Source organism: Pontibacter sp. JAM-7 (assembly GCF_048548695.2).
Classification (GTDB): Bacteria; Pseudomonadota; Gammaproteobacteria; order Pseudomonadales; family Balneatricaceae; genus Neptuniibacter.
The window spans coordinates 337,871-433,945 of sequence record NZ_JBLYIF020000002.1 but is presented as its reverse complement, the minus strand read 5'-3'; the positions used below and the strand labels follow the sequence as shown (position 1 = coordinate 433,945).

Annotated in this window: 89 protein-coding genes and 2 tRNA genes; 67 read left to right on the top strand and 24 right to left on the bottom strand. The window is 50.9% G+C overall.

Going from position 1 to position 96,075, the window contains the following annotated elements; all coding sequences use genetic code 11:
• The 13 genes from ACFVYJ_RS04455 to ACFVYJ_RS04395 all read left to right on the top strand — a co-directional run bounded on the left by ACFVYJ_RS04455 (position 1) and on the right by ACFVYJ_RS04395 (position 10,971).
• Positions 1 to 77: transfer RNA gene (locus tag ACFVYJ_RS04455), tRNA-Asp, on the top strand.
• Between the two features lie 20 nt (positions 78 to 97).
• Positions 98 to 173, top strand: a tRNA-Val gene (locus ACFVYJ_RS04450).
• A gap of 158 nt (positions 174 to 331) precedes the next feature.
• The gene (locus ACFVYJ_RS04445) at positions 332 to 1,252 is read left to right on the top strand and encodes a sensor domain-containing diguanylate cyclase (RefSeq protein ID WP_419413509.1); all 921 of its coding nucleotides are present in this window, start codon (positions 332 to 334) and stop codon (positions 1,250 to 1,252) included.
• A 142-nt stretch (positions 1,253 to 1,394) separates the two neighbouring features.
• The gene (locus ACFVYJ_RS04440) at positions 1,395 to 2,315 is read left to right on the top strand and encodes a 1-aminocyclopropane-1-carboxylate deaminase/D-cysteine desulfhydrase (protein WP_419413510.1); all 921 of its coding nucleotides are present in this window, start codon (positions 1,395 to 1,397) and stop codon (positions 2,313 to 2,315) included.
• 117 nt (positions 2,316 to 2,432) lie between these two features.
• On the top strand, positions 2,433 to 3,323 hold the full coding sequence (locus ACFVYJ_RS04435; protein WP_419413511.1) for an NAD(+) kinase: 891 nt from the start codon (positions 2,433 to 2,435) through the stop codon (positions 3,321 to 3,323).
• Positions 3,316 to 4,311, top strand: coding sequence for a metallophosphoesterase (locus ACFVYJ_RS04430; protein WP_419413512.1), 996 nt, complete (start codon positions 3,316 to 3,318; stop codon positions 4,309 to 4,311). Before ACFVYJ_RS04435 ends, ACFVYJ_RS04430 begins: the two co-directional genes overlap by 8 nt.
• Positions 4,312 to 5,175, top strand: a complete 864-nt coding sequence (locus tag ACFVYJ_RS04425) for a rhomboid family intramembrane serine protease (RefSeq protein WP_419413513.1) — start codon at positions 4,312 to 4,314, stop codon at positions 5,173 to 5,175. It begins immediately after the preceding gene.
• Positions 5,172 to 6,038 carry an alpha/beta fold hydrolase gene (locus tag ACFVYJ_RS04420; protein WP_419413514.1) on the top strand — a complete coding sequence of 289 codons (867 nt, stop codon included), beginning with the start codon at positions 5,172 to 5,174 and terminating at the stop codon, positions 6,036 to 6,038. The genes ACFVYJ_RS04425 and ACFVYJ_RS04420 overlap by 4 nt, the downstream gene beginning before the upstream one ends.
• 37 nt (positions 6,039 to 6,075) lie before the next feature.
• Positions 6,076 to 6,342, top strand: coding sequence for a YeaC family protein (locus ACFVYJ_RS04415; protein WP_419413515.1), 267 nt, complete (start codon positions 6,076 to 6,078; stop codon positions 6,340 to 6,342).
• 23 nt (positions 6,343 to 6,365) lie between these two features.
• A complete protein-coding gene (locus ACFVYJ_RS04410) occupies positions 6,366 to 7,193 on the top strand; it encodes a DUF2797 domain-containing protein (protein WP_419413516.1) in 828 nt (275 codons plus the stop codon).
• A gap of 16 nt (positions 7,194 to 7,209) precedes the next feature.
• The gene (gene pepN, locus ACFVYJ_RS04405; protein WP_419413517.1) at positions 7,210 to 9,840 is read left to right on the top strand and encodes an aminopeptidase N; all 2,631 of its coding nucleotides are present in this window, start codon (positions 7,210 to 7,212) and stop codon (positions 9,838 to 9,840) included.
• A 123-nt stretch (positions 9,841 to 9,963) separates the two neighbouring features.
• Positions 9,964 to 10,359: a hypothetical protein gene (locus tag ACFVYJ_RS04400; RefSeq protein WP_419413518.1), complete on the top strand. Its 396-nt coding sequence runs from the start codon at positions 9,964 to 9,966 to the stop codon at positions 10,357 to 10,359.
• A gap of 18 nt (positions 10,360 to 10,377) precedes the next feature.
• On the top strand, positions 10,378 to 10,971 hold the full coding sequence (locus ACFVYJ_RS04395; protein WP_419413519.1) for an HAD family hydrolase: 594 nt from the start codon (positions 10,378 to 10,380) through the stop codon (positions 10,969 to 10,971).
• Positions 10,972 to 11,211: 240 nt separating this feature from the next.
• Here the strand turns inward: ACFVYJ_RS04395 and ACFVYJ_RS04390 are convergent, their stop codons facing one another.
• Positions 11,212 to 11,544 (bottom strand): hypothetical protein, encoded by a 333-nt coding sequence (locus ACFVYJ_RS04390; protein WP_419413520.1) that lies wholly within the window; start codon positions 11,542 to 11,544, stop codon positions 11,212 to 11,214.
• 614 nt (positions 11,545 to 12,158) lie between these two features.
• On the opposite strand from ACFVYJ_RS04390, the gene ACFVYJ_RS04385 reads away from it, so the two are divergent.
• Positions 12,159 to 12,713: a hemerythrin domain-containing protein gene (locus ACFVYJ_RS04385; protein ID WP_419413521.1), complete on the top strand. Its 555-nt coding sequence runs from the start codon at positions 12,159 to 12,161 to the stop codon at positions 12,711 to 12,713.
• A gap of 2 nt (positions 12,714 to 12,715) precedes the next feature.
• Here ACFVYJ_RS04385 and ACFVYJ_RS04380 read toward each other — a convergent pair whose 3' ends face one another.
• Positions 12,716 to 13,822 (bottom strand): GGDEF domain-containing protein, encoded by a 1,107-nt coding sequence (locus ACFVYJ_RS04380; protein WP_419413522.1) that lies wholly within the window; start codon positions 13,820 to 13,822, stop codon positions 12,716 to 12,718.
• 103 nt (positions 13,823 to 13,925) lie between these two features.
• Positions 13,926 to 14,546 carry a riboflavin synthase subunit alpha gene (locus ACFVYJ_RS04375; protein WP_419413523.1) on the bottom strand — a complete coding sequence of 207 codons (621 nt, stop codon included), beginning with the start codon at positions 14,544 to 14,546 and terminating at the stop codon, positions 13,926 to 13,928.
• Positions 14,547 to 14,704: 158 nt separating this feature from the next.
• On the opposite strand from ACFVYJ_RS04375, the gene ACFVYJ_RS04370 reads away from it, so the two are divergent.
• Entirely contained in the window at positions 14,705 to 15,595 is an 891-nt protein-coding gene (locus ACFVYJ_RS04370) for a TIGR01777 family oxidoreductase (protein ID WP_419413524.1), read from the top strand.
• On the opposite strand, the gene ACFVYJ_RS04365 is transcribed toward ACFVYJ_RS04370, so the two are convergent.
• A complete protein-coding gene (locus tag ACFVYJ_RS04365; RefSeq protein ID WP_419413525.1) occupies positions 15,592 to 17,292 on the bottom strand; it encodes a BatD family protein in 1,701 nt (566 codons plus the stop codon). The two genes, ACFVYJ_RS04370 and ACFVYJ_RS04365, sit on opposite strands and share 4 nt — an antisense overlap.
• A 166-nt stretch (positions 17,293 to 17,458) precedes the next feature.
• Here ACFVYJ_RS04365 and ACFVYJ_RS04360 point away from each other — a divergent pair, with 166 nt between their 5' ends.
• The 3 genes from ACFVYJ_RS04360 to ACFVYJ_RS04350 all read left to right on the top strand — a co-directional run bounded on the left by ACFVYJ_RS04360 (position 17,459) and on the right by ACFVYJ_RS04350 (position 23,643).
• Positions 17,459 to 22,279 carry an NAD-glutamate dehydrogenase gene (locus tag ACFVYJ_RS04360; RefSeq protein WP_419413526.1) on the top strand — a complete coding sequence of 1,607 codons (4,821 nt, stop codon included), beginning with the start codon at positions 17,459 to 17,461 and terminating at the stop codon, positions 22,277 to 22,279.
• Between the two features lie 26 nt (positions 22,280 to 22,305).
• A complete protein-coding gene (locus ACFVYJ_RS04355) occupies positions 22,306 to 22,524 on the top strand; it encodes a DUF2835 domain-containing protein (RefSeq protein ID WP_419413527.1) in 219 nt (72 codons plus the stop codon).
• A gap of 90 nt (positions 22,525 to 22,614) precedes the next feature.
• The gene (locus ACFVYJ_RS04350; RefSeq protein ID WP_419413528.1) at positions 22,615 to 23,643 is read left to right on the top strand and encodes a quinone-dependent dihydroorotate dehydrogenase; all 1,029 of its coding nucleotides are present in this window, start codon (positions 22,615 to 22,617) and stop codon (positions 23,641 to 23,643) included.
• Between the two features lie 53 nt (positions 23,644 to 23,696).
• Here ACFVYJ_RS04350 and rmf read toward each other — a convergent pair whose 3' ends face one another.
• A complete protein-coding gene (gene rmf / locus ACFVYJ_RS04345) occupies positions 23,697 to 23,903 on the bottom strand; it encodes a ribosome modulation factor (RefSeq protein ID WP_419413529.1) in 207 nt (68 codons plus the stop codon).
• Positions 23,904 to 24,218: 315 nt separating this feature from the next.
• On the opposite strand from rmf, the gene rlmKL reads away from it, so the two are divergent.
• Positions 24,219 to 26,369: a bifunctional 23S rRNA (guanine(2069)-N(7))-methyltransferase RlmK/23S rRNA (guanine(2445)-N(2))-methyltransferase RlmL gene (gene rlmKL / locus ACFVYJ_RS04340; protein ID WP_419413530.1), complete on the top strand. Its 2,151-nt coding sequence runs from the start codon at positions 24,219 to 24,221 to the stop codon at positions 26,367 to 26,369.
• A 229-nt stretch (positions 26,370 to 26,598) separates the two neighbouring features.
• Positions 26,599 to 27,807, top strand: a complete 1,209-nt coding sequence (locus ACFVYJ_RS04335) for an ammonium transporter (protein WP_419413531.1) — start codon at positions 26,599 to 26,601, stop codon at positions 27,805 to 27,807.
• 152 nt (positions 27,808 to 27,959) lie between these two features.
• On the opposite strand, the gene gltA is transcribed toward ACFVYJ_RS04335, so the two are convergent.
• Positions 27,960 to 29,237, bottom strand: a complete 1,278-nt coding sequence (gltA, locus tag ACFVYJ_RS04330; RefSeq protein ID WP_419413532.1) for a citrate synthase — start codon at positions 29,235 to 29,237, stop codon at positions 27,960 to 27,962.
• A 446-nt stretch (positions 29,238 to 29,683) separates the two neighbouring features.
• Here gltA and sdhC point away from each other — a divergent pair, with 446 nt between their 5' ends.
• From sdhC to ACFVYJ_RS04235, 19 genes are all read left to right on the top strand, one after another.
• Complete coding sequence (gene sdhC / locus ACFVYJ_RS04325) at positions 29,684 to 30,061, top strand: succinate dehydrogenase, cytochrome b556 subunit (RefSeq protein ID WP_419413533.1); 378 nt, start codon at positions 29,684 to 29,686, stop codon at positions 30,059 to 30,061.
• Complete coding sequence (sdhD, locus tag ACFVYJ_RS04320; RefSeq protein ID WP_419413534.1) at positions 30,055 to 30,402, top strand: succinate dehydrogenase, hydrophobic membrane anchor protein; 348 nt, start codon at positions 30,055 to 30,057, stop codon at positions 30,400 to 30,402. The genes sdhC and sdhD overlap by 7 nt, the downstream gene beginning before the upstream one ends.
• A gap of 3 nt (positions 30,403 to 30,405) precedes the next feature.
• Positions 30,406 to 32,178: a succinate dehydrogenase flavoprotein subunit gene (gene sdhA, locus ACFVYJ_RS04315; RefSeq protein ID WP_419413535.1), complete on the top strand. Its 1,773-nt coding sequence runs from the start codon at positions 30,406 to 30,408 to the stop codon at positions 32,176 to 32,178.
• Positions 32,179 to 32,190: 12 nt separating this feature from the next.
• Positions 32,191 to 32,895 carry a succinate dehydrogenase iron-sulfur subunit gene (locus ACFVYJ_RS04310; RefSeq protein ID WP_463254945.1) on the top strand — a complete coding sequence of 235 codons (705 nt, stop codon included), beginning with the start codon at positions 32,191 to 32,193 and terminating at the stop codon, positions 32,893 to 32,895.
• 260 nt (positions 32,896 to 33,155) lie between these two features.
• Complete coding sequence (locus ACFVYJ_RS04305) at positions 33,156 to 35,987, top strand: 2-oxoglutarate dehydrogenase E1 component (protein WP_419413536.1); 2,832 nt, start codon at positions 33,156 to 33,158, stop codon at positions 35,985 to 35,987.
• A 60-nt stretch (positions 35,988 to 36,047) separates the two neighbouring features.
• Positions 36,048 to 37,277 carry a 2-oxoglutarate dehydrogenase complex dihydrolipoyllysine-residue succinyltransferase gene (gene odhB, locus ACFVYJ_RS04300; RefSeq protein WP_419413537.1) on the top strand — a complete coding sequence of 410 codons (1,230 nt, stop codon included), beginning with the start codon at positions 36,048 to 36,050 and terminating at the stop codon, positions 37,275 to 37,277.
• A 41-nt stretch (positions 37,278 to 37,318) separates the two neighbouring features.
• Positions 37,319 to 38,755 (top strand): dihydrolipoyl dehydrogenase, encoded by a 1,437-nt coding sequence (gene lpdA / locus ACFVYJ_RS04295; RefSeq protein WP_419413538.1) that lies wholly within the window; start codon positions 37,319 to 37,321, stop codon positions 38,753 to 38,755.
• A gap of 139 nt (positions 38,756 to 38,894) precedes the next feature.
• Positions 38,895 to 40,061 (top strand): ADP-forming succinate--CoA ligase subunit beta, encoded by a 1,167-nt coding sequence (gene sucC, locus ACFVYJ_RS04290; protein WP_419413539.1) that lies wholly within the window; start codon positions 38,895 to 38,897, stop codon positions 40,059 to 40,061.
• A 2-nt stretch (positions 40,062 to 40,063) separates the two neighbouring features.
• On the top strand, positions 40,064 to 40,936 hold the full coding sequence (gene sucD, locus ACFVYJ_RS04285; protein WP_419413540.1) for a succinate--CoA ligase subunit alpha: 873 nt from the start codon (positions 40,064 to 40,066) through the stop codon (positions 40,934 to 40,936).
• A 672-nt stretch (positions 40,937 to 41,608) separates the two neighbouring features.
• Positions 41,609 to 41,821, top strand: a complete 213-nt coding sequence (locus ACFVYJ_RS04280; protein ID WP_419413541.1) for a GDCCVxC domain-containing (seleno)protein — start codon at positions 41,609 to 41,611, stop codon at positions 41,819 to 41,821.
• The gene (locus ACFVYJ_RS04275; RefSeq protein WP_419413542.1) at positions 41,814 to 41,936 is read left to right on the top strand and encodes a hypothetical protein; all 123 of its coding nucleotides are present in this window, start codon (positions 41,814 to 41,816) and stop codon (positions 41,934 to 41,936) included. Before ACFVYJ_RS04280 ends, ACFVYJ_RS04275 begins: the two co-directional genes overlap by 8 nt.
• Positions 41,933 to 42,409, top strand: coding sequence for a DM13 domain-containing protein (locus ACFVYJ_RS04270; RefSeq protein WP_419413543.1), 477 nt, complete (start codon positions 41,933 to 41,935; stop codon positions 42,407 to 42,409). Before ACFVYJ_RS04275 ends, ACFVYJ_RS04270 begins: the two co-directional genes overlap by 4 nt.
• Before the next feature lie 212 nt (positions 42,410 to 42,621).
• The gene (locus ACFVYJ_RS04265; RefSeq protein WP_419413544.1) at positions 42,622 to 42,858 is read left to right on the top strand and encodes a DUF5062 family protein; all 237 of its coding nucleotides are present in this window, start codon (positions 42,622 to 42,624) and stop codon (positions 42,856 to 42,858) included.
• 95 nt (positions 42,859 to 42,953) lie between these two features.
• Positions 42,954 to 43,367, top strand: a complete 414-nt coding sequence (gene arfB, locus ACFVYJ_RS04260) for an alternative ribosome rescue aminoacyl-tRNA hydrolase ArfB (protein WP_419413545.1) — start codon at positions 42,954 to 42,956, stop codon at positions 43,365 to 43,367.
• A gap of 69 nt (positions 43,368 to 43,436) precedes the next feature.
• The gene (locus tag ACFVYJ_RS04255; protein ID WP_419413546.1) at positions 43,437 to 43,739 is read left to right on the top strand and encodes a hypothetical protein; all 303 of its coding nucleotides are present in this window, start codon (positions 43,437 to 43,439) and stop codon (positions 43,737 to 43,739) included.
• A gap of 155 nt (positions 43,740 to 43,894) precedes the next feature.
• Positions 43,895 to 44,308, top strand: coding sequence for an MAPEG family protein (locus ACFVYJ_RS04250; protein WP_419413547.1), 414 nt, complete (start codon positions 43,895 to 43,897; stop codon positions 44,306 to 44,308).
• Between the two features lie 3 nt (positions 44,309 to 44,311).
• A complete protein-coding gene (locus ACFVYJ_RS04245) occupies positions 44,312 to 44,638 on the top strand; it encodes a zinc-ribbon domain containing protein (protein ID WP_419413548.1) in 327 nt (108 codons plus the stop codon).
• A gap of 28 nt (positions 44,639 to 44,666) precedes the next feature.
• Complete coding sequence (locus ACFVYJ_RS04240; protein ID WP_419413549.1) at positions 44,667 to 45,080, top strand: PaaI family thioesterase; 414 nt, start codon at positions 44,667 to 44,669, stop codon at positions 45,078 to 45,080.
• A 142-nt stretch (positions 45,081 to 45,222) separates the two neighbouring features.
• On the top strand, positions 45,223 to 46,449 hold the full coding sequence (locus ACFVYJ_RS04235) for an FIST signal transduction protein (protein WP_419413550.1): 1,227 nt from the start codon (positions 45,223 to 45,225) through the stop codon (positions 46,447 to 46,449).
• A gap of 62 nt (positions 46,450 to 46,511) precedes the next feature.
• Here the strand turns inward: ACFVYJ_RS04235 and ACFVYJ_RS04230 are convergent, their stop codons facing one another.
• Both ACFVYJ_RS04230 and ACFVYJ_RS04225 read right to left on the bottom strand, forming a co-directional pair.
• Entirely contained in the window at positions 46,512 to 47,273 is a 762-nt protein-coding gene (locus ACFVYJ_RS04230) for an ABC transporter permease (protein WP_419413551.1), read from the bottom strand.
• The gene (locus ACFVYJ_RS04225; RefSeq protein WP_419413552.1) at positions 47,270 to 48,196 is read right to left on the bottom strand and encodes an ABC transporter ATP-binding protein; all 927 of its coding nucleotides are present in this window, start codon (positions 48,194 to 48,196) and stop codon (positions 47,270 to 47,272) included. The genes ACFVYJ_RS04230 and ACFVYJ_RS04225 overlap by 4 nt, the downstream gene beginning before the upstream one ends.
• A 147-nt stretch (positions 48,197 to 48,343) precedes the next feature.
• On the opposite strand from ACFVYJ_RS04225, the gene ACFVYJ_RS04220 reads away from it, so the two are divergent.
• Together ACFVYJ_RS04220 and ACFVYJ_RS04215 are read left to right on the top strand one after the other, a co-directional pair.
• Positions 48,344 to 50,047: a hypothetical protein gene (locus ACFVYJ_RS04220; RefSeq protein WP_419413553.1), complete on the top strand. Its 1,704-nt coding sequence runs from the start codon at positions 48,344 to 48,346 to the stop codon at positions 50,045 to 50,047.
• Between the two features lie 150 nt (positions 50,048 to 50,197).
• Positions 50,198 to 51,682: an alkaline phosphatase PhoX gene (locus tag ACFVYJ_RS04215; protein ID WP_419413554.1), complete on the top strand. Its 1,485-nt coding sequence runs from the start codon at positions 50,198 to 50,200 to the stop codon at positions 51,680 to 51,682.
• A gap of 106 nt (positions 51,683 to 51,788) precedes the next feature.
• Here ACFVYJ_RS04215 and ACFVYJ_RS04210 read toward each other — a convergent pair whose 3' ends face one another.
• Positions 51,789 to 52,100 carry an MGMT family protein gene (locus ACFVYJ_RS04210; RefSeq protein WP_419413555.1) on the bottom strand — a complete coding sequence of 104 codons (312 nt, stop codon included), beginning with the start codon at positions 52,098 to 52,100 and terminating at the stop codon, positions 51,789 to 51,791.
• A gap of 88 nt (positions 52,101 to 52,188) precedes the next feature.
• Between ACFVYJ_RS04210 and ACFVYJ_RS04205 the strand changes: the two genes are divergently transcribed.
• Positions 52,189 to 53,655 (top strand): protein adenylyltransferase SelO, encoded by a 1,467-nt coding sequence (locus tag ACFVYJ_RS04205; protein ID WP_419413556.1) that lies wholly within the window; start codon positions 52,189 to 52,191, stop codon positions 53,653 to 53,655.
• An 87-nt stretch (positions 53,656 to 53,742) separates the two neighbouring features.
• A complete protein-coding gene (locus ACFVYJ_RS04200; protein ID WP_419413557.1) occupies positions 53,743 to 54,102 on the top strand; it encodes a group I truncated hemoglobin in 360 nt (119 codons plus the stop codon).
• A gap of 22 nt (positions 54,103 to 54,124) precedes the next feature.
• Here ACFVYJ_RS04200 and ACFVYJ_RS04195 read toward each other — a convergent pair whose 3' ends face one another.
• Complete coding sequence (locus ACFVYJ_RS04195) at positions 54,125 to 54,445, bottom strand: DUF3301 domain-containing protein (RefSeq protein WP_419413558.1); 321 nt, start codon at positions 54,443 to 54,445, stop codon at positions 54,125 to 54,127.
• 102 nt (positions 54,446 to 54,547) lie between these two features.
• Here ACFVYJ_RS04195 and ACFVYJ_RS04190 point away from each other — a divergent pair, with 102 nt between their 5' ends.
• Positions 54,548 to 55,264 carry a DUF599 domain-containing protein gene (locus ACFVYJ_RS04190; RefSeq protein WP_419413559.1) on the top strand — a complete coding sequence of 239 codons (717 nt, stop codon included), beginning with the start codon at positions 54,548 to 54,550 and terminating at the stop codon, positions 55,262 to 55,264.
• 109 nt (positions 55,265 to 55,373) lie between these two features.
• On the top strand, positions 55,374 to 57,302 hold the full coding sequence (gene htpG, locus ACFVYJ_RS04185; protein ID WP_419413560.1) for a molecular chaperone HtpG: 1,929 nt from the start codon (positions 55,374 to 55,376) through the stop codon (positions 57,300 to 57,302).
• Positions 57,303 to 58,008: 706 nt separating this feature from the next.
• Here htpG and ACFVYJ_RS04180 read toward each other — a convergent pair.
• Positions 58,009 to 58,263 carry a Txe/YoeB family addiction module toxin gene (locus ACFVYJ_RS04180; protein ID WP_419413561.1) on the bottom strand — a complete coding sequence of 85 codons (255 nt, stop codon included), beginning with the start codon at positions 58,261 to 58,263 and terminating at the stop codon, positions 58,009 to 58,011.
• 92 nt (positions 58,264 to 58,355) lie between these two features.
• On the opposite strand from ACFVYJ_RS04180, the gene ACFVYJ_RS04175 reads away from it, so the two are divergent.
• From ACFVYJ_RS04175 to ACFVYJ_RS04155, 5 genes are all read left to right on the top strand, one after another.
• Complete coding sequence (locus ACFVYJ_RS04175) at positions 58,356 to 59,189, top strand: alpha/beta hydrolase (RefSeq protein WP_419413562.1); 834 nt, start codon at positions 58,356 to 58,358, stop codon at positions 59,187 to 59,189.
• 534 nt (positions 59,190 to 59,723) lie between these two features.
• Positions 59,724 to 60,509, top strand: a complete 786-nt coding sequence (locus ACFVYJ_RS04170) for a substrate-binding periplasmic protein (protein WP_419413563.1) — start codon at positions 59,724 to 59,726, stop codon at positions 60,507 to 60,509.
• A complete protein-coding gene (locus tag ACFVYJ_RS04165; protein ID WP_419413564.1) occupies positions 60,509 to 65,059 on the top strand; it encodes a response regulator in 4,551 nt (1,516 codons plus the stop codon). The genes ACFVYJ_RS04170 and ACFVYJ_RS04165 overlap by 1 nt, the downstream gene beginning before the upstream one ends.
• 3 nt (positions 65,060 to 65,062) lie before the next feature.
• Positions 65,063 to 65,452 carry a response regulator gene (locus ACFVYJ_RS04160; RefSeq protein ID WP_419413565.1) on the top strand — a complete coding sequence of 130 codons (390 nt, stop codon included), beginning with the start codon at positions 65,063 to 65,065 and terminating at the stop codon, positions 65,450 to 65,452.
• Between the two features lie 35 nt (positions 65,453 to 65,487).
• Positions 65,488 to 66,612 carry an HD-GYP domain-containing protein gene (locus tag ACFVYJ_RS04155; RefSeq protein WP_419413566.1) on the top strand — a complete coding sequence of 375 codons (1,125 nt, stop codon included), beginning with the start codon at positions 65,488 to 65,490 and terminating at the stop codon, positions 66,610 to 66,612.
• Positions 66,613 to 67,201: 589 nt separating this feature from the next.
• Here ACFVYJ_RS04155 and ACFVYJ_RS04150 read toward each other — a convergent pair.
• A complete protein-coding gene (locus ACFVYJ_RS04150; RefSeq protein ID WP_419413567.1) occupies positions 67,202 to 67,744 on the bottom strand; it encodes a carboxymuconolactone decarboxylase family protein in 543 nt (180 codons plus the stop codon).
• Positions 67,745 to 67,881: 137 nt separating this feature from the next.
• On the opposite strand from ACFVYJ_RS04150, the gene ACFVYJ_RS04145 reads away from it, so the two are divergent.
• From ACFVYJ_RS04145 to ACFVYJ_RS04120, 6 genes are all read left to right on the top strand, one after another.
• Positions 67,882 to 68,460 (top strand): TetR/AcrR family transcriptional regulator, encoded by a 579-nt coding sequence (locus ACFVYJ_RS04145; protein ID WP_419413568.1) that lies wholly within the window; start codon positions 67,882 to 67,884, stop codon positions 68,458 to 68,460.
• 538 nt (positions 68,461 to 68,998) lie between these two features.
• Positions 68,999 to 70,315 (top strand): mechanosensitive ion channel family protein, encoded by a 1,317-nt coding sequence (locus ACFVYJ_RS04140; RefSeq protein WP_419413569.1) that lies wholly within the window; start codon positions 68,999 to 69,001, stop codon positions 70,313 to 70,315.
• Between the two features lie 278 nt (positions 70,316 to 70,593).
• Positions 70,594 to 71,151 (top strand): hypothetical protein, encoded by a 558-nt coding sequence (locus ACFVYJ_RS04135; protein WP_419413570.1) that lies wholly within the window; start codon positions 70,594 to 70,596, stop codon positions 71,149 to 71,151.
• 19 nt (positions 71,152 to 71,170) lie between these two features.
• Positions 71,171 to 71,563, top strand: coding sequence for a DUF4144 family protein (locus tag ACFVYJ_RS04130; protein ID WP_419413571.1), 393 nt, complete (start codon positions 71,171 to 71,173; stop codon positions 71,561 to 71,563).
• 41 nt (positions 71,564 to 71,604) lie between these two features.
• On the top strand, positions 71,605 to 72,210 hold the full coding sequence (locus ACFVYJ_RS04125) for a TetR/AcrR family transcriptional regulator (protein WP_419413572.1): 606 nt from the start codon (positions 71,605 to 71,607) through the stop codon (positions 72,208 to 72,210).
• 90 nt (positions 72,211 to 72,300) lie between these two features.
• Positions 72,301 to 73,428: an NADH:flavin oxidoreductase gene (locus tag ACFVYJ_RS04120; RefSeq protein ID WP_419413573.1), complete on the top strand. Its 1,128-nt coding sequence runs from the start codon at positions 72,301 to 72,303 to the stop codon at positions 73,426 to 73,428.
• Between the two features lie 69 nt (positions 73,429 to 73,497).
• Here the strand turns inward: ACFVYJ_RS04120 and ACFVYJ_RS04115 are convergent, their stop codons facing one another.
• A complete protein-coding gene (locus tag ACFVYJ_RS04115; RefSeq protein WP_419413574.1) occupies positions 73,498 to 74,598 on the bottom strand; it encodes a tRNA-queuosine alpha-mannosyltransferase domain-containing protein in 1,101 nt (366 codons plus the stop codon).
• A 116-nt stretch (positions 74,599 to 74,714) separates the two neighbouring features.
• Positions 74,715 to 76,400, bottom strand: coding sequence for a 2-isopropylmalate synthase (gene leuA, locus ACFVYJ_RS04110; RefSeq protein ID WP_419413575.1), 1,686 nt, complete (start codon positions 76,398 to 76,400; stop codon positions 74,715 to 74,717).
• Positions 76,401 to 76,622: 222 nt separating this feature from the next.
• Between leuA and ACFVYJ_RS04105 the strand changes: the two genes are divergently transcribed.
• Complete coding sequence (locus ACFVYJ_RS04105; protein ID WP_419413576.1) at positions 76,623 to 77,084, top strand: Lrp/AsnC family transcriptional regulator; 462 nt, start codon at positions 76,623 to 76,625, stop codon at positions 77,082 to 77,084.
• Positions 77,085 to 77,204: 120 nt separating this feature from the next.
• Here the strand turns inward: ACFVYJ_RS04105 and ACFVYJ_RS04100 are convergent, their stop codons facing one another.
• A complete protein-coding gene (locus ACFVYJ_RS04100) occupies positions 77,205 to 77,438 on the bottom strand; it encodes a thioredoxin family protein (protein WP_419413577.1) in 234 nt (77 codons plus the stop codon).
• Positions 77,439 to 77,456: 18 nt separating this feature from the next.
• A complete protein-coding gene (locus tag ACFVYJ_RS04095) occupies positions 77,457 to 78,458 on the bottom strand; it encodes a permease (RefSeq protein ID WP_419413578.1) in 1,002 nt (333 codons plus the stop codon).
• Positions 78,459 to 79,046: 588 nt separating this feature from the next.
• Between ACFVYJ_RS04095 and ACFVYJ_RS04090 the strand changes: the two genes are divergently transcribed.
• The 4 genes from ACFVYJ_RS04090 to ACFVYJ_RS04075 all read left to right on the top strand — a co-directional run bounded on the left by ACFVYJ_RS04090 (position 79,047) and on the right by ACFVYJ_RS04075 (position 82,673).
• Positions 79,047 to 80,435: a glycosyltransferase family 2 protein gene (locus ACFVYJ_RS04090; protein ID WP_419413579.1), complete on the top strand. Its 1,389-nt coding sequence runs from the start codon at positions 79,047 to 79,049 to the stop codon at positions 80,433 to 80,435.
• A gap of 34 nt (positions 80,436 to 80,469) precedes the next feature.
• Positions 80,470 to 81,069, top strand: coding sequence for a hypothetical protein (locus ACFVYJ_RS04085; RefSeq protein WP_419413580.1), 600 nt, complete (start codon positions 80,470 to 80,472; stop codon positions 81,067 to 81,069).
• A 49-nt stretch (positions 81,070 to 81,118) separates the two neighbouring features.
• Complete coding sequence (gene hisA / locus ACFVYJ_RS04080; protein ID WP_419413581.1) at positions 81,119 to 81,877, top strand: phosphoribosylformimino-5-aminoimidazole carboxamide ribotide isomerase; 759 nt, start codon at positions 81,119 to 81,121, stop codon at positions 81,875 to 81,877.
• 193 nt (positions 81,878 to 82,070) lie between these two features.
• Positions 82,071 to 82,673: a Yip1 family protein gene (locus ACFVYJ_RS04075; RefSeq protein ID WP_419413582.1), complete on the top strand. Its 603-nt coding sequence runs from the start codon at positions 82,071 to 82,073 to the stop codon at positions 82,671 to 82,673.
• Positions 82,674 to 82,792: 119 nt separating this feature from the next.
• Here the strand turns inward: ACFVYJ_RS04075 and ACFVYJ_RS04070 are convergent, their stop codons facing one another.
• On the bottom strand, positions 82,793 to 83,095 hold the full coding sequence (locus ACFVYJ_RS04070) for a hypothetical protein (protein ID WP_419413583.1): 303 nt from the start codon (positions 83,093 to 83,095) through the stop codon (positions 82,793 to 82,795).
• A gap of 181 nt (positions 83,096 to 83,276) precedes the next feature.
• On the opposite strand from ACFVYJ_RS04070, the gene ACFVYJ_RS04065 reads away from it, so the two are divergent.
• Positions 83,277 to 84,206: an AEC family transporter gene (locus ACFVYJ_RS04065; RefSeq protein WP_419413584.1), complete on the top strand. Its 930-nt coding sequence runs from the start codon at positions 83,277 to 83,279 to the stop codon at positions 84,204 to 84,206.
• On the opposite strand, the gene ACFVYJ_RS04060 is transcribed toward ACFVYJ_RS04065, so the two are convergent.
• Positions 84,198 to 85,226, bottom strand: a complete 1,029-nt coding sequence (locus ACFVYJ_RS04060; RefSeq protein WP_419413585.1) for a nucleoid-associated protein — start codon at positions 85,224 to 85,226, stop codon at positions 84,198 to 84,200. The genes ACFVYJ_RS04065 and ACFVYJ_RS04060 overlap by 9 nt on opposite strands.
• Positions 85,227 to 85,372: 146 nt before the next feature.
• A complete protein-coding gene (locus tag ACFVYJ_RS04055) occupies positions 85,373 to 85,564 on the bottom strand; it encodes a PA3496 family putative envelope integrity protein (RefSeq protein ID WP_419413586.1) in 192 nt (63 codons plus the stop codon).
• A gap of 375 nt (positions 85,565 to 85,939) precedes the next feature.
• On the opposite strand from ACFVYJ_RS04055, the gene ACFVYJ_RS04050 reads away from it, so the two are divergent.
• Complete coding sequence (locus ACFVYJ_RS04050; RefSeq protein ID WP_419413587.1) at positions 85,940 to 86,137, top strand: hypothetical protein; 198 nt, start codon at positions 85,940 to 85,942, stop codon at positions 86,135 to 86,137.
• Between the two features lie 82 nt (positions 86,138 to 86,219).
• On the opposite strand, the gene ACFVYJ_RS04045 is transcribed toward ACFVYJ_RS04050, so the two are convergent.
• A complete protein-coding gene (locus ACFVYJ_RS04045; protein ID WP_419413588.1) occupies positions 86,220 to 86,438 on the bottom strand; it encodes a PA3496 family putative envelope integrity protein in 219 nt (72 codons plus the stop codon).
• Positions 86,439 to 86,914: 476 nt separating this feature from the next.
• Between ACFVYJ_RS04045 and ACFVYJ_RS04040 the strand changes: the two genes are divergently transcribed.
• Entirely contained in the window at positions 86,915 to 89,656 is a 2,742-nt protein-coding gene (locus tag ACFVYJ_RS04040) for a bifunctional acetate--CoA ligase family protein/GNAT family N-acetyltransferase (protein ID WP_419413589.1), read from the top strand.
• Between the two features lie 12 nt (positions 89,657 to 89,668).
• Here the strand turns inward: ACFVYJ_RS04040 and ACFVYJ_RS04035 are convergent, their stop codons facing one another.
• The gene (locus tag ACFVYJ_RS04035; protein ID WP_419413590.1) at positions 89,669 to 90,025 is read right to left on the bottom strand and encodes an ArsR/SmtB family transcription factor; all 357 of its coding nucleotides are present in this window, start codon (positions 90,023 to 90,025) and stop codon (positions 89,669 to 89,671) included.
• A gap of 244 nt (positions 90,026 to 90,269) precedes the next feature.
• Between ACFVYJ_RS04035 and ACFVYJ_RS04030 the strand changes: the two genes are divergently transcribed.
• Positions 90,270 to 91,205 (top strand): universal stress protein, encoded by a 936-nt coding sequence (locus ACFVYJ_RS04030; protein WP_419413591.1) that lies wholly within the window; start codon positions 90,270 to 90,272, stop codon positions 91,203 to 91,205.
• Here the strand turns inward: ACFVYJ_RS04030 and xthA are convergent, their stop codons facing one another.
• Entirely contained in the window at positions 91,206 to 92,024 is an 819-nt protein-coding gene (gene xthA, locus ACFVYJ_RS04025) for an exodeoxyribonuclease III (protein WP_419413592.1), read from the bottom strand.
• A 176-nt stretch (positions 92,025 to 92,200) separates the two neighbouring features.
• On the opposite strand from xthA, the gene gorA reads away from it, so the two are divergent.
• A complete protein-coding gene (gene gorA, locus ACFVYJ_RS04020; protein ID WP_419413593.1) occupies positions 92,201 to 93,559 on the top strand; it encodes a glutathione-disulfide reductase in 1,359 nt (452 codons plus the stop codon).
• On the opposite strand, the gene ACFVYJ_RS04015 is transcribed toward gorA, so the two are convergent.
• Positions 93,556 to 94,185 carry a DUF2238 domain-containing protein gene (locus ACFVYJ_RS04015; protein WP_419413594.1) on the bottom strand — a complete coding sequence of 210 codons (630 nt, stop codon included), beginning with the start codon at positions 94,183 to 94,185 and terminating at the stop codon, positions 93,556 to 93,558. The two genes, gorA and ACFVYJ_RS04015, sit on opposite strands and share 4 nt — an antisense overlap.
• A gap of 146 nt (positions 94,186 to 94,331) precedes the next feature.
• Here ACFVYJ_RS04015 and ACFVYJ_RS04010 point away from each other — a divergent pair, with 146 nt between their 5' ends.
• Positions 94,332 to 94,862 carry a DinB family protein gene (locus tag ACFVYJ_RS04010; protein WP_419413595.1) on the top strand — a complete coding sequence of 177 codons (531 nt, stop codon included), beginning with the start codon at positions 94,332 to 94,334 and terminating at the stop codon, positions 94,860 to 94,862.
• Between the two features lie 17 nt (positions 94,863 to 94,879).
• Here ACFVYJ_RS04010 and ACFVYJ_RS04005 read toward each other — a convergent pair whose 3' ends face one another.
• Positions 94,880 to 95,905: a diguanylate cyclase domain-containing protein gene (locus ACFVYJ_RS04005; protein WP_419413596.1), complete on the bottom strand. Its 1,026-nt coding sequence runs from the start codon at positions 95,903 to 95,905 to the stop codon at positions 94,880 to 94,882.
• Between the last annotated feature and the right edge of the window lie 170 nt (positions 95,906 to 96,075).

Below are 96,075 nucleotides of genomic sequence, written 5' to 3'. Positions count from 1 at the left end.
GGAGCGGTAGTTCAGTTGGTTAGAATACCTGCCTGTCACGCAGGGGGTCGCGGGTTCGAGTCCCGTCCGTTCCGCCACTGGTAGAATAACTGTTCGTGGGCGTGTAGCTCAGTTGGGAGAGCGTCGCCCTTACAAGGCGAATGTCGGGAGTTCGAGCCTCTCCACGCCCACCACTTCACGATATTCTGTTTAAACTTTCCCTCATTACCTGTATTCTGCCGCCGACACACTGCATCTATAATCAGAGTAAGTAAAACTACATCTGCTTTGTTGTGCATCTATTTGTACAACAAATTTACATTGACGTTACAACCTATGGAATAAAAACAACATGCATAGGGTTGATGGTTACAAGCTGTTATCGCTTTGTCCGGATCCGGTCATCGGTGTTGATGGCAAGGGTCTGGTAGAGGTATTTAATCCTGCCGCTGAAGCCTTGCTGGGTTTTGACGCTGCGTCTGTTATTGGTCGCAAAAATATTGTGGAGCTATATCCAGATCTGGAGACGGCTAAAACCATTAAACGCTTGATTCTGTCTGAGCGTTATGGTCCCTCCGGTTCATTGGAAGGTCTTGAGACCAATGTTAAAAACGCCGCTGGTTTTACGATTCCGGTTCGCTTGTCTGCGGCTATCGTGGATAAAGCAGCAGGCAGCAGTATTGGTTTCTTTCATGATCTTACCGCCCGCAGAGACCTTGAATTCCGCTTAAAACAGTTGTCGATTACTGATGAACTAACAGCCCTTTATAATCAGCGGCATTTTTATAATGTCTTGGCATCTGAGATCAGTCGCGCCCAACGTTACAGTCATCGTTTAAGTCTGGTATGTCTCGATCTTGATCATTTTAAATCGGTAAATGACTCTTATGGGCATCTGGAAGGCGACCGGATTTTAACCTTGATTGGCGAGGTGATGCTGAGTTGTATTCGACAAGGTGATACGGCGTTCCGTTATGGCGGTGATGAATTCATGCTGTTGCTACCAGAAACGGATTTGGCAGATGCGCGCAAGATTGCCGAGCGCATTAGACTGTCGTTTAACCGCCAATGTCGCTACAGCGTTGATCAGCTGGAAAATTCTCTGGTGCAGGTGGCAATGAGCCTGGGGGTAACGGAAACGGATGGTTTTGAGGCGGTAGATAATCTGGTGCAGCGCGCTGACCAGGCAATGTATCAAGCCAAACAGCAGGGGGGAAACCTTACTGTATTGTTGCGTTACCACGCAAGGCGTCGTGGCCATGGGGCTGTTTAACTACAGTTCTTCAGCATCCCCTAGGTTTTCTTCGTCGTCAAACTCTTCCGCGCCGGTGTTCAGTAGCTCTTCTTGATAATCGTCCATAGCATTTCTCTTGTGATAGTTTGAGAGCACCATAACTGCAATAGATGTCGTTTTAATGACGGTCTCCGACAAACAATCTGCTTGGCTGCATCGTATCCCAGTGCCGCGAGTCCAGCCGCTGCAATTAACCCTATTCGCACAAAACCAAGTGAAGGTGTCGTTGCTGCGTCTTGATCAGATAGACGAGGGGTTGTCCGGCAATAAGTGGTTTAAGCTGAAGTACAATTTGCAGCATGCTGTACAGCATGGCTATCGGCAGCTACTGAGTTTCGGCGGTGCCTACTCCAACCATATTCATGCTTTGGCTTGGGCGGGTGCCAGGTTGGGTGTGCCGACTGTAGGTATTATCCGAGGAGAGCCGGTTTACGCGACCAATCCCACTCTGACAGATGCGCAACGTTGGGGTATGCAGTTACAGTTTGTTGACCGGAAAACCTACCGTTTACGGTATCAGCAGGATTACTTGGACCAGTTGCAAGAGCGTTATCCGGACAGTTGGATTGTGCCGGAAGGGGGCAGTAATGCGCTAGCGTTGAAAGGGTGCTCGGAGATTTTATCTGCTGATTTGCTGCATGCGGTGCAGCCAGACTGTGTCATCCTTCCTTGTGGTACAGGTGGCACGTTGGCGGGTTTGGTACAGTCATGGCCTGAGTTGAATATCCTGGGTGTTCCAGTGTTAAAACAGGCCGCATTTTTACAGCAGGATATACAGCAGTTGCTGGATCAGGTGGGGTGTCATAATGCTAATCGCTGGCAGCTGGATCTGCATGGTGCATTTGGTGGCTATGCTAAAACCTGCCCTGAGCTGGAGACATTCATGGCGCAGTTTTACCGGTTGACCGGTATTGAACTTGATGTCGTTTATACTGGCAAAATGCTGTTGCGACTGTGCCAGTTGATTGAAACGGGTTATTTTTCCCCCGGTAGCAGCATACTGGCACTGCATACTGGTGGATTACAGGGTAATAGGGGTTAAAAGCGTCTGCTGGTTCGTAATACAATCGAGTTATAGCTTAATTCAGCGCAGTGCTTCAGGCTGCCTGATCATGGTTGCTGGTCACCAGCCTTTCTCAGCATTCTGTCCGGAGATCAAATGGACTGTTTTCGCAATATCGGCCTGATAGGTCGTCACGGCAGCAAGGCTGTCATTGATACCCTGAAACACCTGGTGCGCTTTCTGGGTGATCGCGGTCTGAACTGTATTCTTGATGACAGTATTGCTGACATGCTGCCCGGCCACGGTCAGCAGGTGTGTACCCAGAAAATGATGGGTGAGATCTGCGATCTGGTGATTGTGGTTGGCGGTGATGGCAGCTTGCTGGGTGCGGCGCGCTCTTTGGCTCAGTACCATGTGCCAGTGCTTGGCGTAAACCGCGGCAACCTAGGCTTTCTGACAGATATCTCTCCGGCTGATATTGAAGAGAAAGTGGTTGAGGTACTGGAAGGCAAATACACCGTGGACAGCCGTTTCCTGCTGGATGTGATTGTGAAACGTGATGGCGTACCGATTGGTGAAGCCTCTGCGCTGAACGACTGTGTGCTGCACCCGGGTAAAGCTGCCCGTATGATTCAGTTTGAACTCTACATTGAGGGTCAGTTTGTCTACACGCAGCGCTCTGATGGTCTGATTATCTCAACGCCTACTGGCTCAACAGCCTATTCGTTGTCTGGTGGTGGTCCGATCATGCATCCAAAACTAGACGCCATGGTGCTGGTGCCGATGTTTCCTCATACCCTCTCCAGTCGACCGATTGTTGTAAACGGTAACAGTGAGCTAAAAATGGTGATCAGCAGTGAACATGGCAGTTATCCGACGGTGTCCTGCGACGGACAAAATCACATCAACTGTGCGCCGGGTGACACCATAACAGTGCACAAAAAGCCGCATAAACTGAAATTGCTGCACCCACTTAATTACGACTTCTATAGCACCTGCCGAGAGAAACTGGGCTGGGGCACTAAGCTGGGAGAGTCGGGTGAGTAGTGTCAGGCAAGGTTATGACCTGATTGGTGATGTGCATGGTTGTGCACTGAGCCTTGAATTGCTGTTGCAAAAGATGGGCTACAGCAAACGCAATGGTGTCTACTCTCACCCCCAGCGCAAAGTGATTTTTCTGGGGGATATTATCGACCGTGGTCCACGCATTCGTGAAGCGTTGCATATCGTGCGTGATATGGTCGAAGCGGGCTATGCCCACATTGTGATGGGCAACCATGAGTATAATTACCTCTGTTATTGCACCCCCGCTGAGGATGGTAGCCAGGAACCCTATCTGCGTGAGCATACGCCACGCCATTTTCGTATTCTGGCTGAAACGCTGGAGCAGTTTGCCAACTATCCGGCAGAACAGGCTGAGTTCCAGCAGTGGATGATGCAGATGCCGCTGTTTCTTGAGTTTGAGCATTTTCGGGTGGTGCATGCCTGTTGGCATCAAAGCCTGATTGACCGCTTTAATCTGCTTTACCCGGATCACTGCATTGATCCAGCCTTCTTGCATCGTTCATCCCGGCGTGGAACCTTTGAATGGGCGTTGATGGATCGGTTGTTGCGTGGCACGCATTTAGTCTTGCCAAATGATGAAGTCATTGTCAGTCGGGATGGTTTTGAACGCCGTTTTTTCCGCACTAAATTCTGGATGAAAGACCCGCAGACTTACGCCGATGTCGTGTTCCAGCCTGATCCATTGCCTGAGCATGTTGCCCGAAAACAGCTGACTGAAACTGATCATAATGACTTGCTGTACTACGGCGAAGAGCAAAAGCCTTTGTTTATTGGCCATTACTGGCGTGAGGGCATCCCTGAACCTATAACCCCTAATATCGCTTGTTTGGATTACAGTGCTGTGAAATTTGGCAAACTGGTGGCATATCGGTTAGACGATGAAACCGCACTACGCAGTGACAAATTTATTTGGGTCGACGTGCAGAAAGAGATCGCTGATAAGTTAGGGTTATCTCCACAAGGGAACTGAATGATCAAAATTCTGGAACTGCCGCTTGAGGATGACCTGTCTGAATTTACTGGTTTCCTCTGGCAGCAGGAGATACCGCACCGTGTGGTAGCGAGTGATGGTTTGCAGCACCTGCTGCTGGCTAACCCTGCTGATGCCGAACAGGTGCTGGGGATTTATCGGCTGTGGCAGGAAGGGCAGGATCTGGCTCAGATACGCCTGGTTCGTTCGGTTCCTCGTCGGCAGCGTAGTTTTGGTCAAATGCTGGTTTACTGCTGGGTGTGTGCCTTGTTGATTGGTGCCGGCTTGATGCTGACTCTGCTGATTAACTTCGGCCAGAACTTTCCATTGCTGCATCACCTCACCATCGTAGAGGTGTCCCGCCAGGGCCAGTATCTGCTTAGCTCAGGGCTGTCAGATACGGTGGAAAGTTTTCAACTGTGGCGTTTTCTGACCCCCATATTCCTGCACTTCTCGCCCCCCCATCTGCTGTTTAATCTGCTGTGGATCTGGGTAGTTGGCAGTCGTATTGAATTTTCACAGGGCCACAGAGCCTTGTTATTACTGGCGGTATTTTCAGGCATCTGTTCTAACCTGGCTCAGTACTGGGATAGTGGCCCGATGTTTGGCGGACTATCCGGTGTCGTGTTTGCGCTGTTTGGTTATGCCTGGTTGTGGGACCGGTTGTATCCGACGCAACGGTTGGGACTGCCACCGGCAATGATGGGTTTTATGCTGCTCTGGTTGGCACTGGGTTATACCGGTATGCTGTCTGCTCTTGGTTTTGGCAATATTGCCAATACTGCTCACCTGGCCGGGCTTGTCGCCGGTTTAGCATTTGTCCCGTTGGGACGTTGGCTGATGAAAGCCAGAGGTAAGACATGACGCCCGGATTGTTACCACCACAGGTTCAAAAACTGTATCAGCAGCAGCTGAATTCACTGCCTGATACGGTGACAGGCAGATACCAGAATACCGAGTTAGGCCAGGTTTGGTTGTTGGAAGCCGGTGATCCGCAAGCACCGGTGCTAATGGCATTGCATGGCCTGCAAACCCCGGCACCGTTTCTCATGGAGATGTTGCTGCCGTTAACTGAGCATTATCGGATTATCTGTCCAGATATTCCGGGTCAGGCGGGGCATAGCGGCTTAGTGGCTCCTCTGCCGGTACAGCAGGGTTATGCCTATTGGCTAGGCAAGTTAATGGATGCTCTGGAACTGCCGGCATGCGCTATGTTGGGTATGTCGTTTGGCGGCGCTATCTTGCTTGATGCGGCCTCCTTGATGCCAGAGCGAATTTCAGCCGCATCCCTCTGGGTGCCGGCAGGTTTCTTTCGCCCGGTATGGCGGCCTATCAAGAGTTTGCTACTGCCGGTACTGAGTTTTAAGTTGAACAGTGACCAGCCACACTTTGACCGCATGATGGACCCTCTGCTCGGTCAAAACTGGCCAGAGTTAAAGGCATATTATTACGCAGTGCAGGAAGCGGGTTTGCCGCTGGTACTGATTCCGCCGGGGCCTTTTGGTCCTGAGCAATTGCAGTCATTGCAGGCCCCAGTGCAACTGGTGGTAGCAGAGCAGGATATCTATTTTGCTCCAGATAAGCTGATCAAACTGGCTCAATATGCCTTGCCTGAGTTAGCAGATCTGCTGCGCCTGGATGACCTGCATGTGCCGAGCCCGGAGCATCGGGCGTTGATGGCGCAGCGGTTGGGGGCTTTCCTGCATCGGCACACAGCCGGTGTGTGATAAACTACAGGCAGTATAATTGTCGGATAGTAACACCATGAATTACGAAGAACTGATTCAAAATATGACCCCGGATATGCACCAGTCGCTGCAGCGGGCTGTGGAGCTGGGCAAATGGCCGGATGGTCGTAAACTTACGCCTGAGCAACGTGAAACCTGTCTGCGCGCAGTGATTGCCTATGATTACCAGAAGAAACCGGAACAGGATCGGGTAGGTTATATCGATCGTACCCGCCCTGATGGCACCCAACATGGTTCTGACCCGTTGGCACCCGATACCATCAAAATTCTCAACGACCATTAAATACAGGCATTAAGCGACTCTTCATGCAACCACTGGCAACCGGTGCATTACAGAAAATGCGCAGTACCCTGGCCGACTCTGTGCAGTATTCGCTGCCGGTTGGTGATTCTGAAATCCCCTTGAATGCGCTGCTGGGTCAGCCGATCAGACTGAGTTATCAGGGGGCAATTAACTGTACGGCGTGCGGTCGGAAGACCAAAAAAAGTTTCAGTCAGGGTTACTGCTATCCCTGCTTTACGCGCTTACCCCAATGCGATCAGTGCATTGTAAAACCCGAACTTTGTCACTTTCATGAAGGCACCTGCCGGGATGCCGAATGGGGTGAGGCCCACTGTTTTCAGGACCATATCGTTTACCTGGCCAACTCCTCAGGTGTCAAAGTTGGTATTACCCGCGGTACTCAGGTACCCACCCGTTGGATTGACCAGGGGGCGATTCAAGCGTTACCCGTTTTTCGTGTGGCGAATCGTTTGATATCCGGGCAGGTGGAACGTCTGCTTGGTGAGCATGTCAGTGATAAAACCAACTGGCGAACCATGTTGAAAAATGATGTGACCGAGCTGGATCTGCCTCAGTTGCGTGATCAGTTGTTACAAACGTGCCAGGCTGGGCTTGCTGAGTTGACGGAGCGTCATGGTTTGCAGGGAGTGCAGCCTTTGCCGGGTGCCGAGATGGTGCACATCAACTACCCGGCGTTGCAGTATCCAACCAAGGTGGTCAGTTTTAATCTGGATAAGAACCCTGAAGTTGAAGGGGTGCTGCTGGCAATCAAGGGTCAGTATCTGATACTCGATACCGGTGTTATCAATATTCGCAAATATACAGCATATCAGGTGACGCTGTTCGCCTGATGCGTGAGGAAGGTTCATGTCGCAACACGCTAATGAGATTTATCTGAAGGATTATCAGGTGCCAGCTTATCTGCTGGAGCATACCGAATTGCGCTTTGAGTTGCGTGAAGGCGCGACCCTGGTTCATAGTCAATTGGCGTTCTATCTTAACCCGGCCTGTGAGCAGGCCCAGCCGCCATTGAGTTTATTTGGCCATGAAGATCTCGAATTGATCAGCATGAGCTTGAATGACATACCAGTGGCAGAATCGTCCTGGCAGCGGGAGGGAGAAATCCTGACCGTGGTGGACGTACCTGAGCGTTTTTGCCTGAAGGTAGTGACACGGATTCTGCCCCATGAGAACACGGCACTGGAAGGCCTGTACCTGTCAGACGGGATGTACTGCACTCAGTGCGAGGCAGAGGGTTTCCGGCGGATTACTTTTTACCCCGATCGGCCAGATGTTATGAGCGTGTTTCGCACTACGGTTGAAGCGGATCAGCACCAGTTCCCCGTGTTGTTGAGTAACGGTAATCCGGTGGCCAGCGGCAATACCGATGATGGCCGTCATTGGGTGACCTGGGAAGACCCATTCCCTAAACCGGCTTACCTGTTTGCTTTGGTGGCGGGTGATTTGGCGCATATTGAAGATCACTACACCACGATGTCTGGTCGCAATGTTGCCCTGCGCATCTATGCCGAGACCAAAGATCTGGATAAATTGGAATATGCTATGGCATCGCTGCAGCGTGCTATGGCGTGGGACGAAAAAGTTTATGGCCGCGAATACGATCTCGATATCTATATGATTGTGGCAGTGGACTTCTTCAACATGGGAGCGATGGAAAACAAGGGACTTAACGTCTTTAATACCTCCTGTGTGCTGGCACACCCGGCGACGACCACTGATGCGGCTTTTCAGCGGGTTGAAGGTGTCGTGGCGCATGAGTATTTTCATAACTGGTCCGGTAACCGTGTTACCTGTCGTGACTGGTTTCAGCTCAGCCTGAAGGAGGGGTTCACGGTATTTCGTGATGCTGAATTCTCAGCAGATACCAACTCCCGAACGGTGAAACGGGTCGAGGATGTCGCACTGCTTCGCACCGCACAGTTTGCGGAAGATGCTGGCCCTATGTCTCATCCAATCCGGCCTGACTCTTTTATTGAAATTTCCAACTTTTACACCCTGACCATTTATGAGAAGGGCGCTGAGGTTGTGCGCATGATCCGCACCTTGTTGGGTGAAGAGCTATTTCGTAAGGGGTCTGACCTGTATTTTGCACGGCATGATGGTCAGGCGGTTACCACCGATGACTTCGTTAAAGCCATGGAGGATGCCTCAGGTCGTGATCTGAGCCAGTTCTGCCGGTGGTATTCCCAGGCGGGCACCCCTGAACTTAAGGTTGAGGATCATTTTGATGCCAGCACTGGCCGTTACACCCTAACCGTACAGCAGTCTTGTCCGCCGTCACCTGGTCAGACTGAAAAACAACCTTATCATCTGCCACTGGCGGTGGGCCTGCTGGATAGTGAAGGGAATGATCTGCCTCTGGCGGAGGGTTACCACACCCAGGTGCTGGAGTTAACGCAACCGGAACAGCAATTTGTGTTTGAAGGGTTAAGCAGCAAGCCGGTACCGTCATTACTGCGAGGTTTCTCTGCACCGGTCAAACTGAATTTTCCGTATAGCCGTGAAGCCCTAATGTTCTTGATGGCCAACGACAGTGATGGCTTTGCCCGTTGGGATGCCGCCCAGCAATTGGTGGTGGGCATTATGCAGGAGATGATGGATCGATTGACACAGGGACAGCCATTAACATTGGCCGATGAACTGGTGACGGCTTACCGTGCGGTATTGACTGACAACGCCCTGGATCCGGCGATGGTGGCCAAGGTCCTGACATTGCCTTCAGAAGCTTATCTGGCTGAGCTGGCGGAATGTGTTGATGTCGATGCTATTCATGAGGTGCGCTGTTTTCTGCGACAGTCCCTGGCACAGGCGCTGGCACCTGACTGGCAGCGTGTATACCGCGACAATCAAACTGAAGGTGAGTATTCGCCGGATGCCAAAAGTATTGCGCACCGCAGCCTGAAAAACCTGGCATTGTCATACCTGATGGCGCTGGAAACAGAGGAAAGTCTGGCACTGGCGCAGCAGCAGTATCGGCAGGCCGACAATATGACCGATATGCAGGTGGCACTATCTCTGGTGGCGCACTCCGGCTTTGCGGCGGCAGCAGATGAATTGTTAACTGACTTCTACCAGCGTTGGCAAAATGAAAGTCTGGTGGTAAACCAGTGGTTTGCAATTCAGGTAACCGACCCCAAGCCCGGTGCTCTGGCGCGGGTAGAGAAGCTTATGCAGCACCCGGCCTTTGATCGTCGCAATCCGAACAAATTACGTGCGGTGATTGGCAACTTCTGTGCTCAGAATAAGGTGAATTTCCATGCCGAAGACGGCAGTGGTTATCGTTTTCTGGCTGAACAGATTCTGTTATTGAATACCCAAAACCCTCAGGTTGCGTCACGTCTGCTGACACCTCTGACGGTATGGCGTAAATACCCGTCGCAACGTCAGGCGCTGATGCGTCAGGCGCTGGAACAGATCCAGTCCTGCAAGGACCTGTCCCGCGATGTATATGAAGTGGTCAGTAAGAGTCTGGCCTGATGAATCTCTGAGTCACAGGACAGTCGGGGGATGCTTGGTTATACTCCGGTGCAGATAATAAAAAAGCCTGTGTTGTACAGGCGGGTAAGCATTGCTTAAGTCACAGTGATACAAGGAGCCTGTATGGCGTCGCTACTGGCAGCAGAAAATAAGTTCGATATTCAGCAGAATTACCGCCGTTACCTGCGGGTGAAAGAAGCCCAGGAAGGTGCCCGCGAGGTATATAACAGTGCTAAATCCAGTCGCCTTTGGGTGGCCGGTTTGGTGCTGTTGTTATTCGCACTGGCATCTGATTTCTTTCTGGGCGCCTCGGCAGGCCTGTTTGGGGTATATTTTTACGGCGTAGTCACCGGTTGGCTGAAGCTGAACTCTATCGAAGAAAGCCTTGAAGAGCTTGATCACTGGTTCTCTTCCAAAGGTCTGCGCTTTGAGGGTCGTGTGCTGTATAGCAAGCAGGATCAGATGCTGGAAAATCCGGTTGATCCGTTTAGTGAAGACAGCTACACCGACGCCGCATAAACCGGCAGAGCTTAGACTATGCAGTCATTGCATGAAAAAACCTGCTGGGTGTTTGATCTGGATGGCACCCTGACTCAGGCGATACACGACTTTGATCATATCCGCGCGGTACTGGATATTGCTCCTGGACAGGATATTCTGGCTGCGCTGGAAGCAATGCCTAGTTCAGAGCAGGCACGTGCCACCCTAAGGCTGGATGAGCTGGAGCGCCACTATGCTGAGCAGGCTCAGCCAGCTGACGGGGTTCTGGAGTGCTTGAGTCTGCTGCATCAGCGCCAATGTCATATGGGTATTCTGACGCGAAACCGGCGTGATCTGGCATTGTTGTCATTACAGGCGATTGGGCTGGATAAATTTTTCACACCAGATACGGTGCTGGGGCGCGATGAAATAGCACCCAAACCGGCACCTGATGGTATCCACTACCTGCTATCTCAATGGCAGGCTTCTCCAGAAACGGCAGTGATGGTGGGCGACTTCCACTATGACCTGTTGTGTGGCCGCGCGGCACAGGTTTACACCGTACATGTCTCAGATGATGGACGGCATTGGCCAGCGGACACTGACCTACGGGTCAGTAACCTGCAAGAGTTAGCCTTATTGTTGCATTGAGGGCAGCGATTGGCTGATCAATTCCTCCTCATTTGATCCTTATCAATAAGTCGCATCAGGCTTCCCCGTATATGTTTGTAATTAACGTTTACAGTTTACAGCGGGATCATACTGATTCGGGAAGCCCGGCCGTCAGTACTGAAAACTGTGTACTCTCGCCAGCCTTTGGGTCTATCTGAGCGAAACTGCCCGTATCACCTCACTAGCCGGTGTCGGGCCGATTTCGATTGCATGGAAAGTCTATAGGTTTTTGTGGGAGTCGCCGGGGACAAATAGCCGGTTTGGGTGAAAGCGCACATGTAAGGGGGCTATTAAAACCTTATTAGTGCTGCCTGAAGCTGCTTGCGCCTGATTTAAATAACCCATCATATCAACTGGACCACCCTTGATGTCCCTAACGGCTTCTCTGGGATTCACTGATTCGACTCCGACCGCTTGGTTTATATGGTTCGTCATATCGAATGAACCGCCTTTGATGTGTGCATATGGGCCTTTGCTTTCAATATCGCCTGCCACTGCCAAGGCCGGAATAAATAACGTAGTAACAACGAGTATTCTTAATTTTTTAAACATCCTATCACCCATTTATTGTCTAGTTAGTAAGCAGAAATTCCGAATAAATTTCAGTATTCAGATTCGCACTGACTTGTTTTTCCATTGCATGCTTTTAAAAAAAACATCTTCGTTAAAATAAAAAACAATCATCCGGCGATGGTCTATTTACCTTGTAAAGACTCATGCGGGACAGTTGGTATAGCTGCTGTTATTTCACACCTGCAACAGATGAAGGGCCGGCTGTTGCAATGTCTGCGACATGCGGAACGCACAGTTAATCTCCGTTGGCTGTTTTGTTCTTCTTAATCTAGCGGCAGGGTATCTTCAGGGATATAGCAAAATTGACCTGTGTATTCGGGCAATTGACCTGTGTATTCGGGCAATTTACCCAATACAGCTAAAGATGATTCTGGGGGTGGGGCCACTGCCCGGTATAGTGATAGCTAGGATAGATGATGGGCAGCATTGGTCAGCGGACACTGACCTACGGGTTAGTAACCTGCAAGAGTTAGCCTATTGCTGCACTGAGGGCAGCGATTGGCTGATCAATTCCTCCTCATTTGATCCTTATCAATAAGTCGCATCAGGCTTCCCCGTATAGTGTTTGTAATGACACTAGAGGAGGCACGGCGATGAATACCTTGCATGAACTTCATCAAGACCATATCAACCTCAACCGGCTACTGGAACTGTTGAGCCATGAATTGGCAGCACTGAAACGTGGTGACGGTGCCGACCTGAACCTGTTGGCGGATGTTATCCGTTATATTGCCGATTATGCAGATGGCTACCATCACCCCCGTGAAGATGAGTTATATGCTTTCTTTGCCGGTCGGGACCAGGCGTTGGATAAAGTATTGGGGTGCTGTGTAGATGAACATCACGGTCTGACTCAACATACCCGCACGCTGCGTCAAACCCTTGAAGAGGTGCTGAATGATGCGGTTTTGCCATTGACGGTACTCACTGAGCAACTTGAGCAATACCTGGCGGAACAGAAAGCCCACCTGGATTATGAGGAAGGCACCCTGTTTCCAATGTTACGTGCTGTTGCTGAAGAGGCCGATTGGACACTGCTGGCCAGCGATCTGCCGAGTCGCCAAGACCCGCTGTTTGGTGCTCAGCAGGCGGCGGAATATATGTCGCTATATCAGGCGTTGCAGGAAGATCTGCAACAGGCTAGTTAGCGTCAGTCCAACGCACTGGCAAGGAATAAGCGGTTTCTGCCGTTATGTTTGGCCTGATACAGTGCCCGGTCAGCCGCTTGTATCAGTGTATCTGCCTGCAGGGACAGGTTTTGGGTAGACCCTTGCCGTGGTGCATCTGCTGCGACACCGATGGATGCAGTGATGCGAAAGCTATGGCGTTCATTGATACAGAATTGCATGCTGGCAATGGCCTGACATAGCCCAAGGGCTAACTTCTGCGCGCCTGACTCATCGCAGCCGGGGAGTAATATGGCAAACTCTTCGCCACCGTAACGGCCGATAATATCGGTGTTGCGCACTTTCTGTTTCAATAACTTACCCACTTCTCTTAACACTGTATCGCCGGCCTGATGGCCGTGGGTATCGTTGACTCGCTTGAAATGGTCCAGGTCGAGGAACAAACAACCCAGAGGTTCGCCGGTTCGGCTACAGCGGGACAGTTCCTTGGTAATTTCCTGTTCAAAAGCACGCCGGTTATAGACCTTGGTTAATACATCCATACTGCTTTGTCGTTGCAGGTTCTGCTGGCTGATACAGTTTTCAAAACAGATCGAAATGACCGAAGCCAGGTGGCGCAGATATTGGCTAAGCATGAGCTGGTCAAGGTCAAATAAGTCACTGTCATGGCAACCCAGGTGCAAGCTGCCAATAAGACAGTCATGCCGGATCAGAGGCAGCAGTGCTACCTTACTGGGGGGGTGAGTGCTGGATGGAAAATAGCTGCCGAATCGGTCTTGAACGGTGTGGAAGAGTGACAATTGGTCTTCTGGATGAATCTCGCGCAGCAGGTGTTGGTTAATCACAAACTGCAGGTTATTGGGGCTATTGTCCTGATTGGCAGTCAGTAGTTGCCGTACTGTGTACTCAGGATCTAGCAGAATTAAATGGATCTGTTCTAGGGAAAAGCTGGCTTTAAATTGCACCAGCAAACGTTGCAAAAGCTCTGGTAATGATCTGCAGGCGAGCAGATTTAACTCAATATCAAACAACTTTTCCAATACGGTACGGTTCAGCTGCGCCTTCTCATTGAGGTTAGCAAGCGCCTGATGCAGTTCCTGATTTTCCTTTTGCAGGTCAGGATGTGCCATTTGGTTACCTTGGAATTCCGTCGCTGATTAGCAACAGAATATAACCAGTCGAAGCAGATTTTTCACTGGATTTTTTATTTAAAAGTTTATCTATATTAAATACTTAGTGGTTGTTTTCTGAACGATTCGCCAAGTAACGCTCAACACTGTCGACTACGGCTTGGGTATGACTGTCTATCTCAAGGTTAATCAGATCCCCTTGATGAATAAAACCAAACCGGGTCACCGCCAGTGTTTCTGGAATCAGTCCAACGCAGAAACGGTTTTTTTGGCATGCTTTAACGGTCAGGCTGCATCCGTCCAAGGCGATAAAACCCTTATCAAAGATATAAGCCTGCCAGGCGGGTGGCACATCAAACCAAACCGTACAGTTGTTAGTCGTCTTTTCAATGGCCACAACTTCTGCTTGGGCGTGAATATGACCGGAGAGCAGATGGCCGCCGATTTCGTCGCCGATGCGCGCCGCGCGCTCAAAGTTAACTTGATCGCCACAACGAAGCTGCCCCAGGTTAGTGGTTTGCAATGTCTGCTCAATCAGATCAAAGCTAACGCTGCTGTCGTTAAAACCGGTTACGGTCAGGCAAGTGCCGTTAACTGCGATGCTGGCACCCTGTTGCAGGTTTTGGCTATATGCCTCAGGCAGATCGAGTTCTAACTGCATGAAGTTTTCCTGGTGGGTTACCCGTAAAACTTTGGCTAAACCCTGAACAATCCCGGTAAACATGGGAGACTCCGTGAAAAATGACTAATCTGAACACAAGCGTTATACGAACAAGCAGTGAGTGTTTTGATAACTGCTTTAAGGTCCATTGGCTGATAGGCGCAGCCAGACTATCAGATTTTGTGGTGGGTGTTCATGTTCAGTCAAGAGGAGTGGTAACGATGCATATTCTGGTAACCGGCGGTACGGGATTTATTGGCCAGCAACTGGTGCGCCAACGGTTGGCCAAAGGCGATCAGGTTACCTGCCTGACCCGTCAGGCCTCCCAGGTTGCAAAGCTGTTTAAAGGTCAGGTTACTGGCGTTGAGGCGCTGGCTGAGGTTGTTGCTCCCGTGGATGCTGTAGTCAACCTGGCGGGCGCGCCTATTGCCGATCGGCGTTGGAGTAATGCCCGTAAACAGTTACTCCGAGAAAGTCGAATTGCGCTGACAAACCAGTTGGTACGCTGGATTGGCCAGCTGACAGAACCACCTGCGGTGCTGATTAGTGGTTCAGCTATTGGTTTTTATGGCAGTCAGATAACAGATCAGCCCCTCAATGAACAGGCAGAGGTGCAACCCGGGTTTACTCATCAACTTTGTGCCGACTGGGAAGATGCTGCGCAACAGGCGTCTGAATATGGTGTCCGGGTATGCCTGATACGTACCGGGGTAGTTTTGGGTAAAGGTGGCGCACTGGCTAAGATGCTACCAGCATTCAAGCTGGGCTTGGGCGGACCGATTGGCAGCGGCAAGCAGTGGATGTCCTGGATCGCCATTGACGACCACCTGCGGGCAATGAATTTTCTGCTGGAACAGCCTGACGCCCGTGGTGCTTATAATCTTACAGCGCCTGAAGCAGTGCCTAATGCCGTTTTCGCTGCCACCCTGGGGCAGGTACTGAAGCGTCCGACATTGATGCGGGTGCCATCCTTTGTCATCAACTTAATGTTGGGTGATGGTGCCGAGTTGCTGTTAGAGGGGCAGTGTGTTTATCCGCAACGTCTACTGGATGCGGGTTTCAAGTTTAACCAGCCTGAGCTTAGGGGCGCTTTACAGCAGGCACTGAATTAATCTGCCGTGCCTTGTTGCCGGAGCCTACTGAGGCCATCTTTCAGTCGTTGGCCTTGCCAGCGCTGACTGCGACCGCTGTACAGGATCTGCTCCAGCTCCATAATCATCAGATTGAGTGCTTGATTCTTGGATCGTAAGCCGATCTCTTCCAGCGACTGGGGTGGGGATGTTTGCCAGAATAGTTGTGACCAGTTAAGCAGACTATAACGGGCCGCCTGCGCATCATTCTGGTCACAGGCATTTAGCAGCCCATCAAACGCCCGCGCTTCTGCCGATTGTATCGTGGAGATTGGTCGGCGGGGTGTGATCGGTTGGTCAGAGGCTGCGTAAGCGGTATTGGTGACGGCCCCGGGTGGCGATATTGGTTCGCTGGACGGTGGCTCTGGTGTATCGGGTCCGGGTTCGAGGGTGTCCGTGATTTTTTTAGTTTTAGCGCGGTGCAGGGTATAGATCAGGGCCAGGGACGAAGCAATACTGATCACTGCCAATAGCCAGATTAACAGGTGACTCATATTCGGCTGAGTCTTATCTGCAGTCGGTGTGGCACTCATCGTGGTATCTGACGCCTGAGCCTCAGTCACAGGATGGCTGATTGCCATGGTGGTGGCGGGCAAAGCAGCATTTCTTGCCTGATCCGCGTTGACATCCCACCAGGGCAGGTCGATGGCTGTTATCTGCAGGCTGCCCGCCGATTTGGGCGTGATGCGGATAAGTTCGGTTCGTTGTCCAATCACCCCTTCCGCACTAACCTTGTCATTGAGTTTTAAGTCTATTAACGCAGTATCTGCGTTTGCCACCTGAGCCAGGGGCGTCAGGCGGGGCAGGGATGCTGCTGGTAACCCTGTTGCCTGTAGCGTCAGGGTACGCAGAATATAGGAATTTGGTGTTAACTCACTGGCATGGTCCCAGGTTTCGGTCAATGTCAGTGCTTGCGCGGGCAGCCATAGGCCGCGCTGACTGGAAAAAGCGGGTGGCAGTACCGTCAATTGTATTGGCTGCGTCTTTAGCTGTACTGCTTCTCCGGTGCTGTCTTCGCCCTGAATAATAAAACCGGGCAGTTGAATATCACCGCTATTTAAGGTCGTTAATGCATACAGCTGGTGCAGTCGTTGATAGGTTTCATTACCGGTATCAATCTGGCTCAGTTGCGGCGCTGTTAATGGTCTTAAGTTAATCCCCGTCAGATCTGGCGCCAGGATATCAGCAACCGCCAGCATCGCTTGGGGTGCCAGTAGCTCAATGGTGATCAATACTTGTTCGCCCGCGTAAAACAGCTCTTTGCCTGCCGTAACAGAAAGCCGTGTCCGCTGATCCGCTGACGGTTTGCTATGGTACGTTTCTGCCTGGCTGACATAAAGGTTTAGCGGCTCAGTGTTTTCGCCGGCAACGCTGAGGGAGGGTACTGTCAGCTCGCCACCTTGTTCCGGGCGCAGTCGTATGACCCAGCGCAGCCAGGTTTTTTTTTCGCCGGTCGTGTACCGAGACACGGTAATACGTTGGGTATCAAGCCAGTGCAAACTGGCGGGCAGGTGACTGAGTTCAGGTGGTGATGCCTGCATCTGATCGGTCTCAAGGTGCAACTCCAGAGGTTTACCGACTTCAGGCTGCTCGGTGGCCAGTTGCAGCTCCAGTTTGGCGCTGGCGCTGTTGGCTGTGATGATGCCTGCCAGGCAGAGCGCGAGCCTAAAACGTGGCATTCGAAAGAAATTTAGAATCACTGTATCAGCCCGAAAACAAGCAAGTGTGACCATTATGGGCAAGCCATCAGGGTGGTGTAAACCTAGATGACAGTGATTTCGCTCGAGTTGTGTCTAAACTGTCTATACGACTGATAAATCAGAATAAAAATGATCGGGGTGGAGCATGCGAGATTCGCAACGGAGCGATAAGCAGGGGTTGCTGGAAAGCTTGACTAATGAGATACAACGTCGGCTGCCTGAAGAGCGAAGTACACAGCTTTGTGAGTTTGCCAATATTTATTACGCCACGGCTGCACTGGGGGATCTGCTGGAGTGGAATCTGGATGATCTCTATGGCTCAACACTGCTTTGCTGGGAGTTTTTGCAACGGCGTACATCTGAGCAGGTGAAAATACGGGTTTTTAATCCGGACTACGAACAGCATGGATGGCAATCCACTCATACCATTATCGAAGTTGTCCTCAGTGAGATGCCCTTTGTGGTCGATTCATTGCGGATGGAACTGAACCGACGCAACCTGACCATTCATGCGATTCACAATGCTGTATTGACCCTTCAGCGGGATGATGACGGTGAGTTGAGCAAACTGTTCGGACCCGGTAGTCGGGCCCGCAATTTATCGCGGGAAGTTCTGGTATCCATCGAAATTGATCGACATACCGACGAGTCTCAGTTACAGGACCTTAAGCTAAGTCTGATGGCTGTGCTTGAGGATGTGCGTATCGTGGTGGAAGATTTTGAGGCCATGTCGCAAAAGTGTGACATGCTGGCCGAGACTTTTACCCAAAAACTGCCTCATTTTGATCATAGTGACCTGCGTGAAGTGCATGATTTTATCCGCTGGTTAAAGCAGCACTTCACCTTTCTTGGTTATGACGAATTCAGCCTGGAAAAAGTGGATGGTGAGCAGACACTGGTGCCGGTTGCCGGCAGTCAGCTCGGCTTGCTGAAATCCTGTGATGATGATTGTCGCTCCAGCCTGACTAATGTCAGTCAGCGGGATGCAGCAGGGTTTGTGCTGATTCCAGAAATTCTGTCGTTTACCAAGGCTAACAGTAAGTCACATGTCCATCGGCCAACGTATCCGGACTATATCAGCATCAAAAAAATTGATGCTGACGGTAAGGTGGTGGGCGAATGTCGCTTTCTTGGTTTATACACCTCTAACGTTTATATCCAGAGTTCGCGCCAGATTCCGGTGGTGCGGCGTAAGGTGGATGAGGTGATGGACCGCTCCGGCTTGCATCGCTATGGCCATGATTGGAAAGAGTTACTGCAGATTCTGGAGATACACCCCCGAGATGACTTGTTTCAGGTCGGCGTTGAGCAGTTATACGAAACGGTGAGTGGAGTATTGCAGATTCATGAACGGCGGCAGATTCGGCTATTTATGCGCAAGGATGCCTTTGGGCAGTTTTTCTCTTGCCTGGTGTATTCCCCACGGGAGATCTACAGCACTGATTTCAGACACCGGGTAGAGGCGATACTGTGTGAACACCTGAACGCGACACAGGTTGATTTCACCACCTATTTCTCTGAGTCGGTGCTGGCGCGAACCCAGCTTATTCTGCGTGGTGAGCATTTGGCCCAGGAATATGATGCCAATCAGCTGGAAAAGCTCGTTCGTCGCGCCGCTCGCTCCTGGTTGGATGATCTGCGCGATGCGCTGGTGGAGACGTTGGGTGAAGAGACAGGCACCGCTGCCTGGCATCGACTGGGGCAGGGTCTGCCGGCCAGTTATCGCAACGATTTCACGCCTCGCACCGCCGTGGTGGATATTCAACATCTGCGGGAATTATCAGTTGATCATCCTTTACAGCTCAGTTTTTACCGGGCGCTGGAGCGCAGTGATGAACATCTCAACCTCAAGTTATTTAGCCTGGAAAACTCGCTGCCACTGTCTGACTTGATTCCGGTATTGGAAAATTTGGGACTGCGGGTATTAGAAGAGCACCCCTACTTATTGGAAACTGCCGAGCTTCAAATCTGGATTCATGATTTTACCCTCAGTTTTACCGGTTCCGGGCAACTGGCGTTTGCCGATCTGAAAGATGTATTCGAAGAAGCATTCCTGCATATCTGGCAGGGTCACGCCAGCAGTGATGACTTCAACCGTCTGGTGATGAATGCACAAATTCCGTGGCGCTGTGTGGCTATGTTGCGTGCTTACGCCGCCTACATGAAACAGATTCGTTTTCCCATCAGTACCGAAGCCATAAGCAATACGCTGAACAGTTATGTGGACTTGGCCAAGTTACTGGTACAGCTATTTCATGCGCGTTTTGATCCCAATAACCAGGCTGATACCGCGGCTATTGAACAGCAGATTATGGAACGGCTGGAGGAGGTCGTCAGCCTGAATGATGACCGGGTGGTGCGTCAGTACCTGGCCTTGATTAAGGCGACCTTACGGACCAACTTTTACCAGCATGGCAGTGATGGTTTGCACCGTTATTTCTCGTTCAAAATAGCGCCGGAGAAAATCCCCGGGATGCCTTTGCCGAAACCGCGTTATGAAATTTTCATATATGCCCCTTGGGTTGAAGGGGTGCACCTGCGTGGCGGCAAAGTGGCCCGTGGCGGATTGCGCTGGTCTGATCGGTATGAGGATTTTCGTACCGAAGTGCTGGGTTTGGTGAAAGCTCAGCAGGTTAAAAACGCAGTCATTGTACCCGTCGGAGCCAAAGGTGGCTTTGTTGCCAAACTGTTGCGTGATGATATGAATCGTGATGAATGGTTGGCGGAGGGTATTCGCTGCTATCAAACCTTTATATGCGGTTTGCTGGATATCACTGACAACCGTAGTGATGCGGCTGTGATACCGCCGTTGGACGTTGTCAGGCATGACGATGATGATGCCTATCTGGTGGTGGCGGCTGACAAAGGGACAGCGACATTCTCGGATATTGCCAACGAAATTGCGCAACAATATGGTTTCTGGCTTGGTGATGCGTTTGCCTCAGGCGGTAGTCAGGGCTATGACCATAAAAAAATGGGTATCACGGCTAAGGGTGCCTGGGTTTCGGTGCAGCGCCATTTCCGAGAGATTGGACTTAATACGGATCAGGATGATTTTACGGTATTGGGCATAGGTGATATGTCCGGCGATGTATTCGGCAACGGCTTGTTGCTGTCCAAACATACCTGTCTGGTGGCGGCTTTTAACCATCAACATATTTTTATCGACCCAACACCCGATGCCGCTCGGAGCTGGAAAGAGCGGAAGCGCATGTTCGACCTGCCCAGATCCAGCTGGCAGGACTATGACACATCGCTGATCAGTCAAGGTGGTGGTATTTTTTCCCGCAGCAGTAAATCGATTCAACTCTCACCGCAGATCAAAACCCTGACAGGCCTCAGCTGTGACCGAATTACGCCGACTGACCTTATCCGTGCATTACTAATAATGCCGGTCGATCTGCTCTGGAATGGCGGTATAGGCACCTATGTTAAAGCCACAGATGAAACCGATATACAAATTGGTGACAAGGCCAATGATGCATTGCGGGTTAATGGTGCCGAACTGCGCTGCAAGGTGGTAGGTGAGGGCGGCAATCTGGGTCTTAGTCAGCGTGCGCGTATCGAGTATGCGCTCAAAGGTGGACGACTCAATACTGACTTTATAGATAATGCGGGTGGTGTGGATTGCTCCGACCATGAGGTCAACATAAAGATCTTGCTCAGCCAGATTGTCCTTAGTGGCGATATGACAGAAAAACAACGTAATCAGTTGCTGGAAAATATGACTGAGGAGGTGTCGGCGCTGGTGCTGGAAAATAACTACCGCCAGGTACAGTCAATCAGTCTTTCGGAAGCACGCTCGCTGGAGAATATGGCGGAATACCACCGTTATATCACCAGTATGGAATCCACGGGCAAGCTGAACCGGGCGCTGGAGTTCCTGCCCGATGATGATGCCATTAATGAACGTAAAAACTCAGGCCGGGGTTTGAGCCGACCAGAATTGTCCGTGCTGATCTCCTACAGCAAGGCTGAACTTAAGGAAACCCTGGCTCAATCGGGGGTGGCAGATGATGCCTATTTGGGATTGGAACTGTTCACCGCATTTCCCAAGCAACTAATCGAAAGCTACCCCGAAGCATTACGCCAGCATCGCCTGTACCGGGAGATTGTCGCCACCCAATTGGCTAATCATATGATTAATATGATGGGTATTAACTTTGCTGATCGCCTTAGGGTTTCAACCGGTGCAGACGATACTACGATTGCGCGCGCCTTTGTGCTGGCCAGAGATGCCTTCAATATCGATCAGCTCTGGCAGCAGATAGAGGCATTAGATTACCAGGTCGATGCCGAGTTGCAGGCGAATATGATGCTAGAGTTGCAACACCTGATGCGCCGTACTACCCGCTGGTTTGTCCGGAACCGTCGAGAGGATGTGGACTGTGGCATTGAGGTCGAGGGTTGTCGTAGCAAACTGACCAAGTTGATCCGGTCGCTTGATAAGGTGCTATGTGGTGCCCCGAAAAAACATTGGGAACAAACCCGTCAGCGCTATGAGAAAGCGGGCGTGCCCGGCAAACTTGCCCGTACGGTGGGTGCCGCGCGTATTTTGTTTTCTGCCCTGGGTATCATTGATGTGGCACGTTCCACCGATGTGCCGATCGAAAGTGTGGCGCAGATTCATTTTGATCTGGGAGAACGGCTTGACCTCCATTGGCTGGGCCAGCAACTGCACCGGCTGTCGGTGAGCAGCTATTGGCAGGCAATGGCACGGGAAGCCTTTCGCGATGATTTAGACTGGCAACACAGCTCTCTGGTCGCTAATGCGATCCATTATCGGGTCAGAGGCAGTAGCAGTGAGCAGGTGGTGGATAAATGGTATGCCGAAAATGAATGGCTGGTAGCGCGGTGGCTGAAAATTCTGGCGGAATTAAAAAATGCAGATCAGCAGGATTACGCTATGTACAGCGTTGCTTTGCGAGAGCTGTTTGAACTTGCGAAAACCAGCCAGAGCAGCTGATAATGGTGAGCTTCACGGAGCTCACCATGCCTCAGATAGACGTTGAACTGCATATTAGTGCCGAGAGTTACCTGCAACTGTATCAGGGAGTAGCTGATCAGGTGCTGGCGTATGCTGCTGACGGTCGCAAGGTCCGGTTCCCTGCAGGGATTTTGCGACCGTTTCTATTGCACGATGGCATACATGGTCACTTCCGTATCTACTTTAACGGCGAAGGGCGTTATCAGCGCATTGAAAAACGCTGAAGTATCATCTGCGGCCTTGTTTGTTCACCCTATGATTCTATAGGGGTGTCGCCTATAATCGCAGGCAAATTTGTTGATTGGATGGCCTGAATGCTTTATTCCCTTGCCCGCTCACTGATGTTCCGGATGGACCCTGAACTTTCCCACGATATGGCACTTAGCTCGATGAATGTGGCTGCCATGATGGGGGTTAATCGTCTGTTGGGCGCGCAACAACTGACGGATTCGGTTGAAGTGATGGGTTTGGCATTTCCTAATCGGGTAGGTCTGGCTGCTGGACTGGATAAAAACGGTATTGCTGTAGACGGCATGGCGGCAATGGGTTTTGGTTTTATTGAGGTCGGTACCGTGACACCGCGTCCCCAGGCGGGTAATCCGAAACCACGTATCTTCCGGTTGCCAGAACAACAGGCCATCATCAACCGAATGGGGTTTAATAATCAGGGTGTCGATACCTTGCTGCGTAACCTGGATAAACAGCAATATAGGGGCATTCTGGGTATTAATATTGGCAAGAACAAAGATACCCCGAACGATAAAGCTAATGATGATTACCTTTATTGCCTGCGCAAAGTCTATCCGCGTGCTTCCTATATAACGGTGAACATCTCGTCCCCCAATACGCCGGGGTTACGTACCCTGCAGTATGGCGACTCACTGAATAGCCTGTTGGATGCACTGAAAACTGAGCAGGCTAAGCTGTCGATGATTCACGGCCGCTATGTGCCAATTGCGGTCAAAATTGCGCCAGATATGAATGATGAGGAGCTGCTGTTGGTTGCCGCTGCACTGCGTGCGTACGCCATGGATGGCGTTATCGCCACCAACACCACCTTATCTCGCGATGGTGTTGAAGGCGCTGAGTTTGGTAATGAGGACGGTGGGCTGTCCGGCGCTCCGCTGCGCAACCGTTCGACTCGGGTGATTCGTGCCCTGGCGGAAGCTCTGGAGGGAGATCTGCCAATTATTGGTGTGGGCGGTATCACTGAAGGTTTTGATGCGGCAGAAAAAATTGAAGCGGGGGCAAGTCTGGTCCAGATCTATAGCGGCTTTATCTACCGTGGCCCGAAACTTGTCACCGAGTCTGTCCGTGCTATTCAGCAGTTAAGTCAGGCGTGATAAGCAAAAAGAAAAGGCTCCCGGGGGAGCCTTTTCCGTTACATTCTTAAAAGTTAGTGTAAACCGGGGTCAGCCTGTATGGCTGAAACGCCGTCCATACCGCTCCAGTGCGCTTCGCGCCCCTGGCGCCAACCACTCATCCAGTGGCTTCTGAGATCGGCGGTGTTTACGGGACAGAGATCCCGCGATTTTCCGCTCAGGCCGGCCTGGAAGCCACGGTTAAAAAGGGTGGTAGTACGGCTGCGTTTTTGTCTCTTCATAAAGTCGTGCCTCTCTGTTGTGTAGTTTTGGAGAGCAGCAGGTCATTGAGACGGAAGACCCACATATATTCCGCCCAGACCGGTTTAATAGCCGCAGGGCAGATCTCTATTGATACCAAAAAACACCTGCAGAAAGCGATTGAAAATGACTATCTGACATGTGTTTGTAATAAATCGTAACTTGCTTGAAAGTAAAAATGGATTGCTTTCATTGGCTTAGGCCGGTGGAAAAATGACAATTCAATGAGTGAAGATTTTTCATTTGTATTACCAGCCTAGTGGTCTAGCTGAATGCACCCTGAACAGGAAAAAATTATGTCCAGCACTTTGTTTGTCACTTGCCCCAAGGGTCTTGAGCTATTGCTGCAGGAAGAGTTAGCGCAGCTGGGGCTGACGGATCTGCGTCAGACGGTGGCAGGAGTGCAGGGTAGCGGAAGCTTGGAAGAAGCCTATCGCGTATGTCTCTGGTCGCGTTTGGGAAACCGGGTGTTGATGCCACTGCATGAATGCGCTGCGCAGACGGCGGATGAATTATACAGCGGGGTGCAGGATGTCAGCTGGCTGGATCATATTAATAGCAGTGGCAGTTTATTGATCGATTTTAATGGCCGCTCAGAAGGTATTACCAATACCCACTTTGGTGCCTTGAAGGTCAAGGATGCCATTGTTGACCAGATTCGCATGCAAACGGGTTCGCGGCCTGAAATCGCCAAGGTCAATCCGGATCTGCGGATCAATGTCTACCTGCATCGTGGCCGTGCGCGTATCAGTCTGGACCTGTCGGGTGAGAGCCTGCATCGACGAGCCTATCGATTACAGTCTGGTGAAGCGCCGCTGAAAGAAAATCTTGCTGCCGCTGTGCTGATTCGGGCGGGCTGGCCTGAGCTGATGCAAGCGCACAAGCCTTTACTCGACCCAATGTGTGGTTCCGGTACGTTGTTAATTGAAGCCGCCATGATGGCAGCAGATATTGCACCAGGGTTATCCCGCAAGCGTTATGGTTTTCAGGGCTGGAAAGGGCATAAAGCCAGCCTGTGGGCTTCGTTGGTGGCGGCAGCAGAAACGCGTAAAACGGCCGGGCTGGCTGAACTCGAAAACTGTTTCTTTGGCTTTGATCAGGATGGCAAAGTATTACGCGCCGCTCGCCAGAATGCGGCACGGGCAGGCGTAGAATCAGCGATTCAGTTTACGACCAGTCGTATAGAAGATCTGAAACAGGAGCTGTTGCCAGAAACTGCTGGCTTGTTGGTCACTAACCCACCCTACGGTGAGCGTCTGGGTGAAACTCAGCAATTAATGTTTCTCTACCGCTATTTGGGCGACTTCTTAAAGCAGCAGTTGCCAGGTTGGCAGGCGGCAATATTGAGCAGTAACCCTGAACTGTGCAAAGTGACCGGCTTGCGGGCAGATAAAAGCTACAAGTTGTATAACGGGGCATTAGAGAGTCGACTGGTCACCTATACCATCGCAGAGCTTGCAATGGTGCAGGCAGTGGAAACGGATGCTGTTACCCTAAGCCAGGGTGCGCAGATGTTCGCCAACCGGCTGCAGAAAAACCGTAAGCAATTGTCCCGTTGGATAAAGAAAGAAGGTGTTGAGTGCTATCGCGTATATGATGCGGATATTCCCGAATATAACGTGGCGGTAGACCTGTATGGCGATAAGGTGCAGGTGCAGGAGTATGCTCCGCCGAAAAAAATTGATGCAGTGAAGGCGTTTGCCCGTCTGCAGGAAGTGATGCAGGCTGTTCCGGTGACACTGCAAGTCGCACCTGAGCAAGTGATATTGAAGCAGCGTAAGCGCCAGCAGGGTAGCAGTCAGTACGAAAAGCAGGGCGAATCACACCGTTTTTTTGAAGTGATGGAGCATGGTTGTCGTTTATTGGTGAATTTGCATGATTATCTGGATACTGGCTTGTTTCTGGATCATCGGGCTATGCGCCGCCGCTTGCAGGCAGAAGCTGCCGGTAAAGATGTGCTGAATTTGTTCTGTTATACCGCAACAGCAAGTGTACATGCTGCTGTGGGTGGTGCACGTTCGACGACCAGTGTCGATATGTCGGCGACTTACCTGAATTGGGCCAAGCGTAACCTCGAATTAAATGGCTTTACCGGGGAGGCGCATCAACTGGTGCAGTCTGACTGTGTTAAATGGCTGCATCAACAGCGCCAGCCTGCCTATGATTTGATCTTTCTCGATCCGCCAACCTTCTCGAACAGTAAGCGCATGCAGGGTGTATTTGATGTGCAGCGTGACCATGTGGAGTTAGTTGAGCAGTCAATGCGTTTGTTAAAACCGGGTGGTGTGCTGTACTTTTCCAATAATTATCGACAGTTCACGCTTGATGAAGCCGCACTGTCAGCTTATGACATCAGCAATATTACCGGACAGACTTTGGACCCCGACTTCAAGGGACAGCACAAAATACATGTCTGCTTTTGTATAAAACGAAAAAATGACGCGTAGCCTTTAAAAAGGCATGAATTTTGCTTTATTTTGGTGCGAAAATTCTTTCTACCAAAACGGTTTTTTATATTTATAAATACAGATATTTGATAAATATAGAGTTTTTAACAAAACTGTTGCGTAGATAGAGAAATAAAACAATACGCTTAACTCAGTATATGCACTAACTTGGTGCCAATGGCGGTTCCAGGGTGCGTTTTGGGTGCCAATTCAGTCAAAGGAGACGAATGTGGAAGAGGTCAACAGTGCTGTTGAAATATTGATGCAAAGCTCAAGTACGCTGTTCATTCTTATGGGCGCGATCATGGTATTTGCCATGCATGCAGGCTTTGCTTTTCTTGAGGTGGGTACCGTTCGTCAGAAAAACCAAGTAAATGCGCTGGTAAAAATTCTGACCGATTTTGGTTTCTCTGCGATGGCGTATTTCTTTGTCGGCTACTGGGTCGCTTACGGTGTTACCTTCTTCTCTCCGGCGTCAGAGCTCATTGGTGGTAATGGCTATGAGCTGGTTAAATTCTTCTTCCTGATGACCTTTGCAGCAGCCATTCCGGCGATTGTTTCTGGTGGTATTGCTGAGCGTGGTCGTTTTTGGCCATTCCTGCTTGCTTCAACATTGACCGTTGCGCTGGTTTATCCTTTCTTTGAAGGTCTTATCTGGAATGGTAATTTCGGTTTTCAGGGTTGGTTGGAAGCAACTTTTGGTGCAGCATTTCATGACTTCGCGGGTTCTGTTGTGGTGCATGGCATGGGTGGCTGGCTCGCGCTGGTGGCGGTTCTTATGCTGGGTATTCGTAATGGCCGTTACAAAGGGGGTCGTCTGGTTGCGTTTCCTCCCTCCAACATTCCGTTCCTGGCGCTGGGTGCCTGGATTCTCTGTATTGGCTGGTTTGGCTTTAATGTTATGTCTGCCCAGACGCTGGATGGTATCTCTGGTCTGGTCGCGGTGAATACGTTGATGGCGATGGTTGGCGGTATTATTACGGCATTGATCTTCGGTAAGAATGACCCGGGTTTTATTCACAACGGTCCGCTGGCTGGATTGGTAGCGGTGTGTGCTGGTTCCGATGTCATGCACCCGATGGGTTCTCTGGTTGTTGGTGCCATTGCTGGTGCGATTTTCGTGGTGCTGTTCACTTATCAGCAGAATAAGCTGAAAATTGATGATGTGCTGGGTGTTTGGCCGCTGCACGGTGTGTGTGGTGTCTGGGGTGGTATCGCCGCCGGCATTTTTGGCACCGAAGCGTTGGGGGGCCTGGGTGGCGTGAGCTTCCTGTCTCAGTTGGTTGGTTCTCTGGCAGGTGTGGCAGTGGCTCTGATCGGTGGTGTGATCGTCTACGGTATTGTCAAAGCGGCTGTAGGTTTGCGCTTGAGCGATGAAGAGGAGTACGACGGGGCAGACTTGAGTATTCACAAAATTGAATCGGTGAGTGCTGACTAAGCATCGACATATGTATCCAGAAAACCGGGCCTGGCCCGGTTTTTTTATGTCTGCTATTTGCGATTAATAACCAGTGCGGATGGTTTTGGGCTGGATGTGGGCACAAAAAAAGCCGCTCAGTGAGCGGCTTTTCAGGTTTGTCTGCTTGTGGCTTAACCCGGATAATCGCGCTGAGTCGAGCCCAGATACAGCTGGCGTGGCCGGCCGATCTTGTTCGGGCTGCTGTGGAACTCGTTCCAATGAGAGATCCAGCCGATGGTACGGGACAGGGCAAAGATAACGGTAAACATGTTGGTTGGGATACCGATAGCCTTCAGGATAATGCCGGAATAGAAGTCTACGTTCGGGTACAGTTTACGTTCGACGAAATATTCGTCTTCCAGTGCGATCTGTTCCAGACGTTTGGCGATCTTCAGTAGCGGATCATCATCGATACCCAGTTCATGCAGCACTTCGTCGCAGGTCTGTTTCATGACCTTGGCACGTGGGTCAAAGTTGCGGTATACGCGGTGACCGAAGCCCATCAGACGGAACGAGTCGTTAGGGTCTTTTGCCTTAGCAACATACTCTTCGATGTTGGACTCGTCGCCGATCTCGTTCAGCATGGTCAGTACAGCTTCGTTGGCGCCGCCGTGAGCAGGTCCCCACAGTGCGGCAATGCCGGAAGCGATACAGGCGAATGGGTTGGCACCAGAGGAGCCAGCCAGGCGTACGGTCGAAGTCGAAGCGTTTTGCTCGTGATCCGCATGCAGTACGAAGATGCGGTCCATGGCCCGTTCCAGAATTGGATTCACGTGGTACTCTTCGCAAGGCGTGCCGAACATCATGTACAGGAAGTTGCCGGCGTAGCTCAGATCGTTACGCGGGTACATGAACGGCTGGCCGCTGGAGTACTTGAAACACATCGCTGCCAGGGTTGGCATTTTGGCTACCAGGCGGTAAGCGCAAACATTACGGTGGTGTTCGTTATCAATATCCAGAGAGTCATGGTAGAAGGCGGACAGCGCACCGACAACGCCGCACAGGATTGCCATTGGGTGAGCATCACGACGGAAGCCATTAAAGAAGTGGCTCAACTGTTCATGCACCATGGTGTGGTTGCTGATGGTGTTAACGAACGTCTTCTTCTGCTCTGCTGATGGCAGTTCGCCATTCAATAGCAGGTAGCACACTTCCATGTAGTCAGACTTTTCCGCCAGCTGGTCAATCGGGTAACCACGGTGTAGCAGAATACCTTGTGCGCCATCAATATAGGTGATGCTGGAGTCACAAGCTGCAGTGGAAACGAAACCCGGATCGTAAGTAAAAAGGCCTTTTCCGGTAAGCGGACGCACATCGATCACATCGGGTCCGGCTGTGCCGGAGTAAACCGGCAGTTCGATTACCCCTTCGAGGCCGTCGACCGTCAATCGTGCTTTCTTCTCAGCCATTAATAGGCTCCTATCATTTGTTTTATGCTTTTATGACTGTTGTTGAGTCATATCTAAGAGTCTTGGCCCGGTAATTGGACCCACCCAATATAGGGTTTGAAAATTGTTTGTCAATCAGACCTATGCCAGTTCAATATACTGCATTGCAACAATATGTAACAAGTTATAGATTGGGTTGTATAGTCATTTAGTCCTAATTCATAGGATCGGATGATTTTAGCACCGAGGTTCCGCATCTAACGCACTAGACGATAGACGTAGGTGTCCGGTGATCGCGTTGTATTGTGTAAGCTAAATGCTTATACTCTCACGCCGAAGTTCAATCCCTTCATGGATTTATCTGAATTCATGCCGGGTTCCGGGCTTTGAGAGCGAGGTACTTATCGTCTCAAACACTTCCGAGCAACCGAGCCCTGCAAAGGGGCCGCAAAGTGTGAACAAGAGCCGTGACTAAAAAAAGACCTGTAAATTTAGATCTTCGAACTATCAAGCAGCCGTTACCGGCAATCACTTCCATTCTGCACCGCGCAACCGGCGTTGCCCTGTTTTTTGGAGCTGTTTTTGCCTTGTATGCGCTGGGTCTGTCGCTGGAATCCGAAGCGGGTTTCAGTGCTGCCATTGATATGTTTGAAAATGGCTTCTTCGCGAAGCTGATTGCGTGGGGAATGGTATCGGCACTGCTGTATCACTTCTTCGCGGGTATCAAACATCTGGTGATGGACTTCGGCCACTGTGAGGAGCTGGAAAGCGGCCTCTTAGCAGCCAAAGTAACCTTGGGACTGGCTGCAGTAGCAGTCGTGATTTCGGGAGTATGGATATGGTAACCAGCATTACAAGCTTTGGCCGTAGCGGTCTGTATGACTGGATGATCCAGCGCGTAACTGCGGTTGTCCTGGCTGCATACACCGTTTTCATGATCGGTTATCTGGGTTTTGGCGCTGAGCTGACCTACGATGCGTGGACTGGCCTGTTTGAAGGCACAGCTATGCGTATCTTTACCCTGCTGGCAATTCTGTCGTTTGCTGCGCATGTTTGGATTGGTATGTGGTCAGTATCGACTGATTACATTAAAGCAACCGGTCCCCGGTTAATTTTCCAGTCTGCCTGTGGCCTGCTGACGTTTATCTACGTCATCTGGGGCATTTTGATTCTGTGGGGTGTATAAGAGATGTCTAAACTGCGTACGCTTTCTTTCGACGCGATTGTTGTCGGCGGTGGCGGTGCTGGCATGCGCGCCGCGCTGCAACTGGCGCAGAGCGGTCTCAACACTGCTTGTGTCACCAAAGTATTCCCAACTCGATCGCACACTGTATCCGCTCAGGGCGGTATTACCTGTGCGATCGCGAGTGATGACCCGAATGATGATTGGCGCTGGCACATGTACGATACCGTCAAGGGATCCGATTATATCGGTGACCAGGATGCTATCGAATACATGTGTTCCGTAGGTCCGCAGGCGGTATTTGAGCTGGACCACATGGGTCTGCCATTTTCCCGTACTGAACAGGGCCGTATTTATCAGCGTCCATTCGGTGGTCAGTCCAAAAATTTCGGTGAGGGTGGTCAGGCTGCCCGTACCTGTGCTGCTGCAGACCGTACTGGTCATGCGCTGCTACATACTTTGTACCAGGCGAACATTAAAGCTGGTACTACATTCTTGAATGAATGGTATGCCGTTGATCTGGTGAAGAACGATGATGGTGACATCGTCGGCTCTATCGCAATCTGTATCGAAACTGGCGAAACCGTTTATATCAAAGCTAAGGCTACTGTACTGGCAACCGGTGGTGCAGGTCGTATTTACGCCTCTACCACGAATGCGTTGATCAATACCGGTGACGGTATGGGTATGGCGATGCGTGCTGGTGTGCCTGCGCAGGACATGGAAATGTGGCAGTTCCACCCAACCGGTATTGCTGGTGCGGGTGTGCTGGTTACAGAAGGTTGTCGTGGTGAAGGTGGTTACCTGGTCAACAAAGATGGCGAGCGTTTCATGGAGCGTTATGCTCCGAACGCGAAAGATCTGGCTGGTCGTGACGTCGTTGCCCGTTCCATGATTCTGGAGATTCTGGAAGGTCGTGGTTGTGGTGAGGAAGGGGATCACGTATTCCTGAAACTGGATCACCTGGGTGAAGAAGTGCTGCACTCCCGTCTGCCGGGTATCTGTGAACTGTCTAAAACCTTCGCTGCTACGGATCCGGTTGAAGCGCCAATACCTGTGGTACCAACTTGTCACTACCAGATGGGTGGTGTTGCGACCAATATCGGTGGTCAGGCGATTGACCAGGATGCCGATGGCAACGATAAGATTATCAACGGTTTGTTTGCCTGTGGTGAAGTTGCCTGTGTATCCGTACACGGTGCTAACCGCCTGGGTGGTAACTCACTGCTTGACCTGGTGGTATTTGGTCGTGCAGCGGGTATGCAGATCGAACAGCAGATGCGTGAAGGCTATGCTGTGAAAGATGCAACTGAAGCTAACATTGATGCTGCAATGGCGCGTCTGAATCGCTTGAATAACTCTGCCGGTGGTGAAAGTGTGGCTGAAGTTCGTAAAGAACTGCAGAACACCATGCAGCTGTACTTCGGTGTATTCCGTGACGGCGAGAGCATGCAGAAAGGTCTGGAGCTGCTCAAAGAGCTGCGTGCTAAAGTTGAAAACTTGCATCTGGAAGACAAGAGCCAGGCATTCAATACCGCGCGTATTGAGGCTCTGGAGCTGGAAAACCTGATGGAAGTGGCTGAAGCGACTGCAATTGCTGCAGAAGTACGTAAAGAGTCCCGTGGTGCCCATGCCCGTAACGACTTCACCGAGCGTGATGACGAAAACTGGTTGTGCCACTCGATCTACTTCCCGACCGAGAAACGTATCGGTAAACGTGCTGTGAACTTTGCTCCTAAAACTATGGAGCCGTTCCCACCGAAAGTACGTACCTACTAAGGAGATCTAATCATGTTAGTAAGTGTATACCGCTACAATCCTGAGACAGACGATGCTCCTTACATGCAGGATATCCATATTGATATTCCTGGTGGCAAGGACATCATGGTGCTGGATCTGCTCCAGCTGCTGAAGGACAAAGACCCTTCACTGGGTTACCGTCGCTCCTGCCGTGAAGGTGTGTGTGGTTCTGACGGCATGAACATGAACGGTACCAATGGTCTGGCGTGCATCACTCCACTGTCTGCAGTGGTTGATAACGACAAGCTGGTACTGCGTCCATTGCCAGGTCTACCGGTTGTCCGCGACCTGGTTGTAGACATGACTCAGTTCTACAAGCAGTACGAGAAGATTAAACCGTTCCTGATTAACGATACACCGGCACCAGCAATCGAGCGCCTGCAGACGCCAGAAGATCGTGCTGAGCTGGATGGCTTGTACGAGTGTATTCTGTGTGCCTGCTGTTCGACGGCTTGTCCATCGTTCTGGTGGAATCCAGACAAGTTTATTGGCCCGTCCGGTTTGCTTCAGGCATACCGTTTTCTGGCCGACAGCCGAGACACCGCTACTCGCGAACGTTTGGCTGACCTTGATGACCCATTCAGCGTATTCCGTTGCCATGGCATCATGAACTGTGTCAACGTTTGCCCGAAAGGTCTTAATCCGACCAAGGCAATCGGTAAAATCCGTAATATGCTTCTGTCCCAGGCCACCTGATGACAGATGAAGCGGTGCCCTCGGGCACCGCTTTTTTTTGCCTGAAAAGAGCGGGAAAAGACAAAATCTACAACGACGTGGATTTTTTTGTCCATATTCACACAAAGAATGATTAACCCGCCGATCTAAACGTTTTAAGATAGCAGCCCCAAACTGTACTTAATGTCAGTTTGGCCAATACCAAAGGTTAACTCCAAGAGGGGGGCGGCAGGGAGAACCCCGCAGTCGCCATAAACTCCCAGAGCCAGGGTGATCAAAGCATGCAAGAAGGCATCATGGATCTTATGTGGAAGAACGCACATCTTTACGGTGGCAACCTTTCATATATAGAAGCACTGTACGAAACCTACCTGATGGACCCGAATGCCGTTCCACAAGAATGGCGTGAAGAGTTCGATAAACTCCCTAAAGTGGGTGACAACCTGACACAGGATGTTCCGCACTCCACTATCCGGGATCATTTCCTCTACCTTTCTAAAAACCAGAAACGCGCACTTCCTGTTGCTGTGGGCTCTGTAAGCTCCGAGCATGAGAAAAAGCAGGTTCGTGTATTGCGTATGATTAACGCATTCCGTGTTCGTGGCCATCAGATGGCTGATATCGACCCATTGGGTTTGATGCAACGTGAGCATGTGCAGGATCTGGACCTGCGCTTTCACGAGCTGTCAGAAGCAGACCACGACACTGTATTTCAGCTAGGTTCTCTGTTCTTCGGACCAGAAGAAGCACCGCTGAAGCAGATCATTGATGATCTGAAGAAAACTTACTGCACCACCGTTGGTGCAGAATACATGCATATTGTCGATACCCAAGAGAAGCGCTGGATTCAGTCTCGTTTAGAGCCGGTTCGTGCGCATCCAGATACTCCGGTTGAGAAAAAACTCAACATTCTGGAGCGGTTGACCGCGGCAGAAGGTCTGGAAAAATATCTGGGTTCCCGCTACGCCGGTGCCAAGCGTTTTGGCCTGGAAGGCGCAGAATCGCTGATTATTTCCTTGCACACACTGGTACAGCGTGCCGGACGTCATGGTGCTAAGGAACTGGTTATCGGCATGGCCCACCGTGGTCGTTTGAATACCCTAGTGAATATCTTCGGTAAAAACCCGGCGGACCTGTTCAGCGAGTTTGAAGGTAAAAAGCTGGTAGAAAGCTCCGGGGATGTGAAATACCACCAGGGTTTCTCCTCCAACGTGGAAACGCCTGGCGGCGAAGTGCATATCGCCATGGCGTTCAACCCGTCTCACCTTGAGATCGTGGCGCCGGTGGTAGAGGGGTCTGTACGTGCCCGCCAGGATCGTCGTGGCGATGAGGTTGGTGACACCGTTGTACCCATCAATATTCACGGTGATGCAGCTTTTGCTGGTCAGGGTGTGGTTATGGAAACTTTCCAGATGTCACAGACCCGTGCCTACAAAACCGGCGGCACCATCCATCTTGTGATCAATAACCAGGTGGGCTTTACCACCTCCAAGCAGGAAGATGCCCGCTCGACAGAGTACGCAACCGATGTTGCGAAAATGATCCAGGCGCCAATCTTTCATGTTAATGGCGATGATCCGGAAGCGGTACGTTTTGTTAGCCAGGTTGCGCTGGACTACCGTAATGAATTTAAGAAAGACGTAGTGATCGACTTGGTTTGCTACCGTCGTCGCGGCCATAACGAAGCGGACGAGCCGTCCGGTACTCAACCGCTGATGTACGCGCAGATCAAAAAACAAAAATCTACCCGTGAGCTGTACGCTGCTGCGTTGGTAGCTGAAGGTGTGATCACCGCAGAACAGAGCAAGACGATAGAAAAAGATTATCGTCAGGCGCTGGAAAATGGTCAGCACGTTGCCAAATCACTGGTGCATGAGCCTAACTCTGAACTGTTTGTTGACTGGAAGCCCTATCTTGGCCACGAGTGGTCATTTGATTGTGATTCCAGTGTTGATATCAAACTGCTGCAGGAACTGGGTGCCAAGCTGGCTGATGTGCCTGAAGGGTTCCTGGTTCAACGTCAGGTGCAGAAAATTCTCGATGACCGCAAGCGCATGGCCGCTGGCGCCATGGAGCTGAACTGGGGGATGGCAGAATCTCTGGCATATGCCTCTATTCTGGCGCAGGGGCATCCAATTCGCCTGACGGGTCAGGACGTGGGTCGTGGTACCTTCTCGCACCGTCATTCGGTACTGCATAACCAGAAAGATTCGTCGACCTATGTCGCACTGCAGGACTTGTCTGCTGATCAGCCGTCAATGACCATCCGTGACTCTTACCTGTCGGAAGAGGCGGTGTTGGCATTTGAATACGGTTATTCCACAACCATGCCGAATGCACTGGTTATCTGGGAAGCCCAGTTTGGTGATTTTGCCAATGGTGCTCAGGTGGTTATCGACCAGTTTATTACCAGTGGTGAGCATAAATGGCAGCGTCTGTGTGGTCTGACTATGCTGTTGCCACATGGCTTTGAAGGCCAGGGGCCGGAACACTCTTCCGCACGTCTGGAACGCTTCCTGCAATTGTGTGCAGAACACAATATTCAGGTATGTACACCAACCACCCCGGCACAGATTTTCCATTTGCTGCGTCGTCAGGTGATCCGTCCGCTGCGCAAGCCGCTGATCGTGATGTCACCGAAAAGTTTGCTGCGTCACAAACAGGCAACCTCGACGCTGGATGAGCTGGCTGAAGGCAGCTTTCAGCCGGTTATCGGTGAAGTGGATCAACTGGATCCGAAGAAAGTTAAGCGTCTGGTTCTTTGTGGCGGCAAGGTGTACTACGACCTGTATAACCGCCGTGCAGAACTGAAAAAAGACGATGTTGCTATCGTACGCATCGAGCAGCTGTACCCATTCCCAGAAGCTATTCTGGTGGAAAAAATCGCTCAGTACACCAATCTGGAATCTGTGGTGTGGTGTCAGGAAGAGCCGATGAACCAGGGCGCCTGGTACTGTTCTCAGCATCACATGCGCAATTCATTGCGTGAGCACGATAGCAAACTGCATCTGGAAGGCGTAGGCCGTCCAGCTTCTGCCGCTCCTGCGGTCGGGTATATCTCGGTCCACGTCGAGCAGCAAGAAGCACTTGTAAATGAAGCAATCAACGGTTGATCAGGCGATTAACCGCACATATTTAAATCGCCTGACGGTGAAAAACGATAAGGAAAAAAAATGTCCATCGAAATCAAAGCGCCGACTTTTCCCGAATCCGTAGCAGACGGAACGATCGCAACATGGCATAAACAGCCGGGTGAAGCTTGTTCAGCGGATGAACTGATTGTTGATATCGAAACCGATAAAGTCGTTTTGGAAGTTGTTGCACCAGAAGATGGTGTAATTGCTGAAGTTAAGAAGGGTGAAGGCGAGACTGTCCTCAGTGATGAAGTTATTGCCGTGTTCACTGCGGGTGCTGCCGGTTCGACTGCTGCACCTGCCGCTGAAGCACCTGCTGCCGCTGAAGCGGGTGATGCCGACAAGATTGGCCCTGCTGCACGTAAACTGATTGAAGAGAACAGCCTGGATGCTTCCCAGATTCCGGGCAGTGGTAAAAATGGCGGCATCACAAAAGAAGATGTTGTTAACTTCCTGAAGAACGGTGCTTCGGCACCAGCAGCGGCACCAGCAGCAGCGGCAACTGCTCCAGCCCCTGCAGCAGCGGCACCAGCCCCTGCGGCGGCACTGAATGTACCTGTGGGTGAGCGTGTTGAAAAACGCGTACCGATGACCCGTCTGCGTGCCACCATCGCCCGTCGTCTGGTAGAAGCCCAGCAGAGCGCAGCGATGCTGACCACCTACAACGAAGTCAACATGAAGCCGATCATGGAACTGCGCAAGCAGTATAAAGACTTGTTCGAGAAAACCCATAACGGTACTCGTCTGGGCTTTATGTCTTTCTTCGTTAAAGCGGCTACCGAAGCACTGAAGCGCTTCCCGGCAGTCAATGCCTCTATCGACGGTAACGACATGGTGTATCACGGTTATCAGGATATCGGTGTCGCTGTATCCACCAACCGTGGTCTGATGGTACCGGTTTTGCGTGATACCGACAGCATGAGCCTGGCCGATGTAGAATCCACCATCGCTGACTTTGGTATGCGTGGCCGTGAGGGCAAATTGGGCCTGGACGATATGCAGGGCGGTACCTTTACTATCACCAACGGCGGTATTTTCGGTTCCCTGATGTCTACACCAATTCTGAACCCACCACAGACAGCTATCCTGGGTATGCACAAAATCCAGGAGCGCCCAATGGCGGTGAACGGTCAGGTAGAAATTTTGCCAATGATGTATCTGGCGCTGTCTTACGATCACCGCATGATCGATGGTAAGGATGCTGTACAGTTCCTGGTGGCGATTAAGGATCTCTTGGAAGATCCGGCACGGATGTTGCTGGAAGTTTAATTCCAGTTAACAACAAGTACAGAGTGAAGATAGGATAAAACATGTCTGATAAATTCGACTTAATTGTAATCGGTGCCGGACCTGGCGGATATGTAGCTGCAATTCGTGCAGCTCAGCTGGGCCTGAAAACTGCCTGTGTAGAAAAATGGATTGATGGCAAAGGTGCCCCTGTACTGGGTGGTACCTGCCTGAACGTGGGCTGTATCCCATCTAAAGCGCTGTTGGAATCCACTCACCAATTCGAGAAAACTCAGCACGCGAATGCCCACGGTATCCAGACTTCTGACGTCACCATGGATGTGAAGCAGATGGTGGCGCGCAAGGATAAAATCGTGAAGAACCTGACCGGTGGTATCGCCGGTCTGTTCAAAGCCAATGGCGTCACTCTGTTGCAAGGGGCGGGCAAACTGCACGCCGGCAAGAAAGTGGAAGTGATTGCTGCTGACGGCTCTTCTTCTAATTATGAAGCGGATAACGTGATTCTGGCATCGGGTTCAGTGCCGGTGGAAATTCCACCTGCCCCGCTGACTGATGGCCTGATTCTTGATAATGCTGGTGCGTTGGATATCGACGAAACCCCGCAACGTCTGGGTGTTATCGGTGCTGGTGTTATCGGTTTGGAAATGGGTTCTGTTTGGGCGCGTCTGGGTTCAGAAGTGACGATTCTGGAAGCGATGGACACCTTCCTGGCCGGTGCTGATGCCGAAGTGGCCAAAGAAGCTGCCAAGCTGTTCAAAAAACAGAAGCTGGATATTCGCCTGAACGCACGTTGCACTGGTACTGAAGTGATCGACGGCAAAGAAGTGAAGGTGAAATTCACCGACGCTGAAGGCGACAAAGAGATTGTTGTCGACAAGCTGATCGTTGCGGTTGGCCGTAAGCCACAGACACAGGGCCTGTTGTCCGACGATTCGGGTGTAACCATGGACGAGCGTGGCTTCATCTTTGTTGATGAACAGTGCCGTACCGGTGTCCCTGGCGTATTTGCCATTGGTGACTCCGTACGTGGTCCAATGCTGGCACACAAAGCCTCTGAAGAGGGCATCATGGTGGCCGACCTGATCGCCGGCCACAATGTTCAGGTGAACTACGATGCTGTGCCTAACATCATCTATACCCATCCTGAACTGGCATGGGTTGGTAAAACCGAGGAGCAGCTGAAAACGGAAGGGGCCAAGATCAAAACTGGTAAGTTCCCGTTTGCCGCCTCTGGCCGTGCCATGGCAGCTAACGATACTGACGGCTTTGTGAAAGTCATCTCTTGCGAAGAAACTGATCGCATTCTCGGTATTCATATGGTCGGTGGTATCGCGTCCGAGCTGATCGCTCAGGCCGTTATTGCCATGGAATTCTGTTCCAGTACAGAAGACCTGCAGCTGACAATGTTCGCTCACCCAACCGTAAGTGAAGCGGTACACGAAGCTGCCTTGGCCGTAGATGGCCACGCCATCCATATGGCTAACCGCAAGAAACGCTGAGCCTCGCGGTATAATAATAAATCAGTCGATACCAACGGCGGTATCGGCTGCTCAGCAAACGTTGTTGCAACCCAACAGGGTGTCGGGGCTGATCGTTCCGACGCTGAATTTCATTAAAGACAACACAACGGATTAGAGCATGAACCTTCACGAGTACCAGGGTAAACAACTGTTTGCCGAATATGGTCTGCCGGTATCCAAAGGATACGCAGTAGATACTCCGGAAGCAGCTGCAGAAGCTGCTACAAAAATTGGTGGTGACAAGTGGGTTGTTAAGACTCAGGTACACGCCGGTGGCCGTGGTAAAGCGGGCGGTGTAAAACTGGTTGATTCTCCTGCCGAAGCGCAGGAATTTGCTGCCAAGTGGCTGGGTAAAAACCTAGTAACCTATCAGACTGACGCTAATGGTCAGCCTGTATCCAAAATTCTGGTTGAAGATTGCACTGATATTGCCAATGAGCTGTATCTGGGTGCGGTAGTAGACCGTTCTTCTCGCCGTATCGTTTTCATGGCCTCGACTGAAGGTGGTGTTGAAATCGAGAAAGTTGCAGAAGAAACGCCGGAAAAAATTCTGAAAGCGACGGTTGATCCTTTGACCGGTGCACAGCCTTACCAGGGCCGCGAACTGGCGTTCAAACTGGGTCTGCAGGGCGATCAGATCAAACAGTTTGTTAAGATCTTCCTGGGCCTGGCTCAGATGTTTAAAGAGAAAGATCTGGCACTGCTGGAAATTAACCCGCTGGTTATTACCACTGAAGGTAACCTGCACTGCCTGGACGCTAAAGTAGCGATCGACGGCAACGCGGTCTACCGTCACAAAGACCTGCAGGCGATGGAAGACCCATCTCAGGAAGACGAGCGTGAAGCGCGCGCAGCTGAGTGGGATCTGAACTACGTTGCACTGGACGGCAGCATTGGCTGCATGGTTAACGGTGCGGGTCTGGCCATGGGCACCATGGACATCGTATCCCTGCACGGCGGTTTCCCGGCAAACTTCCTGGATGTAGGCGGCGGCGCGACTAAAGAGCGTGTAACCGAAGCGTTCAAAATCATCCTGGAAGACGACAAAGTGAAAGCCGTACTGGTGAATATCTTTGGTGGTATCGTTCGTTGCGACCTGATTGCTGAAGGCATCATCGGTGCAGTGAAAGAAGTGGGTGTAAGCGTACCTGTAGTTGTACGTCTGGAAGGTAACAATGCTGAGCTGGGTTCTCAGCTGCTGTCTGAGTCCGGCCTGGATATCATTGCAGCAACGAGTTTGACTGACGCTGCAGTACAGGCAGTCAAAGCAGCGGAGGGTAAATAATCATGTCCGTATTGATTAATAAAGACACCAAAGTCATCTGTCAGGGTTTCACTGGTGGTCAGGGTACCTTCCACTCAGAACAAGCAATTGCTTACGGCACCAAAATGGTCGGTGGTGTAACACCAGGCAAAGGTGGCACTGAACACCTGGGTCTGCCGGTATTCAACACCGTTGCTGAAGCGGTTGACGCAACCGGCGCTGAAGCCTCTGTTATTTACGTTCCGGCGCCATTCTGTAAAGATTCCATCCTGGAAGCGGCGAACAGTGGCATCAAACTGATCGTTTGTATCACTGAGCACATTCCGGTTATGGACATGCTGGAATGTAAAGTGAAGTGTGACGAGCTGGGCGTTCGCCTGATCGGTCCTAACTGCCCAGGTGTTATCACCCCGGGCGAGTGCAAGATCGGCATCATGCCAGGTCATATCCATCTGCCAGGTAAAGTCGGCATCGTTTCCCGTTCCGGTACGCTGACCTATGAAGCGGTTAAGCAGACGACTGATGCTGGTTTCGGTCAGTCTACCTGTGTTGGTATCGGTGGTGACCCGATTCCAGGTTCTAACTTTATCGACATTCTGGAAATGTTCCAGAACGACCCACAGACCGAAGCGATTGTAATGATCGGTGAGATCGGTGGTTCTGCAGAAGAAGAAGCGGCGGCTTATATCAAAGCCAACGTAACCAAGCCTGTTGTGTCTTACATCGCTGGTGTTACCGCACCTGCTGGTAAGCGCATGGGTCATGCCGGTGCGATCATCTCCGGTGGTAAAGGTACTGCAGACGAGAAATTTGCGGCTCTGGAAGACGCCGGTGTTAAAACCGTACGTTCCCTGGCGCAGATTGGCGATGCGCTGAAAGAACTGACTGGCTGGTAAGCTAGCACCTGTTATCTTTCTGAATAAATAGCCTCGGGTGGCAACATCCGGGGCTATTTTTTTGTCTGTTGTTTGGTGTTTTTTAACTCCGCTTGCACGGAGTTAAAACAGAGCGGCTGCGCCTTCTCTTAACAATTTCTCCTCAGCCGCACCATGCCAGCTGCGCTGGTAACCTGTGATACGAAGCTGTATGAGTATCCTGAGCCTCCAAGGCAAGAACAGCTCGCATTGCTTGAGCCTAAGCTTCATTATAAAAGCGTATAATAAAGCGCTACACTAGGATGAATTTTCCGCTGCACTCTGCGTTAACCCCTTGCGTTACCCCGCAATAATTCGGGAAGAAAATTACAGTGGTTATCCAGCACTGATGAACGATAACAAGCAACAATACCTGTCTAAACGGTATTTATTGATTCCAGTACTCTGTACCTTGTTGTACTGGTTTTGGGAGAGTAGGGCAGAAGGCAACATTAGGATAGACCTGCTGCTCATCTATCCCGTACTTTTTGTTGTTTATGTTGTCTCTCTGTGGAAGAAATTCAGAATTTATGCAATTTTCCTGTCTATGCTGATGATGTTATTGAATATTGGGTTCTTGTTCATTTCATATGAGGTGTTTGACAAGTATCCGGGTTAAAGGGCTTAACAGATATTTTACGGCCGAAGAAAACTATGCCTGCATTGATTCTGCAAAGTACGATCACCTGCCCAGACTGTGGTCATCAGCAAACAGAGCAGATGCCTACGGACTCTTGTCAGTTCTTTTATGAGTGCAAGTCATGCCATCAAGTTATTCGCCCTCTGCCCGGTGACTGCTGTGTGTTTTGTTCCTACGGTGATGTTAAATGCCCACCAGTGCAGCAAGGGGAGGGTTGTTGTGGGTAATGAATTTCACGCGGGCTTGGGTATCCCTGCAGCGCCGAGCAGCCGTAACCGACAGGCTTATCTGGATAGCCTGCAACGCTGTCTGTTTGACAACAAAAACCGGAAGCATCTATGAAAAAAGTAACCATCGTCTTGTTAGGCTGTTCCCATCTGGTGGTGGGGTTGATCGGGTTTGTGGCAGGACTGTATCTGTTGCCGATTCTGATTGCGCCACCCGGACCGAGTGCGGCTGAACTTGCACAGCTTGCCTCAGTGGCACGGTATTCGACTGAGTTTTCCAGGGATCGTAAAGACAGTGATACGCTGCATTGGGGAGAAGGTAAGGTTGCCATTACGGATGTATCTGTAGTGTTCAGTGGCAAGCTGGCACCAGGGCCGGACTACCGCTTGTATCTGTCCCCCGTTTTTGTTGAAACCGAAGCAGAATTTGAACGCCTGAAACTTTCCATGGTGCAGGTGGGGCCTGTACGCACCTTTGAAAATTTCGTGGTTGATGTCTCGGCGGAGGTCAATGTTGCTGAGTTTACGACGGTCATTGTGTGGTGTGAGAGTTTTGGCGAGTTTATTACCTCGGCACAATATCGCTGATGCATTGGTTGGCCAGGTTCTGCCAAGCTAGCCTGGCGACGGATAAACCACCATGTGATATCCGGCTTCACCCTGTCTCAGGCCTTCACTAAGCGCAGCGGAGAGTCTTGTTTACTCGGCGTTAAAACTTTAAACCCCAGCGTATAAATATCTGCAGGTTTTATTAGGCTGTTGTAAGCTGTTGGCATGTCACATCATCGGACGAATCAGATATGAAAAAATTAAAAAATGAAAAAGAGCTGGTGAAAAAGGCAATTGCTGAAGGGGTGAAATATGGTGAGGCAAGGGGTGTGGTTGAGTTCGAACCAACCGACTCAGCCACCGATAAGATCGAGTACATATACCGGTTACTGGTGCATGATAAGGTGATTCAGCCTATACCGAATGATCAGATTTCACAGGGCTCCATGCGGCATAAGCTGGCCATCTGGGCATCTAAATTGAAATAAACCTCTGGCCAGGCGGGTGGGGTTGTCGTCCATCCGGCACACGCCATAAACTTCGCTTTATCCTCTGACAACGGTGTTAACTAATACGCTAATCTATGCTGACAATTTCTAACGCTGTCTCCATCCCCGATGATGAGATCGAAATCACCGCCATTCGTGCTCAGGGAGCTGGCGGGCAAAATGTGAATAAGGTCGCTTCGGCTATCCATTTACGATTTGATATTCCAGCGTCATCCCTGCCCGATTTTTATAAGGAACGCTTGCTGGCGCTGTCAGATAATCGCCTCAGTAAAGAGGGCGTAATTATCATCAAAGCGCAGAGCTTTCGTACCCAAGAGAAAAACCGGGAAGATGCACTGGCGCGTCTGGTTGAGTTGATTAAGCAAGCAACAAAAACGCAGAAAGCCCGGCGCCCAACCAAGGCAACAAGAGCGTCCCAAAAACGGCGGATGGATAAAAAGACCCATCGCGGCAAAATTAAGTCGCTACGCGGTAAGCCGGTTGATTAGCCTTAGGTGCTAGTGGCCGGGGAGGCGCTACACTGATGTTATCTTCAGTAGATGTGAACAAGGTAGACCATGCTTAGCTGTCCCCACTGTCATTGCCACATTATCCTACGTGACTTGCCTCATCAGGGCTTTTGGCGCAGTGACCGGCGTTGCCCCAACTGTGGTGAACACTTCAGGGTGGATGCGAAAACTCGGCACCTACAGGCATGGTTTATCGGGGTGGCACTGGTGTCGTTGCTGCTTACGGTGCTGCTGTATTTCAGAGGCGGCACCGATTGTCTGCTGGTGACCTTGATCAGTTACCTGCTGCTGGCGGGGCTGATTGGCTGGGGCAATCGTAAGGTGTATTTAGTACCATTAAAAAAGGAATAGCAGCGAGGTTACATGTCAATTGCAGGCGTGACTTTTCTGGTTCCGATGGTTGCGATTATCCGGGGGTGTATCTGGTTGGATGAATGGGTAACTAGCTGACTAAGCTGGAGTGAATGGCTGGCGGCTTTGGTGCCATCTAAATGAGGTGTTCACAGATGGAAAGCAGTATCTTTTTGCCCATCATGACGTTGGCAGGCTGGACCTTGTTGGTGTTAATGGTGATTCCGTTTCGGCGTTTTAAAGCCGGTTTTGCCGGAGAGGTCAGAACCGGGGACTTCATACTTGGCGAGTCACCCCATGTCCCTGGTTGGGTGCAATTGGCCAATCGCAATTTTATGAACTTGCTTGAGGTTCCGGTACTGTTTTATCTGGTGGGGTTGATCGCCTATCTGACGGAGCAGGTGACCTTGCTGACACTCTGGCTTGCTTGGCTGTTTGTTGCCGCGCGGGTGCTGCATAGTGTGGTGCATCTGACCTACAACCGGGTGGCTCACCGGCTGATTTTTTTCACCGTGGCCAATCTGCTGTTGATCGCGTTTTGGTTACAGGTTTTCTGGGGCTTGATATAAGCGATGAAAGCGGATCAGCAATGCGGGCGTTATCCCACCCCGCAAGCCTTAGCTGAAGCAGAGCGTGTGCTGCGACTTTCAACCGAGCAGCAGCGCTACCACCCTGCAGCAGTTGCTGCCGATACTGCTGAATTGCAGCATATCAACACCTATGGGCCACTGCCGGAATTTTATCTTGATCAGCCGTTTAGTTGCCGCCAGTGCGGCCGCTGGGAGATCTGGCTGGCAACCGCGCAAAAATGGTATTACGAGACAGCCAAAGGCCATATTCAGGCTCAGGCAGTGCTATGCCATGGTTGCCGCAAAGCGGCCGCCCGGGGCGGGTCTTGAGCGATGATGACCATGCAAGGGGCAAGCAATGTCAAAACCTGATTTAGCGTCTTTACAACATTTTCTGGCGACTGAATTTCCACAAACCCCCTGTTTGATTGAAGCGGTAACGGAGGGTGTAGTGAGAGTGCGGCACCCTGTAGGCCCCGAGTCACTGCGCCCGGGCGGCACAGTCTCTGGCCCGGTATTGATGGCTGCAGCTGATGTGGCGCTGTATGTTGCTATTCTGGCAGAGATTGGCCTGGAACCCTTGGCAGTGACCACCCAGCTGAGTATTAATTTCCTGCGCAAGCCTGCAGCAGGCAAGGATATCCTTGCCGAATGTCATTTGCTGAAAACCGGCCGCACATTGGTGGTCGGTGAAGTGAGCCTGTTTTCTGCAGGTGATGCCGCTCCGGTGGCCCATGTCGTCGGCACCTATGCCGTACCAATTAAGACTTAAGAACTAATTGAGTAAACCATAGAGGCATCGACAGATTAATGACTCAGGATTTACTGTAATCAGCCGTTAAGAAAATATTGTGCCATAAAGCTGTTGGTCGACCACTGGAATGAATGACGAAGATAATAATAAGAGGCAAGGAATGGGCATTATCAAGGTAGGGCTCGGCCATTCAACCGACGCTACAGAAGCGGCAACTCAGGCGATGGCCACTACCCCCAAGCCGGGTTTAGTTATCTGTTTTGCATGTTTTGGTTTGGATGTTCCCTCTGTATATGAAGCCGTTAGGGCTGTTGTAGGTGAGGCCGTGCCGGTTATTGGCGGCAGTTCATCGGGTGAATTTTCCAGTCTGATGCCGGAACCTGTTACTGGCACAGTCATGGTCCTGACACTGCAAAGCTCCTATTTCAGTGTGGGTGTTGGTGTGGGGGAAAACCTTTCCACCGCTCCGGAAAACGCTGCTTGTGACGCGATTCGTAATGCCCACGATACCTTGCTTGCTAACCCCGCGGTGATGTCATTGATGGCCATTGCGTTGGACAGTAAGGGTGCATCTGAAGTGTCGCGCTTGAAGTCACAGGTCAATATGGTGTTGCCCGATGGCACCTCCGGTCAGGAAGAAGCTTTCTTGCGTGGCTTGATCCGCAAAACCGGTACCACCGCTCAGGTGATAGGCGGCTCCACCGGTAATGACCTTCAGGCTGATCACTCGTTTCAGATCTGCAACGGTGTTTACAAAGATTCCGCCGTGGTTGCCAGTTTCAGTAGTGGGGTGAAAATGGGTACCGCCATGGGGCATCCATACCTGCCAGCTGGTAAAGGTGCAGTGGTGACCAGTGCCAAGGGGCGTGTTGTAAATACGCTGAACGGTAAACCTGCCGCAGATGTGCTGCAGCGTTTGCTGGAAAGTGATGAACTGACGCCTGAGTTATTTATCCAGAATCCATTTGGCATCAAGTCTTCCGATGTGTTCGGTGAATACACCATCAAGAGTGCGCAAGCGGTGAATGATGATGGCAGTGTGACGTTTTATGCAGAAATTCCCCAGGGCGAATTTTTGCGTGAAATGAAAACTGACCCAGATACCGCGCGCAAACAGTTCCGGGAAACTCTAGAAAACGCCATCATTGATGCCGGCTGTAAAAAAGTCGCTGCCGTGGTGGTGTTCAACTGTATTTTGCGTCACGACCTGAAATGCCGCCTGGGTGTCGATGATGTGGGCATCATCAAAGAGGTATGTGGTGAGGATGTGACTGTGATCGGCTTCAACACCTTTGGTGAGCAGGGCGCAACGTTGGGCGGCTCAATGGGCCACTATAACCAGACCGCCACTGTGCTGGTCATAGCGGAAGAAGTGATTACCCAGTAAACCATTGCTTCAGGCTGCACGATTATTCGCCCCGCTGATGCGGGGCGAACTGTTCCGGGGGCTTACTGTTTGAGTTTGTAGCCGGTGCGGAAGATCCACCAGGTGCCGGTCAAACAGAGAAACAGGAACAGCAGCGTCATGCTCAGGCTTACCGCCAGATTCACGTCAGCCGCGCCATAAAACGCCCAGCGCAAGCCACTGATCAGATATACCACCGGATTAAACAGTGACAGCGACTGCCAGGGTTCCGGCAGCATGTTGATGGAATAAAATGCACCGCCAAGAAAGGTCAGTGGGGTAATCACCATCAGCGGAATCAACTGCAGTTTCTGAAAGTCATCCGCCCAAATGCCAATGATAAAACCAAACATGCTAAACGTAATGGACGTCAGCAGCAGAAAACCCACTACCCAAAGGGGATGATCCAGACTGTAGTCGACAAACAGTCTTGCCGTCAGCAGGATTAAAACGCCGATCATCATCGATTTGGTGGCAGCGGCACCGACATATCCAATGACCACCTCCAGCGGTGAAACCGGTGCCGATAGCACTTCGTAAATGGTACCGGAAAACTTCGGAAAAAAGATGCCGAAAGAGGCATTGGAGATACTCTCACTCAACAGAGACAGCATCAGCAGGCCGGGAATGATATAAGCACCGTAGTCGATGCCGTCGATAGCACCCATGCGACTGCCGATGGCGGTGCCAAACACGATAAAGTACAGGGACGTGGACAGTACCGGTGAAATAATGCTTTGCATCAGGGTACGCCGGGTACGCGCCATCTCAAACCGATAGATCGCCAGAATGCCGTGAATATTCATCGCGGTTCTCCCACCAGACTGACAAAAATATCCTCCAGCGAACTCTGGCGCGATTGCAGATCTTTAAAGTCCAGCCCCTGCTGACTGAGGCTGCGCATCAGCTCGGCAATGCCAGTATGGTCATGCTGGGCATCAAAGTGGTAGGTCAGGGTCTGACCATCCTCACTCAGACTGAGGTTATAACCACTTAGTCCGGCGGGCACCTCTGTCAGTGGGCTTTGTAGCTGGACCTGTAGCTCTTTACGTCCCAGCTTGTTCATCAGTGCGGTTTTTTCCTCTACCAGAATCAGTTCGCCCCGGCTGATGACCCCAATACGGTCGGCCATCTCTTCCGCTTCTTCGATGTAGTGGGTGGTGAGGATAATGGTCACGCCACGTTCGCGCAGTTGGCGAACCATCTCCCACATATCCCGGCGAAGTTCCACATCGACACCGGCGGTGGGTTCGTCCAAAAACAGGATCTGTGGTTCATGGGACAGCGCCTTGGCGATCATCACCCGGCGTTTCATACCGCCCGACAGGGCGAGAATACGACTACTTTTTTTCTCCCACAGCGACAACTGGCGCAGCAGAGATTCGATATAGTCCGGATCAGGTGCCTTGCCGAATAAGCCCCGGCTGAAACAGACCGTATCCCAGACACTTTCAAAGGCATCGGTGGCCAGCTCCTGAGGAACCAGACCAATCAGGCTGCGCACCTCGCGGTAGTCGCGCTGGATATCCAGGCCATCTGCTTGAATAGTGCCACCACTGGCATTAACGATGCCGCAGATAATGCTGATAAGGGTGGTTTTGCCGGCCCCGTTGGGGCCGAGCAGGGCGAAGATTTCGCCGCGTTGGATGGTCAGGTTGATACCCCTGAGCGCATGATGCCCTGACGCATAGACTTTGCTGACATCATTGATCGACAGAATCGGTTCCACTGTATCTCCAGAATTAACAGGCTGGCTGAAACATCACAGCTGTGTTTGACAGAGTAGCAGACCAGAGTGCCATTAATGACGGTCATGTGGCAGTCATAATTGCGCATTAGGCTGTTGCAGAAATTTTAACTCAGCAGGATGCGCCCCATGTTCGAATACTCCCATACCCGCCTGTGGTGTCTTATTACCGCTGCGACTGTAATGACTGGCTGCATGTCAGAGTCTGCTAAGCAGGCCGATATCACTACACAGCCACTCTATCAGCAATTGCTAAATGAACTGCAGCAACAGGGCGGTATCTGGGGTGATCGGTTGGAGGGTGTTAGCCCGGTGCATACTGTATTTAATGCCGAAGCGCCGATTCCGCCGCAGTGCTATACCCGCACAGAGGGTACCTATAACCCTTGTTATGTCTGCCATCAGGATGCCGTTCCAGGCCGGGAAAACCAGATGCAGGATGGCGAGCAGCAGTTGGCCTACAACTTCTCTGATGTCGGTGTTACCAACCACTGGCAGAACCTGTTTGAGGACCGTAGTGACAAAGTGGCGGCGATCAGTGATGCCGAAATTTTGGCCTGGGTTGATCAAGATAACTACAGCGCACTCAGCGAGCGCCTGCTGCAGGCGGGTTTCAAAGGTTGGGTGCCTGACCTGAAAAATCTGCAGTTGGGTGCTGCCGCATTTGATCAGTTTGGCTTTGCCCTGGATGGCAGTGGTTGGGTGGCGTTTAACTACAAACCTTTTCCCAGTACCTTCTGGCCCACCAACGGCTCTACTGATGATGTCATGATTCGGCTGGCTGAGCCTTACCGTACCGATGCCAAAGGCCTGCCATCGTTGGATGTGTATCGCGCGAATCTGGCACTGGTCGAGGCCAACCTGAAAGGGCTGGCACGCATCTCTTCTTTGCCGGTGGATGAACGTGTTTTGGCTAGCGACCTGAATGGCGATAACCAGCTCAGCGTGGTGACTGAGATACTGGCCGCTAATGACTATCAGGGGGCCGCCAACGGCTATTTCAAAGATACCTCGTTGTATCCGCAAGGCACCGAGTTTCTGCATACGGTGCGGTATCTGGGTATTACCGATAACGGTGAAATCACTGTTTCCAAACGCATGAAAGAGGTGCGCTACCTGAAAAAATGGGTTGGCATGCGCAAGGACAACTACGCCCGGGAATATGAAAGCGAGATCTTCGAGAAAGAGCTGGGCCACCTGCCACAGTATAAAAGTGTCGGCGACTATGGACTGGATAACGATTTTGGCTGGTCGGTACAGGGCTTTATTGAAGACGTGAATGGTGAACTGCGCGTAGCCAGTTATGAAGAAAACCTGTTCTGCATGGGCTGTCACTCATCGATCGGTGCCACCATTGACAAGACCTTCAGTTTTCCGCGCAAGGTCGACGGTGCTAAAGGCTGGGGTTATATCAACCTTAAAGGTATGCCGGATGCCCCCAATATGGGTGAGCTAAAGGGTGAAATTATCACCTACTTGGAACGGGTTGGCGGCGGCGGTGAGTTCCGCAGCAATCCCGAGATGCAGCAACGCTGGTTTGATCAGTCGGGCACCCGCCTGGATGCTGCCAAAATTGCCCAGGCACGGGATGTCTATGATCTGATTGTGCCCTCGATTCCCCGGGCATTGGAGCTGAACAAAGCCTACAAGGTGATCGTGACGGAGCAGGACTTTATGTTTGGTCGCGACGCGACTGTTAGCCCACCTGACAACGTGTTCGAAAAAATCGACATGCAAACCGCACCAACACTACCAGATGAAAAGTTCTATCGCTGGGATATCCGCCTGGATTGGCAGGCGGGGCCATCATCGCAACTGGCAGAACAACCCTGAGCCTGTCGGTAGTGATTATGAATTATTTAAGTCGTCTTTTTTTCGTCAAGTCACGGTCACAAAGGACCTGCATGATGTGCGTGCGCTGAACCTTAACCCCTCCCTATGCGCGGTTGCTCGTTCAAGTAAACATTTACATGGAGAAGTCAGATGAAACCAATGAACTTTGCTGTCAGCCTGCTAGCCTTTGCGGTGGCACAGGCTGCGACTGCCGGTACTGAACCTTATTTCACACCATTGACCAGTTCTGCTCTGGTGGGTGAAGCCAATGACCAGGGCGAAATGCAGGCACCCTTTGTTGCTCCTGAAGGATTGCAGTTCAAAAACCTGAACAGTCTGCACGAAGTAGAAACCTATCTGAATCAGTCGGTACAGCGGGTACCGGGTCTGGGCACTGGCGCATCCATGTTCGATATGCTGGCTTATTCAGAAGATGGCAAACAGATTTTTATCCCCCATGAAACCTCCATTGGTGCCGGGGTCTCCCGTTACGACATCGAAAACGATGTCACTGAACTGCTGTTTGCGGGCGATCAGCGCGGTGCAGAAGGTGACTGGAGTTTTGACTTTGGTGCCTTCGATCCGGCGCGTCTGTCACCAAACGGCACCCTGTGGCTGGCGGAAGAGTGGTCCGGTACCGGCCGTGTAGTGGAGATCCTTGACCCGCTGGCAGCAGCACCGCTGAACCCACAGGCGGATATGCGTGGCAACTGGCGTGTACTGACTTCCATCCCACGGGTGTCACATGAAGGCATTGGCTTTTCTAAAATGGATGACAATAAAACCATCTATTTTGTTGATGAAGACCGCTCCGGTTCTATCTACAAGATCGTGTTGAATACCGCAGGTGATTACGTTGCCGGTGGTCAGGTATTTGTACTGGCGGTTGATGCGTTTGATGGTGATGCCGCACAGCGTTGGGACCGTGCGCCGAATATCGGCCTGACCCGCACAGGTCATGCAACCTGGGTGGCGATTACCGATGAGAACGGTAACGATCTGCCAGACGTGACCAATCCATACGATAACTCTGAAACCGGTTCCAGCCGTCCGGGCCGTGTCGCTGCAGATGATGTTAACGCGACGCCATTTGGCCGTCCGGAAGATGTCGAAGTCGGCACGCTGGCCTCTGGTAACGAAGTGCTGTATTTCACTGCGACCTCTGAACAGGCGGTATATTCCGTAGAGATGCTGCCGGGTGGTGATGCGATGGTGCGTGAATTCGCCAGCGAAGCGAACACGGCGAAAAACCTTGGTTTCCCTGGCACTACGGGGGTACTCAACTCACCGGATAACCTGGCACAGGATGCTCTGGGCAATATCTACATCATTGAAGATGCGCCAAATAGCAGCAGCACCGGTGGTGATACCTGGTTTGTACGCGACCTGGATAACGACGGTGTTGCAGAATCCCTAGATCATTTCATGAGCCTGCGGGTGCGCGGTTCAGAAGCTACCGGAATGGTGTTCAATCCGGTGAAACCCACCGAGTTTGCCATTGCTGTACAGCATCCGGCTTCTACCAATCTGGATGATGTCCCTGGTGGCTTCGGTGACGCGGTTTGGCAGGTGAAACTGAAAAACAACGGCTTGAACAAAGACTTTGTGAAAGCGTTGAAAGACACTAAAAAGTAAGCCATAGGCTACTTTAATAGTTGTACCATCGCGGCAATCTGGCTGAACCGTCTCTACCCTCAGCCAGATTGCCGTTTTTTATTGGCCAGGCGAGGGTTCGTTCTGGTCAGGGTTGCCAGCCATACAGACGTAAGCTGATACGCCCGCGCGCAATCTCGATCCCTTCTGCCAGTAAGCGTTGCTTCTGTTCTCGATAGGCTGCTGAGTCAGCCGGAAAGCTGATCCTCCCCTGAGCGTTAATCACCCGATGCCAGGGCAGTTGGCTCTGTTCCGGTAGTTGGCTGAGACAGCGTCCCACAGCCCGGGCCTGACCGGGAAATCCAGCCAATTTGGCCAGTTGGCCGTAGGTGGCTACCTTGCCGGAAGGTATCAGACTGACGACCTGCCAGATCGCTTGTTGCATAGCCTGAATCTGCACGCAAAACACCTATTACTCAGGACAGGGGAGGTGATAATACCAGAGTAAAATGCTAGGGTATCTCTATCACCGATTGAATAAGATTATTATGCATACCCTCGACACCCTGTCATTTGATAATAGCTATACCCAACTGCCAGAGCACTTCTTCCAGCGGGTAAAACCAACACCGCTGACAGACCCATACCTAATCAGCCTGAATACCGAAGTGGCGCAGTGGTTGGACCTTGACCCCTGTGCGTTAAAACCGGATCGGCTGGCGGAAATCTTTTCGGGTCAGGCCAGTTTGCCCGGCGCTGATCCTATCGCCATGAAATACACGGGCCACCAGTTTGGGGTGTATAACCCGGATCTTGGCGATGGTCGTGGTGTACTGCTGGGTGAAGTGATCAATGAAGCAGGGGAGCGGCTGGATCTGCACCTGAAAGGCGCCGGTAAAACGCCGTTCTCCCGCTTTGGAGATGGTCGTGCGGTGCTGCGTTCCAGCATTCGTGAATATCTGGTGAGTGAAGCGATGCACGGTCTGGGAATTCCTACCACCCGGGCACTCTGTCTGGTCGGCAGTAAACAACTGGCGATGCGTGATGGCGGCATGGAACCTTGCGCCACGGTGCTGCGGGTCACTCCCTGTCATGTGCGCTTTGGCCACTTTGAGTACTTCTATTACAGCCGTCGCCATGATGATCTGAAAATTCTGGCGGACTACTGTTTGGAAAGGTACTTCTCTGATTGTCTTGAGCAGGACAACCCTTATCTGGCGATGTTACAGGTAATCATTCGCCGTACCGCTAAGCTGGTGGCTCAGTGGCAGGCGTATGGTTTTGTGCATGCAGTACTGAATACCGACAATATGTCGCTGATTGGTGAAACCTTCGACTACGGCCCGTTCAGTTTTATGGACACCTATAAGCCAGACACCATCAGCAATCAGAATGATCACAAGGGCCGCTATGCGTTTTCTCAGCAGCCTGCTGTGGTGCACTGGAACCTTGCCTGTCTGGCGCAAACTCTGCTAACGCTGGTCGATAAGGATGCGCTGGTTAAGGCACTGGATGGCTATCCTGCGCTCTACGAAGTTGCGTTTCTTGAACAGATGCGTGGCCGTCTGGGTCTGGCGCAGGCCGAGGAGCAGGATACGCAGCTGGTGGATGACCTGCTGCAGCTGTTCACTGAACAGGCGGTAGATATGAACCGTTTCTTCCGCCGGTTGGCCGAGTTTGATGGTAGTGAGGCCAGTCTGACCAAACTGATGGAGTTGCTGCGTAACCCAGCGGCGATCAATGACTGGTTACTGCGTTACGAGCACCGGTTGCAGCGCGAAGACCAACCCGCAGCGCAGCGGGCTGAGCAGATGAACAAGATCAATCCCGAGTTCGTCCTGCGTAATTACATGGCACAGGAGGCGATCCGTACCGCCACCGACGGTGATTTTACCCTGGTCAATGACCTGCTGGCGTTGCTACGCAAGCCGATGCAGCCGAATAAGCAGTTTGCCTATTATGCCGAAAGTCCGCCGGATTGGGCTGGGGCGATCTGCCTGACCTGCTCTTCCTGATCCGCCTTGCAGCGAACAAACCCGGCACAGATCGGTTAAGTAGTCTTTACTCTAAGCTCCTAACAATAATTAATAGGAAGCAAGATCATGAGCGGAACTCTATTTGACAGATTGGGCGGTGAAGCCGGCATTCGCAGCATTGCCAGCGATGTGGTAGATCTGCACTGCGCCAATCCCCTGATAGCGGCACGGTTTAAAAATTCCGATGTTGGTCAGCTGAAACAGCTGGCAGGGGATTTCTTTATCACCGGTAGCGGTGGACCACAAATCTATCAGGGTAAGGAGATGGCGGTAGCCCACCAGAACATGAATATCAGTGACAATGAGTTTATGACCGTGGTTGACGATGCCATGGCCGCACTGGATAAAAATGGCCACGGCGATGCCGTAAAAGCTGAAGTGTTATATATCTTCTACAGTCTGCGACCCGAGGTGGTCGGCATTTAACGCAACGCAACTACCCCATGCTTTAATGTATGCGGTGGGGTTGCAGGTGCAGGGCGATCACCTGCCGTCCCAACGTGACAACCCTGCCGGTATAGCGTTCTTCGCCGGTAGATGAGAACTCAAAATTGTACGCCCGCCAGAACCGTATCCGACCTTGATTATCCCGTTTCAGCCAGATGGCCCGCAAACTGATACTCTCATCCAGAAACTGTAGGTCCAGTTCGCGGCAATGCTTACTGGTATGGCGCAGGGCGATCTCTTTTACCTGCTGCGACTGCCACCAGTGCAGAATCATCAGGGCCATCAATGTCAGCCAGAACAGGGCTGTCAGATCGATATACATGGGTCTGTTTTTATAACCTGTGATTGTTTATGCTGAACGGCAGTATGCCATCGCAATCGCGCGAAGGGTATCATCAGATTACGTTCATCCGGAGAGTGGCAGATGTCAACACTGGTCAGTTTTTTCAGCGCTAACTGGTTGAACCTTCTCGCTTTGCTCTGGTTCCTGACCTGCTTTAAGGGGTATATGTTTTACGCCCGCAAGCGCAGCTATGATACGCCCTGTCTGGCCAGCCTGCTGCATATGTACCGTCATGAATGGATGCTGCGCATGCTGACCCGTGAGGTACGTATTGCTGATACTACCGCTATCGCCAACCTGGAGCGGGGGGTGTCCTTTTTTGCCTCCACCACCATGCTGATACTGGCCGGTCTGATGACCATTCTTGGCTCCACCCAGAAAGCGATCGATGTGGTGGCCGACCTGCCGTTTGTCTATCCCGCCACCCGTGCCGAGTGGGAACTGAAAGTGCTGGTGCTGATTGTGCTGTTTATCTATGCCTTCTTTAAATTCACCTGGAGCCTGCGTCAGTATGGTTTTGTTTCCATAATGATCGGTGGTGCGCCATTGCCCACCGAAGCGGTGAGCGAAGAGCAGGCCAATGCTCACGCCGGGCGTATCGCCAAGATGACCTCTATGGCGGCTAATAACTTCAATATAGGCTTGCGCAGTTACTACTTTGCCATCGCGGTGCTGGGCTGGTTTATCAATCCCTGGTTCTTTATGGCACTGACCGGCGGGGTGGTATTTATCCTCTACCGGCGTGAGTTTAAATCCTCGACCCTGAAAACTCTGATGATGAGTCAGGGTCAATTATGAACCTGAACGGTTGAAATCCAATTTAACGTCCTCATATCGACACTATCCGTTGAGCCGCTCTGTAGCAGGGCGGCCGTGTTCAACAATCAATCAAGATGGATAAGTGTTGATGACCACCGAAACCCGTACCGAAACCCATGGTTTTCAGACTGAAGTGAAGCAGCTGCTTCACCTGATGATTCATTCCCTGTACTCCAACAAGGATATCTTTCTGCGTGAGCTGATCTCCAACGCCTCAGATGCGGCCGAAAAACTGCGTTTTGCTGCGCTGTCGAATGGTGATCTGTATGAGAATGACGGTGATCTGAAGATCCAGATCAGCTTTAATAAAGACGCCAAAACCCTGACCATCGAAGACAACGGCATCGGCATGAGCCGTGACGAAGTGATCGAGCATCTGGGCACCATCGCCAAGTCAGGCACCGCCCAGTTCCTGTCACAGATGACCGGCGACCAGACCAAAGACAGCCAGTTGATCGGCCAGTTTGGTGTGGGTTTTTACTCTTCCTTTATCGTTGCCAGCAAGGTTGAAGTCTTCACCCGTAAAGCGGGTGTCAGCGTTGCCGAAGGTGTCCACTGGAGCTCGGAAGGCGAAGGTGAATTTGACATCAGTGATGTGGAAAAAGCCGGTCGCGGTACCCGCATCGTATTGCACCTGAAAGAGGGTGAAGAGAGTTTTGCCGATGGCTTTGCTTTGCGTGGCCTGGTGCGTAAATACTCTGACCATATCGCCATTCCAGTGATTATGGAGAAAGAGCCAACGCCGGAATTTGATGACGAAGGCAACCCGAAAGAGCCGGAAAAAGACGCGCAGCCGGAAGATGAAACCGTTAACAGTGCGACGGCCCTGTGGACGCGTAACAAGTCCGATGTGACTGAAGAAGAGTATCAGGAGTTCTACAAGCATGTGTCCCACGACTTCAGCGACCCGCTGACCTGGGCGCACAATCAGGTAGAAGGCACCCAGGAATACACCAGCCTGCTGTACGTGCCGGGTCGGGCTCCGTTTGATCTGTGGAACCGTGAAGCACCCCGCGGTCTGAAACTGTATATCCAGCGTGTCTTCATCATGGATCAGGCAGATCAGTTCCTGCCATTGTATCTGCGCTTTATCAAAGGTGTGATCGACTCCAAAGACCTGTCCCTTAACGTGTCCCGTGAGATTCTGCAGAAAGACGCCAACGTCGATAAACTGCGCAGCGCACTGACTAAACGTGTCCTGGATATGCTGACCAAACTGGCTAAGAAGGGCGGCGAGAAATACGCAGTTTTCTGGAAAGAGTTCGGTCAGGTACTGAAAGAAGGCCCGGCAGAGGACTACAGTAACCGCGAGAAGATCCTCAAGCTGATGCGTTTTGCTTCTACTCAGACTGGCAATGCCGAGCAGAGCGTAGGTCTGGATGATTACATCAGCCGCATGCAGGAAGGTCAGGACAAGATCTATTACGTCGTGTCCGATAGCTACAATGCGGCGAAGAGCAGTCCGCACTTGGAGATCTTCCGTAAGAAAGGGATCGAAGTACTGCTGCTGACCGACCGTATCGATGACTGGATGATGAGCCAGGTGCACGAATACGACGGCAAGCATTTCCAGGACATCACCAAAGGTGAGCTGGATCTGGATAAAACCGATTCCGAAGAGGAAAAACAGGCCCGTGAAGAAGCCGAAAAAGAGCTGTCTTCACTGGTGGAACGCCTGCAGAAAGTACTGGAAGATAAAGTCTCTGGGGTACGCCTGACCCACCGTCTGACCGACTCACCGGCCTGTCTGGTACTGGGTGAATATGACATGGGCATGCAGATGCGCCAGATTATGGAAGCTGCTGGCCAGCCGGTACCGGAAAACAAACCAACCTTCGAGATCAACCCGGAACATCCGTTGATCCAGAAACTGGACCACGAATCCGATGAAGACCGCTTTGCCGATCTGGCACAGGTACTGTTTGATCAGGCGGGTCTGGCTGCCGGTGGGCAGTTGGAAGACCCGGCGTCTTATGTCAGCCGTTTGAACAAACTGTTGCTGGAACTGAGTGCGTAATAGGTTTTATCGGTAAGCTTTACCGATATAAGCTAAGAAGAAAGGGCGATGGCTGGGGCTGTCGCCCTTTTTTATTTTTTGGTTTTCGCCATCTGGGGGCGAGTTAAGACCTTTGGGCGCCCAAAGGTCTTAACAATCTAAAACCGCCCCGGCAGCTTGGTGGGTTACGCCAACTTCCTGCGGGCTTCAGCAGCAAGGCGGGCGAAAAACTAGTAAACAGTTCGCCCTCTGTCGTGTGGTTCCTTCCAGTCCTCGGCTTCGCAGATAGGGTTAGTGGTGCCAGTTTTTGGTGGTGTGCTTATTGCTGATTTATTGGGGTGTGGCACTGATAGTTACCCCAGCTCCGTAGCCGAGCAACGGAGCTGAAACCGGATCAGGCGGCCGCTTTGTTTGAGCGAGGCGAGTTACGGTCGTCACGTTTTAACCGAGTAGCACCAGGCACAATCTCAAGTCGGCAGCTTACAAGTTGACACCATATTGCCGCTGGAAACAGAACTAAAAATAGTTCAGTATCAGAATATTATGGAAAGTGGGTTGTGAAATACTGATCACAACCTGCACAAAAACACGCATGCTTGTTTTCAATGGAGGAAAATGGCTGTGTCATCTACTTTATCGATTAAATACAGTCACTTAGCTTCTTGTCTCTGGGCCTTGGCTTGAGCAAAAACACGCATGCATGGAATTAAAATGTTATGAGCTTTGCTCAGTAGTGGTATCGCAGCTGTGCGATGAGCATGGAGTCTTGATGAATTTTATAAACAATTCGATGCTCGTCGTTAATGCGCCGAGACCAGTATCCGGAAAGGGCATGCCGCAAAGGCTCGGGTTTGCCAATGCCTTCGTATGGCTCCCTCTGAATCTCTTTGATAAGCGTATTAATACGTTTAAGTATCTGCTTATCCGTTTTTTGCCAGGACAGGTAGTCTTCCCGTGCCTTCTCTGCAAAAACTAATGTCACTCAATCAAGTCCTTTGTTGCGCCTTTTTCCCTACATTTCGACTTCATCCGTTTTTGCTGTGCCTTTCGCTGTTTACGGCGAACGCTTGTGCCTTGTCCGATGAGATTAACCGGCTATCGGATATTGCCTATGGTGAGTCTGATCAGCAGGTATTGGATGTGTATTACCCTGCAATTAAGCAACAAGGTGCGCCAACGGTCTTTATGGTGCATGGTGGCGCATGGAGGATCGGGGATAAGGCATCAAAGGCCGTCATCAAAAATAAAGTGGCACATTGGGTGCCTGAGGGCTTTGTCTTTATCTCTGTTAATTACCGCCTGCTGCCTGAAATTCAACCTGTTGAACAAGCCGAAGATATAGCTAAAGCGCTACGTTTCGCGCAACAACATGTGCATAAATGGGGTGGGTCGCCCGATAAATTTATTCTGATGGGGCATTCAGCCGGTGCGCATTTGGTGTCTCTGATATCAGTACGCCCCGGTGCTGGCATTCAGCCCTGGCTGGGCACAGTTGCATTGGATTCAGCTGCTTATGATGTCGAAACAATTATGCGCGCGCCGTCTCCGCCCCGGTTGTATAAAAAAGCGTTTGGTAAGAATCCAGCATATTGGCAGCAGGCTTCGCCTATGCATGCGCTGACGGGTAAGCTGCCGCCATTTTTAGCGGTTTGTTCAGTCATACGTAAAGATGATCCATGCGCGCAGGCTAAGCGGTTTGTTGTGAAAGCCAGAGCGTATGGTTCTCGCGCAGAACTATTGCCTGTGGCACTTTCGCACCGAAAGATTAACGTGGATCTGGGCACCGACCATTGTTACACACAAGCGGTCGATACGTTTCTTAGCACATTGGACCCCAGCATTGCGTCAATGCTAACACGTGCGTCACAGCTGCCGGATCGAGCACAGTTAAGCTGTGTGGGTGATTGACACTTAGGCGTATTGAAGTGTTGATACTTATTCATAGCGACTGCACCGCTAGCAGCCATTTGTATGGCGGCCTATGTTTTATTAAGTAAATATCGACAGCATCAGTATCGCGAACGGCTTCTATGCGGTGGCTGATCTACTTTTGACCTATACTTGTCTTGTAAAAATACTACAAATGTAGTAATAACATGAAATAACCTTATATAGTGTCTGTGTTACGGAAGACTGTAATGTATGGCGTGGCACTCATTTCCTCGGGCAAAGTAATAACGTCGTCTTCTCAGTAATACCCATGGTCAACCTGCATGCGCAGCAAGGGTTGTCTTTACTCAGCGTTGGCGCTGGCCAGAGGGTATGCTGTCAGTAGCAAAACGACCTATGGCTATTGCTTTATTGTCTTTCGCCGTTTTAAACGTGCTCAGGGCGCTGGTTAGGACTCGATGAAACAATGGATAGGCTTGACTTGGGGGGTACCCGCACATGGATGGAAATACAGGTCAGACGAACATCAGTGTCTTAATCACAGATCTTAAAATGGTAAGAATGTTTGTTAAAGTTCTTTTACCTTTTGCTTTTATTCTCTGTTCGTTTCAATTGGCTGCACAACCAAAACCGGTTATTCGCATCGCCCTGGCTGAGGATTTTTATCCATTTTATGGCACGAACGCTGATGGGGCGCCTGTGGGTGCTTCATTCGAAATAGCGCAATCGGTACTGGCACGTTTGGGATATGACGTGCGGGTGACGAAATATACCGATATGAAAGCCTCTCTGAATGCGTTGGATTCAGGGAGTCAGGATTTGATGGTGAACCTGTCTGAGACCCCGGAGCGGGCAAAGTTTGCCCTGTTTACTTCGACGCCTCATATTTATGAAACGCAGGATCTGATAGCCCGTGCTGATAGCCCAATAGGTTTTGATGGACTGCTGATAAACATAGCGCAGTTTAATATTGGGATTGTCTATGGTTGGACTTACGGTCCCGATTTTGATTCCTCAAACTTCCTCACCAAAACCCCGGTGCTTGATTCGGTCACTCAGTTAAAAGGCCTGCTTTCAGGGCGTTTTGATCTTGCCATCAACAATCGGCAGTACTTTATGAGTCGCGCTGAAACCTTGGGTGTCGACACGGCCTTTATGGTGCTGCAACCGTCGGTTTACGAGCTGCCGGTAACCCTCGCTGTATCGCGTAAATACCCTGATGCGACGGGTTTCCGCGATAGCCTCGAAAATGAGGTCAGTCGATTTATTCATACCGAGGAATATCGCAGTATTCTCGCCAAATATGGCTTCGATACTATTGCGCCGGAGGTGATGTAATGTTGCTAGGCGCTTTAAAACGCACTGCTTATGCGTTGCTTACTATTTCCAGCTTATGCCTTGCCGGATTTTCTCCAGTAGTATCGGCGGTTGATACAGTCGCGTCTAGCGTTACGTCCGGCGATCAGCAACTGCCCATAATGCAGCTCGTGTTTATTGCCCTGGGTCTGGTCGTGGCTTTTATCGGGGTGGCTTTTTATCTCGCGCGCACAGCCGGGGGAACCGAATCTTTCTATCAATCCAGCCGCTTGCGATTTTTCAGCATACTAGCGCTCTGTTCAACCCTGGGCGTGATTTTCGGCCTGACATGGTATGCGCTCGAAAAAGAGGAAAAGGTGGCGCGTGAGCGCGCGGGTCAATCACTTACCGCTATTCTTAATGGAACCCATGAAACCTTGCATTACTGGGTTCAGGGCCGACTTAGGCTGGTTACCCTAATAGCTCGGGAAGAGGGACTGGAAACCTTAATTTCTACACTGAATGCCGAGCCAGGCTCGGCCAGAGATTATGGGGTTAAAGTCCATGGGCTTGCATCGTTATTGGATCAACATAATCTGGGTACCAGCGATTGGCAGTTTGCAATGGTATTGACCGACGGTACGCCAGTGTTTGCTTCGGCCCCATCGGTGAGCCATGTGATGGAGGTGCTAAAAACGCGGGTCTTCTCGGGTGAGTCCTTGTTTATTCCTCCCACGTTTAACCCGGTCACGGAAAAAATCGAGATCTATTTCACAGCACCGGTGTTGGATTACGTGGGTCGGCCGGTGGGTGCGGTGGTTGCCATTGCAAATCCATCAGATGTTTTCTCTAAAATTCTGTTTCGTAGACAATCCGGCAAAACAGGGGACACCTATGCCGTTGACGCCTCAGGTGTCATGCTTAGCGAGAGCCGCTTTACCGAGGACCTGATTGCTAAAAACAGTATTCCTGCTGGCAGCAATACTGCACTCTCAATCAGGGTGTCGAACCCTATTCAATTGCTGACGTTAGGTGATGCAGCGTTCGACAAGGATACATTGACCCCTGCGGCGCTTGGTCTGTCAAAGGGGGAGAGCGGCCTGGAGACGGCTGGCTTTAGTGATTATCGCAATCATAGAGTGCTGAGTGCTTGGCGCTGGGTGCCTGAACTGGGACTGGGGTTAATTAGCGAAATTGACGAGGCTGAAGCCCTGGAAGCCTACGTCATTTCCAGAAATACCCTCTATACGTTGCTGGGTGTCACCCTGTTTCTTTCCTTAAGTCTTATGGGTGTCAATACCTGGATAAGTGCCCGCGCCAATCGCTCGCTCAGCAGAGCCCGCGATGAACTTGAGGATAAAGTCGAGGCGCGCACGCTGGAACTACGGAAGAGCAAAGATCAGTTTGAGGATTTGATAGATTCCGCCCCCGATCCTATGGTGGTGGCCGGGGCTGAGGGCGAAGTGATAATGGTGAACAGACGCGCCCAGGAACTGTTCGGTTATCAGGCGCGTGAACTCTATAACCGGCCAGTTGAAATGTTGATGTCACATGAGTGTCGGCGCAATTATCTCAGCTATTGTGAAGCTTACAGTGCGTCGCCGGACTATAGCTCGGCAGAGCAAGACAATGAGCTGATGGTACTCACCAAGTCCGGTGCTAAAGTCCCGGTTGAAATAAGCCTTAGCCCGATAGAGTCTGAGTCGGGTGTGCTGGTGGCCACCTCTTTGCGTGATGTTTCTGAACGTAAGGCGGCAGAAAAAGCCCTGTCTGAATCCAGAAAACTGCTGCAATCGGTGTTAGATAACTCTCCGGCCCTGATTTACATGAAGGATCCAGAGGGGCATTACATACTGGTGAATAACGTATGGCAGCAGGTGGTTAACAGTGACGAGCAATCTGCGCTGGGTAAAACCGATGATGAGCTGCTGCCCGCTGATGTCGCTGAAGCCTTCCGAGCTAATGATCTGCAAGTGATGGAACAGCTGGAAACCCTGCAGTTTGAGGAAACCTTCCGTCATCCCGACGGCAGTATCAGCACCTATATCACCTTTAAATTTCCGGTGTTTGATGTCGCTGGCGAGCTATTTGCGCTGGGTGGTATTTCAACCGATATTACCGAGCTAGTTAAAGCCAGAGAGCAGGCACACGACGCCAACCGTGCGAAAGGCGAGTTTCTGGCCAATATGTCGCATGAAATTAGAACGCCGATGAACGCGATTATCGGTATGAGCTATCTTGCCTTGCAGACCGAGCTGACACCCCGTCAAGACGATTACCTTAACAAGATTAACGCGGCGGCGAATGCGCTGTTGGGGATCATCAATGACATTCTGGATTTCTCCAAAATAGAGGCGGGTAAGCTTGAGCTGGAGACTATTCCATTTAACCTGGATGAAACCATCGAAAACCTCAGTAGCCTGATGCAGGTTAAAGTGCAGGAAAAAGGCCTGGAGCTATTGATATCGATCGAATCGGAGGTGCCGCGTGGCCTTGATGGCGACCCGTTAAGGCTGGGTCAGATCTTGATCAACCTGGTTAATAATGCGGTGAAATTTACTGATTCAGGTGAGATCGTCGTGAAAGTTGGTGTCAAATCGCGTCAGGATGAGAAGGTCACGTTGCTGATTGCTGTGTCGGATACGGGCATTGGCATGACACCCGAACAGGTCGCGAATTTGTTTCAGTCTTTCAGCCAGGCCGATGCGTCGACGACAAGGAAATATGGCGGTACCGGGCTTGGTTTGACGATCAGTAAACAGTTAACCCAGATGATGGGCGGCGATATTTGGGTTGAAAGTGTCGCGGGCGAGGGTAGTACCTTCATCTTTACGGTACAGATGGCGATCAACCCAGAAGCCAATACGCTGAAAATTGAGCCTGACCCGGATCTGCGCGGACTGCCGGTGCTTATTGTCGATGACAGCCCGGCGGCCAGAGAGATTCTGCAGCACACTGCAGAATCTTTGAAGTTTACCGCTGCTGTCTCCGCATCCGGCGATGAAGCCCTGGAGTTGATTAGCCAGCATGACCAGCGCGACGAACCTTTCCGTATTGTCTTTACGGATTGGAAAATGCCGCGCATGAATGGCATCGAATTCAATAATTCGTTACGCAACATGACATCGCTTAAGGCTCCGCCGAAGGTGATTATGGTGACGTCATACGATACCAACGAGATGCTGCGTAAGGTTGGTAAGACGGTTGCGGGGGTGTTATGCAAACCAGTTTCAGCATCGTCGATGCTGGATGCCGCGATGACGGCACTGGGCAGAGAAGCAGGGGTGAACGCTGCCAGTAAAGGCAAGGTGAGTGATGAGACCATTGCTTCAACTGTCTCCGGCGCACATATCCTGTTGGTAGAGGACAACGAGATCAACCAGCAAGTTGCAACTGAGCTGCTTGAACGCGCTGGCATGAAGGTTGAGGTGGCGAATAACGGCAAAATTGCCGTCGATAAGATTGCAGACTGCAGATATGACATTGTGTTGATGGATCTGCAGATGCCGGTAATGGACGGTTTCGAGGCATCTCGACACATCAGACAAGATGACCGTTATGCGGCGCTGCCTATCGTTGCCATGACGGCGAATGCGATGGCAGGCGATAAAGAGCGGTGTCTAGCAGCCGGTATGCAGGATCACGTTGCAAAGCCGATTGATCCGGTAACCCTGTATAAAGCCCTGGTGCAGTGGATAAAACCACGCGAGGGGTTGGGTCAGGTGGCTTTGGATAGTAGCGATAACATCGAGCCACAAGACACTCTCGTGTTACCTGACATTGCGGGGCTTGATACAGACACCGGGCTGTCCCGCCTGGGGGGTAACAGAAAGCTCTACCGTGATCTGATCCATCGGTTTGCTAAAGATCAGGTGAATGCAGCAAGCGAAATTCAGGCGGCACTGAACCAAAGGGATTTCCTGCTTGCTGAACGTGTGGCGCATACCACAAAAGGGGTTGCAGGCAATCTTGGCGCAACGGCGATTCAGGAAACTGCACAAGCGCTTGAACATGCGATTGAGCAACAGGATATGGCGTTGATAGCACGCCAAGTGCCGCTATTTAAAGCCGTGCTTGATGACATGGTGGCTTCGCTTCAGCTATTCGCAGCAGCGGTGGAGACGGCTGAGTTGAAGGAAGGTGTGCAGCTTGATGCCCGCTCCCGGGCCGGGGGGATTCAGGTTTTAGCTGAGCTTAAACAGCTGTTGGAAGACGACGACGGTGACGCCGAGGACTGCTTCCTCGAAAATCGTATCTTGATTCAGGGTATTGCCTCACCTGAATGCTCAGCTGAACTGGCCGGCCATATCGAGAACTTCGATTATGAGGCAGCGTTGCAAGTTATCGCGCTGATTGATGGGGAGTTACCCTTAGTACCCGCTATGCCTGATGTTACCAGGCTCTTGTCACTGCTGGATAGGGGTGCAGGTGAGGCGGCTGAGCTGTTTAAAACGTTTGAAAATGGTTTGGCCCGCACAATGGATAAACAGGTTTTTAGTACGCTTAATGAAGCGATTGAAAATAATGACTTTGAATTGGCAGCGAAGGTTGTCCGTGATTCTTGTTTGGTCGATGCTGAATCTGAGAGGTGATGCATGAGTGAAAATGATCAGAAAACTGTGCTGCTGGTTGACGATGTTCCCGCAAACATCACCGTGTTAAACAGTGCGCTTAAGGAAAAGTACCGCACTAAAATAGCGACTAATGGTGAGAAAGCCCTGCAGATTGCCGCGCGGCAACCGCAGCCGGATCTGATTCTGCTCGACATTATGATGCCGGGGATGGACGGTTTTGAAGTCTGTGAACGACTGAAAGCTGATCCTGAAACGCGTGATATTCCAGTGATCTTTCTGAGCGGTAAAAATACTTCAGGCGATCGATCTCGCGGGTTGGCACTGGGTGCAACTGACTTTCTCGAAAAGCCGATTGATGTGGACATGGTTTGTATCTGGATCACTGAACATCTTAAAAGCATAAAAGCTTAATTTTATGCAGGCTAAGCATAAGTAGGATCGCTACGATGAGTGAAAAAAAGACAGTATTAATAGTCGATGACACCCCGGCGAATGTCTCGCTTTTACACGCTATCCTCAAGGAAAAGTACCACACCAAAATAGCGACCAATGGTGAGAAAGCCCTCCAGCTTGCCTTTACCGGATCTCCTCCAGACCTGATTTTGCTCGATATTATGATGCCTGATATGGATGGCTATGAAGTGTGTGAAAAGCTGAAGGCGAATCAGCAAACAGCGGACATTCCGGTAGTGTTTTTAACCGCCAAAGTCAGCGTGGAAGATGAAACCCGGGGCTTGGCGTTAGGGGCTGTGGACTATATAACCAAACCCATCAGCCCGCCCATAGTGCAGGAGCGGGTTAAGAATCACTTGGCACTTAAAGAAGCCAGAGACGTACTTAAACATCAAAATCAGGTTCTGGAAGATAAGGTGCAGGACCGCACCAAAAAGCTGGACGAACTCCAGGATGTTGCAATGGAGGCAATGGGCGCACTGGCTGAATCACGGGACCCTGAAACAGGTAACCATATTCGCCGCACTCAGCTCTACGTGAAGCTGCTGGCTGAAAAGCTATGTGACCACCCCAAGTTCCATGATTTTCTCTCGCCGGAGACTATCACTCTACTGGTCAAAGCGGCACCGCTTCACGATATCGGTAAGGTTGGCGTGCCTGATGCTATCTTGTTGAAGCCTGGCAAGTTGACCGATCAGGAGTTTGAGATAATGAAGCGGCATACGGTGTACGGCCGGGATGCGTTAGCTGCAGCGGAGAAAAAGCTCTCTGAACCCAGTGATTTTTTGACCTTTGCGAAACAGATCGCTTATTCCCATCAGGAAAAATGGGATGGCTCAGGTTATCCTGAGGGTTTATCAGGTGATGATATTCCCGTCTCGGCACGCTTGATGGCCATTGCCGATGTCTATGATGCACTGATCAGCACCCGGGTTTACAAGCCACCCTTTACCCATGAAAAAGCAGTTCAGATCATGAGTGAAGGTCGGGGGGCGCATTTTGATCCGGATATGCTCGATGCGTTTATTGCAATAGCAGAAGAGTGCAGGGTAGTGGCTCAAACCTATTCAGACGCAAAAGATGAGGTGGAAAAACAAGACGCCGTCGAGTTGGTGTAATGGTAGACGCTCGGAAGCGGAGAAATATTGTTCCTCATTGGGTGTTTGAACTATTGCTGCAGGGTGCCGCTACTGAATGTAGTGCTTAGTCGTACGATAAATCTGAATCGCTACATGCGGGAAAAGTCGTTTAACATTACATTGTATGTGACAGTATCTGTACCTGTCATCACTTTAACTCTTCCCTTAATTATTCGCGGTGGGCGCAGTTGTTACTGCTGTGACCCTTCTTGCCGCAACAGTGCTCCAGAGCTAGCTAGGTTGGCTTATGTCATTCCCTGTTTACCCCTGTCGAAGGTGCAACAGTGGCAGATAGTCTGCAGCGCTACCCAGGTGTCAGGATGCAACGGATACTAGGTATCCAGCGCGGATTTCAGTGCAGCAACAGCGTGTGGGGCCGTGTCGGATTCATAATGTGTCTGATGTTACTGAGGGGATAGCATAGCTGATTCTCAGCACCATGCTGATTGGCAATGAGAGGGGTACTACTTTTTCAGGCCTCCTGTTGTGGTTAACCTGTACAGTTCGAATTGATGGGTGGCTGGTATGGCCAGGCTGAAATACGCAGTCACCCTGTAACCCTCAGGCTTTATTTAGCAAAGGGTTGGAACATCTCATCCAATGGCGTTTTGGCGATGTGATTGATGTAGTTGCTCATCACTTTCTGGGCCATGCCTAGCAAAATGCCGAGGATATGTTTCTGTTCATATCCGGCTGCATAAAAGCGTTCCAGGACTTCGTCATCTACCTGACCACGTTCATGCAGAATCGCCAGCGTGGTGTCGTGGAGTACCTGCAGTTTTGGTGTTGGCATCGGATCACCGTTACGCAGAGCGTCGTTCAGTGCCGGGGCAACACCCATTACCGACGCGACCAGACTATGGGCAGGAACGCAATAGGCGCAACCGTGCGCAACATTGATGGTCTGCCAGATAACGGTGAGTTCTTCAGCGTTGAAGTCGGTTTGCTGGAACAGGCTGTGTAGCTGTTGGTAGGCGTCCAGTGCGGCCGGTTCTTCGCCAAAAATGGCATGCAGATTGGGGAGTGAGCCGTAGTTTCTGATCGAATTCTCAAAAAACGGTTTAGAACCTTCCGGTGCGCTTTCCATGGTGTGAAGCTTGAATTCTTTCATCGGTTTGTTCCTGTTATCTGATTAGAGGTAGTGAGTCTGATCGGCTGTTTGAACGATCGTTCAATTTAAAGCAGTATGGCTGGACGCCCGGTAATGATCAAACTAAAATTGAACAAATGTTCAAAAAAGATTGAGTCATGGTTAATCAGGCGAAGTACGACAGAGACGCGGCGGTAGAGAAGGCCACTCACCTGTTCTGGGAGAAAGGTTTTCACGCCACTTCGATGCGTAATCTGCAGGACCATATCGACATGCGTCCCGGCAGTATTTACGCTGCGTTTGGCAGCAAGGAAGGGTTGTTTAAACTCAGCTTGCAGGCCTATACCGATGCAACGCAGGCAAGTCTGCAAACCTGTATTCAGACCACAGACTCACCTCTGAAGGCCTTAAAGCAGTTTGTGACTGCTGCGGTTGAGGGCGGCCGTGATGCACCCAGTGAACTCTGTATGCTGGTGAAATCAGTGGCTGAACTGACAGACTCCAATGCGGACCTGCTGGATGCAGCGCGATGCCACCTGAAGAGTATCGAGGCGGCCTTTCAGGTTCTGCTGCAGCAGGCACAAGCACAGGGTGAAATCAGCGCCGATATTGACCCGCAGCGCTTGGCATGTTTTCTTCAGGTGCAGTTGATTGGCCTGCGGGCCTATGCACGGACCCAAGCCGATGCCGGTTCTATCGCCCCGTTGATAGACGATGTGTTTGGTTGTCTGCGCTGACCTGAAACGTTGTGTCGGATTTGATTCGGGCCTTCGCAACAGGACATGACAATACGTTGCTGCAGGATCTGAGTTTTAATTCCAAGACTGAAACACAGGGAGCGACTCTGGGTGCAACGATTCTGCCGTTTGTGATTGTAGGCGCCCTTGTGGCTTTTCTGTTTTAATTTTCATTGCGGATGAAGAATAGGACCATATGCCAGACCGTCCGAAAACTGCTGTTTTGTTTGGCTGGAGACGGTACCCTCTGGTGATGTCATCGGTGGTCAGGCATTGGCGTAAACAGGGTCTAAGCCTCCTGCGTCCAGTATCGTGAAGCAGTTCCGTCGATTCATGCTGCAGCCTGATAAGGATATGGCGAAGACAGAGAACTAAATTTGTTCTGCCCCCTGCGGATCTGCTTTCTTGTGAGCTAGGCCAAAATAGCCGTCTAACCGGGTCTGACATCATCCTTGCTCAATCCATAGCTCTGACATAAGTTGTTATATAAATATAGGTTTTTAAAACTAAAGGCACTCGCCAGGCAGGGGTATTGCGCATGGATTTCCAGAAGTATAACCAGATCCTGACCAATGTAAGTGATCAGGCAGTCAGTGTGTTAATGGAACCCGGCACTTATATTCAGCTTGCGCTGGTGGTGTTGCTGTTTGGCCTGACCTATGTGATCGCCAACCGTATTCGGCGGTTTGTTCCGGTTCTGGCCGCACTTCCGCCTGAACAGCAGGCTGAACAGGATCCGGTCAGACGGGTGGCGGGTAAACTGGGGAATCTGATTTTTCCATTGTTGACGGTATTGGTATTGAGTTTCACCGTTGAAATCAGTGACCAGATGTTCGGTCAGGCCTGGCTCTCTAATACGGCGTTGATTCTTTCCATGCTGCTGGTCTACAAAACGCTGATTCAAGACTTTGTTAAAAACGAATTCATTGCTTTTGTATTCCGCTGGGTGGGCCTGCCGTTATTGTTTCTGCACATGGTTGAATTGCTGGGACCGATCATTGCGATACTTGAGTCCATGCGGGTGACCATAGGCAACATTGAAATCTCCGCCTATGGCTTTTTGCGGGTGGCACTGTTTGGCTCAGTATTGTTCTGGCTGGGGCGTGTCTCAAACAGCACCGGTCAGGAGATTATCCGGCGGCAGGATAAACTGGATTTCCGTACTAAAGAGGTGGCTGCCAAAATGCTGCAGGTTGCCATTATCTTTGTGGTGTTTCTGCTGTTGTTGCAGGTGATGGGCATCAATCTGACGGCACTGGCGGTGTTTGGTGGTGCTGTGGGTGTTGGCCTGGGTTTTGGTTTGCAGGCTATTGCCTCTAATTTTATCTCGGGGATCATCATTCTGCTGGATCGGTCTATTTCGGTGAATGATTATATTGAGCTGGAAGATGGCCGTACCGGTATCGTAAGGGAGTTGACCCTGCGCTCGACCACGCTGGAAACCTTTGATGGCAAAGACATCATTGTCCCCAACGAAAAATTTATGACTGAGAGTTTCAGCAACTGGACCCACAAGAACAAGAAGCAACGGTATCGTGTGGATTTTTCAGTTGCCTACGATTCAGATATCCGCAAATTGGTTGAGATCATCAAAGGCACAGTGGCTGAGCACCCGCAGGTGATCAGTGGAGAGGATATTCCTTTTGAGGAGCGGCCGGACTGTGAGATCGACAGCTTTGGTGATTCTGGTGTGAATATGTTTGTTGAGTTCTGGATGGAAGGCATAGATGACGGCAAAAACCGCGTCGGTGGTGACCTGCTGCTGATGATCTTTGAAGCGATGCGTGAGCACGGTTTCGAAATTCCATTTCCGCAGCGCGAAGTACGCGTTCTCAACGAAAATTTTGGCAAATAAATCAGTTAACCTTCAGGCCAGCCATGCTGGCCTTTTTTATATCCCGCCGCAAATGCCCGCCCTGTGGTGTTATTACGCTTGCCTCTTACGGTATGACTTTTCGTTAGTATAGATAATTCGTGCTGTTTATCAGATACCGCTTTACACAAGGGGGTATATCAGGCCAGTATTGTTGCACTGCAAAACAAAAAGAGCTGGACCTTATAAAGCTGTGTTGCTGATTATGCAAATCTATCGCAGGAAAGGTCATAGCACCTTCAAGGACAGAGGAATCGCGTATGTTTAATGGTCTTGATGAACTAGAAGATTTTGCCAGCCGACTGGCGCCTCCTACCCCGGAAGAGCAGGCTGCTGCGCAGATGCGCCAGGCGGCTGCTGTTAAGCCGAAACCGGTAGCCATACTAAAAACGGTGAATACCCGTACCCAGCAACCGGCGGCTAATGAAGAGCAGCGGGTGAATGTGGAGCCGGTATTACCGCCTAAGCCTAAGATCATTGTTACGGTTAAAGCGAATACGGCTGCAACCAGAGCTGAGGTTGTTGCAATTGAATCGGCCAAACCCGTTGCTGAAGCTCCCGTCGTTATCTCAGCTGAAGAGAATACGACATTAGCGGTGAGCCAAATAGCCAGATCTGAGTCTTTAGCGACCACTGAACAGCTGATGCCAGAAATAGCAGAACCTGAAATGACCGTCGCCATGTCGCAACCGGCGCCGCTGCCAGAAACTGATCTTGCTGCCGAGCCACTGGCTCCGAGCGCAAAAAAAAACTTTTTACGTTATGCATTGATGGTCGGTCTGGTGTCTGCGGTCAGTCTGGCACTGTTATTTAGTTGATGCCGGCATGCAGGCGCTAATGCAGTTGGCAATGCGGTCAGAAAAAAGCAGCAGTGGTTTATCAGGCAACGCGGTGAACTGGCCGGCATTGCTGAAACTGCAAGGGGAGGCTGAGCTAGTTTTCCTGCCGTCGGAAAGTGCTTTTCTGCAGGAAGCGTCAGGACTGTTGCTCAGCGATGATGACCGGTTGATAGATATCTCAGGTCAATCTTTTGCTATTGTAACCAGTCCTGACGGTCATCCGGTATTACAGCTGATGGCATATAAATATAACTGCTCACTTGCTGATATAACTGGGCTGGTGCAGGCCCATGCCGCCGAGGCGGGCAATTGCTGCGTTGCCAAAATTCAGTTTACTTCATTCAGGCAGGCGTTGTTGTCGGTGGCTGACCCGACACTGCTGGTTGAGTAATTTACTAGACGACTGGTCTAGTCTGCTGTATTTTACTTGTCATGAACACTGCGAATACCCAAACCAAGTCCATTGATACCCGTCAACGGGTGCTTGATGTTGCCCGTGTGATTATTCTGGGCAAGGGGTATGCTGCTGTCGGTCTGAATGAGATTCTGCAGCAGGCCGGTGTGCCGAAAGGCTCCTTCTATCACTATTTCAAGTCCAAGGATGAGTTTGGCCGTGAGCTGATGGAGGACTATTTCAGCGACTATATGGTGATGCTAGAAGGCTACTTGAGTGAGTCAAAACTCAGTGCCAGTCAGCGGCTGATGCGCTTTTTTGAGTACTGGCTGACCACTCAGTGCAGTGAATGTCCCGAAGAAAAGTGTCTGGTGGTCAAACTCAGCGCCGAGGTCACCGACCTGTCGGAAAAAATGCGCATTGCCCTTGCCCAGGGAGTTGAGAAAGTCCGCCTGCGGCTGACCCGGTGCATAGCTGAAGCCATCGCGGCAGGTGAAATAAGCACTACAGAATCAGCCGATGAGCTGGCACGAGAGCTGTATCATATGTGGTTGGGAGCAACCCTGATCAGCAAACTGCATCGCAGTTCCGATGCATTAGAGGCGGCAATGAAAGCCACCCGTCAGCGCCTGACGCTGGACTGACCAAGGTCACCGGATGAGTGACTATTTTTTTGGCTGATAAATAGACGACTGGTCTAATACTTAATCAAGTTATACCTGAGGAGAATACACGTGAATACAGAATCCCCAGCCAAAGCATTGTTTCAATCGGTGCCTTTTGGCTCGACAACGCTGAGCAATCGTTTTGTGATGGCACCAATGACCCGGAATAAATCCCCGAATGGCATTCCGGGAGACGATGTTGCCCGTTATTACCGCAGTCGGGCGGAAGGTGGTGTTGGCCTGATCATTACCGAAGGCACTTATATTGGCCACCCGGTGGCCAATGGTTATCCGGATGTGCCGGCGTTTTATGGTGAAGCCGCTTTGGCTGGTTGGAAAAAGGTCGTCGATGAAGTACATGCCGCCGGTGGCAAGATCATTCCCCAGATCTGGCACTGTGGTAAAGAACGGATTCCCGGCAATTGGCCTAATCCTGAACTGCCGGGTGCCGGTCCTGAAGATGTGTATGTGGATGGCCAACTAACGGTTAAAGCGATGGATCAGCAGGATATTGATGCTGCTGTCGCGGCTTATGCCCAGGCCGCAGCTGATGCCGAACGGTTGGGTTTTGATGGCGTTGAAATTCATGGTGCCCATGGTTATCTGATAGACCAGTTCTTGTGGCAGGGCAGTAATCAGCGTACCGATGGTTATGGTGGTTCACTGGCAAACCGCTGTCGGTTTGCCTTGGAAGTGGTTAGTGCAATTCGGGCTGCGGTCAGTCAAGATTTCCCGGTAGTGTTTCGTTTCTCGCAGTGGAAGCTGGGGGATTATGATGCCCGCATTGCAGACACCCCTGAGCAGCTTCGTGCCATCATGCAGCCATTGGCGGACGCCGGAGTCGATTACTTTCATGCCAGTACCCGTCGCATGTGGCAACCGGAGTTTGAGGACTCATCGCACAATCTGGCTACCTGGACGAAGCTTCTTACCGACAAGCCGGTCATCACTGTAGGCAGTGTCGGCTTGGATAAAGAGTTTCGTGTTGGTCACTTCACTCGTGAAGAAAACCCAGATGCCAAAAGCCAGGTTGACCTGATCCAGCTGGAGCAGGGCGTTAAGGAGCAGTTGTATGATTTGGTTGCTGTAGGACGTGCAATTCTGGCAGATCCTCAGTGGACCAATAAGGTGCGGGATAACCGGTTGGATGAAATCACCCACTTTGATACCCGGGCGCTGGACGAGCTGGTGGTCTGATAAGTCCCGTTGCTGTCGAAGATTTGCATCACATAAGGCCAGTTTGTACTGGCCTTTTTTGTGCAATTTTTAGTCAGCGCCCGGGGGAGAAGCGGTGTGTTGCATGATCGCTGCCCAGTCAGCTTTGGCGGCGGACCAGCGTAAATGGTTGATATTTGGCAGATCAAATATCGTGCCCGATTGTTTCTGTCCTGCTAATTGCGCTAGCTGGGATGCCAGGGCATGGCTTTCATCTGTTTCAGAGTAGCGATACGGACTGGCGAAGAGTTCCTGGTATGCCAGCCGATCAGGCACCAGAGGGCGACAGCCAGCCGCCACTGCTTCCAGCACCGCAATGCCCTGAAAATCATGTAATGCGGTTGATAACACAATATCAGCTTGTTGTAGCAGGCGGCGATAGTCAGCTAGGTCAGCAATGTGGCCCCAGTGCCCCAGCTGATCGGAGGTTTCTAACAGTGTTTTCAGTTCAGGGAAGGCCTTAGGCACCTTGCGAAATTGTTGCCCGACAACATGCAGCCGAAATTTAGCGCCCATGGCTATTAGCAGGCGGATCGCCTGTAACAGCAGCTCCGGCCCCTTATCAAACTCCCAGCGGTGGTTCCAGATGATCTCCAGGGGACCTTCGGTGTAGATTGGTGGCAAAAATACTTCATCCGGCAGCGGTACATGAAGCACTGATGTCGACAGGCGTATCTGCTGCGCGAGGTTGGTCGGCACCTGATCCGGCAGTTTAGTGAATAAACGGTTGGCACCGTCCAGAAAAGTATCCCGGTTGTAAGCTGAGTTAAACAGCAGCTTATCAGCACATAAAGCGTTGTAAATATTCAGGATCTGGGGCTCTACACTGTGAAATTCATGCCCGGACTCAGGGTAGGCAAACTGGTTTTCATGGAAATAAACCAGCGTGGGTATATTCGCCAGTGCGGGGACAAAACCGCGTAAACTGGTCAAGTCAACCATTGAGGTTGCGATGACTAAATCGTAAGACTGTGTCAGCGTTTCGCGTTGGCTGAACGCCCAGCTCAGGCTATTACCGCGGATACGCCAACTGAAATAACGTGCGGGCAGGGTCAGAACGGTCCATTCATGCTCAGGAAAAGCCTGTACCAGCCCCTGCCGCCAGTATTGGTGACTGACCGCATCATAGGCCGAGAGCAGAAGGATACGCATGTGACGGTGTAGTCCGGATTGTTTTGATGCAGTGATTTTAACAGCAAGCTGTATGAGATTATGGCGGCTCTGACGAAAAAAGCCTGCTGGGCAGGCTTTCCTAACCAGTATTGTTATCAGCTGACCTGTAACTGATTGGCTTGCTGAATCTCGGTTTGCCGGTTCAGACCGTTAAACAGCGCTTTGATGGCTGCACTGACAATATTCCGGTCGATGCCAACGCCAAAGATCGCCGGACCTGCGTCAAGTTGCATCTCGATATAACAGGCGGCTTCTACGGCGGCACCGCTGCCCAGGGCATGTTCATGGTAGTCGATGACCTTAATCGGCAATCCCATGGCTTTAATGGCTGCATCAATGGTGCCGTTGCCAATTCCGGAAACGCTTCGCTGGGTACTGTTTTCCCGGTACTGGATCTGTACTTCAGTGGCACCTTTATCACCATGACTGTGGGTGGTGACATCGGCATCGGTGAAGTCAAAACTGCCGCCAGAGTTCAGGTATTGTTGCTGGAACAGGGTCAGGATATCGGCACTGCTCGCTTCACGGCCTTCATTGTCCGTGAACTGTTTGACGATCCGGCTGAACTCAATCTGTAACCGGCGGGGCAGCTCTAATCCATACTGTTGTTGTAACAAAAAGCTGACGCCGCCTTTGCCCGACTGGCTGTTGACCCGCACCACTGCTTCATAGCCACGGTCCAGGTCAGCCGGATCGATTGGCAGGTAGGGAACTTGCCAGGTGGCCTCTGGATCGCGCTGGGCAAAGCCTTTCTTGATGGCATCCTGATGAGAGCCGGAAAAGGCGGTAAATACCAGTTCGCCCGCATATGGGTGGCGTGGGTGTACCGGAATCTGATTGCACTCTTCCACGGTGCGGCGGATCTGTTCGATGGGCGAGAAGTCCAGTCCGGGGTTTACGCCCTGGGTGTAGAGGTTCAACGCCAGCGTGACGATATCCACATTACCGGTGCGCTCACCATTGCCAAACAGGCAGCCTTCCACCCGGTCTGCTCCGGCCATCACGGCCAGTTCCGCCGCAGCCACCGCAGTACCGCGATCATTATGCGGGTGTACGCTGATCAGGATACTGTCTCTCCGCGCTAGATTACGGTGCATCCACTCTACCTGATCGGCGTAGATATTCGGCGTCGACATCTCCACCGTGGCGGGCAGGTTAATGATCATCTTCTGTTTCGGGGTCGGCTGCCAAATGGCGCTGACCGCATCACACACCGCTTTTGCTACGGGTAGTTCAGTGCCAGAGAATACCTCAGGCGAGTACTGGAAGACCCATTCGGTTTCCGGATACTGACTGGTGTAGTGTTTCACCCAGCGGGTGCCCTGTTCAGCAATGGCGGTAACACCTGCAATATCGGTGTTGTAAACAATACGCCGAAAATCCGGTGCGGTGGGGTTGTACATATGCACAATCGCCCGCCGGGCACCGACCAGAGATTCTACTGTGCGTTGAATTAGATCTTCCCGCGCCTGGGTTAATACCTCGATGGTGACATCATCAGGGATGCGGTTTTCTTCAATCAGGCGGCGGACAAAATTAAAGTCGGTATCTGAAGCCGCGGGGAAGGCCACCTCAATCTCTTTGAAGCCAATCGCCACCAGCATCTCAAAAAAACGCAGCTTGGTTTCCACCGACATGGGGTCGATCAGCGACTGGTTGCCATCACGTAGATCAGTACTCATCCAGATCGGTGGATGTTCGATGACCCGGTTAGGCCACTGGCGGTTGTCCAGTTTGACAGGAGGGAATGGCCGGTATTTGCTGGCAGGGTTGCTAATCATGGTGGTCTCCAGGCGAATCGAATAAAACCTGAAAAAAGCGGGTGTGATCTGGCGTCGGATATAAACGGCTGAAACACCCGTGAAGCTTGTGGCTTGCTGCTTTTTTCAGAGTGAGAGTAGTTTACTGCGTATTGGTTGAAATTATGTTGCTATAATTGCTTAAAATAGGTATTTATTGGCAATAAAATTTAAATAAAAACCATTTATGAGCAATAAAGAATCATGGATGCTTTTGATCGGGCAATATTGCGTCACTTGCAACGAGATGGTCGTATTTCGAATCAGGAACTGGCGGAAGCGGTTAATTTGTCCCCTTCACCCTGTCTGCGGCGAGTACGTCGCTTGGAGGAGGATGGGTATATCGAGGGGTATACCGCTCGGGTCAATGCCCGCAAGCTAGGTCTTAAACTGATGGCTTTTATTCACATCAGTATGGATAAACACACACCAGAGCGGTTTGATCGCTTTGAGCAGGCGGTGGCCTGCTTGCCAGAAGTGCTGGAATGCCATCTGATTACCGGTCAGGACGCTGATTATCTACTCAAGGTGGTGGTGGAAGATATGGACGGCTACCAGCAGTTTTTGCTCAACAAGATCACACGGGTAGAAGGTGTATCTGGCGTACACTCCTCCTTTGTCCTGAAATCACCGCGGGACTCAACAGAGTTACCCGTCTCCGGTTAGCTGGTTTGTTCGGTCCCAGAGTACAGTCTCTGGATCGGCCAACCGAGGCCGGAAGGTTGGCGAATCTACTGCGAATGAGTCGAGAATTCTACTTGCAGGCACTGCGTCGCCAATATTTGCTCATCTGAGCCACTGGCTAACCTGCTCCCGGGTGGGAATCTGGCCACTGTGTACCAGGGTGTCATCAATGACAACGGCGGGGGTGCTCATGACGCCGTAGGTCAGTAGTGACTGTGGATCGGTATCCTTCACCAGATGAATCTTCACACCCAGCTCATCAGCAATATTGCGAAGCAGGTCTGCTGTTTTGTTGCACTTAGTACAGCCGGAGCCGATGACTTTGACGGTTTTCATAGTTCTCTCCTTACAGCATTACAGCAAGTAACTGAACAGGTTCAGCAACCACCCGGCAAGGGTGAAGGCCACCAGCAGCATGATCAGTAAGATCATCAGCAGGCGCCACTGCATGACCTGTTTCAGCAGGATAAATTCAGGAAAACTGGCAGCAACGGTACTCATACAGAATGCCAGGGTTGTTCCGACCGGCAGGCCTTTCAGCAGTAGGCTTTCCATCACCGGAATAATGCCTGTGGCATTAGAGTAGAGAGGAATACCCAGCAGAACGGCAGCAGGTACATTCCACCACTGGCCGTTGTGGAGGTGTTGTTCCAGCCATCCATCCGGCACATAACCATGCAGTGCAGCGCCCAGCCCCACGCCGATAAATACCCATTTCCAGACGCGGGAGAAAATATCCAGGGTTTCATCACGGGCAAACTGATGTCTTTGCTCCATTGTGATAGCAGTCGCTGTGCTGGCAGCGGTCGCGGGCCGGGAGACAGCATTGCTGCCAGCCTGTTGATAGGCCTTGGCGGCAAAGGGCTGTAATAGGCGCTCAGCATGCAGTCGATCAAGCACCAGGCCGCCAATCATACCGACACTCATACCGGTTATCAGGTAGAGCAGGGTGAGCTTCCAGCCCAGTAAACTGAGCAACAGAAGTATAGCGACCTCATTGATCAGCGGTGAGGTCAGCAGAAAGGCCATGGTGACCCCGACCGGAATACCGGCGGAGGTAAAGCCGAGAAACAGTGGAATACTGGAGCAGGAGCAGAAAGGGGTAATTGCACCAAACAAGGAACCCATTCCATACCCCAGTAGGCGGTGTTTACCCGCTAGAAAATCCCTGATCTTTTCCACATTCAGGCTGGCACGTACCAGAGCAATCAGATAGATCATCACCAGTAGCAGGCTGAAGATCTTGCTGGTGTCTTCGACAAAGAAGTGTAGTGCCTGCCCGGCGCGGCTATCGGCTGACAATGCCAATAACTGGTAAACCAGCAGGTCAGCAAGATCGGTAAAAATACTGAACATGGCTTCCTCCCTTACCCAGCAGATACAGTGTAACGAAGTATTTCGAAGGGAGTATTGATCAGCAGCAAGCGGAGGTGCGTAACTGCTGTCACGGTTAAGGTCGAGATTGGCAGGTTTGAGGCCCGAAACAACTGATGTATGGCGACTGATAGTGGCGCAGGTTTGTCGGCGCTGTTAATGCCTTGCCAGTCATCAGGTGGGTCGGCTTGAGGTGAGAAATATAAGTGGGAAATCCCGTAGAGGGCATTTGCGTATCAAGCCAAAATATTTGCCTGATTATCTAACACCGGCAGTGGTGCTGATTGCCTGATTTTGCAGTGCGATAGTTTTCTTTTAAGCCTGAATGTCGATGGTTCTGTCGCCAAAATGAGACAGAGAAGTTAAGACTTGATTCAGACGTTATCACGCAAGATGGGGATATAACTGCATGGGCATATATGTCTGGTAACTGGATGTGATACCTGACTTTTTTATGCATTGCAGCATGTATCTTCCCGCTGCAAAAAAATGCATAATCGCCAAAATTTTCGCAACTATTGCGAAACCTCCCATGCCTGATCTCACTTAACTTACAGGTAGATTCTAGTTATGTCACAGGGCTTACCGACTCGAATTAAATGGATGTATAAACTGGCACCATTCTATCTGCTGACCTTTGTGGTTTTTTATCTGGGGTTAACCCGGGAGTCAGTACCGAATGATGCTTTCACGCCGCTGCGCTGGGTGATGCTGGCCCTGTTTGTGCCGCTGGCTGTTAAGTATGTGATTCAGTTACTGGCTGCTGTGTTGTATAGCCTGACGCAGGCGCGCCCCGAGTTGTCAGGCACTTTACCCCGGGTGTCGGTATTGATTCCGGCCTGGAACGAGGAAGTCGGCATTGTTAAAACGCTGCGCTCGGCACTGAATAGCGATTATCCGGATCTTGAGATCGTGGTGATTAATGATGGCTCCACGGACGGTACCCATCAGCAGATTCAAGACTTTTTACAGAGTCTGCCGGCTGAGCACAGGCAATTGTTCTGCTATCTGAAGTTGCCCAATGGTGGTAAGGCTAAAGCGATGAACTGTGGTCTTGAACGGGCCAGCGGTGAGCTGATTGTTACTGTTGACGCCGACAGCTTACTAGACCGGCAGGCCGTTGGTCGTCTGGTGGCAAGGTTTGCTGATCCTGATGTGGCTGCTGTGGCGGGCAATGTGGTGATTGGTAACCGAGCGCGTTCAATTGAATGCCTACAGCAACTTGAATACCTGTACGGTTTTTTCTTTAAGCGCGGCGACTCGGTGTTTAATTCGGTTTATATTATCGGTGGCGCAGCAGCGGCCTATCGTCGTGATGTCCTGCAACAGTTGGGTGGGTTTGACCACTCGATTATTACTGAAGATATTGAAATCTCTACACGGATTCTGGCGCATGGTTATAAAACCCGATATGCCCATGATGCAGTCGTGTATACCGAAGGCCCGTCTGACTGGAAAGGCTTGTGTAACCAGCGTTTGCGCTGGAAGTTCGGTCGATTGCAGACCTTTTTCCGCCATCGCTCCCTGTTCTTCCAATGCCGCCGTCGTCCCGGTCCCTATCTGAGCTGGTTGTTGTTACCCGTGGCTCTTTACGCTGAACTACTACTGCTGTTTGAAGTGGTGTTGATGACGTTATTCTTCGGTTACACAATATATACTCAGGATTTCCTGCCACTGATGTTTGTGATTTTACTCATGAGCAGCATAATCTGGTTGCAGGTGATCTCCGATCCGAAACGCGCTACCCACGGCAATCTGTTGTGGCTGGCTCCGGTGGCCTGGCTGTTGTTTTTCTTTATTGATGCGGTTGAGTTTCAGGCGCTGTACCGGAGTATCAAACGTTTCTGTAAAGGCGAAGCCTTGCAGTGGCAGAAGTGGGTGCGTAAGGGACTTAGTCAGGCACCCGAGTTGTTATCTGACAGCAACGGCAGTCAACATCCGGTGGATTTGCTAAACTGATCGACCCAACCTAAGGGTTTGAGCGAATTCAGGCATGTTACGGATTTTACTGCTGTTTATCGCGCTGATCGGCGCGGTGTTATGGTTCAACAAAGAGCCACCCGCATCCATGGGGCATTCGGGTGTGCTGGTACCCAGTACGCCGCTTCAAGCTCCGCCTGACGACACTAACTTGGTGACCATGGATGATTATCTGCTGCTGCCACTGGCTGAATTTTCAATGCAGGGCAGGGTGCTTGGCCGGGAAAACTATCGTTTTGGCCGTGAAGCGGAGCTGTCCCCTATGGACCTGGCGCTGGGCTGGGGTGAAATGTCTGATTCTGCAGTTTTGGCACGGATCGATATCAGTCAGAGCAACCGCTTCTACTACTGGCGCACTGAGCGCTTTCCCATTCCCCGTAAGCAGATCGAAACCCAGAGTGCCAATATGCATCTGATTCCCGCAACTGATTATATTGCGGGAAAAATGGATGAAGTGCGCCCGGGAGATCTGGTGCAGTTTAGCGGACAGTTGGTGGAAGCGCGGGCAGAAGACGGCTGGCGCTGGCGTAGTTCCCTGACGCGGCAGGATACCGGCAACGGTGCCTGTGAGCTGGTACTGGTACGTGATTTGTTTATTCTGCCCCCACCCTGAGGCTTTTTGCTACAATGCGCGGCGTTCAGTACTTGTCTGGAGTGAATAGATGACCCGCTTTCGTCCCTGTATTGACCTGCACCAGGGGCAGGTGAAACAGATTGTGGGTGGCAGCCTGACTGATAACGGCGCCCAAACTAACTTTGTCAGTAGCCATACTGCTGCCTGGTATGCCGAGCTGTATCGACAGCATAACCTGCAGGGTGGCCATGTTATTGCACTGGGCCCCGGTAATCAGGAACAGGCGCTGGCTGCCTTGACCGCCTGGCCACAGGGACTGCAATTTGGTGGTGGTGTCAGCGTAGATAATGCCGCGGATTTCCTGGCGGCAGGCGCATCCCATGTGATTGTGACCTCCTTTCTATTTGAGTCGGGTGAATTCAGTTGGCCCCGGCTGGAAGCGATCAAAACTATCACCGGTGCCGACCGCCTGGTGTTGGATCTGAGCTGTCGACGTGTAGGTGATGGCTGGTGCATTGCTACAGACCGTTGGCAGACCGTGACTTCGACTTCGGTGACACCAGAGCTACTAATCGAGTTGAGCAGCCACTGCGCCGAGTTTCTGATTCACGCCGCTGATGTGGAAGGCCTACAGTCCGGTATTGATACGGACTTGGTTCGTTTGCTGGGTGACGCCAGCCCAATTCCAGTGACCTATGCTGGCGGTGCCCGCTCCCTAGAGGATCTGGCACAGGTACAGCAATTGTCGAATGGCAGGGTAGACCTGACCATCGGCAGCGCGCTGGATATCTTCGGTGGCAACGGGGTTACGCTGGATGAGTGCATCACCTGGAATCGTGATCATTAAGCTAGCCTGAGCAAATCGCACTGTAATACATCTGATTACCCTGGCGTAACTGCTGCAAGAGTCCTGAATGGTCTGTGCCTGAAGGGTTGGCTGCACGGTATTTAATGTCCACTATTTGCGTGCTGTACCCCTGGTGGGTTGGTCTTTTGTACTACACTGAGGGCGTGGCTCTGAAGCGCTTTGGGGGTAGACGATGTTCTTACAGCATATTGCCGGATTTATTCAGCATCCTATCACTGAGTGGCAGCTGCTTCGTCGTGAGCGGTCTGTGTCTTTCGAGGGTTTTCTGCTGCATGTGGCCGTTCTGGCGCTGATTCCCAGTGTGTGTCTGTTTCTCGGCACGACGCAGGTTGGCTGGCGGGTAGCGGGCAGTGAGCCAATTCGCTTGTCCCTAGAAAGTGCTGCGGGCGCTGCGATAGCTTTTTATCTGGCGATGCTGGTTGCGGTTATGTTGGTGACTTACGCCATTCACTGGATGGAAAAAACCTACGGTGGCTATGCCACCATGAATGATTGTCTAAACCTGACTACCTATACCGCACTGCCTCTGTTTCTCAGTGGTTTTGCCGGACTTTACCCACTGCTCTGGTTTAATGTGATTATTGGCCTGTTGGCACTGAGTTACAGCCTCTATCTGTTATACAAGGGAACCGCCATCATCATGCAGATTCCAGAAGAGCGCGCCTTTATGTTTATTGGCTCCATTCTGACCGTTGCTCTGTGTGTATTGGTAGGGTTAATGATCTTTAGTGTGATTCTGTGGGATAGCGGTTTGCCACTCAATTTTATTCGTTAGATCAATCTACCTGGGATCGCTTGTCCTGGGGATTAGCAGCTGGCTGCCTGAGAAACAAAAAAAGCCAACCTTACGGTTGGCTTTTTGCACAGGAATGGCGCCTGCGTTAAATAGCGATCTTACTTAGTAATTTCCTGCAGTTCAGTCATCGCAGCTTCGCGGGTATCATTAGCGATAGACGTGAAGGCTTCACCCTGAGATTTCAGCAGTTCAAACAGCGCTTTATTAGCATCCATATTGAACTTGATCAGGTCTTCAGGTGATTTAACTTCTTTGGCTTTTTCAGCTTCGAGCTTAAAGAAAGCGCTCAGCTCTTCACCGGATTTTTTCTGCTGCTCGATAGATTTAGTGATTGCTGCGGCCTGCAGCTCCATCAGGCTTTTAATAGTATCGTAAGACTTCTGAAAATCTACATTGCTCATTTGTATTTCTCCTGCATTTTGTTTTGTTGCACTGCACAATATCCATGATTTTAGGCCTTTACTGGCCAATGTCAATATCTTTTTTTGTGCAGTGCAGCAAAAAAGATTCTGAGGCGGTTACTGGAACTGATGCCGTTGAGTTGATTTAATGGCAGCCCGTCCAGTGTAGATCAAAAAAACCATGTCCGGATTTGAAACCATACTTACGCTGTTCCTGCTGATTGGAGTGGGGTATCTGGCCAAACGTACTATCCTGGCTGAACACTCTTTGGCAGCACTGAACAGTTTTGTTTTTTACATTGCTGTACCCGCATTACTGTTCCTATCAGCCTACCGCTTGCCATTAGATAGCCTATTACAGCCGGCTTACATTGGGGCGTTTCTGCTGGCTACCGTGATCACTGGCTTGTTGGCGGTTCTGGGCGCACGTTGGTGGTTTCCTACGCGCAGTCCTGAACAACACGTCATGCGCGCAGTGAATGGTACCTTTGCCAACTTCGCTTACATGGGTATACCGCTGATCTCTGCATTACTGGGTGAGCGGGCCTATGGTCCGATGATCTGTATAATTCTGGTCGGCAACCTGTTCATCATCGGTGGGGCTCAGGTACTAATAGAAAGCATGCGCCAGCAGGGAAGTGGCTTTCAGGCACTGATCCGTACTCTGGACCGTTCCTTATTGCGCAGCCCAGTTTTCCTGGCCACGGTGGCCGGGGTAGGGGCATCGCTACTGCAATTACCCTTGCCTGCGGTGGTCAGTAATGCCCTGGAAATTATGGCACCGTCAGCGATTCCTGTGGCCCTGTTTTGTCTCGGGGCTGGATTGCAATTTGCGGCACTTAAAAACTGCAAACTGGAAATGGTCTGGCTGATTACGGTGAAGCTGGTGTTTCAGCCGCTGATTACCCTGGGTATTTTTACCGGATTTGGTCTAACGGACCCGAATTGGTTATTGGCGACAGTACTACTGACAGCACTGCCGACGGGGGCACTAGCGCATGTTGTGGCCCTGCGCTATGACGTGAGTGAGCAGGAAACGTCGCTGTGTGTTGTGCTTTCAACCTTGCTGTCAGCACTAACGGTTGCCGTGTGGAGTGGCTGGTTACTCTGATCTCTTGTTGGTTGCAGCACTTAATTGCTGCTGCAAGGCCGGAGGTAGGTTATTCAGAATCAGACGGCCATTGTCCGGGTCGTATAATACATCCCGCTGACTATTAAGCAGGCCCAGGGCCTGTTGCGCCAATTCCAGTTTCCAGCTGCCGGTCCTGGCCTGGAGGCGGCCGATTCGGTTTAGTGTCAGATTGTGTGGTTGAAATTGTTCGCTTAGCCGGTAGGGACCCTGTTTAGCAAAACTACCAAAAGTGCCGGCATGGGTTTCGGCTTGTTCTGGTGGAATATAGACATCCAGCATGCGCGATACCTGATCCAGTTCTACCGGTTCACGGTCTTTCTTTTGCTGCTGCATATAATCGACAATCTGCTCCATTACTTCAGTTTTGGGGCTGCTTAACTGATGTTGCTGGCAGAAGTCATCTGCTGCCCGAAGTAGATCGCTGGTGGCCTCTTTCGCATCAATGGATTCGGCACAGCCGGTCAGCGTGAAGAAGCTTTCCGGGTCATCGGTTTTCCCTTTAGTGCCGAAGAAGCAGAGGTGGCCATCCTGCTCCATTTGTAACGCTGTGAGGTTCACCTTTACTGCGCGTTGCAGCTGCTCCAGATTAAGCTGGGATTTCAGTTCGGGTTGGCCCTGAGCATTCAGCTGAACAGAGGGTTGTGAACCGGCAGTCGCCAGCACCAGGTGCAGACTGACAGCGTCGCGGTATAGGAGCAATATGATCGCACTGGTGGGGGCCTCGGTGTCATTTAGCAAAGGCTGCCAGTGGCTGATCAGGTTATTGGCGAGCGCAGTTAACGTTTCGCTACGGTCTGACACGCCCGGTAGCTGCTTAATAAGGTCGGCTACCGGGTGAGCATCATCGACAAAGCTGCCATGATGCAAGTTACTTCGGCGGTCGAAATTTGCACGGATACGTTCTTGTATCAGCTGTGCGACTGATCCTGTGGGGGATAGTGTCTGGATCTCATTGCTGGCAGAGATAACAGGCATTAGCAGCAGATTTTCAATAGGCATGGCGGACAGTCGTCGATGAAAAACGGTATTTTACCGGTAATTATCCACGGCTGTCCTTATTACGATAGGGTTTTTGCAATTGAGCCAGTGCTTTGAGCCAGTGCTTTGAGCCAGCCGATGCTGGCTCAGGCGGACTGACTGAATATTCAGACGTTTAAGTATTCGTCATATACCTCGTGCATCTCATATTTCAGGCGTCGTTGCTCAAGAATCTCTTCTATCTCGCGGCGTTTGTTGGATTGGCGAGTACGGTGGGTCTTGTCACTGGTTGCAGCTGCTGGTTCCCAGTCATCAAAGTCGTCCGTTGGCATCTGGTCGACACGCACTTTAGTTCCCATGTTCATCTCTCTGGTTGTTTAGTCTTTGCAGCTAATGCTGCGGGATGAAAAGCACGGCAGAGGCAGGTGTTCAGCTGCCCCTGTTTCTGCCGAATATAGGGCAGAACCTGGGATAGGGTGTAATTTAATTTTTCAATCAGATTGGCCATTTCTACAGGTTTTGGAAATTGAAACGTTTGTTGGGTTGTTTCTACCTTTTATGTGAAGGAATAAGCTTAACCTGAGTGTGTAAATTTGATATGCTGCAATGCAATACGGTTGTGTCGCATCGCAAAAGGCTTGGTACTTTATATGTAGTCCTGCCAGTTTCAGTGGGTATATGAACTACACTGAAACGCAGTAGCTTGTTGGATGCACGCTATAGAGAGTGTGTTTATGTGTTGTGTAAAATGTTCTGGTTTTATTGAGTCACCGTACTCCATTCTGCCACATGAAGATTTGCGTCTGATGCGCGAAGAGCAAAAATCAGAGATTTACGGATGTCAGCGTTGCTTTACATTCTTTGAATTTACTGATGATGCTATCTACCTGATGGAGACGTCAGAGGGTGAGGCAGAGTCACGCGTTGCCTGATATCCACCGTAAACAGACAGTATAAAAGGCACCTTGAGGTGCCTTTTTTTATTTCGCTACATTCGGGTGGAGGGCTGGTAATTCAATGCTCCCAGTCCGAGTCTTCCTCATCAAACACATCGGTGAGTTCGCGCATCAGGCGCTTTTCTTCAAGTAGGGCTTCAAGGCGCCTGCGTTTATCAGGGTGCAGGCTGGCACGCTTATAAATTACGTTATCCAGATTTTCTTCAGTAGATGGGTCGCCGACCCAATCATCCATATCAATCAGGCTGTCTGTTTTTGGCGTATTACGCTGCTTCATCCGGCTGGCCTCGCTGCACTATTCTTGGCATACAACAGAAAGACATAAGGTTTATATCGACCCTTTGATGCAAGTCATGAGACTTCTAAAGTTTGGGCTATTGCTTAGCCTGATTATGGTACAAAATTGATCGTGGGGAAGGCGTAAAAAGTAATTTTTTAGTATTTTTTACTCGGCGTATAGAAAAAAATCGCTTTGGATTTGAGGTAGGTTTGGCTAATGAACTGACGATTTGTTAGTTCATAAATCATTTTGCTGCACTGCAAAAATATGCTACTTTTGTAGGGGCAATTTAAGCCCTTGGTCTTGATTTATTTCTATAGCACTAGAATTAGGCGAAACCTATGAAAATTAAGGGTTGCATGCAATAGTTTTGAAGTGACTGGTGCCGTGTTTCATATGTTTTTGCTGCAATGCGGCGATTGATGTCGAGGCGGGCCAGGCGGTAATTCAACAGTGAAACGGTGATATAAACAGTGCCAACGAAATATCTGAAACGGTTTTTTAAACCTCAGTCTATCGCTGTGTTTGGTGCTTCCGAGCGGGAGTACAACATGGGGGGCATCGTTATTCAGAACCTGCAGGAGAGTGGTTTTGAAGGCAAACTATTTGCTGTGAATTCTCAAGGCTATGCGTCGGTACATGGTGTGCCCTGTGTTAGCAGCCTTCCGGAATTACCGGAATTACCTGATCTGGCGATTATCTGTTCACCACCTGAAACAGTACCTGACATTATTCGTGCCTTGGGTGCCAGTATGGTGAAAGCCGCCATGATTCTCACGGGTGGCTTATCTTACTCCGAGAATGATACAGAACGCAGCTTGCGTGACCAGGTGTGGGAAGCCGCCAGGCCTTATGGTATTCGCATTATGGGTCCAGATTGTATGGGTGTTTTGGTGCCTGGCCACAAAATGAATGCCAGCTATTCGCATATCAATATCCGCAAAGGCAAGGTGGCCTATATTGGTCAGTCTGGCACCCTGGGTACTGCCATGATTGATTGGGCAACGGGTCAGGAAATAGGTTTTTCCCACTTTTTAACGCTGGGCGATGGCGCGGATGTTGATCTGCCATCGGTGATTGATTATCTGTCGCAGGACCCCTATACCCACGCAATCTTGCTTCAGCTGAACAGGATTGATGGTTCCGCGCGGCATTTTATCTCTGCTGTGCGAGCTGCATCCCGCAATAAGTTGGTACTGGTACTGAAAAACAGTGCCTTTATTGGCGAACAGTCTCGTGCTGAGCTGGCGCCCGGCATCTATGACGATGATGTGGTTTATGACGCGGCGCTGCGGCGGGCCGGTGTGGTTCGGGTTGCTACTTCAGATGAGCTGTTTAATGCGCTGGAGACCCTGACCCGCATGAAACCGATGCGCGGTGAACGGGTCGCCATGATTTGTAATGGTATGGGGCCTAATGCACTGGCCACAGAACGTTTGTTCAAAGATGGCGGAGAATTAGCACAACTCTCAGAAGACTCGGTTCAGCAATTGAGTGAGTTGCTACCCTCATACTGGAACCGGAAAAATCCAGTGGATTTGAATTCTGATGCAACGCCCGATCGCTTTGCTGCTGCGGTGCGTGTTCTGACCAAAGATCCGGGTGTTGATGCTGTGCTGGTATTGCATTCACCCACCCGTTTGGCTCCCTCAGTGGCGACGGCTGATGAAGTGATTAAAATCGCCCGGAAAACCCCGCGTAATGTATTGACCTGCTGGATGGGTCGGGAAACGGCAATAGCGGCGCGAAACCTGTGTAATAGTGCGGGCATTTCGACGTTTCTGACGCCGGAAGAGTCTGTGGATGCGTTTATGCATATGGTGGACTTTCATCGCAACCAGGTGGTTATGCGCCAGACACCGGCACCTTTTATGGAGCAAAACTCCCAGAACCATAGCAGTGCCCGCCAGATGTTAAGCAATGCACTGGAACAAGGGCGTGACTACCTGACCCATGAGGAGTCTGTCAGGTTATTGGATCTGTATAACATTCCAACCTCGGCTACGTATTATGCTGATGATGTCGCGGGTGTGATGGATATTGCCCGTAACCTTGATTGCTCTGTCGCAATCAAAGCGTTGCACACTGAAAACCGCTACCCGTTCAGTTATGACATTAAACGCACGCAGCGTTGGCGTGATATGGCACAGGATCTGTATTCACTGGCAGAGATTGAGCGTGCCAGTGTTAACCTTTCGTACCGCACGATGGAAAGTTATGGTGATGATAGTCTGCAGGGGTATTGCGTGCAGGAGATGAAGCGTGGCTTCCAGTCGTTACAGATCAACCTGGGTATTACCCGGGACCCTACGTTTGGGCCAATGATTGTTTTTGGTATAGGTGGCCATTCCGTTGATGTGATTGCCGATCGTCATGTGATGTTGCCGCCGTTGAACATGTCTCTGGCACTGGAACTGGTTCGTCAGTCAAGGATTAGCCGGATCATAGATGAGAACAGCTACCAGCCGGATCGTGACAAGGAAACACTGAGTGAATTATTGGTGACGCTATCGGGTATGGTCGTTGATCTGCCGAATCTGAAGTGCCTGGAAATCAATCCGTTACTGCTGAATAAAAGCGGTTTACTGGTTATGGATGCTTGCGCCTCGATTACGGCCGAACCTGCCCGACTGTCTATCTCGCCTTATCCTGAGCATCTGACGGAGTCAATCAGTCTCAAATCCGGACGCCCGGCGACCATTAGAGCCATTCGTGGTGAAGATGAACCCAATCATCTTGAGTTTTATAACAAGCTCAGTCCACAGTCGATCCGGTTGCGTTATTTTTATAGCAGAGGGGTGCCAACCCACCATGAGCTGGCGACCTGGACGCAGATCGATTATGACCGTGAGATGGCGTTTATTATCTCAGCCGATAAACTGGATGGCCCCGGTACCGAGACGCTGGGTGTGGTTCGTGCTGTGACCGATGCGGATAACGTACGAGCTGAATTTAGTGTGGTAATAAGGGATGACCTGCAGGGTGAAGGTCTTGGTGTCATTCTGATGTCGAGGATAGTCGACTACTGCCGTGAACGAGGTATTTTGCAACTGGTGGGCTCTACGCTGAATACCAATAAGGGTATGCAGGGGCTTGCTGCTAAACTGGGTTTTAACGTTAGCTATAACACTGAAGAAGATGTTGTCGATATGAAAATGTTGTTGAATCAGCCAGCAGAGGACTGGCAGCGAGCTCGTTTACATCTGCCCGTATAACCACTCAGCGAATTACAGGTTGGGGCAGTACATGTCGTGTAAAGTATGAATGATACGCTTGGCTGTATCGCCTTCAAGAGAATAATAGATCGTTTGTGAGGCCCGGCGGGTTTTTACCAGACGATCTTTGCGCAGAACTGCCAGGTGCTGGGATAGGGCAGACTGGCTCAGCTCCAGACAGCGATTTAATTCGGTGACTGAGAGTTCTTTATCATCAAGATGACACAGAATCAGCAGGCGACTTTCGTTGCCCAGCGCCCGCATTAACTTGGCTGCTTTTGATGCATTCTCACGCATCATTTCCATATCGGGGGTGCCGTAGGCGGTTACCGGTGCATGCGCTGTGTGCGTATTGAGACTGCTAGCCAAGGGATCCTCCATTTATTGTCTATAAGTATATAAAAACCAGAAATATAGTGGGGTTTTAACCCACAGATACTAACTCAGTTGTATCCACTTGATCAATTATTTAACTAATTAAACCAAGGTATTTAATAATTTAAGTAATTGCTGATTTAGATCAGGCTGGTCTAGTGCTTAAGGCGTAATAAGTGGCAAAAAAACTGCCTGCGCACCAGAATGAAAGCAGCTGGTAAGATAAGGAATCTGGCAAATGAAAAAACTTATGGTGCATATCGATGAACGGCACGACCCAGGCATCCTGCTGGAGAAGACCGCTTATCTGGCACGTCAGTTTAACAGTAAGGTAGAACTGTTTAGCTGTTGTTATAACCGCTCCATTGCCCAGGGGCTGATGTTTGATCGAGAACAACAGGGGCATGCTGAGCACGCCTACATGCGGCAGCAAGAAGCGCAATTGGAGAAACTGGCGTCACCGCTGTTGAATGCCGGCATCGAAATATCCTGGGACCTGTGCTGGGATCGCCATACCGCGGAAGCGGTGGTGCGCAAAGTGTTGCGTTATCAACCAGACCTTCTGTTACAGGCCGTCGCGCCGCACCATACTGGATTAGGACGTTTTTTGTTTGCCCCGGTCGACTGGCAGGTGGCCCGGAAATCTCCGGCGCCTGTGCTTTTTGTCAAAGAACAGCCGTGGGGGGATTTGCTGCGCATGGCTGCTTGCATTGATCCGTTGCATGAAACCGATCAGAGCGGGGCGCTGGATCGTAAATTACTTGATATGGCGACAGAACTTGCTCAGCAAGGATTTGCCGAACTGGATATTGTGCATTGCTTCAATACATTACCCCATGAAGCAATCTTTGATGAACATATGGTACTGGATTATCGTAACCTGCAGGATAATGTTCAACTTCACCATCGCCAGGCATTGATCAAATTACTGGCCCCTTACCAACGTCAAGTTGATGACCCTGAGGTTCACCTTTTACACGGTGAAACCGATCAGATGCTTGCCAGTTTTGCGGCGGAACAGCACAGCGATATTCTGATTATGGGTGCGGTTGCGCGCAGTGTGCTGGATCGGGTGCTGCTGGGCAGCACCATGGAGCGGGTGGTCGATCGGGTAAATTGTGATGTTTTATTGATTAAACACCCGGATTTTCAGTGTCCGGTAAGCGAATCCTGATCAGTCCAGTGTCAACTCTGCCCAGATGGGCGCGTGATCAGAGGGCTTCTCCATACCACGGATCGCGTAGTCAACGCCGGCATCGCTGCACTTTGCCAGCAGCGGTGCAGTGAGCAAGATACCATCAATGCGAAGACCGCGTTTGGGTTCATCGTCAAACCCCCGTGAACGGTAATCAAACCAACTGAACACATTATCCGTAGCTGGGTAAAGGCTGCGAAAACAGTCGCTGAGTCCCCAATCAGTTAACCGTTGATACCACTCGCGTTCTTCGGGTTGGAAGCTGGATTTGCCGGTTTTCAACCAGCGTTTGCGGTTGGCTTCACCAATGCCGATATCCAGATCCAGAGGGGAAATATTTAAATCACCCATTACCAGTAGCGGCTGAGTGGGATCACACTCTTGTTCTAGATAATGCTGTAGCTCGGCATAAAAGCGACGCTTGGCGGGGAACTTGGTTTCGTGGTGGATGCTCTCGCCCTGAGGGAAATAACCGTTGATGACTCGCAGGGTGCTGCCGTTGGCGCAGGCATAGTCAGCGATTATCAGTCTTTTCTGTGCAGCTTCATCATCGTGGCTGAAACCTTTTTGTACCTTGAGCGGCACCATGCGTGAGAGCAGGCAGACGCCATAGTGACCTTTTTGGCCGTGTATCTCGACATGGTAGCCCATGGCCTCAACCTCAGCGAGGGGGAAAGCATCATCGTGCACTTTTGTTTCTTGTAAGCCAATAATATCAGGCTGATGCTGGTCAATAACCGTCTGTAACTGGTGCAACCTGGCACGTATACCGTTGACGTTAAAGCAGACTATTTTCATGATCAAACCCTTGGCTACTTGCTTAAGAGCCGCCTATCTTAGTCATTACAACAGCAGTTGCAAGCTGGCGGGATAAGGCCTGGCTATGAGGACAGTTGGCGCAAGCAATTGGCAGTTGTTCGACGACGAGGTTAGAGTAGGGCCAGTTTTTTGGCCGTTGCGCAGAGGAGAGTTGCGTGTCTGAGTTTGATTTTGATCTGTTTGTCATTGGTGCGGGTTCTGGTGGTGTCAGGGCGGGGCGTATGGCTGCTGCCATGGGGGTACGGGTTGCGATTGCTGAGGACCTTCACCTTGGGGGCACCTGTGTCAATGTGGGCTGTGTGCCAAAGAAATTATTTGTGTATGCCTCGCACTTTGCGGAAGAGTTTGGGCATGCCACCGGTTTTGGCTGGCAGCATCAACAGCCTCAGTTTGATTGGCAAACACTACGTGACAACAAAACCCGTGAAATTGAGCGCCTCAATGAGGTGTATCAAAATATGCTGGTCAACGCCGGTTGCGAATTGATTCATGGCCGCGCCACTTTGGTGGGGCCGCACACAGTCTCCGTGGCGGGAAGACAGTACTCCGCCGAACGTATACTTATTGCGGTGGGAGGCTGGCCGCATATTCCAGATATTCCCGGTCGGGAACATGTTATCAGTTCCAATGAAGCTTTTTATTTGGAGCAGTTCCCTCAGCGGGTAGTGGTCGTTGGCAGCGGTTATATTGGGGTTGAGTTTGCGGGAATTTTCAAGGGTCTTGGCGCTGAAACCAGACTGATTTACCGCGGTGAGCAGATTCTCAGAGGCTTCGATCAGGAAGTGCGTGAGTTCACAGCAACAGAAATAGCGAAGAAGGGCGTTCAGCTATATCCTAATACTCAGATTGAAGCCGTTACCAAACAGTCTGATGGCAGCCTGTTATTGCAGCTGGCAAACGGAGAACAACTGACCACCGATTTGGTGATGTATGCCACTGGACGCAAACCCAAGGTGCAAGGCTTGGGGCTTGAGGGTTTGGGTATCGCTCAGGCACCTAATGGCGCCATTGTTGTTAATGACCAGTTCCAGACCTCAGTATCTTCTGTCTATGCGATTGGCGATGTTATTGACCGGATGCAATTGACGCCAGTGGCGCTGGCCGAGGGTACGGCGCTGGTGAAAAGCCTGTATGGTGATAATCCGCAACAGGTGGATTATGAGTTGATCCCGACGGCCGTATTTTGTCAGCCAAATATTGGCACTGTCGGCTTGACTGAAGAACAGGCGCGTGAGCGTTATGCAAAAATTGAAGTTTACCGTTCAAACTTTCGTGCCATGAAGCATACTCTGAGTGGCAGTGAGGAACGCACTCTGATGAAACTGCTGGTGGATGCTGAATCTCGGCGGGTGGTTGGTGTGCATATGGTTGGCGCAGAGGCCGGCGAAATTATTCAGGGCATTGCTATCGCACTGAAGGCGGGCGCCACTAAAGAGGTATTTGATGCCACGATAGGGATTCACCCGACATCTGCGGAAGAGTTTGTCACCATGCGTGAGCCGGTCAGCAACTAAGCCGTCTTTAGCAACGCCTTGATCTGTTTGTCATGCCAGGCGGATAAGCAGATCAAGGCACTTACTGCACCGACCAAGGCAAACGCCATATCGCTTTGGGTATCCCAAACATAACCCTGGGTGCCCAGAAAGGCTTCAGCGGCTGTACCGCTGAGTTCTGCGACCCACCATTCAATCAGTTCATAGAAGGCACTGAAGGCAAGGCAGACACTGATCACCATCAGTGAGCGCCAGCCATTGCCATTCACCACCTGGAATCGGATCAATATCTCCCGCGCCAGAATAGCCGGTGCAAACCCCTGCATAAAATGACCGACTTTATCGTAATGATTGCGCTCAAAGCCAAGCGGTTGTTTTAACCAGTCAAAGAGAGGGACTTCTGCATAGGTGTAGTGTCCGCCAACCATCAATACCACAGCATGCACCAGAATGAGCATATAAAGCAGTGGGGTAAGAGGAAAACGGCTACGGGTGAGTGTCAGCAATATCAGACCAATCAGTGCCGGTAATACCTCTAGAAACCAAGTAAAAAGATCCTTGGGATTAATGGCAGACCAGCCTAAAACGGCAATAAACATGCTCAACCAGAGACCTGTTGCCGGAGTGAAGTAACGAGGCTGTGTCATCGGTCTGTGCATGCTGAGTGTCCTTGCTACCGAATATCGGGGAGTATAGCTGTCACTTTAATTCACGGTATTTTGCCATATAGGTTGGCTGACACCACATTTTGTCATCTTGGTTTGGTGTAGTAGTTGCAAACAGCGGAGGTGATATGACCCTTAAACAGCACTTTGAACTACTTGCTCAATACAACCAGTGGTTAAATGAAAAGTTGTACAGCCTTTGTATCGAATTACCAGATGATCAGTTGATCGATGTTACCAGTCTTCATCATTGCTCCATATTTGGTTTGTTACAAGCGGCTGTACAGCTTGATCAGCAGTGGCTGGCCCGCTTTGCCAGCCACCCTGCAGGATTTGTTGCTTTGCTGGATTTGCGTCAGGTGACGGACACAGGGATGCCGGAAACACAGCAGCCTGATTTATCCAGCCTGTGGCGACTTCGTAACCGGTTGGACCAGCGCATTTTGGCATTATGTGACGAACTGGAGGTGTGCCATCTGGCCTATCCATTGGTGTACGAAAATCGGCAACATAATCGGTTTGAAAAGCGGTTTGGCTATTTATTACAGCATCTGTTTAATCAGCAGACGTTGGCGCGAGGTGGATTGATCATCGCTTTGCAGCAGCAGGGTATCGTACCCGATACCACTGAACTGCTGGCGGTGATTCCTGAGGCTTGAGTATGGTCTTGGCGTTTTTAATCCGCCAGGTGCACCATGTTGCGACCGTTTTGTTTGGCAGAGTACAGTGCGCTGTCAGCGCGGGAAATAAGACTCTCAGAGGTCTCTCCGGATGACAGTTGCGCGACGCCAAACGAGGCGCTGATTGAACTGATAACAGAGCCGTTGGTTTTTTGCTTGATTCTGATCGCCTGTACTTTGGTGCGCAGCATTTCTGCCACAACAGCTGCTTTATGCGCACTGCAATCTGGCAGGATGACTGCAAATTCTTCACCGCCGTAACGCACTGGAATCATAGGTTCTGGGCAATTTAATTGCATCAATTTACCCACATGCTGTAACACCTTGTCACCCATTTGATGGCCGTAGGTGTCGTTAAACTTTTTGAAGTGATCAACATCCAGCATCATCAGTGATAAACCGCTGGGAATGTTGCTACGGGTCAGTTGTTCAAGTTCCTGGTCAAAGGTGCGCCGGTTGTAGAGGCCGGTCAGCACATCAATTGACGCATCCTGTTGGGATTTTCGCAGTTCCTGCTTGAGCGTGTCGATCTCCTGTTGCGCATCCTCGATCCGTTTTTGAAAACCACGGGTGGATTGATTCATCGATAGGGTATATTGCGATAGCGTCTGAATAATCGTTTCGAGGGATGGCCCGCTGTCATTATTTTGTTTTGACTGCAGGGCATCCAGGCTACTTTCAAGCACCTCGCTGAAATCAGCGCTCTTGCGGGCGGCACTGTCTGCATGGTTATGCAGGTCATTGATCATGGCAACCAATTGATCCTGCATTTTCCCGGTTTTGCTGACTTCGTTGCCCAGCATATGCTCGCGAAACATCTTTTCGCTTAGCAGGTTCGGGCAAGTGCCATAGGTCTGCAGAGTCTTGTCGAGCTGCAAGTTGAGAGCCGGTAGACGTTTCGATACATAGGTATACCAAAGCGCGTAATTCAAAGGGTTGGGGGGGATCTGGTGCTTGACCATAAGTGGAACCGCCTGACGAAGATACTGGGCGGCCTGATTATTATTATCGGCAAATTTCATAACGCTACGCTCTAGATAACTGACACTAATACTGAAATTTCGCACCCGGTGAGATTGACACTAGAGGCCGATGGGCGGGCTCAAAAAGAGATGCGAAACATAAATGTCTTATCCATGACAATTTATCCCTATTATTTATAGGTATAATTCTTATCGGCCTTACTGGCAGA

Bases quoted from the DNA above. Each gene is read 5' to 3' on its own strand.
- ACFVYJ_RS04350 (WP_419413528.1), top strand. From the start codon at position 22,615: ATGCTTTATTCCCTTGCCCGCTCACTGATGTTCCGGATGGACCCTGAA.
- ACFVYJ_RS04410 (WP_419413516.1), top strand. From the start codon at position 6,366: ATGCAACCACTGGCAACCGGTGCATTACAGAAAATGCGCAGTACCCTG.
- ACFVYJ_RS04015 (WP_419413594.1), bottom strand. From the start codon at position 94,185: ATGACACAGCCTCGTTACTTCACTCCGGCAACAGGTCTCTGGTTGAGC.
- ACFVYJ_RS04440 (WP_419413510.1), top strand. From the start codon at position 1,395: ATGACGGTCTCCGACAAACAATCTGCTTGGCTGCATCGTATCCCAGTG.
- ACFVYJ_RS04130 (WP_419413571.1), top strand. From the start codon at position 71,171: ATGCAGTTGGCAATGCGGTCAGAAAAAAGCAGCAGTGGTTTATCAGGC.
- ACFVYJ_RS04415 (WP_419413515.1), top strand. From the start codon at position 6,076: ATGAATTACGAAGAACTGATTCAAAATATGACCCCGGATATGCACCAG.
- lpdA (WP_419413538.1), top strand. From the start codon at position 37,319: ATGTCTGATAAATTCGACTTAATTGTAATCGGTGCCGGACCTGGCGGA.
- pepN (WP_419413517.1), top strand. From the start codon at position 7,210: ATGTCGCAACACGCTAATGAGATTTATCTGAAGGATTATCAGGTGCCA.
- ACFVYJ_RS04425 (WP_419413513.1), top strand. From the start codon at position 4,312: ATGATCAAAATTCTGGAACTGCCGCTTGAGGATGACCTGTCTGAATTT.
- rlmKL (WP_419413530.1), top strand. From the start codon at position 24,219: ATGTCCAGCACTTTGTTTGTCACTTGCCCCAAGGGTCTTGAGCTATTG.
- ACFVYJ_RS04005 (WP_419413596.1), bottom strand. From the start codon at position 95,905: ATGAAATTTGCCGATAATAATAATCAGGCCGCCCAGTATCTTCGTCAG.
- arfB (WP_419413545.1), top strand. From the start codon at position 42,954: ATGCTGACAATTTCTAACGCTGTCTCCATCCCCGATGATGAGATCGAA.
- ACFVYJ_RS04140 (WP_419413569.1), top strand. From the start codon at position 68,999: ATGGATTTCCAGAAGTATAACCAGATCCTGACCAATGTAAGTGATCAG.
- ACFVYJ_RS04075 (WP_419413582.1), top strand. From the start codon at position 82,071: ATGTTCTTACAGCATATTGCCGGATTTATTCAGCATCCTATCACTGAG.
- ACFVYJ_RS04215 (WP_419413554.1), top strand. From the start codon at position 50,198: ATGAAACCAATGAACTTTGCTGTCAGCCTGCTAGCCTTTGCGGTGGCA.
- ACFVYJ_RS04305 (WP_419413536.1), top strand. From the start codon at position 33,156: ATGCAAGAAGGCATCATGGATCTTATGTGGAAGAACGCACATCTTTAC.
- ACFVYJ_RS04250 (WP_419413547.1), top strand. From the start codon at position 43,895: ATGGAAAGCAGTATCTTTTTGCCCATCATGACGTTGGCAGGCTGGACC.
- ACFVYJ_RS04055 (WP_419413586.1), bottom strand. From the start codon at position 85,564: ATGGGAACTAAAGTGCGTGTCGACCAGATGCCAACGGACGACTTTGAT.
- ACFVYJ_RS04145 (WP_419413568.1), top strand. From the start codon at position 67,882: ATGGTTAATCAGGCGAAGTACGACAGAGACGCGGCGGTAGAGAAGGCC.
- ACFVYJ_RS04240 (WP_419413549.1), top strand. From the start codon at position 44,667: ATGTCAAAACCTGATTTAGCGTCTTTACAACATTTTCTGGCGACTGAA.
- ACFVYJ_RS04390 (WP_419413520.1), bottom strand. From the start codon at position 11,544: ATGTTTAAAAAATTAAGAATACTCGTTGTTACTACGTTATTTATTCCG.
- ACFVYJ_RS04010 (WP_419413595.1), top strand. From the start codon at position 94,332: ATGACCCTTAAACAGCACTTTGAACTACTTGCTCAATACAACCAGTGG.
- ACFVYJ_RS04235 (WP_419413550.1), top strand. From the start codon at position 45,223: ATGGGCATTATCAAGGTAGGGCTCGGCCATTCAACCGACGCTACAGAA.
- ACFVYJ_RS04270 (WP_419413543.1), top strand. From the start codon at position 41,933: ATGAAAAAAGTAACCATCGTCTTGTTAGGCTGTTCCCATCTGGTGGTG.
- ACFVYJ_RS04195 (WP_419413558.1), bottom strand. From the start codon at position 54,445: ATGTATATCGATCTGACAGCCCTGTTCTGGCTGACATTGATGGCCCTG.
- ACFVYJ_RS04375 (WP_419413523.1), bottom strand. From the start codon at position 14,546: ATGTTTACCGGGATTGTTCAGGGTTTAGCCAAAGTTTTACGGGTAACC.
- ACFVYJ_RS04420 (WP_419413514.1), top strand. From the start codon at position 5,172: ATGACGCCCGGATTGTTACCACCACAGGTTCAAAAACTGTATCAGCAG.
- ACFVYJ_RS04265 (WP_419413544.1), top strand. From the start codon at position 42,622: ATGAAAAAATTAAAAAATGAAAAAGAGCTGGTGAAAAAGGCAATTGCT.
- hisA (WP_419413581.1), top strand. From the start codon at position 81,119: ATGACCCGCTTTCGTCCCTGTATTGACCTGCACCAGGGGCAGGTGAAA.
- ACFVYJ_RS04070 (WP_419413583.1), bottom strand. From the start codon at position 83,095: ATGAGCAATGTAGATTTTCAGAAGTCTTACGATACTATTAAAAGCCTG.
- ACFVYJ_RS04160 (WP_419413565.1), top strand. From the start codon at position 65,063: ATGAGTGAAAATGATCAGAAAACTGTGCTGCTGGTTGACGATGTTCCC.
- ACFVYJ_RS04395 (WP_419413519.1), top strand. From the start codon at position 10,378: ATGCAGTCATTGCATGAAAAAACCTGCTGGGTGTTTGATCTGGATGGC.
- ACFVYJ_RS04085 (WP_419413580.1), top strand. From the start codon at position 80,470: ATGTTACGGATTTTACTGCTGTTTATCGCGCTGATCGGCGCGGTGTTA.
- ACFVYJ_RS04365 (WP_419413525.1), bottom strand. From the start codon at position 17,292: ATGCCACGTTTTAGGCTCGCGCTCTGCCTGGCAGGCATCATCACAGCC.
- ACFVYJ_RS04380 (WP_419413522.1), bottom strand. From the start codon at position 13,822: ATGGCACATCCTGACCTGCAAAAGGAAAATCAGGAACTGCATCAGGCG.
- ACFVYJ_RS04370 (WP_419413524.1), top strand. From the start codon at position 14,705: ATGCATATTCTGGTAACCGGCGGTACGGGATTTATTGGCCAGCAACTG.
- ACFVYJ_RS04045 (WP_419413588.1), bottom strand. From the start codon at position 86,438: ATGAAGCAGCGTAATACGCCAAAAACAGACAGCCTGATTGATATGGAT.
- ACFVYJ_RS04230 (WP_419413551.1), bottom strand. From the start codon at position 47,273: ATGAATATTCACGGCATTCTGGCGATCTATCGGTTTGAGATGGCGCGT.
- ACFVYJ_RS04105 (WP_419413576.1), top strand. From the start codon at position 76,623: ATGGATGCTTTTGATCGGGCAATATTGCGTCACTTGCAACGAGATGGT.
- ACFVYJ_RS04090 (WP_419413579.1), top strand. From the start codon at position 79,047: ATGTCACAGGGCTTACCGACTCGAATTAAATGGATGTATAAACTGGCA.
- ACFVYJ_RS04170 (WP_419413563.1), top strand. From the start codon at position 59,724: ATGGTAAGAATGTTTGTTAAAGTTCTTTTACCTTTTGCTTTTATTCTC.
- ACFVYJ_RS04030 (WP_419413591.1), top strand. From the start codon at position 90,270: ATGAAAAAACTTATGGTGCATATCGATGAACGGCACGACCCAGGCATC.
- sdhD (WP_419413534.1), top strand. From the start codon at position 30,055: ATGGTAACCAGCATTACAAGCTTTGGCCGTAGCGGTCTGTATGACTGG.
- ACFVYJ_RS04445 (WP_419413509.1), top strand. From the start codon at position 332: ATGCATAGGGTTGATGGTTACAAGCTGTTATCGCTTTGTCCGGATCCG.
- rmf (WP_419413529.1), bottom strand. From the start codon at position 23,903: ATGAAGAGACAAAAACGCAGCCGTACTACCACCCTTTTTAACCGTGGC.
- ACFVYJ_RS04310 (WP_463254945.1), top strand. From the start codon at position 32,191: ATGTTAGTAAGTGTATACCGCTACAATCCTGAGACAGACGATGCTCCT.
- ACFVYJ_RS04435 (WP_419413511.1), top strand. From the start codon at position 2,433: ATGGACTGTTTTCGCAATATCGGCCTGATAGGTCGTCACGGCAGCAAG.
- ACFVYJ_RS04135 (WP_419413570.1), top strand. From the start codon at position 70,594: ATGTTTAATGGTCTTGATGAACTAGAAGATTTTGCCAGCCGACTGGCG.
- ACFVYJ_RS04165 (WP_419413564.1), top strand. From the start codon at position 60,509: ATGTTGCTAGGCGCTTTAAAACGCACTGCTTATGCGTTGCTTACTATT.
- odhB (WP_419413537.1), top strand. From the start codon at position 36,048: ATGTCCATCGAAATCAAAGCGCCGACTTTTCCCGAATCCGTAGCAGAC.
- sucC (WP_419413539.1), top strand. From the start codon at position 38,895: ATGAACCTTCACGAGTACCAGGGTAAACAACTGTTTGCCGAATATGGT.
- ACFVYJ_RS04060 (WP_419413585.1), bottom strand. From the start codon at position 85,226: ATGCCTATTGAAAATCTGCTGCTAATGCCTGTTATCTCTGCCAGCAAT.
- xthA (WP_419413592.1), bottom strand. From the start codon at position 92,024: ATGAAAATAGTCTGCTTTAACGTCAACGGTATACGTGCCAGGTTGCAC.
- ACFVYJ_RS04155 (WP_419413566.1), top strand. From the start codon at position 65,488: ATGAGTGAAAAAAAGACAGTATTAATAGTCGATGACACCCCGGCGAAT.
- ACFVYJ_RS04355 (WP_419413527.1), top strand. From the start codon at position 22,306: ATGCCTCAGATAGACGTTGAACTGCATATTAGTGCCGAGAGTTACCTG.
- ACFVYJ_RS04190 (WP_419413559.1), top strand. From the start codon at position 54,548: ATGTCAACACTGGTCAGTTTTTTCAGCGCTAACTGGTTGAACCTTCTC.
- htpG (WP_419413560.1), top strand. From the start codon at position 55,374: ATGACCACCGAAACCCGTACCGAAACCCATGGTTTTCAGACTGAAGTG.
- gltA (WP_419413532.1), bottom strand. From the start codon at position 29,237: ATGGCTGAGAAGAAAGCACGATTGACGGTCGACGGCCTCGAAGGGGTA.
- ACFVYJ_RS04220 (WP_419413553.1), top strand. From the start codon at position 48,344: ATGTTCGAATACTCCCATACCCGCCTGTGGTGTCTTATTACCGCTGCG.
- ACFVYJ_RS04095 (WP_419413578.1), bottom strand. From the start codon at position 78,458: ATGTTCAGTATTTTTACCGATCTTGCTGACCTGCTGGTTTACCAGTTA.
- ACFVYJ_RS04050 (WP_419413587.1), top strand. From the start codon at position 85,940: ATGTGTTGTGTAAAATGTTCTGGTTTTATTGAGTCACCGTACTCCATT.
- ACFVYJ_RS04360 (WP_419413526.1), top strand. From the start codon at position 17,459: ATGCGAGATTCGCAACGGAGCGATAAGCAGGGGTTGCTGGAAAGCTTG.
- ACFVYJ_RS04125 (WP_419413572.1), top strand. From the start codon at position 71,605: ATGAACACTGCGAATACCCAAACCAAGTCCATTGATACCCGTCAACGG.
- ACFVYJ_RS04205 (WP_419413556.1), top strand. From the start codon at position 52,189: ATGCATACCCTCGACACCCTGTCATTTGATAATAGCTATACCCAACTG.
- ACFVYJ_RS04400 (WP_419413518.1), top strand. From the start codon at position 9,964: ATGGCGTCGCTACTGGCAGCAGAAAATAAGTTCGATATTCAGCAGAAT.
- sdhA (WP_419413535.1), top strand. From the start codon at position 30,406: ATGTCTAAACTGCGTACGCTTTCTTTCGACGCGATTGTTGTCGGCGGT.
- ACFVYJ_RS04065 (WP_419413584.1), top strand. From the start codon at position 83,277: ATGTCCGGATTTGAAACCATACTTACGCTGTTCCTGCTGATTGGAGTG.
- sucD (WP_419413540.1), top strand. From the start codon at position 40,064: ATGTCCGTATTGATTAATAAAGACACCAAAGTCATCTGTCAGGGTTTC.
- ACFVYJ_RS04245 (WP_419413548.1), top strand. From the start codon at position 44,312: ATGAAAGCGGATCAGCAATGCGGGCGTTATCCCACCCCGCAAGCCTTA.
- ACFVYJ_RS04200 (WP_419413557.1), top strand. From the start codon at position 53,743: ATGAGCGGAACTCTATTTGACAGATTGGGCGGTGAAGCCGGCATTCGC.
- ACFVYJ_RS04280 (WP_419413541.1), top strand. From the start codon at position 41,609: ATGCCTGCATTGATTCTGCAAAGTACGATCACCTGCCCAGACTGTGGT.
- leuA (WP_419413575.1), bottom strand. From the start codon at position 76,400: ATGATTAGCAACCCTGCCAGCAAATACCGGCCATTCCCTCCTGTCAAA.
- ACFVYJ_RS04100 (WP_419413577.1), bottom strand. From the start codon at position 77,438: ATGAAAACCGTCAAAGTCATCGGCTCCGGCTGTACTAAGTGCAACAAA.
- ACFVYJ_RS04255 (WP_419413546.1), top strand. From the start codon at position 43,437: ATGCTTAGCTGTCCCCACTGTCATTGCCACATTATCCTACGTGACTTG.
- ACFVYJ_RS04150 (WP_419413567.1), bottom strand. From the start codon at position 67,744: ATGAAAGAATTCAAGCTTCACACCATGGAAAGCGCACCGGAAGGTTCT.
- ACFVYJ_RS04115 (WP_419413574.1), bottom strand. From the start codon at position 74,598: ATGCGTATCCTTCTGCTCTCGGCCTATGATGCGGTCAGTCACCAATAC.
- ACFVYJ_RS04385 (WP_419413521.1), top strand. From the start codon at position 12,159: ATGAATACCTTGCATGAACTTCATCAAGACCATATCAACCTCAACCGG.